Origin of the sequence: Pseudogemmobacter humi (assembly GCF_900609055.1) — a bacterium.
GTDB classification, from domain to species: domain Bacteria; phylum Pseudomonadota; class Alphaproteobacteria; order Rhodobacterales; family Rhodobacteraceae; genus Pseudogemmobacter; species Pseudogemmobacter humi.
The window spans coordinates 107,958-219,100 of record NZ_UXAW01000048.1; the positions used below are offsets into that span (position 1 = coordinate 107,958).

Consider the following 111,143-nt stretch of genomic DNA (forward strand, 5'->3'; position numbering starts at 1 on the left):
GTGCTGGCCATTGCGGTGATCGTCGATTCTCTGGCCCGCCAATCGCGTGTGACGCATGGCCGGGGCTGACCGAAGGAGCAAGACATGGCGGAACGGATGAAGGGCAAGGTCGCGGCGATCACCGGCGCGGCCTCGGGGATCGGCCTCGAATGCGCGCGGCTGCTGGCGGCGGAAGGCGCGAAGGTCGTGATGATCGACCGCGCCGAGGACCGTCTGCGCGCGCTTTGCGCCGGGATCGGGCCGAACGCGCTGCCGCTGGTGGTGGATCTGCTGGATGGGCCGCAGGTCTCGGGGATGCTGCCGCGGATTCTGGACCTCGCGGGCGGCCTTGACGTGTTCCACGCCAATGCCGGGGCCTATATCGGCGGGCCGGTGGCCGAGGGCGACCCCGATGCCTGGGACCGGATGCTGAACCTCAACATCAACGCGGCGTTCCGCTCGGTCCATGCTGTGCTGCCGCATCTGATCGCGCAAAAGTCCGGCGACATCCTGTTCACTTCGTCCATTGCGGGCGTGGTGCCGGTGGTGTGGGAGCCGATCTACACCGCCTCGAAATTCGCGGTGCAGGCGTTCGTCCACTCCACCCGCCGCCAGGTCGCGCCGCATGGGGTGCGGGTCGGCGCGGTGCTGCCGGGGCCGGTGGTCACGGCGCTGCTCGATGACTGGCCGAAGGCGAAGATGGAGGAGGCGCTGGCCAACGGCAGCCTGATGCAGCCCATTGAGGTGGCCGAGGCGGTTCTGTTCATGCTGACCCGGCCCAAAGGGGTGACGATCCGCGATCTGGTGATCCTGCCGAACAGCGTCGATCTGTAGGGGAGGGGTGAGGATGGACCGCTATCTGATCGGCGTCGATGTCGGCACCGGCAGCGCCCGCGCCGGGCTGTTCGACGGCAAGGGCGCGATGCTGGCCGCGGCGAAGCGCGAGATCACGCTCTGGCGCGGCCCGGGCGCCATGGTCGAGCAATCCAGCGCCCAGATCTGGGATGCGGTCTGCGCCGCGGTGCGCGAGGCGGTCTCTGTGGCCGGGATCGACCCCGCGCAGGTCGCCGGGATCGGATTCGATGCCACCTGTTCGCTGGTGGTTCTGGGCGAGGGCGGCGCGTCGCTGGCCGTGGGGCCGTCGGAAGACCCGGCGCGCGACGTGATCGTCTGGATGGATCACCGCGCGGTGGATCAGGCCGAGCGGATCAACGACATGGGCCATCCGGTGCTGGCCTGGGTCGGCGGCCGGATCTCGCCCGAGATGGAGACGCCGAAGCTCCTGTGGCTCAAGGAGCACCGGCCGATGGTCTTTGCCGCCGCGCGGCACTTCTTCGATCTGGCGGATTTCCTGACCTGGAAGGCGACCGGCGATCTGGCGCGCTCCACCTGCACGGTGACCTGCAAATGGACCTATCTCGCGCATGAGAACCGCTGGGATCCGTCCTATTTCCGCCAGATCGGGCTGGAGGAACTGGCCGAAGAGCAATTCGCCCGGATCGGGCAGAAGGTGGTCGAGCCCGGAACGCCGCTCGGCCGGGGGCTGAACGCGCGCGCGGCCCAGGAACTGGGCCTGGCCGAGGGCACCCCGGTCGGCGCCGGGATGATCGACGCGCATGCGGGCGGCATCGGCACGGTGGGGATCGGCGGCGATCCGGCCAGCCATATGGCCTATGTGTTCGGGACGTCCTCCTGCACCATGACCTCGACCGAGGCGCCGGTTTTCGTGCCCGGGGTCTGGGGGCCGTATTATTCCGCCATGGTGCCGGGGATGTGGCTGAATGAGGGCGGCCAGTCGGCGGCGGGGGCGGCGATCGACCAGTTGCTGGCGCTGCATCCGGCCGAGGCCGAGGCGACGATCCTGGCGGCGAAAGAGGGGATGTCACTGGCGGCCTGGCTGACCGAACGGCTGCGCGACGGCGGGCCGGATCTCTCGGCCACGGTGCGGCTTGCGGACCGGCTGCATGTGGTGCCCGAATTCCTCGGCAACCGCGCGCCCCATGCCGACCCGCATGCGCGGGCGGTGATCTCGGGCCTGGGGATGGAGCGCGATCTCGATTCGCTGCTGGCGCTTTACGTCGCCGGGTTGTGCGGCATCGGCTATGGGCTGCGCCAGATCCTGGAGGCGCAGGATGAAGCGGGCGCGAAGGTGGAGAAGATCGTGATCTCCGGCGGCGCCGGGCAGTCGGCGCTGGTGCGCCAGATCCTTGCCGACGCGACCGGCCGGCCGGTGCTGGCACCCGAGGCGGAAGAGCCGGTTCTCCTGGGCGCGGCCGTGCTGGGTGCGGTGGCGGGCGGGCTGTTTCCCAATATGCGCGCCGCCATGTCCGGGCTGAGCCGGGCAGGGGCCGGGACGCTGCCCGCGGGCGGCGACATCGGCGCATTGCACGACCGGCGCTATCACGCCTTCTGCCGCTTGCAGGCGCTGGCGCGCGAGCTGCACTGACGCGGGCGCCACGGGCCGCTCTTCCGCCCTGACGGGCGTCATCGCTGAGCGAAGAGGCCCGTCAGGGCCGATGAGCGGACCCCGGGATCGACAGCGCCGCGCCGCCCTTGCGGATCGCGGCCAGCAGCACGCCCCCGGGCTCCTGGTCGGTGACCAGTGTCATCGCCCCGTGCCAGGGCGTCAGCAGCACCAGCGCGCGTTTGTCGAATTTGCCGTGATCGGCCAGGATGAAGGACCGCTCGGCGCTGCGCAGCATCGCGGCATAGACCTCGCCCGCGCCCAGCATCGCCTCGCTTACCCCCTCGCCGTTCAGCCCCGAGGCGCCGATCAGCACCACCGGCGCGCGGTAGCGCTCCACCGCGCGGATCGTCTCGGGGCCGCAGACCATGCGTTCCTGCGCCTCGAACGTGCCGGGCAGGAGCACGATCTCGATCAGCGGATTGGCGGCGAGTTCCAGCGCCACCGGATAGGTGGGGGTGATCACCGTCAGCCGCCGGTCGATGCCGCGCAGCGCGCGGGCGAATTGCAGCATGGTGGCGCCGCCGCCCAGAAGCAGCGCCTCTTCCCCCGCCACCAGTTCCATCACATGCCCGGCGATGGCGCGGCGCTCGGCCACCTTCAGAAGCAGACGGTCGTTCAGCGCCGGCTCGAATCGGTTCGCGGCGCTGACCGCGCCGCCATAGGTGCGGCTGAGCCGGCCCAGGTGATCCAGTTCCGCCAGATCGCGGCGGATGGTTTCGGTCGAGACCGACAGGTCCTCGGCCAGCTGGTTCACCCGCAGCGCCGGGTTGCCTTCCAGCGCGGCGAGGATGCTGCTCTGCCGCAACTCTTTGCGCGACTTCACTGATTTCACGGGGCTGGGTCTCTGATCTTGCGGTTCGCCACAGGATCGCAGCGCCGCTGCGAACCTTCAAACATATTTTATGCCCGACTAGCAACAAATATATGTTGCCAGATGAAGGATGTGGTGACAATCTCCGGTCAAACGGAGGTGCGCTCGTGTTCAACTACGGATACTTCAATTTCGATTCGAAGGCCGAAGTGCTCGACAAAGCCGTGGAATACTGGAACCCCGGCAAGACGAAGTTCTGGCAGGACGCGGGCATCGACCTGGTGATCGACCGGCGCGAAGGATACTTCCTTTACGACATGTCCGGCCGGCGGCTGATCGACCTGCATCTCAATGGCGGGACTTACAATTTCGGCCATCGCCACCCCGAACTGATCGCGGTGCTGAAGTCGGCGCTGGACTATTTCGACATGGGCAACCACTGGTTCCCCTCGGTCGCCCGTTCCGCCTTTGCCGAGAAGCTGGTCAAGACCGCCGACGGCATGCGCTACGCCATCTTCGGCGCGGGCGGGGCCGAGGCTGTGGAAATCGCACTTAAAACTGCCCGATATACCACAAAGCGCAAGAAGATCGTCTCGATCATCAAAGGCTACCACGGCCATTCCGGCCTGTCGGTCGCCACCGGGGACGAGCGTTTCTCGAAGATCTTCCTCGCCGACAAGCCCGACGAATTCCTCCAGGTGCCGTTCAACGACATCGACGCGCTGGACCGGGCTCTGCGCGGCCGCGACGTGGCCGCCTTCATCATCGAGACCATTCCGGCGACCTACGGCTTCCCGCTGCCCGACGAGGGCTATCTGAAAGCCTGCCAGGATCTCTGCCGCCGCTACGGCACGCTCTACATCGCCGACGAGGTGCAGACCGGGCTGATGCGCACCGGCACGATGTGGGGCTGGCAGAGCTACGGGCTGGAGCCCGACATGTTCGTCACCGGCAAGGGGCTGGGCGGCGGGATCTATCCGATCTCGGCCTGCGTCGTCACCGAGAAATGCGGCGGCTGGCTGCATGAGGACGGCGCGGCGCATATCTCGACCTCGGGCGGCTCGGAACTGGGCTGCATCGTCGGCCATCAGGTGATCGACATGCTTCAGCGCCCCGAGGTGATCTCGAACGTGCAATTCGTGGCAGAGTTCTTCCGCCGCAGCCTTTCCGAGATGATGGCGGTGCATTCCGACATCTTCGTCGGCATCCGCCAGCGCGGCGTGATCCTGGGGCTGGAATTCGACCACCCTGAGGGCGCGGTGGCGGTGTCGCGGGCGCTTTATGAACACGGGGTCTGGGCGATCTTCTCCTCGCTCGACAAGCGCGTGTTGCAGTTCAAGCCTGGGGTACTGCTGGATGCGGCCACCTGCCAGGAAATCATCGACCGGATGGAAGCGGCCATGCCGCGGGCGCGCGCGCTTCTGCGCAACATGCGCCGGGCGGCCTGAGGCGGGGGTAAGTCATGCCGATTCAGCTTCACGACGACAGCCCGCGCCTTGCGATCCCCGACCGGGCCGAATCCATCGCGCGGATGAAGATCGACCGCGCCACCTGGGCGGTGCGGGCCTTCTCGCGCTATGACCGGGCGGCGGTGATGAAGATCGCCCGCGCCGTGGCCGAGGCCGCGCATCAGGCGGCGCAGACCTATGCCGAATGGGCGGTGCGCGAGACCGGCATGGGCGTGGTGGAACACAAGAAGCTGAAGAACGAGCTTTCCGCCCATCCGCTGGTGGATTTCTACGAGGGGATGGATCTGGTGAACCCGCGCGTCGATCCGGCGCGCAAGATGGTCGAGATCCCGAAGCCCGCGGGCGTGGTGCTGGCGCTGACACCGGCGACCAATCCGGTCTCGACGCTGTATTACAAGACCCTGCTCGCGGTGCTGTCGCGCAGCGCGGTGATCTTCAGCCCGCATCCGATGGCGAAAGCCTGCTGCAATGACGCGGCGGTGCGGCTTGAGGCGGCGGCGGTGGCGGCCGGCGCTCCCGCCGGGCTGATCCAGTGCATCGAAGAGCCCTCGGTCCCGCTGGTGCAGGCGCTGATGGCGTCCCCGAAGGTGCAGGTGATCCTGGCCACCGGCGGCAGCCCGATGGTGCGCGCGGCCTATGCCTCGGGCAATCCGGCGATCGGGGTGGGGCCGGGCAATGCGCCGGTCTATGTGGATCCCGACACCGACCAGAACGCGGCGGCGAAGCGGATCGTCGATTCGAAAAGTTTCGACAATTCGGTGCTTTGCACCAATGAGAGCGTGCTGATCTCGCTCGACCAGGACCGCAGCCGGCTGGAGCGCGCGCTTCGCGCCAACGGCGCGCATATCTGCAACGAGGCCGAGGTGGCGAAGCTGCGCTCCTGGCTGTTCCCCGAGGGGCATCTGAACACCGCCGCCGTGGGTAAATCGGCGGTCTGGATCGCGGCGCAGGCCGGGTTCCGGGTGGTGCCCTCGACCCGCATCCTGATCGCGCCGGTCGAGGTGGTGGGGCTGGACGAGCCCCTGTCGAAGGAAAAGCTGGCCCCGGTGCTGGCCTGGGCCACCGTGGGCACGTTCGAGCGCGCCACCGGCATGGCGCAGATGATCCTGCGGATGAGCGGCGCGGGCCATTCCGCCGCCTTCCACGGCGAGGATCCGCAGAAGGCGATGGATTTCGCCTCGGCGCTGCCGGTCTATCGCGTTGTGGTCAACGCGCCGTGCTCGCAAGGCGCGGCCGGGTTCGCGACGCATCTGGCGCCCTCGTTCATGATCGGCACCGGCTATGCCGGGCGGTCCTCGGTGGGCGAGAACATCGGGCCGCAGCATCTGGTGCACTGGACGCGGCTGGCCTGGAATTCGGACGCCGCGGTGCCGATGGGCGATTTCACCGATGTGCGCGCGCCGTTCGACGGGCCTTCCGCGCCGCCGCCCGCCGCGCCGCGGCCGGTGACGCTGGCCCCCGCGCCTGCACCCGCCAATGATGCCGGGATGGACCGCGACATGCTGCGCCAGCTCATCCTTCAGGAACTCCGTGAACTGACCAGGGGCCAGTCGTGACCGATCTTCGCGCCTTCATCTTCATCGACCAGCTCCAGCCGCAGACGCTTGCCTATACGTCGACCTGGATGCGCGGCACGCTGCCGCGCGCGCGGATGGCCGCGCAGATCATCGAGATCGCCCCGGGGCTGGATGTCGAGGCGCTGACCGACACCGTGCTGAAAAGCGCCGAGGTGCGGGCGGGCTTCCTGGTGGTCGAACGCCAGTTCGGCACGCTGCAATTCCACGCCTATTCCACCGCCGAGGTGCAGGCCGGGGCCGAGGCGGCGCTTGCCGCCATGGGCAAGAAACGCGACGAGGCCGAGCGGCCGAAGATTATGGCGTCGAAAATCGTCACCCGGGTCGACGACCAGCACGCTTTCCTGATGAACCGCAACAAGACCGGCTCGATGGTTTTGGGCGGCGAGAGCGTCTATCTCCTGGAATGCCAGCCCGCGGCTTATGCGATCCTTGCCTGCAACGAGGCCGAGAAAGAGGCCGATATCAAGGTCATCGACATGCGGATGATCGGGGCGAACGGGCGGCTCTATCTGGCCGGGACCGAGGCCGACGTGCGCAATGCCCGCGACGCGGCAGAGCGCGCCCTGCGCGAGGCGGGGGCGACAGGATGAACGATCTGCGCGCCCTGATCCGCGATCTGCTCTCGGAAGAGATCGCCGCTCTGCGCGCCGAGATTCTCGGCGGGACGCAGGCCGAGCGGGTCGCCGTGGGCAATGAGGCGGAACTGACGGCTTTCGCGCTGAACATCGCGCGCCGGGCGCAGGATCCGGGGTTCGTCTCCGCGCTGGAAGCGGGCCGGATCCGCTATGCTCCGGCGCACACCGCCGCATATGCCCCGGCTTTGGTTCCCGCCGCCGCGCCGCGCGCGGCACCGCCGGCGGCTCTGGTCGCGACCGTGCCGCCTTCGGTGCCGGAACTGCGCAAGGGGCTGATCACCGAACGCGATATCGCCGCCGTGCCCGAGGGCGAGCCGCGGCTGCGCATCACAAAAACCGCGCGGCTGACGCCCCTTGCGGGCGACGAGGCCCGCCGCCGCGGCATCAGGATCGAAAGGACACTGGCATGATAAGGGCGCGCGTCAGCGGCAGGCTCTGGTCCACCCGCCATATCGGCACGCTGCCCACCGGGGCGTTGCTGGAAGTCGAAACCGAAACCGGGGCGAAGCTGATCGCCTTCGACCCTCTGGGCTGTGCCGAGGGCGAGGCGGTGCTGGTCACGCAGGGCTCGGTCGCGGCGGGATGGTTCACCGACCGTCAGGCCCCGATCGACGCGCTGATCATCGGCTCGATCGACGAAGAATCCGCCGGGAAACCGGCAGCGAAACGCAAGTAAGGGAGTTCTCAAATGGCTAATCTTGCAATCGGAATGATCGAAACCAAAGGCTATGTCCCCGCGCTCTCGGCTGCGGATGCCATGGTCAAGGCCGCCAATGTCGAGATCATCGCCCGCAACGAAGTGGGCGGCGGTCTGGTCTCGGTGGTGGTGCGCGGCGATGTGGGCGCGGTCAAGGCCGCGACCGAGGCCGGGGCAGAGGCCGCCGCTGCGGTGGGCGAAGTCACCGCCGTTCATGTGATCCCGCGCCCGCATGCCGACCTGGCCAAGCATTTCGACGCGGTGAAGGGCTGAGGCCCGGACGCGCGCATGAGGAACTGAGGCATGACAGAGCTTCGCGTCTATCTTCCCATCGAGGATCTTCAGCCCCAGTTCGCGGCTTATCTTTCCTCGCCCACCAGGGCGAGGGGATACCCGCCCTTCGCGGGCCAGCATTCGCTGATCATCGAGGTCTCGCCGGCGCTGGCGATCCACCGGATAACCGATCTCGCGCTGAAATCCGCGCCCGAGATGGAGCCGGGCATCCTTTACACCGAACGTCAGTTCGGCCTGCTGGAGCTGCATTCCGACCGGATGGAGGATCTGACCGCCGCGGGTGAGGCGATCCTGCAAGGCATCGGCGCGCAGCCCGGCGATCAGCTTAAGCCGCAGATCCTGTATCACGATATTATCGAAGACCTGTCGGATCAGCATGCTATCATCCTGAACCGCTCGCGCGATGCCTCGATTCTGGTGCCGGGCGTGGCGCTCCTGATCTACGAGATGGCCCCGGCGCTGTTCGCCTGCGTGGCCGCGAACGAGGCCGAGAAGGCCGCGCCCAATGCCGTGATCAACGATGTGCAGATGATGGGTGCGACCGGCCGTCTGTTCATCTCGGGCACGCTGGAGGACATGAGGATCGCACGCGACACGATCACCGCGAAGCTGGAGGCCATCACGGGAAGATGACCTGAAAGCGGCCACCGGCAAAAGGGGCCGCAGCACGACGCGAGAGGCGGATCAACCGCCCGGATACGCCATCAACATGGGAGTAGACAGATGATTACGAGAAGACAGTTCTCGCTGGGAGCCGCCGGTATGGCCGGTCTTTCGGCCCTTTCGCTGCCTGGCCGTGCCCTGGCTGACCGTAACAATCAGCTCAATATCCTCTGCTGGGAAGGCTACAATTCCGACACGGTGCTGAACCCGTTCCGCGCCGCGCATCCCGGCGCCACTGTGCGCGCCGAAAGCGGCACTTCGGACCCCGAGATGATCAACCGCCTGCGCGCGGGCGAGATCGGCACCTGGGATCTGATCAACGTGAACCAGCCCTGGGCGCGGGGGGAACTCCTGCGCGACAACCTGATCAAACCGCTGAGCAAAGAGCGGTTCATGCCCTGGTTCGACAAGATGACCCCGGAATTCGCGAAACCCTATGCGCTGGCCTTCGCGGACAACGGCGATCTTCTGGGTATGCCGCAGCGCTACGGGCCGTTCTCTTTCGTGGTCAATACCGACAAGATCAGCCAGGACTCGGCCGAGGAACAGGGCTGGAACCTGTTCTTCGACCCGGCGATGAAGGGCCGCTACGGGCTTCTCACCTACGACAACTGGAACGTGATCCACCTTTGTCTTGCCGCCGGGCTGAACCCGTTCCAGCCGGTCGAAGGCGCGGATGCCGAAAAATTCGCCGAGACCTGCAAGCAGATCGTCGGCGGCGCCAAGCTGATGACCGACGATCTGGTGGCGATGAACACCGCGCTGATCAACGGCGAGATCGACGCCTATTTCACCGGCGGCACCTATACCGCCTCGCCCGCGCGCTATGACGGGGCCACCTTCGTGCGCGCGATCACGCCGCGCTCGGGGCCGGTCGATGGCAAGGGCGGCGTGGTCTGGGTCGAGCTGACCTCGGCGGTGAACAACCCCGATCCGTCGTCTCTGGCCGAGGATTTCCTCGAATTCGTGCAGCAGCCCGAGATATGCAAGGCGGTGGCCTTCTCGGAGGGCACCTACAATCCGATCGCCCAGATGGGCGACCCGGAGGTCATGGCGCTGTTCGACGAAGAGATGCTGGAGGCGATCCAGTTCGACACGCTGGAAGCCGAACTCGCGCGCTGCCTCGAATTCGATGTGGTGCCTTCGTATGACGCCCTGCTGGCGACTTATGTCGCTGCCCGCCGCGGCTGAGCCCCGGCGCCTCGCGTAACATCCTGCCGGGCTCTTCGCGCCCGGCAGGCGGTTTTCCCGCCCCAATTGAGAGAGACCGATGCTCGTCCAGCCTTTCGTGCGGATCGATAATGTCACCAAGCGTTTCGGACGCTTCACCGCGCTGGACCGGATCAGCCTCGACATCGCCGAGGGCGAGTTTCTGACCATCGTCGGCCCCTCGGGCAGCGGTAAATCCACGCTGATCCGGCTGCTCGTCGGCATCGACGACGTGACCGAGGGCACGATCAGCCTGAACGGCAGCCGGATCGACACCGTGCCCGCGAACAAGCGGCCGACCTGCATGGTGTTCCAGTCGCTGGCGCTGTTCCCGCATATGAGCGTGGGGAAGAACATCGAATTTCCGCTGAAGCTGAAAAAGGTTACGCCCGCAGACCGCCGCGCCCGCGCGCTGGAGCTGCTGCGGCTCCTGCGGTTGCCGGAAGATTACTACGGCAAGATGATCGGCCAGCTTTCCGGCGGCGAGCGGCAGCGGGTGGCTCTGGCCCGCGCGCTGGCTTTCGATCCCGAGATCATCGTCTTCGACGAGCCCCTGTCGGCGCTGGATTACCGGCTGAGGAAGACGCTGGAGAAAGAGCTGAAGGATCTGCACGGCCGCACCGGCAAGACCTTCGTCTACATCACCCATTCGCTGGAGGAGGCGATGGTGATGTCCGACCGCATCGCCATCATGCGCCGCGGCCGGTTCGAGCAGATCGCCAGCGCCGAAGAGATCTACTCCCGCCCGGTCAGCCGTTTTGTGGCCAGCTTCATGGGCGAGGTGAATCTGTTCGACCTGGCGGTGGACGGCGCCGGCCAGCCGGTCTGGCAGGGCGCGGGTGTCACCGCCGCCCCCGGCGCGCTGACGCTGGCCCCGGGATGGCAGGGCGCGCTGATGGTGCGCCCGGAACTGGTGCGTTTCCTGGCCCCTGGGCAAAGCGCCGATTTCACCGTGCAGGGCCAGATGGCGGCGGAATACGCGCTCGGCTCGCGCATCCAGTATTCGGTGCAGACCGAAGGCGGCATGGTGATCACCGTCGAGCGCCCGTTCGAGGCCCGGCACCACGGCGCCCCGGGCGCGCCGGTGGCTTTGGGCTGGGACCGCGATGCGGTGCATCCGATCGCCGGAACCGGGGAAGGGGGCGGCGATGGAAAGGCTTGAACACCGGCTCGGCTTTCTGACCGGCCTGCCGATCATCGTCCTCTTGCTGATCAGCTTCATCATGCCTTTGTTCGTGGTGGCGGGCTTCGCCATCATGCCGCAGCGCGTGTTCGAGCTGGCGCATCTGCCGGATTTCTCGTCCTTCGCGGTGATCTGGGAGCAGGGCTATTACAAATCGCTGCTGCGCTCTCTGGGGCTGGCGTTCCTGACCACGGCGATCCTGTTCGTGGTCTGCTGGCCGCTGGCTTACGGCATGGCCAAGGTCTTCGGCCGCTTCACCCTGGTGATCACGCTGGCCGTGGTGCTGATCCTGTTCGTCTCGGAAAACATCCGCCTGTTCGGCTGGACGCTTTCGCTGATGAAGGGCGGGCTGATCGAGGGCCATCTGCGCGCCTGGACCGGGCTGAGCTTCGAGAGCCCGCTCTATGACTGGCCGGTGATCGTCTTCGGCATGGCTTACGTCTATTTCCCCTTCATGCTGTTCCCGCTGGCCCAGGGGATTTCGCTGGTGCCCGACGACGCGCGGCTTGCGGCCTCGGACCTTGGCGCCAGCCCGGCGCGGATCCTGTTCGAGATCGAAATGCCGCTCGCCGCGCCCGGGATCATGGTCGGCAGCCTCCTGACCTTCGTGCTGTCCGCCGGCGCGGTGGCCGAGGCGAAACTCCTCGGCGGGCGCTCGGTCGTGGTGCTGACCGACGATGTGGAAAGCGCCTTCACCTTCGGGCAGAACTGGCCGCTCGGCTCGGCGCTCTCGCTGATGCTGATCGTGATCGTCGCGGTCCTGGCCATGGTGCCGATCAGCCGGATCAATCTGGATGCGATCATGGGGAGGAAGCGATGAAACCCGTTTCCAACACCACAAGGATCGCGCTTTACCTCTACGGTTTCCTGATCATCGCGGTGCTTTATCTGCCGCTGGTCTCGGTCGGCTTCGCCTCGGTCTCGAAAGCGCGCTATCTGACCTTTCCGATCAACCGCTACACCAGCGAATGGATGGTCCAGGCCGTCACCAGCCCCAATGTCCACGACCTGGTGCTGACATCGCTGAAGATCGCCGTCTCGGTCACGGTGCTGTCGATGGTGATCGGCTTCTTCGGCGCGCTGGCCTTCGCGCGGTTCCAGTGGAAATACCGCAACCTGTTCCAGAAGCTGATCCTTCTGCCGATCTTCTTCCCGCAGACGGTCCTGGGGCTGGCGCTTTTGATCTGGTTCTCGGCGCTTGGCATCCAGCCGAGCTGGAAAACGGCCGTGGTCGCGCATCTGGTGTGGATCGCGCCGATCACCACGCTGATCATCGCCATCCGCGCCTATGGGTTCGACCCCGCGCTGGAAGAGGCCGCGCGCGACATGGGGGCCTCGACGCTGACCATCCTGCGCGAGGTGACGCTGCCTTTGCTGATGCCCGGGGTGATCTCGGCGGGGCTGTTCGCCTTCCTGCTGTCCTGGGGCAATTTCCCGCTTTCGCTGTTCACCACCGGCGTCGATTCGACGCTGCCGAAATGGCTCTATGCGCGGATGGTCTCGGGCTACACGCCGCAGATCCCGGCGCTTGGGGTGCTGTCGGTGGTGGGATCGGCGCTTCTGATGACCATCGGGTTCCTCGTCTTCCGCTGGACCCGCCGCCGCGCCTGAGCACGCGCGGACCAACCATAACAGGGAGAAAGACCATGCTGACATCACTGAAAGGCCGCAGCGTCATCGTCACCGGCGGCTCGAAAGGGATCGGGCGCGGCATCGCGCGGGTGTTCTCGCGCGCGGGCGTCAAACTGACCATCGTCGGCCGCGACCGCGCCGCTCTGGATGCGGCGGTGGAGGAGATGAACGCCGCCGGTGCCACCGCCCGCGCCGCCACCTGCGACGTGAGCGATTACGACCAGGTGCAGCGCATGGTCGATGAGGCGGCCGAGGCCCAGGGCGGGCTGCATGTGGTCTGCGCCAATGCCGGATCCTTCCCGCAGGTGAAGATGGTCGACATGACCTCCGCCGACTGGGATGCGATGATGGCGAACAACCTGCGCTCGACCTTCCTCTGCGTCAAAGCCGCGATCCCGCATTTCGAAAAGGCGGGCCGCGGGCGGGTGGTCGTCACCTCGTCGATCACCGGGCCGGTGACGGGCTATCCGGGCTGGGCGCATTACGGGGCCTCGAAGGCCGGGCAGCTTGGCTTCATCAAGACCGCCGCGATGGAACTGTCGCGCTACAACACCACGATCAACGCGGTGATGCCGGGCAATATCGTGACCGAGGGTCTGCAAGGGCTGGGCGAGGATTACCTGAAGACCATGGCCGCCTCGATCCCGCTGAAACGGCTGGGCGATGTCGAGGATATCGGCAATGCGGCTTTGTTCTTTGCCTCGGACGAGGCCGCCTATATCACCGGCCAGCAGATCATCGTCGACGGCGGCCAGATCCTGCCGGAATCGCTGGAAGCTCTGGAATCGATCTGAGGGGGGAAAGTCATGGCTCATGACACCATGCCGCTTCAGGAGATCCTGAAGCATCTGGAGCGGCTGGCCAACGACTCGCTGCCGCTCTGGCCGGTGCCTGAGGGGGCGACGGCGCGGCTGATCAACGTCTCGGAGAACGCGACTTATCTGGTCGAGGCCGGGGAGTTCCGCTCGGTCCTGCGCATTCACCGCCCGGCCTATCACAGCCGCCGCGGGATCGGGCAGGAACTGGCCTGGGCGCGGGCCTTGTCCGACAGCGGCATGGTGCTGACGCCGCCCCCCATTGCCGGGCGGAACGGCGATCTGGTGCAGGAGGGGCGCACCCCCGGCCTGCCGGAACCGCGCTTCATGGTGATGTTTCAGTTCGCCGAAGGCCGCCAGCCCGACGAGAACGAGGATCTGGTGGCGCCGTTCGAGGGCCTCGGCGCCATCGCGGCGCGCACCCATATCCATTCGCAGACCTGGCAAAAGCCGGAACCGCTGGAGCGGCTGGTCTGGGACACCGATGCCGTTTTCGGCCCGCGCGCGAACTGGGGCAACTGGCGCGATGCGCCGAACGTCACCCCCGCGGTGCGCGAGGTGCTGGAACAGGTCGAGACGACGATCTGCGCCCGGCTCGCCGCCTTCGGCAAGGGGGCGGATCGTTACGGGCTGATCCATGCCGATATGCGGCTGGCCAATCTCTTGATCGACGGCGAGACCACGCGGCTGATCGACTTCGACGATTGCGGGCTGGGCTGGTTCCTTTACGATTTCGCCGCCGGGATCAGCTTCATGGAAGACCACCCCCAGGTGCCCGCCCTGCGCGCGGCCTGGGTGAAGGGCTACCGCTCGGTCCGGGCGCTGTCGGATGACGAGGAACGCGAGATCGACACCTTCATCATGCTGCGCCGCATGGCGCTGCTGGCCTGGATCGGCAGCCATATCGAGGCGCCCGAACCCCAGGCGATGGCGCCGCATTTCGCCCGCGTCTCGGCGGAACTGGGCCGCGCCTATCTGGCGAAATTCGCACCGGCCTGATCCGTCAGCGCGCGCGCGTCGCCGGTAATGCCGTAAAGATGCGCGGCGCGGTCCTCTGCCGGGCGCCGCGCCGCGCCCGCCCCGGACCAGCGCACCTGTTCGATCAGGAACAGCGGGCGGCGCTTGGTCTCGTTGAACACCCGGCCGAGATATTCGCCGAGCACCCCGAGCGCGATCAGTTGCGTGCCGCCAAGCAGCAGGATGGTCAGGAACAGGGTCGGGAAGCCCTGGACATCCTCGCCATAGATCAGCGTGCGGATGAAATAGAACCCGCCCCCCGCGAAAGCCGCCAGCGCCAGCACGAAGCCGAGCCAGGTGGTCATCCGCAACGGCGCGGTGGTGTAAGAGGTGATCCCCTCGATCGAGAGGTTGATCAGCTTGACGTAGTTCCATTTCGTTTTGCCCGCGAAACGCGGCTCTCGCACGTAATCCACCGCGACCGAGGGGAAGCCGATCCAGGCGAAGAGGCCCTTCATGAAGCGGTGCGTCTCCGGCAGTTGCAAAAGCGCGTCGAGCGAGCGGCGGCTCATCAGCCGGAAATCCCCCACGTTTTCCGGCAGATCCACCGGGCCAAGGCGCCGCATCAGCCGGTAGAAGCCATGGGCGGTCGCGCGTTTCAGCCAGCTGTCGCCCTGGCGCAGGGTGCGGCGGCCATAGGCGATGTCCCAGCCCTCGCGGTAGCGGGCGATGAATTCGGGGATCAACTCGGGCGGGTCCTGGAGGTCGGCGTCGATCACCACCACCGCATCGCCGGTGGCGTGGCACAGCCCGGCGGTCAGCGCGATCTCCTTGCCGAAATTGCGCGACAGGTTGACCACGGTGATATTGCCCTCGCGCGCGGCCAGCCCGTGCATCACCGCGAGCGTGCCGTCGCGGCTGCCGTCGTTGACGAAGACGATCTCATACTCCTGGCCCAGGGGGGTCAGCACCCTTCCGATCCGGGCGGTGAACTCGGCCAGCCCGTCCTCTTCGTTGAAACAGGGGCAGACGACCGAGATCAGTCCGGGGTTGGGTCGCTGTTCCATAAAGCCGTTCCGCCAGAATTTTTCCGCGCCCGGGCCATGACCCCGCCCCGCGGTTGAGAGATGCCGGGCCAGAGTGTTACATGCCGGGGGCCTTGTCCACCGGCGTAAAAGGGAAGCGTTCCATGACCCAGGGCCTGAGAGCCGTTCTGATCCTTGCGATCTTCGCCGGGGTGATGCTGCGGTTCTGGAACGTGACGAGCGACCCGTCGCTGTGGCTGGACGAGGTGTTCTCGGCGCAAATGGCGCAAAGCCCGCTGCCGGATCTGCTGCTGGCGGTGCCGCGGTTCGACACCCACCCGCCGCTTTACTATCTGCAACTGCACCTCTGGGCGCTGGCGGGCGGCTCGGACCTTTGGCTGCTGTTGAACAGCGTGCTGCTGGATCTTTGCGTGATCCTGTCGCTCTGGCATGTCGCCGGGCGGCTTTACGGGCGCGAGACCGGGCTCTGGGCGGCGGCGCTCTGGGCGGTGCTGCCGCTCGGCCTGTTCTTCGCGGAAAACCTGCGGATGTATGCGCTGTTCTTCCTTGAGATCATCTGGGCCTGGTATCTTCTGGAGAACCGTATCCGCCGGGGCGGCGGCGGGCGGGTGGCGGTGCTGCTTCTGGGGCTGGCGGCGACGCTGACCCACGGGCTTGGCTTTTTCGTGGTGTTCTTCCTGTATTTCCAGGCGCTGGTGCGGCTTTACCGCGCGCATGGGCGGCGGGCGGCGCTGATCCTTGTGCTGGACTATATCCCGGTGGCTTTGGCCTCGCTGTGGTCGCTGGGTATCGGCAGTTTCCGCCAGACCGAGGGGATCGAGAGCTTCGACCTGGCCACCCTCGGCATCCACCTGGCGATCACCTTCCTCGGGATGCACGCGCCCTCGCCGGAGCTGTTGGGCTATCTGGCGCTGGTCCTGGTGCTGGCGGCGCTGCTGGCGGGGCGGTCGCGGCCGATGGCCTTGTGGCTGGTGGTGCTGCCCTTCGCGGTGCTGCTGGCGCTGACGCTGACGGTCAAGACGGTGTTCATGTATCGCACCCTCGGGCTGTTTTTGCCCTTCGTCGTGCTTGGACTCGCCCGGGGCCGCTGGCCGGTGCTGGCGCTGGCCCTGTTCGCGGTGGCGGGGCTGAACTCTTCGCTGCGGTTCGAAAAAGAGGGCTACCGTGGCGCGGCGGAGCTGTGGGCGGAACGCGCCGCGCCCGATGCGGTGATGTTCACCCAAGGGGTGCCCGATCTGTGGGGCGTCAGCCGCTATCTGCCCGGGGTGCCGCGCTACTCCGCGCTGGACATCCAGCCGCCGGTGCGCGACGGGATGCTGCGGCTGAAGGAACGGCTGACCGGCACCTGGTTCGACCGCGCCGGGCTGTTTGGCCAGACCGATCATCTGACCATCGGCAGCCGCGAGATCTGGCCCTGGCTGCCCGAAGAAAAGCTGGCCGGGCTGCAAAGCTACTGGCTGCTCTCACCCCCCGCCGGCACCTGCCTGCGCGACACCGACCGCATCGTGGAAAGCCACGCGCCGCTGGGCAAACTGCTTCTGCTTTGCGAGGCTCAGCCCGGCTGATGCCGCTCTTTCCGGCGGCGGCTGAGTTCAAGAACCACCGCCGTCACCAGGGTCAGCGCGATCAGGATCAGCGCCAGCGCGTTGACCGCGGGGGTCAGGCCGGTGCGGACCTTGGTCGCGATATAGACCGTCAGCGGCGTGTCGGTGCCGCGCACGAAAAGCGTGGTGTTGTAGTTCTCGAAACTTTGCAGGAAGGCGATGAACCCCGCCGCGATCAGCGCCGGTTTCAGGAAGGGAAGCAGCACCCGGCGGAAGATCATCCAGCGCGAGGCGCCAAGGCCGAGCGCGGCCTCCTCTTGTGTGCGGTCGAACCGTTGCAGCCGCGCGACCACCATCAGCATGACATAGGCGGTGATGAAGGTGGATTGCGCCAGCACGATCAGCATGGTGCCGCCCGAGACGCCCGCCTGGCGCCACAGGATCAGCGTGGCGATGCCGATGGCCACCCCGGGCGTCAGCAGGGGCGAGACCATCACCGCGTAGAAGAAGCTGCGCGCCCGCGCGTTCATGCTGGTCAGGAACAGCGCGGCGGCGGTGCCGACCGGAAGCGCGAAAGCCACCACCGCAAGGCCGATGCCGATCGACAGCCACAGCGCCTTCCACATCGCCTGATCGTTCCAGAGCGCCTGGAACCATTGCAAGGTCGTGCCGAGCCAGGGGGTGACGGTCGGAAAGCGCGAGGTGTTGAAGGTTGCCGCCGACATGATCGCCAGCGGCAGGAACAGATAGATCAGGAACGCCGCCATATAGAGCGCGAACAGCACCCGGGGCAGCAGCGCGGCGAGGCGGTGGAGCGGGGCCTGCGCGCTCATTTCGCCACATCCGCCAGGTTGACGCGGAACAGCCGCAGCGCCGCCAGCACCACCGCCATGCACAGAACCAGCAGGATCAGCGCATAGGCCGCGCCGCGGTTCCAGTTCCCGCCCTCGAAGAACCAGTTGTAGATGATCTCGGTGAACCAGCGCGAGCCGGGCGAGCCGAGCAGCGCCGGCGCGACATAGCTGCCCGCCGCCAGCATGAAGGTGAAGACGCAGCCGGTGGCGATCCCGGCCTTGGCATGGGGGATCACGATGCGACGGTGGATGCGCAGGGTCGAGGCGCCGAGGTCGCGCGCGGCGTCGATCTGCGCTGTCTCCAGCGTCGAGATCGAATTGTAGATCGGGAACAGCATGAACAGGATATAGGCATAGACCATCCCCGCCAGCACGCCGGTGTCGCCGAACCAGCGGACCGGCTGGTCGATGATCCCGAGCGTTTGCAGGAAGATGTTCAGCGGCCCGTTGAACGCGAGCAGGATATACCAGGCAAGCGTCCGCAGCACTTCGTTGATCCAGAACGGGATGATCAGCGCGATCAGCATCGCCCGCGCGCCGCGCACCGAGGCGACCTTGGCCATCCAGAACGCCAGCGGATAGGTCACCGCCAGCGTGATCGCTGTGACCAGCGCCGAGCCCCAGACGGTTTTCAGAAAGATCGCCCGATGGACCGGATCGGAAAACAGCGCGGTGTAGTTGAGCAGCGTATACTGATCCTTCGGCCCGCCGATCTCGGACGGGAAGAGGTTCGGCTTCAGCGAGAAGTTCAGCATCATCAGATTGGGCGCCAGCACCATCCCGACGATCCACAGCGCCACGAGGATCAGGATCACCCCGCCGAGGCCCGGGCCGAAGCGTCTGATAAGCTCAGCCATGGCCATCACCAGCGCCCATCACCAGGGCCTCATCGGCGGCGAAGCTCAGCCAGATCCGCTCGCCCGGCTGCGGGGCGTCGGCAAGCTGGCGGTTCGGCAGGGTGGCCAGCAGAACCTGGCCCTGATCGGTTTCGGCGCGCAGCATGGCCAGCGCGCCCTCATATTCCAGCGAGACGGCTTTCGCGGGCAGGCTGTTGGGCATGGCGATGCGGCTGCATGACATGGTTTCGGGCCGGACGAACAGGGTGGCCGCTGCGCCTGCCGTGACGCCCGCACCGGCGCGGGCGGTGAAGCTGCCCTGCGCCGTATCGATACTGGCGAGGCCGTTCTCAACGCCGGTGACCTTGCCCGCGATCTCGTTGGTTTCGCCGATGAAACGGGCGACGAAGGGCGTGGCCGGGTTGGCGTAAAGCTCTTGCGGGGTCGCGATCTGCTGCAACACGCCCGCCTCCATCACCGCCACCCGGTCCGACATCGCCAGCGCCTCGGACTGGTCGTGGGTGATATAGACGAAGGTCACGCCGGTGCGCTTTTGCAGCGCGCGCAACTCGGCCCGCATATGCTGGCGGAGTTTCAGATCCAGCGCCGAGAGCGGCTCGTCCAGCAGCAGCACCTGCGGCTCGACCGCCAGCGCGCGGGCGATGGCGACCCGCTGGCGCTGGCCGCCGGACAGCTCATGCACCATGCGGTTGCCGTAGCCCGGCAGCGCGATCAGATCGAGCAGCTCTTCGGCCTTCTTGCGGCGCCCGGCCTTCGGCACCCCGCGCGCCTCCAGCCCGAAGGCGATGTTCTCCCAGACCGGCATCAGCGGAAACAGTGCCAGCGACTGGAAGATCATCGCGGTGGGGCGGCGGTCGGCCGGGATTCCGGCCATGTCCTTGCCGCCGATCAGCACCTTGCCGCTGGTCGGCTCGTTGAACCCGGCGATCAGCCGCAAAAGCGTGGTCTTGCCGCAGCCCGAGGGGCCGAGGATCGAGAAGAACTCGCCCGCCTCGATATGGGCCGAGAGTTTGCGCACGGCATGCACGGTGCCGAAAACCATTTCGACGTCGATCAGATCGACTGAATGCGACATATGCGGGCTCTCGCTGAAAGGGGGCGGCCGCGGCGCAAGGGGCGCCGCGGCCAGCAATTAGGGGCTCAGGCCGACAGGAACTTGTCCTGGTATTCGCCGCGCAGGGCGACATACCAGTTTTCCTGGATCGGCCACCACCACAGCTTTTCAAGCGCATCGCCCGGATAGGCGGCAGCGAAGAAATTGCGCGAGGCCTCGGGCAGATGCGCCTCGGCGCCCACGGCGGTCGAGTTGATCGAGGTATGGGTGGAATACATCGCGCCCGCCTCGGGCGTCAGCAGCCAGTTCAGGAAGGCATAGGCCTGGTCGATATTGGCGGCGCCCACCGGGATCGAGATCCCCTCCATCCAGGCCAGCGCGCCCTCTTTCGGGGCGATGAAGCCGACGGGCAGCCCCTCTTTCTGCAAGCCGGCGGCGCTGCTGTCCCAGGTCTGGCCGATCTTGGCGCCATTGGTGCGGAAGGCGCCCTGGGCCTCGTTCTCGTTCGACCAGAACTGGATGATGTTGCCCTTGCGCGCGATGGCCTCGGCGGTGATCACGTCGAAATTCGCCCGCATCACCGCTTCGTCCTTGTAGCTGTCGATGAAGGGATGCGGCAGCTTCCCTTCGCTTTCCAGCCAGAGCGCCAGGCCGACCAGCGAGGAATGGCCGCGCACGGTCGCCTTGCCGGCGGATTCGGGCTTCCAGATGTCGCCGTAAGAGGCGGTGCCGTATTCCAGCGGCATGTCGTTCTGATCGAAGGCCAGCGCCTCGGTGCCCCAGTCGGTCGGCACCTGGTAGCGTTTGCCATCCACCACCGCGCCGAGCGTTTCCGAGTTCTTCGCCGCCGAGGGCAGCACGCGGTCCCATTCCACCTTGGAATCGTCGATCGGCTGCAACAGGCCGAATTCGACGTAATTCGGCACCCGGTCCACCGAGGGCCAGATGATGTCATAGCCCGAGCCGTTCGAGGCCCGCATCTGGTTCAGCAACTCGTCGTTGGTGCCGTAGGGCGTGTAGACGGCCTTGATGCCGGTGGCCTTTTCGAAGGCCGCGAGCAGTTCGTCCGAGACGTAACCGGCCCAGGCAAAGATATTGACCGAGCCGGACGAGCCCTGCGCCAGCGCCCCGCGCGAGACGAGCGGCGCGGCCAGAGAGGCGACGGCGGCGCCTCTGACGAAAGTGCGGCGGTTGATAAGGGTCATTTCGAAAGATCTCCGCGTGATCCGGCGGAAAGGCGCCGGAGGTGGATGGGACCTGGCCTGCGTAGTGCGGGTTCATGTCGGCAGGATTGCTGAAATGTAACAAGCATGTAACGCCCCGGCCCGGCGCAGCTTAGCGTGGCGCGACCGTTCTGCCTAGTCGCCGGACGCGGGATCAGTTTTTCCGACCGAAACACTTTCCTCCTCACAACCAAGTAAAATAGTCAACTATTTGATTTTGTTGATTTTTCCTTGACCGCGACGCGAATCGTCCCTATGTAGGATCACAGGAAAGCAAGCCAGCGTCCGCGCAAGCCAGCTCTCGACAGATACAGCCAGCCAGATGATCCGGCCCTCTCAGCCAGGCGCTGCGCGCCCAGCCAGGCCATGCGCCGGATCGCTCCAGGTCAGCCATCTCCCCATGCGTCCCGGCCTCTGCGCCAGCCATCTTCCCCGGAAGACCGCCAGCAAGGCAGCCATGCCCCGACAGCCAGCCGCGCAGCCCAGGTGCCACGCAAGCCAGAGCCATCCAGCCCGACGGGACGGATCGAAAGCAAAAGGGCAGCCCCCGGGCTGCCCTTTGGTGTTTCGCGGGTCAGGATTCGCCCGGCGCGTCGGCGGGGTCGGCGAGGGCGTCGCCTGGCGGAGCGGGAATGTCGCTGCGCTCGACCGCGCCGGGGATGCCCGGGGTGCCCTCGATCCGGTCGCGGTGCAGCGCGGCGCGGCCCAGAAACATCAGCGTCACCGGCGTGGTGATCATCAGGAAGATGCCAATCACCAGCTCGTGCAGCACCGCGCGGCCTTCGGTCCAGCTGACCAGCAGCATCGAGGCGAGCAGGATCCCCGCCGCGCCCCAGCTGGTGCCCAAAGTCGGCGCATGCAGCCGGTCGTAGAAGCTTTTCAGCTGCACCAGCCCCACGGTGCCCAGAAGCGTGAGCGTCGCCCCCAGCATCAGGAACAGCGCCACGGGGATCGCCACCCAGGCGGGGAGTGTTTCCATCCAGCTCATTCGATCACCTCGCCGCGGATCAGGAATTTCGCCAGCGAGACGGTGGCCACGAAGCCGAGCACGCCGATCACCATGGCCGCCTCGAAGAAGAAGGGCGAGCCGACGCGGATCCCCGTCACCACGAACAAGAGCATGGCGGTGACGTAGAACGTGTCCATCCCCAGCACCCGGTCCTGGGCGCGCGGGCCGTAAAGCAGCCGCCAGCCCGCAAGACAGGCCGCCAGCGCCAGCGCGATCTGGGCGTAGCTCAGGGCGAAGGTCATGATCATGGCGCTCATGGGAAGGACTCCAGCAGCAGTTCCTCGTATCGGTCGCGGATCAGGGTCTTCCAGTCGGCGGTGTCCACCATGTCGAAGACATGCAGCAGCAGAATGCCGGTTTCCTCGTCGTAATCCACCCAGGCGGTGCCGGGGGTGGCGGTGACGATCATGGCAAGCAGCGACAGGGGCGCCGGATGGCGCAGCCGCAGCGGGATCTCGACGAAGGCGGAATGGCGCAGGCCGTGGCGGCCCCGGGTCAGGATCAGCACCGCCACCGCGATGTTCGAGCGGATGATGTCGGCGCCGACGATGAAGAACAGCTTCACCAGCGCCATCGGGCGGCGCAGCTTCACCCGCTCGGGCTCGACCGCGGCGAAGGCCCGGGCGGCCAGCGTGGCGACCACCGTTCCAAGGATCAGATGGCCCAGCGAAAAGCTGTTCAGGAGCAGCCATACCGCCACCAGCGCCAGCGACAACAGCGGATGGGGGAACAGCCGGGTCATTGTGCGTCCTCGCCATTGGTGACGCGGCGGGTGGCGAACACCCCGTCGGAATAGATCAGCGGCTGATGCAGCGCGCGGGCGGTGGCATCCATATAGCGCAAAGCATCATTGCCGCGCACCGTCAGCAAGGCGATCATCGCCACCAGCAGCAGCACCGGCGCGAATTCCATCGCCAGCACCTTGGGCGGGGAGGAATCCGAGGCCCAGAAGGTCTGGATCCCGATCCGCACAAGGCCGATGATCGTGGCAAAGCCCGAGAGCATCAGCACGGCCAGGAAGGTCCAGGCGAGGCCGGGGGGCAGCGCGCCGTTGCCGAACATGCCCGACAGCATCGCCACCTTGCCGATGAAGCCCGACAGGGGCGGCAGCCCGCCCAGGACCAGCAGGCAGGCGCCGAAGCTGAGGCCGAGCACGGTCATGGTGCCGGGGATGGCAAGGCCGACCTCCTCTTCCTCCTCGTCCTCGGGGTCGAGGCCGTAGGCATCCGAGGTCAGCGCCAGCAGCGCGGCGATGCCGCCCTCTTCGCGGCTCATCGGCTCCAGCAGCAGGAACAGCGCCGCGGTGGCGATGGTCGAGCTGATCATGTAGTAAAGCGCGCCCGACAGCATCGCCGGCCCGCCGCCCGACAGCGCAAGCCCGGTGACGGCAAGGATCGTGCCCGAAGAGATCAGCACCAGATGCGCGGCCATCCGCCCGAGGCCCTGGGCCGCCAGCACGCCGAGAAAGCCGTAGACCATGGTGGCCATGCCGCCCCAGATCAGCACCTGGGCGCCGAACCCGGCCGAGGCCCCCGCATCGGGGCCGAACAGCAGCATCGACAGCCGCAGGATCACATAGACCCCCACCTTGGTCATGATCGCGAACATCGCGGCCACCGGCGCGGCGCTGGCCATATAGGTGGTGGGCAGCCAGAACGACATCGGCCAGAGCCCGGCCTTGACCAGAAAGGCGATCCCCATGATCGCGGCGCCGGCGTGGAACAGCGGTCGCTCGGACGGGGCGATATTGACCACCATCTGCGACAGATGCGCCATGGAAAGCGTGCCGGTCACTCCGTAGATCAGCGACACGCCCACCAGGAAGAACAGTGAGGCGGCGAGGTTCACCGCGATGTAATGCAGCCCCGCCCGCACCCTGAGTTGCCCCGAGCCGTGCAGCAGCAGCCCGTAAGAGGCCGCCAGCAGCACCTCGAAAAAGACGAACAGGTTGAACAGATCCCCGGTCAGGAAGGCGCCGTTCAGCCCCATCAGCAGGAACTGGAACAGGGACTGAAAATGCTGGCCCTGCCGGTGCCAGGCCGCGCCCGCATAGATCAGCGTCGGGATCGCCAGCAGTGAGGCCAGCACCAGCATCAGCGCCGACAGCCGGTCCAGCACCAGGATGATGCCGAAGGGCACCGCCCAGTTGCCAAGCAGGTAGAAGCTGATCTCGTTGCCGCCCGAGAGCGGCGTGCCTTTCGAGCGGTTCAGCAGTTCCACCGAGACGAACAGAAGCGCCACCGCCGCGCCGACCGAGATGGCGAGCTTCGCCTTCCTTTGCCGGTCGTCGTAAAGCAGCATCAGCGCGCCCGCGATCAGCGGGATCAGGATCGGCGCGATGATCAGATGTTCGGTCGCCAGCATCATTTCGTCGGCTCGCTTCCGTCAACATGGTCGGTGCCGGTCAGGCCCTTCGAGGCGATCATCACCACCAGAAACAGGGCCGTGGTGGCGAAGCTGATGACGATGGCGGTCAGCACCAGCGCCTGGGGCAGCGGGTCGGCGTAATTGGCGGTATTGACGAAGCCTCCCTTCGGCATGATCGGCGGCTTGCCCACCGTCAGCCGGCCCATGGCGAAGATGAAGATGTTCACCGCATAGGACAGCAGGCAAAGCCCGGTGATCACCTGAAAGGTGCGCGGGCGCAGGATCAGCCAGATCCCCGAGCCGGAAAGCACTCCGATGGCGGCCGACAGCACGAGTTCCATCAGACGGCCTCCTTCTGCGCGGATTTCTCGGGGGTCTTTTCTTCCTCCAGCTCGCGCAGGCGGGCCGAGCGCAGCGACTGGTGCGCGATGGCGATCAGCAAGAGCACCGTCGCCCCCACCACCGCGAGGAAAACGCCCAGATCGAAAGCCATGGCGGTCGCCATCGGCACCTTGCCGACCAGCGGCACGTCGACATAGCGGGCATGCGCGGTCAGGAACGGATAGCCGAACAGCCAGGCGCCGATCCCGGTAGCCGCCGCGATCAGCAGGCCAAAGCCCATCCAGCGGATCGGCAGGATCACGATCCGCGCCTCGATCCAGCGCACATTGGCGGCGATGTATTGCAGCAAGAGACCGATCGCCACCGTCACCCCGGCCGAGAAGCCGCCGCCGGGCAGATCATGGCCGCGGAAGAACAGATAGGCGGCGATCACCAGCGTCACCGGGAACATCCAGCGCATGATCGTGGCCGGGACCAGCATGTAATTCCCCAGCCGGTCGGCGGTGTCGCCCTGCTGCTGCTCGGGCAGGGCGATGCTTTCCGCCCCCGGGCGGAAGCGGCGCAGAAGCGCGTAGACCGTCAGCCCGACGATGGCCAGCACGGTGATCTCGCCGAAAGTATCGAAGGCGCGGAAATCGACGAGGATCACGTTCACCGTATTGGTGCCGCCGCCCTCATAATAGGCGTTCCGAAGGAACCAGTCGCCGATGTTCGGCACCAGCGGCCGGGTCATCACCACATAGGCCAGCCCGGCAAGACCGAGGCCGCCCACCGTGGCGATCCCCAGATCGCGCAGGCGCCGGATCCGGGCCGAGAGCAGCTCGTCGCCCGGGATCTCCTCGCGCCGCTTGGGCAGCCAGCGCAGACCCAGAAGCAGCAGAACCGTGGTCACGATCTCGACCACCAGCTGCGTCACCGCCAGATCGGGGGCCGAGAACCAGGCGAAGGTCACGCAGGTGACGAGACCCGCGCCGCCCAGCAGGACCAGCGCCGCGAAACGGTGGTATTTCGCCTGCCAGGCGGCACCGATGGCGCAGGCGCCGCCCACCAGCCACATGATGGCGAAGGCGGGGCTCAGATCGTTGGTCAGCGGCTTTTCCGCCACCGTCAGCCCGCCCCAGACCGCGATCATCGCCGCTACCAGCCCGATCAGCATCATCAGGCGAAGCTGCGGCTGCAACCGCTCGGTCCCGAACAGCTTGTGCAGAAAGCGCGGCCAGGCCCAGCTCAGCCGCAAGAGGAGCCATTCGTAGATCTTCTGCGCGCGGATGCGCCACAGGATGGGCGGCCCCTCGGGCCCGGCGTCGATCCGGCGGGCGAAGGCGAAGTAAAGCACGATCCCCGCCGTCATGGCGATGATGCTCATGATCAGCGGCGTGTTGAACCCGTGCCAGATCGCGATATGGATCTCGGGCAGATCCGGCCCCAGCACCGACCGGCCGGCGATGTTGAGCACCGGCTCCAGCGTCAGCGCGGGCAGGATGCCGACCGCAAGGCAGGTCAGCACCAGGAATTCGACCGGGCGGCGCATCCAGGGCGGCGGCTCATGCGGCGCCTTGGGCAGATCGGTGGCCTCGGGGCCGAAGAAGACCTGCATGATGAAGCGCAGCGAATAGGCCACCGAGAAGATCGAGGCGAAAGTGGCGATCCAGGGAAGCGCGGAATCGAGCCAGGTGCCGTTGTGCCAGCCCACCGCCTCGGCGAAGAACATTTCTTTCGACAGGAAGCCGTTCAGCAGCGGCACCCCCGCCATCGCGGCCGAGGCGACGATGGCCAGCGCGCCGGTGATCGGCATCGCCTTCATCAGCCCCGACAGGCGGCGCAGATCGCGGGTGCCGGTCTCGTGGTCGATGATCCCCGCGGCCATGAACAGCGAGGCCTTGAACACCGCATGGTTGCAGATGTGGAAGATCGCCGCGACGATGGCGCCGGTCGAGCTCATCCCCGCCAGCGCGGTGATCAGGCCCAGATGGCTGATGGTGGAATAGGCCAGCAGGCCCTTCAGATCGTGGCGGAACAGCGCGATCATCGCCCCGACGGTCAGGGTGATCACCCCGGTCCCGGTGACGGTGTAGAACCACAGTTCGGTGCCGCCGAGCGCGGGCTGGAAGCGGATCAGCAGGAAGACCCCCATCTTCACCATGGTCGCCGAATGCAGATAGGCCGAAACCGGGGTCGGCGCCGCCATGGCGCCGGGCAGCCAGAAATGGAACGGAAACTGCGCCGATTTGGTGAAGGCCCCCAGCAGGAACAGCCCCAGCACCACCGGATACAGCGGATGCGCCCGGATGATCTCGCCCGAGCGCAGGACCAGATCCAGATCGTAGCCGCCGACGATCTGGCCCAGAACGATCATCGCCACCGTCAGCGCGACACCGCCGCCCGCGGTCACGATCAGCGCCATCCGGGCGCCGTCGCGCGCGGCCTGGCTCTGGTGCCAGTAGCCGATCAGCAGGAAGGAGAGGATCGAGGTCAGTTCCCAGAACACCACCAGCATCAGGATGTTGCCTGACAGAAGCATCCCGATCATGGCGCCGGTGAAGGCCATCAGGAAGGAATAGAACCGCGGCACCGGATCGGTCTTCGACAGGTAATAGCGCGCATAGATCACCACCAGCACGCCGATCGACAGCACGAGGCCGGTGAACAGCCAGGCGAATCCGTCCATCCTGAAATTCAGGTTCAGCGACAGGATCGGCAGCCAGCGCACCACGCCGCGCACCACCTCGTCCTCAGCGATGCGGGGATAGAGCACGGCCAGCAGCAAAAGCCCCGCCCCCAGCGACAGGCCCGAGACCCAGGCGGCGGCGTTATGGGCATTGACCGGAAGCGTGGCGGCCAGGATGGCGCCGAGGAAGGGCAACAGGACAAGAATGAGAATCAGATTCTGCTCAATCATTGTCCCGCGGTTTCTCCTGGCGTTTTAATCTGATGGCCGCGCCTTAAGGGATTTCGCGCCGGGGCGGCGTGAGGAGTCTCTGATGGCAGGAGACAGTTCCCGAGGGGCGAACCGATAGGCCCAGATGAAATATAATGGCTGTAGATTACAAGCCCTTATCATTGAAAAACCTTTTAAAGCCGCAGCGCAGGTTCTGAATTTTCCGTCATTCGGGGCTGCCGGGCGGGCGCGTCCGGGCCGGGCGGCTGCGGCGGCGGGATGATCGGTGTCAGGGCGGGCGAGGCCCCGGCAACCCCAGGGTGTGGCATGGGGCGGCAATTCATGGTCTGATTTCCGTTCCTTCGCGGCTGTCGTGGCAGCGCCCCCATGATCTGAAAGGCAAGGATAAGATGGCAGAAGACAATCCGCATCCCCAGAACCCGGAAGTGCCGGACCTTACCCCGGCCGGGCTTGCCGGGATCGCCGGATCGGCCCATGCTATGCCTCCGGCCGCGGTTTGCCGGGCGCTGGACACAAGCGAAGCGGGGCTGAGCGGCGCGGAAGCCGCGCGCCGGTTGCGGGTCTTCGGCCCCAACGCCTTGCCCGAGGGGCACCGGCGCAGCGTGCTGGCGCGGATCCTGACCCAGTTCAACAATGCGCTGATCTGGTTCATGCTGGCGGGCGCAGCGGCGGCGGCGGCGCTTGGCCACAGCGTCGATGCCGGGGTGATCCTGGCCGTGGTGCTGGTCAATGCGCTGGTCGGCTTCATCCAGGAGGGCAAGGCCGAGGATGCTCTGGCGGCGATCCGCGGCATGGTCGCGCCGCGCGCCAGCGTCTTGCGCGACGGCGCGCGGGTCTCGCTGCCGATGGAATCGCTGGTCCCCGGTGACATCGTGCTGATCGAGGCGGGCGACCGGGTGCCCGCCGATCTGCGGCTGATCCGCGCCCGCAGCCTGACGCTGGACGAGGCGATCCTCACCGGCGAATCCGTCACCAGTTCCAAATCCATCGCCACGGTGGCGGAAGAGGCTGCCGCGGGCGACCGCAAGGGCATGGCGTTTTCCGGCACGCTGGTCGCCACCGGCCAGGGCACGGGCGTCGTCACCGCCACCGGCACCGACACCCAGATCGGCCGGATCTCGGCCATGCTGGGGGCGGTGACGGAACTGGAGACGCCGCTCCTGCGCCAGATCAACGCCTTCGGGCGGCGGTTCTCGCTGGTCGCCTTCGGGGGCGCGCTGGCGCTGTTCCTGTTCGCGGTCTTTCTGCGCGGCTTCGACTGGCAGGCGGCGCTGATGGCGGTGGTGGCGCTGGCGGTGGGGCTGGTGCCCGAGGGGCTGCCCGCGGTCATCACCATCACGCTGGCCATCGGCGTCCGGCGGATGGCCGCGCGCCATGCGGTGATCCGGCGGCTTCCGGCGGTCGAGACGCTGGGCGCGACCTCGGTGATCTGTTCCGACAAGACCGGCACGCTGACCCGCAACGAGATGACCGTGCGCCGCGTGGTCACGGCGGGCGGCGCGCTGATGGTCGAAGGCGCGGGCTACGATCCGGGCGAATACCGGCTGACGGCCAGCGGCGCGCAGCAGGCGCTGATCCGCGCCGGGCTTCTGTGCAACGACGCCCATCTCGGGCCGGGCTGGACGGTCGGGGGCGATCCGATGGAGGGCGCGCTGGTCACGCTCGCGCTGAAGGCGAGGCTGGAGCCCGGCCCGGAACGCGCCCGCACGCCGCGGCTCGACGCCATCCCCTTCGATGCGCAGCACCGTTTCATGGCGACGCTGCACGAGGCGGACAGCGGGCGGGTGGCGCTGGTCAAGGGCGCGCCGGAGCGCATCCTTGCCATGTGCGACCGCCAGGAGGGCGCATCGGGGCCCGAGCCGCTGGCCCACGATCTCTGGCAGCGCCGGATTGACGAGGCCGCCATGGAGGGCGAGCGGGTGCTGGGCTATGCCATGCGGCAGATGCCGCCGGGCGCCACCGACATCGACTTCCCCGATGTCGAGACCGGCCTCGTCTTCCTCGGCATCACCGGCTTCATCGACCCGCCGCGCGACGAGGCGATGCGCGCCATCGCCGAATGCCGCAGCGCCGGGATCGCGGTGAAGATGATCACCGGCGACCATGCCGCGACCGCCCGCGCCATCGCCGCGCAGCTTGGCCTCGCCGGGGATCCCCGGGTGCTGACCGGCCAGGATCTCGACCGGCTGTCCGAGGCTGACTTCCCCGAGGCGGTGCGCGAAACCGAGGTCTTCGCCCGCACCTCGCCCGAGCACAAACTGCGCATCGTCCGCGCGCTCCAGGCCATGGGGCGGGTGGTCGCCATGACCGGCGACGGGGTGAACGACGCCCCGGCGCTGAAACAGGCCGATGTCGGCATCAGTATGGGGATCAAAGGCACCGAGGCCGCCAAGGAGGCCTCGGAAATGGTGCTGATGGACGATAATTTCGCCTCGATCGTCGCCGCGGTGCATGAGGGGCGCACCGTCCACGACAATATCCGCAAGGTGATCGGCTGGACCATTCCCACCAACGGCGGCGAGGCGCTGGCGGTGATCCTTGCCATCCTGTTCGGCTTCGCCATGCCGATGACGCCGGTGCAGATCCTGTGGATCAACCTGATCCTCGCGGGCACCCTCGGCCTTGTGCTGGCGTTCGAGCCGTCCGAGCCCGGGGTGATGAAACGCCCGCCGCGCCGGGCGGATGCGGGGCTGCTGACGCCGTTCCTCGTCTGGCGGATCTGCTTCGTCTCGGTCCTGTTCACGGCGCTGGCGCTGACGCTGTTCTTCCAGGCCCAGGCCTCTGGCCGCGATCTGGAAACCGCGCGCACCATGGTGGTGAACCTGCTGGTGGTGCTGGAGATCTTCTATCTGTTCAACGTGCGCTACCTGCACATGACCTCTTTCACCCTGACCGGGGTGAAGGGCACCGGCCCGGTGCTGGGCGCCATCGCCATCGTGGTGCTGGCGCAATTCGCCTTCACCTATCTGCCGGTGATGAACGCGATCTTCGGCTCGCGTCCGCTGAGCCTGTCCGAGGGCATGCTGATCGTCGCCATCGGCGCGGGTTCGCTGGTGCTGCTGGAGATCGAGAAGCACCTGCTGCGCGACCGTTTCGGGTGCGGCGGGCCTTGACCATGATACATACATTCGCATAAATGAATATGTGGCGCAGAAGATTGCGCGCCGCCGGTTTTCCAGGTGAGACACGCGATGACCCAGACCCCCGAAGTGACGGCTTTCTACGAAAAGCGGACCGGATCGGTGCAATATGTGGTGGCCGATCCGGCTGCGAAAAAATGCGCCATCATCGACCCGGTGCTGGACTATGACGAGAAATCCGCCGCCACCGCGACGCTTGAGGCCGACCGCATCCTGAAATTCATCGCCGACAAGGGCTATGCGGTGGAATGGATCCTCGACACCCATCCGCATGCCGACCATTTCTCGGCCGCGGACTATCTGAAACGCAGGACCGGGGCGCCAACCGCCATCGGCGCGAAGGTGGTCGAGGTGCAGAAGCTGTGGAAAGACTTCTACAACTGGCCGGATTTTCCCGCCGATGGCTCGCAATGGGACCGGCTGTTCGCCGAGGGCGACACGTTCAGCATAGGCGACATTCCGGCGCGGGTGATGTTCTCGCCCGGCCATACGCTCGCCTCGATCACCTATGTCATCGGGGATGCGGCTTTCGTGCATGACACTTTGTTCATGCCCGACAGCGGCACCGCGCGCGCCGATTTTCCCGGCGGCAGCGCGCAGGCGCTCTGGCGCTCGATTCAGGATATCCTGGCGCTGCCCGACGAGACGCGGATCTTCACCGGGCATGATTACTGCCAGGGCGGGCGAGAGCCGGCCTGGGAATCCACCGTCGCCGAACAGCGCGCCACCAACAGCCATATGTCGAAATATCTGACCGAGGCCGATTACGTCGCCGCGCGCGAGGCGCGGGACGCGACGCTTCCGATGCCCAAGCTGATCCTGCACGCCTTGCAGGTCAACACCAATGCCGGCCGGTTGCCCGAGCCGGAAGCGAACGGGCGGCGCTATCTGAAAATTCCGCTCGACCTGCTCAAAGCCCCCTGGGAGTGAGTGACATGCAGATCAATATCGGAACCCCTGAACGTATCGCCCGCCTGATCCTTGGCGTGGTCCTCGTCGTGCTGCCCTGGCTGGCACAGTTCCCGCCGCTCTGGACCTGGGTGTCGGTGATCGCGGGCGTCGTGATGCTGGTCACCGGCGCGATCCGCTTCTGCCCTGTGTGGCGCATCCTTGGCATCGGAGGGCGGAAGTGACGGAATTTACTCCGTGGCAGTCGCTGTCCGGCGGCATGCTGATCGGACTTTCCGCGGTGCTTCTGATGGCGCTGCACGGCCGGATCGCGGGAATGACCGCGATCCTGTCCGGTCTGCTGCCGGGGGCCGAGAACCGGGTCTGGCGGCTTTTGTTCTTTGCAGGCGCCGTCATTGCGCCCTTCCTGCTGATCCGGTTCGGGATGGAAATCCCCTTCCGCAGCGAGACGCCGATGCTCTGGACCGTGCTCAGCGGGCTGATCGTGGGCGTGGGCGTCACTTATGGCGGCGGCTGCACCTCGGGGCACGGGATCTGCGGCAATGCGAGGCTCTCGCCGCGTTCGGTGGTGGCGACGCTGACCTTCATGCTGACCGCCGGGCTGACGGTTTTCGTGGTGCGTCATCTGCTCGGAGGCTTTTGACATGGCTTTCCTCTCGCTTCTGATCGTGGGGCTGATCTTCGGCACCGGGATCGCGGTCTCGGGCATGGCCAATCCGGCCAAGGTGCTGAATTTCTTCGATGTCGCCGGAACCTGGGATCCGTCGCTCGCCTTTGTCATGGGCGGCGCGCTGACGGTGGCGTTCATCGGCTACCGCATCGTGCTGCGCCGGCACGGGCCGGTGTTCGACGACAGGTTCCACCTGCCCGCCACCCGGCGCATCGACCGCGCGCTGGTCGGCGGCTCGGCTCTGTTCGGGGTCGGCTGGGGGATCTCGGGCTTTTGCCCGGGGGGCGCGGTCCCGGCGCTCGGGCTGCTGGAGCCCGACGCGCTGATCTTCGTCCTTGCCATGCTGGCAGGGATCCTTCTGGCGCGGCAGTTGCGCCGCATGGGAGGGGCGTGAGATGTGGCCGTTCAGCAAACGCCCGGCATGGCGGCGGCTGGATGAGAGCTTCTCGGCCGGCGGCCAGGTCCGCGCGGCCGATCTGCCCGCCATCCGCGAGGCGGGGTTTTCGATGCTGCTCTGCCTGCGCCCCGATGGCGAAGATCCGGGCCAGCCCGCCTTCGCCGTGATCGCGGACGAAGCCGCGCGCCTGGGGCTGAGCGCCTTCCACATCCCGGTTTCGGGCATGCCGGGGGCGCAGGAGCTGGCGGCCTTTCGCGCGGTGATGGCCGGGGCGCGCGGGTCGGTGCTGGGCTGGTGCCGCTCGGGCGCGCGCGCCGAGGCCTTGTGGCGGCTTTCCCGCGGCTGAACATCCAGGATGATGCCATGAGACCACGCTTCCCGGTGCCCGACTGGGCGCGGCGCTACGATGCTTCCCTGCTGGGCGCCGATGTGATGGCGGCGGTGATCGTCACCGTCATGCTGATCCCGCAGAGCCTTGCCTATGCGATGCTGGCCGGGCTGCCGCCCGAGACCGGGCTCTATGCCTCGATCCTGCCGCTGGTGGCCTATGCGCAGTTCGGCTCGTCGCGGGTGCTGGCGGTGGGGCCGGTGGCGGTGGTCTCGCTGATGACCGCCTCGGCCGTGGCGCCGGTGCTGGAGGCGGGGCTGGCGAGCGCCCCCGCTGCGGCGCTGACGCTGGCGGCGCTGTCGGGGGCGGTGCTGGTCGGGATGGGGCTGCTGAGGCTGGGGTTTCTCGCGAATTTCCTCAGCCATCCGGTGATTTCGGGCTTCATCACCGCCTCGGGCCTGCTGATCGCGGCGGGGCAGCTGCGTCATATCCTCGGCGTGCCCGCGGGCGGCGGGACGCTGCCCGGGATCGTGGCCGGCCTTGCAGAGCAGATCGGTGCGGTGAACCCGGCCACGCTGGCGGTGGGGGCGGGGGTGCTGGCCTTCCTCTGGGCCACGCGCTGCTGCCTGAAGCGCGGGCTGGTCGGCCTCGGCCTTTCCGCGGGCCTCGCCGGCGGGATCGTCCGCGCCGCGCCGGTCGCGGCGATCGCGGCGACCATCCTCGCCAGCGCCGCCTTCGATCTGGGCGCGCGCGGGGTGGCGCTGGTGGGAGAGATCCCGCGCGGCCTGCCGGTGCCGGGGCTGCCGCCCTTCGCGCCCGATCTGGTGCTGGCGCTGCTGCCCTCGGCGGTGCTGATCTCGGTGATCGGCTTCGTGGAATCGGTCTCGGTTGCCCAGACCCTGGCCGCGAAGCGGCGCGAGCGCATCCGGCCCGACCGCGAGCTGTTCGGCCTCGGCGCGGCGAATTTCGCCGCTGCCTTCACCTCGGGCTACCCGGTCACCGGCGGCTTCGCGCGCTCGGTGGTGAACTATGAGGCCGGGGCGCAGAGCCCCGCCGCCGGGATCTTCACCGCGCTCGGCATCGCGCTGGCCACGCTGTTCCTGACGCCCTGGCTGGCCGGTCTGCCGCAGGCGACGCTGGCGGCGACCATCATCCTTGCCGTGCTGTCGCTGGTCGATCTGCCGGCGCTGCGCCGGACCTGGCGCTATTCGCGCCCGGATTTCGCGGCGATGCTGACGACGATCCTCGTCACCCTCGGCCTGGGGGTGGAGCAGGGCATAACGGCGGGTGTCCTCCTGTCGCTGGCGCTTTATCTGTGGCGCACCAGCCGCCCGCATTCGGCGGTGGTGGGCCGGGTGCCCGGCACCGGGCATTTCCGCAATATCGAGCGCCACCAGGTGATCACCACCCCCGGGGTGCTGGCGCTGCGGGTGGACGAGAGCCTGTATTTCGCCAATGCGCGATTTCTGGAGGACCGCATCGCCGCCCTGGTCGCCGACCGGCCCGGGCTGCGGCATGTGGTGCTGATGTGCCCGGCGGTGAACGAGATCGACGCCAGCGCGCTGGAAAGCCTGGAGGAGATCAACCGCCGCCTGAGCGAGGCCGGGATCCGCTTTCACCTTTCCGAGGTCAAGGGGCCGGTGATGGACCGGCTGCACCGCAGCACCTTCCTCAGCCACCTGACCGGCGAGGTCTTCCTCAGCCAGCACGAGGCCGATTGCGCGCTGGCGGGCGATCAGCCGCCCGAGCCGCAGAAACTTTCGTAAAGCACCTGCATCACCTTCTGCGCGACCTCGCTTTCGATCCGGTACCAGATCGACTGCCCGTCGCGCCGCCCGGTGATGATGCGGTCGCGCCTGAGCAGCGCCAGATGCTGCGAAACCGTCGAATCGCGGATGCCGAGAAATTCCGCGAGCTGGCCCACCGATTTCTCGCCCTGCACCAGCTGGCACAGGATCAGGAGCCGGTGCCGGTTGCCGAGCGACTTCAGCAGCTCGCTCGCCTCGTCCGCGGCGGCGCGCATGCTCTCGGGGTCTATGCTCGTTTCCGGGGTCATGAGCGATATCTACACTTCTGCGAAGATATGGTCAAGGTGCCGCCGCGCGCCCGGGCCGGGTCCGCCGATGAAGACGGGGGCAGACCTGCCCGGCCGCGCCCCCGAAGGTGGCCCCGCGGCGCTCAGGCTTCCTGGGTGCTGCGGGCTTCGATCAGGATGGCGTGCAGTTTCGCCGGATCGGTGTTCGAGCGCAGTTTCGACACCACGCTCTGGTCGCGCATGGTGCGGCTGACAAGCGCCAGCGCCTTGAGGTGATCCACCCCGGAATCCTTCGGCGCCAGCAGGCAGAACACCAGATCGACCGGCTGGCGGTCCACGCTGTCGTAATCCAGCGGCTTTTCCAGCCGGATGAAGATACCGGCGATGCTGTCGAGATCCTCGATCCGCGCATGGGGCAAGGCGATGCCATGCCCCACGCCGGTGGGCCCCAGCGTCTCACGTTCCTGCAAACCATCCACCGCAGGGTCGGCGGCGATCCCCCAGGCGGACTGGGCGATTTCGCCCAGTTCCTGAAACAGACGTTTCTTCGAGGTGAACTGGCCGACGACACGAACGGCGGATGGCACGAGGAGGCTGGAAAGTTCCATGAGAGCGCAGAGATCCTGTGGTCAGGCAGGCGGGCGCAGCCCGTTACCTGCTGTTGCGGGGGTCGATCCAGCCGATGTTGCCGTCATCCCGGCGGTACACCACGTTCACGCCCCCATGGCCTTCGTTACGGAAGACGAGCATCTTCTGCCCCGCCAGTTCCATCTGCATCACGGCCTCGCCGACGGTGATCGAAGGAATCTTCGTCTCCATCTCGGCAACGACCACGGGTGCAAGCGTCTCGGGCTCGGCATCCTCGGCTTCCTCGGATGGGGCGAGGATATAGGACGGCGCCGCGTCGAATTCAACCGGCCCCTTGCGTCCGCTGTTGTGGCTGCGCAACCGGCGTTTGTAGCGGCGGACCTGCTTATCCAGCCTTTCGCGGCAGCTCTCGAAAGCGGCGTAGACTTCGGTGGCGTTGCCCTTGGCCTGGAGGCTCAGCCCGGTGGCCAGATGGATCGCGGTTTCGCAGACGAATTCATGGGCATTGCGCGAGAAAACCACGATGCATTCCGTGGCCCTCTGGGCATATTTATCGACCAGCTCGCCGATTTCGGCTTTGACATGAGTTGTCAGAGCCTCGCCGACATCGATCTGCTTGCCGCTGATCTGGTAGCGCATGATATCTCCTCTGCGGTATGGGCCGGGCCGCGTGACGCATCGGTCACGAAACCCGGGTCTTCAATTTCACTTGGGTGGCGGGAGAGAAAACCGCAAGGCGGCGGGGCCTTTGGATGGCCGCCCGGGCCGGGCTGCGGGGAGGATGTGTCGCGCTCATATGTCCATTTGGTGACAGCGCGCGAAGACTGTCAACAGAATCGGTGCGCCGCCCTGGCCGGGCAGGCGGCGGTTGATCAGACCATACGGAAATTCTCGCCCAGATAGACCCGGCGCACGGTCTCATCGCGCACGATTTCGTCGGTGGTGCCCGACATCAGCACGGTGCCGTCATGCAGGATATAGGCGCGGTCGACGATTTCCAGCGTCTCGCGGACGTTGTGATCGGTGATCAGCACGCCGATGCCGCGGCTTTTCAGATCCTGGACCAGGTGGCGGATCTCGTTCACCGCGATCGGGTCGACCCCGGCGAAGGGCTCGTCCAGCAGCAGGTATTTCGGATCGGCGGCGAGGCACCGCGCGATCTCGACCCGGCGGCGCTCGCCCCCGGAAAGCGCCAGCGCCGGGGCCTGGCGCAGATGGGTGATCGAGAACTCGCTCAGCAGTTCCTCCAGCCGCTCGCGCCGTTTGTGGCGGTCGGCATGGGCGATTTCCAGCACGGCAAGGATATTGTCCTCGACCGAGAGGCCGCGGAAGATCGACACCTCCTGCGGCAGGTAGCCGATCCCCAGGCGGGCGCGGCGATACATCGGCAAGGCGGTCACGTCGCGGCCGTCGATCAGGACCTGGCCGCCCTCGGGCGTGATCAGACCGGCGATGGAATAGAAACAGGTGGTCTTGCCCGAGCCGTTGGGGCCAAGAAGCGCCACCACCTCGCCGCGACGCAGATCCATGGTCACGTCGCGGATCACCGGGCGCTTCTTGTAGCTTTTGCGCAAGGAGCGGATCTGAAGGCCCTGGCCGCCCTCGGTCACGGTCAGCGCAGGGCGGGTCTGTTCCATCGCGGCCATCAGTTCTTCCCCGGCAGGAAGGTGGTGGAGACGCCGCCCTCGATCACGCCGGTGCCGTCTTTCAGGTTCAGCGTCAGCTTCTGGCCGGTCAGCGCGCTTTGCCCTTGCGTGAGCAGCACGTCGCCGGTCATCACCACGAGGCCGCTGTCGATGGTATAGACCGCCTCGCGCGCCTCGGCGGCGTCCTGGCTGCTGGCGATGGTCACGCCGCCGGTGGCGTGCAGCCGCTCGATCGCGCGGCTGTCGGTGGCGTAATCCACCCGCACCTCGGCGGCGGAAAGCCGCATCTCGCCCTGGCCGACCAGCACATTGCCGGAAAACACCGCCGAGCCGTCGGCGTTGTTGACGGAAAGCGTGTCAGCGGTGATCTCGACCGGCAGGCTGGTGTCCTGGGTCAGCCCGCCGAAGGCGACATTGGCCTCTTGCGCGAGGGCAGGGGCCGAAAGGGCGAGGGTCAGGATCAGGGCACGGGCAAACAGGGTCATGAGGGGGTTCCGATCCGCGGCATCAGCCGCCGGGCTGATATACCAGCTTAACGCCGCCGGAGAAAACCAGAAGATAGGCCGGTTCCGATTCCCCGCCGGTTTCGTGATGCAACGTGAAGGAGGCCGCGTCTATCGTCACCGCCGGGCCGGTGGCCTTGACCGGGGCCTGGCTCTCGGCACCGGAGCGGTCCAGCGCCGCCGTCAGCGCCTCGGTCGTCACCCGGTAGCCGCTGGAGGTGGCGATCTCGACCCCGCCCGTCAGCCGCAGCTCGCCCGCGCCGGTGTCGAGTTCGGCGCCGGAAGCGGTCATGTCGGTGCTGCCGCCGTCGGGCATCTCAAGGCGCAGGGTGACATCCTCGGCGGCGGCGGTGCGCTCGGCGCTGGCGGGGCGGGCGGCTTTCGCGGTCAGGGTGATCGCGGCGCCGTCCGAGGTGATCCCGGCATAGGTCGGCGCGCTCATCCGCGGATCGCGCGCCAGCGCCTCGACATCGACCTCGGCGTAGCGGATCGCGGCGGTGGGGTCGATGCGGTCCGCCAGCAGGAACAAAGTCGAGAGCAGCGCCAGCGCCGTGAGCGGCAGCGCCAGCTTGAGCCAGCCGACGATCTTCGAATGACGGTCGATCTTCGGCATGGCCCGCCCCCCCTCTCAGGCCACGCCCGCGCGCAGGCAGTCGTGGATATGGACGATGCCCTCCACCCTCTGGCCCGCGCCGGTGACCAGAAGGCAGGTGATCTTCTTGTCGTTCATCAGCGCCAGGGCCTCGACCGCGAGCGTATCGGCGCTTGCGGTCAGCGGCGCCCGGGTCATCACCTCGCCCGCGCTGTGGCCAAGCAGACCCTCCATATGCCGCCGCAGATCGCCGTCGGTGACGATCCCGAGCAGGTGGCCGTCTTCGGCCACCCCCACCACGCCGAAACCGGCGCGGGTCATGGCGATCAGCGCCTCGGACATCGGGGTATCGGGCGCGACCAGCGGCGCCTCGCGGTGCATCAGATCGCCGACGCGCAACAGTTTCGCGCCCAGCTTGCCGCCGGGGTGGAAGACGCGGAAATGCTCGGGCGTGAAGCGGCGGTGCTCCATCAGCGCGATGGCGAGCGCGTCGCCGAGCGCGAGGGTCATCGTGGTCGAGGTGGTCGGCACGATCCCGGTCTCGCAGGCCTCGGGGGCGGCGGGCAGCACGATCGCCACATCGGCCTCGCGCAGAAGGGTCGAGCCCGCGCGCCCGGCGATGCCGATCAGCGGGATGCCGAAGCGGCGGGAATGCGCCAGCATGTCGGCAAGCTCCGGCGTCTCGCCCGAGTTCGACAGCATCAGGATCACGTCGCCTGTCGCGATCATGCCGAGATCGCCGTGGCTGGCTTCGGCCGGGTGGACGAATTGCGCGGGCGTGCCGGTCGAGGCGAAGGTAGCGGCGATCTTCTTGCCGATATGGCCCGATTTTCCCATGCCCGAGACGACGATCCGCCCGCTGGCCTTCAGGATCAGCGCGACGGCCTCGGTGAAGGAGGGGCCGAGCGCGTCCGCGAGCAGATCAAGCGCCCCGGCCTCGCGCCGGATCACCCGGCGGCCGGTGGCGAGGAAGGCCTCGTCAGTGGGTGAAGATGTCATTGGTGTCATCCCAGCCCAGAAGGTCCATCCCGGCCCGGACCGGCAGGAAGTCGAACAGCTTTTCCGCCAGCGCCAGCCGGTCCTCGCGGATCAGCTTTTCTTCCAGCGCGGCTTTCAGCCGGTGCAGGTAAAGCACGTCCGAGGCGGCATAATCCTTCTGCGCGTCGGTCAGTTCCGCCGCGCCCCAGTCCGAGGTCTGCTGTTGCTTGGACACATCGACACCGACCAGATCGGCCAGCAGATATTTCAGCCCGTGGCGGTCGGTATAGGTGCGGATCAGCTTCGAGGCGATCTTGGTGCACCAGACCGGCGCGGTGGTGACGCCGAAGGCGCGTTGCAGCGCGGCGATATCGAAACGGCCGAAGTGGAACAGTTTCAGCCGGGCGGGGTCGGTCAGCAGGCGCTCCAGATTGGGGGCGCTGGTCTGGCCGCGGGCGATCTGCACCAGATGCGCGTCGCCGTCGCCCGCGGACAACTGGACCACGCAAAGCCGGTCGCGGCGCGGGTCGAGGCCCATGGTCTCGGTGTCGATGGCGACGACGGGGCCGAGATCGAGCCCGTCGGGAAGGTCGTTCTGATGCAGGTGAATGGCCAAGGGGGGTGCTTTCCGGCTGGGATGGAAGGGAATTAGTCCCTGGCCGGTCAGCGGTCAACCGCGGGGGCGGAAAACCCGCCCGTGAAGGCGGGCGCTGGCCTTGCGGCCAGCCCGGGGGCCCTGCCCCCGGACGGGCTGCGCCCTCCCCCGGGGTATTTGGCTCAGGGTGAAAGGATCAGGGTTTCCAGCGGGCGAAGCCGAAGCCGAGGTAGTCGCGGGTCCAGGCGTCCTGGGCGGCCTCTTCCATCTCTTCGCTCCAGATCGCGTCCAGCGCGGCGGGGGCGGCTTCGTCGGTTGTGACGGGCGGAGAGGGAAGACCGAGTTCCGCGGCGAGGAAGGCGAGGCCCGCGCTGAGGCGGTCTTCGCGGATCACGAGATCCGGCGGCTGGAAGCCGGCGAAGCCCTGGATGACCGCGGTCTGGCTGGCCCAGTGCGGATCGACCTTTTGCCCGGTCTGGCCGCCGGTCGAGAGTTTGGCGTAGCGCAGGAAGGTGAGAAACGCCTCGCGGTGCTGTGCCGCATCGGCGAAATCGCGGCCGGGGGGCGGCAGGTCGGCCTTGTGGGCGCGGATCAGCGTGGCGCGATGATCCATCAGCTTGCCGCTGACGATCATCTCGCGGAACGCCACATGGGCGCGCAGCAGCGGGTGGCGGACCACGGTGAAGCTGCGATGCCCGGGGCGGGCGCGTTTCCATTGCCGCAGGCTCTTTTGTACGAAATCGCCGATCACGCCACCCTGGCCGAGCTGGCCGAGCCAGTCGCGCAGGCCTGCGACCGGGCCGCCTTTGACCGGCATCCAGATCAGCGGCGCCCCGGCGCTTGCGAGGAAGCCGGGGATTGCCGCGGGGCGGCGCGGCTCGAAATTCGGGGTGCGCGAGAGGTTGAAACGGTCGAGCCGCGCCAGTGCGGCCTCGATCGCCCCGGGGTTCGAGACCTTCCCGGCCAAAGGCTCGGGGTTTTGCTTTTTCAGCGTGGCGTCGGGGGCGTCGAGCCGTGCCGCGACCCCCAGCCAGGTGGCGAGGCCATTGAGCACCGCCACATCCTGGATATCCTCGTAATCGAGGTAGAAGGCGGTCTGGCCGGTGGTTTGCAACCCGTTCAGCAGCTGGATCTGGAACGCCTGCACCTTCTCAAGATGGCGTTCGAACTCGGCGCCGTCGAAGCGGGCCTGCGCGGTTTTCAGGTTCTTGACGTTCGTCAGCTTCCACTGGCCGGTGGCCTGGGCGATCTTCCAGCTGACGTAGCTTTCCAGCGGATTGCGGGTCAGCACGATCTTGGCGCAGGCGGGATCCTGGATCAGATCGGGCAGGATGCGCGGATCGTGATCGTGGAAATAGCGGAACCCGGCGAGGCCCGGGGTCTGTTCGCGCATCCGGTGCAAAAGCAGATGCGGATCGCGTTCGCGCGTGGCCAGATCGACGCCGAACGCCTCCTGGCAGTCCTTTTTGCCGATGAAATGCGGATTGAACATCTCGCCGAGGCAGGACACCCCCGCCAGCGCGTTCAGATTGGCTTCGAGGAAGTTCGAGCCGGTGCGCATCTCTGCGAACATCACGAAAGAGGTGAATTTCACCGCGGCGGCCATGGAATCGTCACTTCACCAGATAGGGGCGCGGGCGGCGGCCGCCGGGATTGGGCAGATCGCCGCCCACCGGGAAATCGCCCATCAACTCGGGTTTCATGCCCTGGTTGCGCAGGTTTTGCAGGAACTGGCCGAAGCCGGTCAGATTGGTCAGCCGCGGCACCTCGGTCAGGCGGCGCAGGGAGCGCGGGCTGATCTCATCGACGATCATCTGCAACGGCTCCATTGGGCTTTCGACGAATTCGGCGAGCTTCCAGATCCGCACCCGCGCCTTGACCTCGGGCGCGCGCAGGATGGTGAGGAATTCCGATTCGATGCGTTGCAGCCGCGCGGCCTCGGCGCGGATCTCGCCGAAATTGCGGTTCGACTGGAACAGGGGCACCGCGAAGGCGCCGGTGATGACCGAGATCTGCGCATGCGGGTCGCCCGCGATGAAAGGGGCGATCTTCTGGCTGTCGCGCGGGCCGAACTGGAAGCACTGCCGCTCGCCCCGGGTGTTCCAGATCAGCGAGGTCAGGAAGCCGCGCGGATTGTAGTCGCGCAAACTGGCGCTGTCGCAGAGCGAGCCGTTGTAGAACTGCGCGCCGCCGGCGAATTCCACCCGCTCGGGCGCGAAGAGATGGCCGTGGGCGCGGGTGCCCGCCACTTTCGACAGCCAGGTGTCGAAGCCCTCGAACAGCTCGGCAAAGCCCTCGAACACCGAATAGGGCGCGGCGGTGCGGCCGTTGACCCATTCGCGGTTCGGAAAGCGCGACTGCATGTAAAGCCCGGCGCGTCCCGCGGTGCGCCGCTCGACCGCTCTGGCGAACAGCCGGTCGATCTTGCCGGGGTTGGGCTCGGCCCGGGGCTGGCTGGCGGCGTCGGGATGCAGGAAGGTGCCGTAGAGTTTGTCGGCATGCGGCCAGATCTTACGCGCGATGAAGCAGTCCGACCGGCGCAGAAGCTGAAGATGGTCGTCGTAGAAGACGTGCGGCTTGCCCTGATAGTCGAATTTGGAAAGCGTCAGCGAGCGGCTTTCGACATTGGCCGAGACCATCCGCACCAGCGACTGGAAATAGCTCTCATCCGGTATCCAGACCCGGTGGAAATAACGGTCGTATTCGGCGCGGTCGGGGCTTTCCAGGATCGCCGAAAGCGTCTGGCGCGTCAGGCACCACCACTGGCTGCCCAGATGCGGCACGAGGCCCGCGGGCAGCTTGCGGCGCACCCGCATCCGGCGCTGCGCCTCGACGTAAAGGTCGAAGAGCATCCGGTTTTTGCGCCAGGAAAACGGGAAGCGCAGGGTGAAGCGTTCGGCGTTCAGCCCGCCCACCGTCCAGCCCACATCGGCGGTGGTGACGCTTTCGATGAAATCGGTGCGCGGCCGCGCGTCGAGCCAGTCGCGCAATTCCCCGACCGGGCGCAGTGGCAGGCACGAGCCCGAGACGAGGCAGACATGGCGCACATCCGCAAAGTCGCGCAGCATGATCGCGCTGGCCTCCTGGGTGGCGGCGACGATGCCCCAGGTGCCCCATTCGCAGACATGGCGCGGCGAGAAGCGGATGTTCTCCAGATCGGCCAGCGCGGCGCGCATCCCCTCATACCGGTCGGCGGGGGTGGATTTGTCGACATGGATCACCACCGGACAGCCGCGTTCGGCCCAGTGCCGGGCAACCTGGGCGGCGCGGTCCAGCGCGGTGTGGCACAGCATCACGAAGCCGAGGCTCATGCCCAGTTCCCCTTGGACATCAGGCCGAGGATTTCGAGCTGCCGCCAGTTGATGTATTTTTCGCTCCACTTGCACCAGAAATCCGGCTGTTCCTTCAGCCCTTCGAGATAGGCCTTGTATTCGCGGCTTTCGGCATAATGCTGGCCGCGGGCCATTTCCTCTTCGGCCTTGGCGGCGAATGTATCCAGGAACTTGGCGTGAAGAAGGCAGCCGGAAGCCTTTTCCCCGCCCCATTCGTCGAACACGAGGTTCAGCCCGCGCGGCAAAAGCATATGGGTCGAGCTGATATAGGCATAGCCGCGGTGCCATTTGACCAGCGGGATCTTGTTCAGCGCCGGGGCCTGGCGCGGGCTGTCGGCAAAGAAGGTCCGTGCGCGCGGGCCGCCCTGGATCCAGAGATTGCCGTAGCTCCAGTTGCGGCTGATCGTGTAATTGCCGCTGTCGAACCACTGGGCGATCTCGAACGGGTTCTGCCCTTCGCGGTAGGGCTGATCCTGGACCGGGCCCTTGGGATACATGTCCAGCAGCATCGCCGAAAAGGCGCGCATTCCGCTGGTGTCCAGCCAGTCGGTCAGCGCGCGCAGGGGGCGGGTCTCGCAGAACGGATAGATCAGGAATTCGTCCACATCCACCGTCAGGCACCAGCGCCCGTGGCCGTAGCGCCGCAAAAGCGCCGAGATCCAGTCCATGCCGAAGCGGCTGGCCTTGTAGCTGCCTTTGCTGGTCCAGAGCGAGACATCGCTCTGGCCGGCCAAATATTCCCGGCTGCCGTCGTCGCTGTCGTTGTCGACGAACAGGAAATGATCCACGCCGAGGTCGCGGTAATATTGCAGGAAGAACGGCAGGCGGATTCGCTCGTTCCTGAGGGTGCAGAACAAGAGCACCGGATCGCCCGACAGCCGGTCGGCCCCGACCGAGACCGGACGGAGCTGATATGAGCGCAGGAGCGCCCGGCCGAGCAGCCGTTTCCTGCGCCAGCGCAGGCGATATGAATCGACGACGCTCACGATCCGCGCCCGCCGGGCGTCTCGTGCCTGTGCGCTGGCCGGGCGCCGCGCGCACCGCCCCTGCGACAGGACCAGGATTTCCCGACCTTACCCACCGGCATCCTTTCTGCGGCCGCCGGTGTTTCGGAACCGGAAACCAGATTGGCTCTGATTACTGGTCTGGGCCCAAAAAGTAAACAATTGCGCAACGATTCAAAGGCGCTGGCCGCGGGGCTCATATCCAGCCCCCGCGCGACATGAGGCCAAGCGCCTCAAGCTGGCGCCAGCCCCGGTATCGCTGCGACTGCGGGCATTTCAGCACCGGCGCCGACAAGAGCCCGTCGTAATAGGGGCCGAAGCGGGCGGGATCGGCGAAATGCTGGCGGCGGGTCTTTTCCTCGGCGGATTTCTCCAGCACCTCGGGCAGGAATTTGGTGTGCAAAAGCACGCCCGAGGTCCGCTCGCCCGCATCGTCCCAGACCCGGTTCAGCCGCGCGGGCAGCAGCGAATGGGTCGAGTTCAGCCAGGCATAGCGCCAGTGCCATTTCACCAGCGGCAGCTTGTTCAGCGTGGGCGCGCGGCGCGGCTCATCGGCGAAAAAGGCGCGGGCGCGGGGGCCGCCCTGGATCCACAGGCTTTGCAGCCGGGGCTGGATCTGCGCGACGTAATTGCCGCTGTCGAACCAGGGCAGCAGCGCGGTGGGATCCTCGCCGGGCCGGTAGCTGCCCTCGCCGAGCCGCCCCTCGGGGTAAAGCTCCAGCATCATCGCGGGCATCGCCGGCAGGCCCTGGCTGTCGAGCCAGCCGGTCAGCGCGGGCAGCGGGCGGGTATCGTGATAGGGATAGACCAGCAGCTCGTCGGCATCGAGAACGAGGCACCAGTGGCCGTGGCCGTGGCGCAACAGGATCCAGTTCAGCCAGTCCAGCCCGAAGCGACTGCGGCGGTAGCTGGCCGCGGTGGACCAGAGCGAGATATCCGGCTGATCGCGCAGCAGAGCGGCGGTGCCGTCATGGCTGGCATTGTCGACGATCAGGAAGTGATCCACGCCCAGGCGGCGGTGATGGTCGAGGAAATACGGCAGCCGCGCCGCCTCGTTCCTGACCACCATGGCGCAGAGGATGGCGCCCTTGCCGATCGCGGCGGTGCGGTCGGTCAGCCTGCGCAGCTCGCGCCGTTTGCGGATGGCGCGGGCGATCAGGGCGCGGCGCCTGATGCGCAGGCGCCAGGCCTGCCACAGGTTTGCCGCACCCGTTTCCGGGGGCGGCGGTGCGTCGGTCGCGCAGGCGGTCGCGCTGCGCCCGGCCGTCATCGGCTTACTGCGCCGCCTTCAGCTGCGCCATCATGTCGTGCAGATAGGACGAGAATTCGTCCCGCAGATCGGGGCGCGACAGGCCGAAGGCCACGGTGGCCTGAAGGAAGCCCGCTTTCGAGCCGCAGTCGTAGCGCATGCCGCGGAAGCGGAAGCCGTAGACGCCCGAGCCGCCCTCGCCCGCCTCTTCGGCGATGGCATCGGTCAGCTGGATCTCGCCGCCCGCGCCCTGTTTCAGCCGGTTGAGGTTGGTCAGCACCTTGGGCGACAGGATGTAGCGGCCGATCACCGCGAGGTTCGAGGGCGCTTCCTCGGCCTTCGGCTTCTCGACCATGCCGCGGGCCTGGACGATGGCGCCCATATCCTCGGCGATGTCCAGCACGCCATAGGCCGAGGCTTTGGCGGGCGGCACCTCCATCGCGGCGACCATATTGCCGCCGGTCTGCTCATAGGCTTCGACCATCTGCGCAAGGCAGGGCTGTTCGGCCGCGATCACGTCGTCGGGGAGCAGCACCGCGAAAGGCTCGTCTCCGATCAGCCGCCGCGCGCACCAGACCGCATGGCCAAGGCCGAGCGGCCGGTTCTGCCGCAGATAGGCGATGGCGCCCGAATCCATATTGGTGGATTTGAGGATTTCCAGCAGCTGCTCTTTGCCGGATTTCTTCAGCGCGCTTTCCAGTTCGGGGGCGCTGTCGAAATAGTCTTCCAGCGCAGATTTCCCGCGCGAGGTGACGAAGATGAATTCTTTGATCCCCGCCGCGCGCGCCTCGTCGATCGCGTATTGGATCAGCGGGCGGTCGACCAGCGTCATGATCTCTTTCGGGATCGACTTCGTGGCGGGAAGAAAGCGTGTGCCAAGCCCGGCAACGGGAAATACGGCTTTCGTGACCTTTTTGGGCTTCATGATCGTTCTCGTTACTCGCTCAGCTTGCGCTTCAGGATGCGATTGTTGACTTTTCAGAGTAATGTGGCGGGATTCGGGCGCCCGGGCGGCTTCGTGTGAATATGCCCGGAAATCCCGAAGGAAAATATACGCAGAACAAGATTATGACCGTTCAGCGTGTTTCCGCCAGCATCGCTTCTATCACCGCAACGTCCGAGGGATTGTTCAGTTCCCAGAAACGGCGGCCCCGCGATTCGACCGGAACGCACAGCACCTTGCGGCCCTGTTCCAGAAAGCGGAGCTGCTCCAGCCCTTCCAGTTCCTCAAGCGGGCCCTGCGGCCAGGACGGGTAGTCGCGCAAGGCGGCGGGGCGGTAGGCATAGACGCCGACATGATGCCAGACCGGGGTGAGGGCGTCGGGGGCATAGTCGCGCCCGGTATAGGGGATCACCTCTTTCGAGAAATACAGCGCGCGCCCGCCCGCACCGAAAACGGCGGTGGTGCCGCCGACCCGTCCCGCCCGGCGGTCGGCCAGAAGCCCCGCCAGTGCCGCGCCGTCGCAGCGCAGCACCGGGGTGGCGATGGCGGCCTCGTCGTCGCCTTGCAGCCCGGCGATCAGATCCTCGACGAACCAGGGCGGCGTCAGCGGCGCATCGCCCTGGAGGTTGATGAGGATATCGCAGCCCGGCAGTGCGGCGGCGACTTCGGCGCAGCGTTCGGTGCCGTTGCGGGCGTCGGATGAGGTCATCACCACCTCGGCCCCGAACCCGGCCGCGTGATCGGCGATCCGGGCATCGTCGGTGGCCACCACCACCCGGTCCACGCCGCGCACCGCGCAGGCGGCTTCCCAACTGCGGCGGATCAGGGTCTTTTCGCCGTCCGGCCCGCGCAGGGCGACCAGCGGCTTGCCCGGGTAGCGGGTCGAGGCATAGCGGGCGGGGATGGCGATCAGCACGCTCACTTCAGCGCGACCCCCGGCGCATAAGCGATGAAGAACGGGTTGTCCCAGCCGGGCTTGCCGTAGGCCAGCGGGGTATGGTCGTCAAACCGCACCACATGGCCGCCCGCGCCGCGCAGCACCGCGTCGCCCGCGGCGGTGTCCCATTCCATGGTGCGCCCCAGCCGGGGATAGAGATCGGCCTCGCCGGTCGCCACCAGGCAGAATTTCAGCGACGACCCGGCCGAGGTCATGTCGCGCACCCCGTAGCGGGCGATGTAATCGTCGGTGGCCTGATCGCGGTGCGATTTCGACGCCACCACCATCAGCGCGGCATTGTCGGGTGCGGGGTTCACCCGCAAAGGCGTCAGCGGGCCGGGGGTGTCCTTGTCGAAAGCGCCGCTCTCCTCGACCGCCGTGCCGTCGGCGGTGGTGTAGAACAGCCGTCCCTTCGCGGGGGCGTAGACCACGCCGCGCAAGGGCACGCCGTTTTCGACCCAGGCGATGTTGACGGTGAAATCGCCGCGGCGCTGGACGAATTCTTTGGTGCCGTCCAGCGGATCGACGATCAGGAAGGTGCTGGCCGTCAGCGCATGGCTCGCCGCCTGTTCCTCGGTGATCAGCGCCAGATCCGGGAAGGCCGCGCGCAGCCCCGCCGAGATCAGCGCATCCGCGGCCTCGTCGGCCTCGGTCACCGGGCTTGCGTCGCTTTTCGCCTTCACCGCGAAGTCGGGGCCGTCATAGACCTGCATGATCCGGTCCCCGGCTTCGAGCGCCAGACGGCGGAGCACGGAGGAAAGGCGGACGAAATCCATGAAAAACTCCTCGGATACGGCCCCGGCAGACAGTTGCCAGCGCAAATCCGGCCCTTTATCCTCCGCGCTTAAGAGAACGGCAAGATTTCCCGTCTGAAATACCGTCCCGAACCCCGCCATATGCCGGCGGAACGGCGGGCACAGCCAAGGACCGACAATGTTCCGAGCACAGGCGAAACGGCCCTCCGGGCTGAGGACGGGGTTCGAGATCCTTGAGGTCATCTATTACGCCACCGTCCGTCAGCTGCGCGGCAGCCATTCCAATGCGGTGACCGCGCTGGTGATGAACGTGGTCCAGGCGGCGGTGATGCTGTTCATCTTCGTCATGATGTTCGACATTCTGGGGATGCGCCGCTTTGCGATCCGGGGCGATTTCATCCTTTATGTGATGTCCGGGGTCTTCATGTTCATGACGCATGTGAAGACGCTGGGCGCGGTTTCCGGCGCCGATGCGCCGAACTCCACGATGATGATGCATGCGCCGATGAATCCGGTGATCGCGGTGGTTTCGGCGGCGCTGGCGGCGCTTTATCGTCAGGCCTTTGCGGCGGGGATGATCCTGTTCGCCTATCACACGCTGTTCCGCCCCATCAGCATATTCGATCCGGTGGGCACGATCGGGATGTTTCTGGTGGCCTGGGCCTCGGGGGCGGCGATCGGGCTGATCTTCTATGCCGCCAAACCCTGGCACCCGGATTTCGTCGGCATCGCCGCGACCATCTATCAGCGGGCGAACATGATCGCTTCGGGCAAGATGTTCGTCGCCAACCAGGCCAGCTCCTGGCTGCGCTCGAAATTCGACTGGAATCCGCTTTATCACACCATCGACCAGGCGCGCGGGCATATGTTCCTCAACTATCAGCCGCGCTACACCTCGCTGGAATATCCGGTCTATGCGGTGCTGGTCTGCCTGATGATCGGGCTGATGGGGCAGTTCTTCACCCGCAGATTCGCTTCGGCAAGCTGGGGGAAACGCCGGTGATCCGCCTGTCTTTCGCGCTGTGGCTTGCCCTTGCCGCTCCGGCCGCGGCTGAAACATTGCCCGCGCTCTACCGGGTCGCGGGCGTGGCGGCGGGGGATGCGCTCAATGTCCGGGCCGCGCCTTCGGCGGCGGCTGAGGTTCTGGGGGTGATCGCCCCGGACACCCGCGGCGTCGAGGTGGTCGGGCTGAGCGAAGACGGCAGATGGGGCTTGGTCCACAGCGGCGAGGGCAACGGCTGGGTGGCGATGCGTTATCTGGAAGCCACGCCGCCCGAAGATCCGGCGCGGATTCCGGCGCCCCTGCGCTGCCTCGGGACCGAGCCGTTCTGGAGCCTGACCCGCGCCCCCAATGGCGGCACCTGGTCCACCCCCGGGGCAGAGGAGACGCTCGGCTTTCCCCGGGAATATGTCGCCGACCGGGGATATTCGGCCTGGGGCGAGGATAGCCTGAGCGGCAGCTACCAGCTGATCGTGACGCGCGAGACCTGTTCGGACGGGATGTCCGACCGGATCTACGGCTTTTCCGCGCGGGTTTTCGCCGTTTCGCCCGGGGGAAACCGGCTTTATTCCGGCTGCTGCACGCTGGATGCGCGCCAGTAGCACGGGCTTTGCCGAAAATTCGGCTCAATCACGGGATCAGAACCGTTGCAGGCGCATTTTGCCCTGCCTATATACGGCCAGTCACAGGGCGGTTATCGCACCGCCGCATTCCATGAACCCGCGACGGGTGCCGAAGTTCCCGGGCCCGAAGCGGATGATCGCCTGAAGAAAGGGATACGAATATGGCCAAAGTCATCGGTATCGACCTCGGCACCACCAACTCCTGCGTCGCCATCATGGATGGCTCGCAACCCCGCGTCATCGAAAACTCGGAAGGCGCGCGCACCACGCCCTCGATCGTCGGCTTCACCGAAGGCGAGCGTCTCGTGGGCCAGGCCGCCAAGCGCCAGGCGGTGACCAATGCCTCGAACACCGTCTTCGCGGTCAAGCGCCTGATCGGCCGCCGCCTGGGCGAGCCCGAGGTCGAGAAGGACAAGAAGCTCGTCCCCTACAACATCGTCGACGGCGGCAACGGCGACGCCTGGGTCGAGGTGCGCGGCGAGAAATATTCGCCCAGCCAGATTTCCGCCTTCATCCTGCAAAAGATGAAGGAAACCGCCGAGAGCTATCTTGGCGAGACGGTCACCCAGGCCGTGATCACCGTTCCGGCCTATTTCAACGACGCCCAGCGTCAGGCCACCAAGGACGCCGGCAAGATCGCGGGCCTCGAAGTGCTGCGCATCATCAACGAGCCGACCGCGGCCGCGCTGGCCTATGGGCTCGACAAGAAGGAAACCAAGACCATCGCGGTCTATGACCTCGGCGGCGGCACCTTCGACATCACCATCCTCGAAATCGACGATGGTCTGTTCGAGGTGAAATCGACCAACGGCGACACGTTCCTCGGTGGCGAAGACTTCGACATGCGCATCGTCCAGTATCTGGCCGATGAGTTCAAAAAAGAGCATGGCGTCGATCTGACGCTGGACAAGATGGCCCTGCAACGCCTGAAAGAGGCGGCGGAAAAGGCCAAGATCGAACTGTCCTCCTCGTCGCAGACCGAGATCAACCAGCCGTTCATCTCGATGGACAAGAACACCGGCCAGCCGCTGCACCTGGTGGTCAAGATGACCCGCGCCAAGCTGGAAAGCCTGGTCGGCGATCTGATCGTGAAGTCGCTCAAGCCCTGCCAGGCCGCGCTGAAGGATGCGGGCCTGTCGAAGGACGAGATCGACGAGGTGGTTCTGGTCGGCGGTATGACCCGGATGCCGAGGGTGATCGAGGAAGTCTCGAAATTCTTCGGCAAGGAACCGCATAAGGGTGTGAACCCCGATGAGGTCGTGGCCATGGGCGCCGCCGTTCAGGCCGGCGTGTTGCAGGGCGACGTGAAGGACGTGGTGCTGCTCGACGTGACCCCGCTGTCTTTGGGGATCGAAACGCTCGGCGGCGTGTTCACCCGCCTGATCGACCGCAACACCACGATCCCGACCAAGAAGTCTCAGGTCTTCTCGACCGCCGAGGACAATCAGAACGCGGTGACGATCCGCGTGTTCCAGGGCGAGCGGGAAATGGCGGCCGACAACAAGATGCTGGGCCAGTTCAACCTGGAACAGATCCCGCCGGCGCCGCGCGGCGTGCCGCAGATCGAGGTCACGTTCGACATCGACGCGAACGGCATCGTCAGCGTCAGCGCCAAGGACAAGGGCACCAACAAGGAACAGCGGATCACCATCCAGGCCTCGGGCGGTCTCTCGGACGAGGACATCGAAAAGATGGTCCGCGACGCCGAAGCCAATGCCGATGCCGACAAGGCCCGCAAGGAACTGGTGGAAACCCGCAACCAGGGCGAAAGCCTGCTGCACTCGACGAAGAAGTCGCTGGCCGAGCATTCCGACAAGGTGGATCCGTCCACCGTCGAGGCGATCGAACTGGCGATGAGCCCGCTGGAAGACGCGCTGAAAGGCGAGGATGCCGGCAAGATCAAGGGCGCCATCCAGAACCTGACCGAAGCGGCGATGAAGCTGGGCGAGGCGATCTACAAATCCCAGGCGGCGGAAGCCGGCGGGGATGAGGACGCACCGCGCCCGGTCGACGAGGACGATATCGTCGATGCCGATTTCGAGGACCTGGGCGACAACAAGCGGAAGTAATTCCGTTTTGGCCGGAAAGGGGGGCGGTCCGGGCGCGGGCCGCCCTTCTCCGGTCAGGAGAGGGCTTTTGCGATGGCAAAACGCGACTACTACGAGGTTCTCGGCGTATCCCGCGGGGCCACGGCCGACGAGATCAAGAAGGCTTATCGCCAGAAGGCGAAAGAGCTGCACCCCGACCGCAATTCCGACAATCCCCAGGCCGAGGCCCAGTTCAAAGAGGCGAACGAGGCCTATGACGTTCTGAAGGATGCCGAGAAGAAGGCGGCCTACGACCGTTTCGGCCATGCCGCTTTCGAGGGCGGGATGGGCGGCGGTGGCGGCGGGCCGCAGGGCGGCTTCCGCCAGGGCGATTTCGCCTCGGCCTTCTCGGATGTGTTCGAGGATCTGTTCGGCGATTTCATGGGCGGGCGCGGCGGCGGTGGCGGCCGGCGCTCCCGGGCGCAGCGCGGCTCGGATCTGCGCTACAACCTGCGGGTCTCGCTGGAAGAAGCCTCGCGCGGGGTGCAGAAGACGATCAACGTGCCCACTTCGGTGCAATGTGAGGTCTGCCACGGCTCGGGTGCCGAGGGCGGGGCCGAGCCGCAGACCTGCCCGACCTGTTCGGGCATGGGCAAGGTGCGCGCGCAGCAGGGCTTTTTCACGGTTGAGCGGACCTGCCCGAACTGCGCCGGCACCGGCCAGATCATCAAGAACCCCTGCAAATCCTGTCATGGCGCCGGTCGGATCGAAAAGGACCGCCAGCTTTCGGTGAACATCCCCCCGGGGGTGGAAACCGGCACCCGCATCCGTCTCGCGGGCGAGGGCGAGGCTGGCTTGCGCGGCGGGCCGCAGGGGGATCTCTACATCTTCATCGAGGTGAAAGAGCACCCGATCTTCCAGCGCGACGGCGTGCATCTGTTCTGCCGGGTGCCGATCTCGATGCCCGCGGCGGCGCTCGGCGGCGAGGTCGAGGTGCCGACGATCGACGGCGGCCGCGCCCGGGTGAAGGTGCCCGCGGGGGCGCAGTCGGGCAAGCAGATGCGGCTGCGCGGCAAGGGGATGCCGGCTTTGCGCGGCGCGGGCCATGGCGATATGGTGATCGAACTGGCGGTGGAAACCCCGGTCAACCTGACCGCACGGCAGAAGGAACTCCTGCGCGAATTCGAGAAACTGTCCGAGGAGAACAACCCCGAGGGCAGCTCGTTCTTCTCGAAGGTGCGCGGGTTCTGGGACGGGATGAAGGGCTGACCTGACAGCCGGATCCTTCAAAGGATCCGGCCAAATTCCTTCGAAGGAATTTGCTCTGCCCTGTCCGGCGTTAACCCTTTCTAAACCACGGTCGCCCAGGCTGCCCGCATGGCACAGCATCATGGTTTCGCCGAATCGCCGCTTCCGCTGAGCTTCCCCTTCGGGGATGAGGCGGAAGCTGTCCCGCTTCCCGGGCGGCTTCCCAGCTATATCCGCGACCATCGCGCCCGGCTGCGCGCCCGCTTCACCGAGGGCGGGGCGGCGGCGATGCCGGATTACGAACTGCTGGAGCTGATCCTGTTCCGCGCCATCCCGCGCCAGGACGTGAAGCCCCTCGCGCGGCTGCTGATCGACACTTTCGGCGATTTCAACCGGGTGCTCTCGGCGCCGCCCGCCCGGCTGACGGCGGTGAAGGGCGTGGGCGAGGCGGTGGTGCTGGAGTTGAAACTGGTCGAGGCCAGCGCGCAGAGGCTGATGCGGGCGCGGGTGATGAACCGGCCGGCGCTGTCATCCTGGGACGCGCTGCTCGACTATTGCCACACCACCATGGCGCATCGCGAGACCGAGCAGTTCCGGCTGTTGTTTCTCGACCGCAAGAACGTGCTGATCGCCGATGAGGAACAGGCGCGGGGAACGGTGGATCACGTCCCGGTCTATCCGCGCGAGGTGGTGAAGCGGGCGCTGGAACTGAACGCCTCGGCGCTGATCCTCGTGCACAATCATCCGAGTGGCGATCCGACCCCGTCCGAGGCGGATATCACGATGACGATGCAGGTGCAGGACGCCTGTCGTACTCTTGGAATTACTCTTCACGATCACCTGATTATCGGCAAATCAAAGGAAGTCAGCCTGCGGTCATTGGGGTATCTGTAGCTTCAATAACCACCCTGCCGGATAGCGTGCGGGCATTCAGGGCACAGAACAGGCCGGCTGGCTTCGGCGAGGTGTTAAACACGACCGATCCCGCCTGGAATATGCAGGTTCGGGACTTAAAGTGTTTGTCGGCACAGAAACATCGCTCCGCAATATATCGAGGACCATCTGACATCCGGGGCCCAGAGAAGCTCTCCTGGCCGTTCGGCCGCGCGATGAAAGCTCTGCGGAGGCCTGCCCCCCTTCCAGTTGATCGCCTCAAACCGGAGCGTCACCTCGCCCCTGTGTGCCAGAGCCTGGACAGTGGCGCAGGCAGCCGCTTGCATTGCCGCCAGGATCAGGCCCCATTGATCGTGATTCTGTTCGGTGCTTCAGAAGGTGTCCCGACACCCTTCCGATGAGCAATCTTGTCTGACTGACCAAGGCGCAGATGGCCCGGCTCCAGCCCTTCTCCCTCAAGCGCCATGGCCGTCCCCGTGTTGATGACCGCCGCGTTCCTGGCGGCATAATCTTCATCAAAGGCAGTGGCTTGCGCTGGTGCGATGCGCCCAGCGAATATGGCCCGCCCAGGACCCTATGCAACCGGTGGAAGCGCTGGAACCGGATGCCCGGCCTGGCGTCAGGGGTTGCCGGGGAGAAGACGATCATGCGGAGCAGGCGAACGCCACCGGATCGGGTGACCCACGGGCTCATCCTGGCTTCCACACCACATCACAGGTGATGTCCGGACCATTTCTTCCGGTTTGCCCGTTCTGCCAGCTTGCCCGCCCGGAGCACTTGCCGGCGCGCAGCGCTCTAAGCGCGCCTTCAGACCGGGGTCATCTCCCTTCCGGTCCCGGGCATTCCGGCGCTGCGGTGTGGCGGCATTGGCCCCCGGGCTGCGATGGTGCTGTGGCGGCCCCTGGTGTCATGGATTCCGTCGGTGGTGATACTGCCTTCCGCGCCTCCGGCGAGGGGGGGCGCCTGATCTTCCGGTTCGTCCGAGCCGGTGGCGCTTCGCCGACCCGGCATCCCCGATGCGGTTGCCGGTCATCCCGACCGACCGCCCCTCCGGCCTATCTGTATCAGTACCGATATGGATCCTGCGCCGCCGGCGATGGCGGTCGGCCCCGTGCCCGCGGATATGGGCCGGGCCGGAAAGCAGCCCGGCTATGAGTAGGGTCAGCATTGATCCGGGGGCAAAAGCCCTGCAATTTTGTTTTCCCGGTGATTGGCCACCCGCCCCTCGCCATGGTCGCCGGGACCACATGCCTCCGGTTTCCTGAACCGGTGGCGACACCACCGGCATATGTTCATGGCCTGATCTGCCGGAGCGGCAGCCCGGACAGGCTCCCGGTCGGGAGGCAGAACCGGACGGCCGTCAGTGAGACTTCTTGGATGCCCCCTGCCGCTCGGGGCCGCGACCCGGGCCAGTTGCGGGTCAAACCACACCATTGGGGAGCCGCGACGCTTCGGGGCTGGTCGTAGCCGTACCGGTCGCCGTTCGGAAAACAGGGAAAGGAAAGCCGCATGGTGATGAACTCGCGGTTCCATGATCAGGTATTGGACTTCGTGTTCGCTGGCCCGATCCTTCGCAACGACCGGTTTGCCGATCGCTCCGGGATTCCGTCATCCTGGGCGGGGCCCTGTCACGCCGGATGGTGGAGGCTGGCCCTTTGCGCCCGGTCAAAGCAGTCGCGGGCTGCTGCCATGTATACCTTTGATCCAGTGCTCGATCTGCTGAGGGTCGGAAGTGCGATCTGACGTTCAAAGCCCGGCCAGTGCCGGGACGATGATCGGGTTGTCATTCTGCGCCGATCCCCGGCGGCCGCCTGCCTGAACGCATCGGTTGCAGGATGCGCGGGCGCAGCGTCGGGGGGCGGATCGGTGCGGCGTCTCTTTGATGAGCCTGTCGATAGCGGTGGGGAATACCGTGCCTGGTGCTCTCGCGGGTTCTGCCGGCGCCGGGCTTCGATCGCAGTTCACCGAAGGGGGGAGGAATCCACAGCCGATCCGCCCGCTTAAAAAAAGGCGTTCGCTGCCCCCTGACGCCCGGGTCACAGCGGGGCGGGGGTGAAATCCGGGACCACCCAGAGCTCGACCCGCCGGTTCAGCCGGCGCCCGATGGCGGTTTCGTCGCAGGCCATCGGCAGCGCCTCGCCAAAGCCCTCGACGATCGGGATCTGCTCGGGGCGCAGATCGGGGGCCAGCGCGGCCAGGTCCTGAGCCACCCGTTCGGCGCGCTCGGAGGACAGCGCGCGATTCGCCGCTGCATCGCCGGTTCCGTCCGAGAAACCGGCGAAGATCAGCGCCTTCGCCGGGAACTGCCCCGAGCCGATCAGCCGCGCCAGCTGCGCGAGGTTCTCGCGCGACGAGGCGTCCAGCTCTGACGTGCCCTCCTCGAAGCGGAAGGTCAGCGACAGCCGGTCGGCGCCGTCCATCACCTCGGCCAGCCGCTTCAGATCGGCCAAAGTCACATCCGCGCCCGCGCCGCGGATCGCGTTGATCAGCCGCAGTCCGTCGCGCGTCATCGGCGCGGCTTCGACCGAGCGGTCGATATAGCCCGCGGCCGCCACCGCTGTGTCGGCCTGCGGTGTGGCGAGGAATTCCAGAAACTCGCGCGCGATCAGCGGCAGGCGGCGCGGCGGTGGCACCAGAAAGACCGGCAGCGCCAGCGGGTAATCCTCGGCCTTGACCGAGACCGGCAGCGGCAACAGCGGAAAGCCGCAGCTGTCGGTCAACGGTGCCGCCGTGGCGGGGGCCATCTCGGCCCGGCCGGTGATCGCCAGCGCCCAGGGGTCTTTCGCCACCGCGCTTGCAAGGCTGGCCATATCCGGGTGCAGCACATCGGCGCGGATCTGCGTGCCCAGCCGTTCCGCCAGCGCCCGCGCCATATCGGTTTCGGGCGCCAGGGCATGCAGCACGATGGGCATGTCCGGCCCGCCCAGACCGGCCCAGTTCTTCACCTCGCCCGAGAGCGCCCGCGCCAGATCGGGGGTCGAGATCCGGGGCGTCGGATTGTCGGGCGCCATCACCGGGACCAGCGCTTCCAGCGCGACGGGCCGGGCCTCGCCCCCGCGCGAGCCGATCAGGGTGAGTGCGAACTCGGCCGCCCCGGCGTCGAGCGCGGCGCGGGCGGTGTCGGGATCGGCGGGGGTGAAGGAGATGTCGGCGAGGATCTGCGCGCCGTCGGGTTCCTGGATCCGCGCGGCCCAGGATTGCGGCGCCTCGGGAAGGGTCTCCTGGAACACGAGACCGCGGTTGGCGGCGAAGGCGCGGAACAGGCCGGGCATCAGCCGCATCCCGGCATCGGGCGCGCCGGTCAGGCGGATTTCGGCGCGCGGCGCGGTCAGGTCGGGGCAGGCGGGGCCCTCGCAGATCACGCCCTGGCCATCGACGGTCAGCAGCCCCCAGGCAGTGTCGATGCGGTAGAATTCGCCGTCGAACCCCAGCAGGCGGCCCGGCAGCACGATATTGCCCTCACGCGAGATCAGCGTCACGTCCTCGGCCCGGGCGGGGGCGAGGGCCGACAGCAAGGCCGCAAAAACAAGCGCGGCGAAAACCGCCGCGCCGCTGTGTCCCGAATACATAACGCCCACCGGCCCCCTAGTTCATGGCGGCGAGTGTCATCTCCGGCACGAGATTATTCAACACCAGAATGTCGCCGATGGCGTCGCAGCCCGGCATGGTCAGCGTCAGATCCTGGACGGTGACCCGGCCGGAGGAGAGGCTGACTGTCTCGCCCGCCAGTTCGCGGCCGCAGGTGGTGGCGGTCACGGCGGCTTCGACCACCGGGCGCACGCTGACGGCCTTGCCCGTGGGCCAGGTGTAGACCTCGGCCAGCATCGGCACCGGCAGGGCCGGGTCGCCGAGCCGCATCAGCGCCCCGCCCTCGGGCGAGGCCGCATTCCCGGCGTGAACATCGCCCGGGGCGCCGTAATCCGCGCCCTGTTCCAGCGCGTGAAGCTGGAAGGCGTCATCGGCCATCCACTGCACGGCGAAGCGGCGGTATCCGGTCAGATCGACCTTTGCCGCGGCGCTGGCGAAACCGCCGCCCTCCAGCAGGGCCGAGACCTGGCCCGCGGCCTCGAACGCCGGAAGATCGAGGCGCAGGCTGCCTTGCGTATCCAGCGCCGCGGCAATCACCAGGCCGCCGTGGCGCAGCGAGACGCTTTCTCCACCGTTGCACGGCGCGCTCAGCGAGAGCGAGAGCAGCGCGCCCGGGGCGGCAGCGACCGCCAGAGCGGGGGTGCAGTCGGGGGCGGCCGCGATCTCGGGAACGGGCGGCGGGGCGGTTTCCTTCGCTGCGGCCGGGGCGGGGCCTGTCAGCGAGGCGGCGGGCGGCAGCAGCGCCTTGCCTGCGGCCGGGGTGCCGGCATCGCTGGCCGCGACGGTTTCGATGCCCCGGATCGCCGCATGTGCCGGCTCAGAGGCGGGCCTGCCCGCGCCCATGGTCTGGACCAGATGCCCGGCCCCGAGTGCCACGAAAAGAACGGCGCCCGCGCGTAATGCCCTGCGTTTCGTGTTCATCTTCAAAAGCCCCGGAATCATAATGACTGAGGGGAAAATCGCGGTGAATCCGGGCTTTCCGATGGCGGGGGTGTGGAATGATTCCCGCCCCTGCGGCCCGGAAACGAAAAAGGGCGGCCGCGCCGCCCTTTTGCCGCCATGTTTCACAGGCTCAGGCCAGTTTGCCGTGGCAATGTTTGAACTTCTCGCCCGAGCCGCAGGGGCAGGGGTCGTTGCGGCCCGGATTGCCCCAGGTCGCGGGATCGGCCTCATTGAAACCGGCAAGCTGCGCCGCCGGGGCCTCGGGTTGCGGCGCGGGCGCGGGCAGTTCCGCAGCCTGGAGGCCCGTCTGGGCCTGCTGCTGCGCCAGCATCTGCGCCATCATCGTCTCCTGCTCCTCTTTGGTCAGGGGGCGGATGCGCGACAGTTGCTCGGTGACCTGGAGGCGCAGGCTTTCCAGCATCGATTCGAAAAGCTGGAAGGCCTCGGTCTTGTATTCGTTCAGCGGATCGCGCTGCGCATACTGGCGGAAATGGATCACCGAGCGCAGATGCTCCAGCCGCAGAAGATGCTCGCGCCATTTGGCGTCGATGGCCTGCAAAAGCACCTGCTTTTCGATTTGCAGCATGGTGGTTTCGCCGAAGGCTTCGGTTTTTTCCGCCATGTAGCGGTCGGAGTTCTCGATGATCCGCTCGGCCATGGCGGCCTGATCGACGCCTTCCTCGGCGGCCCATTCCGTGACCGGCATGTCCATGTTCAGCCGCTGGCGGCCCGCATCGCGCAGGCCTTCCAGATTCCAGGCGTCCGGATAGGTCTTGGGCGGCATGAATTCATCGACCATATCGTCGATGACGTGATGGCGCATGTCGGTGGCGATTTCCGAGACATGCTCGGCCTTGAGGATCTCAAGCCGCTGGCTGAAGATCGCCTTGCGCTGGTCGTTCATCACATCGTCGAAGCGCAAGAGCGATTTGCGCACGTCGAAGTTGCGGCCCTCGACCTTGGCCTGGGCTTTCTCCAGCGATTTGTTGACCCAGGGGTGAACGATGGCCTCGCCTTCCTTCATGCCGAGCGTCGAGAGGATCCTGTCCAGCCGGTCCGAGCCGAAAATCCGCATCAGATCATCTTCCAGCGACAGGAAGAACGCCGAGCGGCCCGGGTCGCCCTGACGGCCCGAACGGCCGCGCAACTGGTTGTCGATGCGGCGGCTTTCGTGCCGTTCGGTGGCAAGGACGAACAGGCCTCCAGCCTCCAGCACCTTCGCCTTTTCATCGGCATGTTCGGCTTCGATCCGGGCGCGCAAAGCCACCGGATCGGCTGCGGGATCGGCGGCCAGCGCCTCCATCACCTGCATCTCGATATTGCCGCCAAGCTGGATGTCGGTGCCGCGGCCCGCCATGTTGGTCGCGATGGTCACCGCGCCGAACCGGCCGGCATCGGCCACGATCTTCGCCTCCTGCTCGTGCTGGCGGGCGTTCAGCACATTGTGCGGAATGCCCTCTTTCTTCAGCATTTCCGACAGGGCCTCGGATTTCTCGATCGAGGTGGTGCCCACCAGCATCGGCTGGCCGCGGCCATGCGCCTCTTTGATCGAGACGACGATGCCGTCGAATTTCTCGCGCGCGGTGCGGTAGACCTGATCGTGTTCGTCCTTGCGCGCGACCGGGCGGTTGGTCGGGATCTCGACCACGCCGAGGCCGTAGATCTGCATGAATTCCTCGGCCTCGGTCGCGGCGGTGCCGGTCATGCCCGCCAGCTTTTCGTAAAGCCGGAAGTAGTTCTGGAACGTCACCGAGGCCATGGTCACGTTCTCGGGCTGTATCGCCACGCCCTCCTTGGCCTCGATGGCCTGGTGCAGACCATCGGACAGGCGGCGGCCCTTCATCATCCGGCCGGTGAATTCGTCGATCAGCACGATCTCGCCATCGCGGACGATGTAATGCTGGTCGCGGAAGAACATCTGATGCGCGCGCAGCGCCTGGTTGATGTGATGCACGATGGTCGTGCTTTCCGGCGCGAAGAGGTGCTGGCCCTCGGGCAGGATCCCGGCCTCGCTCAGCAGCGCCTCGATATGGTCGTTGCCGGCCTCGGTAAAGGTGACGTTGCGCTGCTTTTCGTCCAGGGTGAAATCGTCGGCGCCCAGATGCGGGATCAGCTTGTCGATCGAGACGTAAAGCTCGGAACGGTCCTGGGCCGGGCCGGAGATGATCAGCGGCGTGCGCGCCTCATCGACGAGGATCGAGTCCACCTCGTCGACGATGGCGTAGTAATGCCCGCGCTGCATCATCTCGTCGATCGAGCCCTTCATATTGTCGCGAAGGTAGTCGAAGCCCAGCTCGTTGTTGGTGGCATAGGTCACGTCGGCGGCATAGGCCGCGCGCTTCTCGGTATCGGGCTGCCAGGGGTAGACGACCCCGGTGGTCAGCCCCAGTCTGGTATGGACCTTGCCGATGGTGTCGGCGTCGCGTTTGGCCAGATAGTCGTTGACGGTGACGACATGCACCCCGCGCCCGGTCAGCGCGTTCAGGTAGGACGGGAAGGCCGCGACCAGCGTCTTGCCCTCGCCGGTGCGCATCTCGGCGATATTGCCCTGATGCAGGAAGATGCCGCCCATCAGCTGCACATCGAAAGCCCGCAGACCAAGGGCGCGCTTCGCCGCCTCGCGGCAGTTGGCGAAGGCCTCGGGCAGGATCTTTTCCAGGCTCTCGCCGTCTTGCTGCACGCGCTTCTGAAACTCGCGGGTCTTTCCGATCAGGCCCTCGTCGCTGAGCGCGGCATATTCCGCTTCCAGCGCGTTGATCCTTGCGACAAGCGGACGAACCGCTTTCACCTTGCGGTCATTGGGCGAGCCAAAAACCTTTTTCGCGAGCGTTCCCAGACCCAGCATGATCTCTCCGTGCGGCGGTTCTTGCGTGATCGTGTGAGGCTGTGACTTGCCCGCCCGCGGCGCCTTCCATAGAAATGCCCGGGAAGGTTCCCGGAGAAGGTTCGGGGTGCCCCGTTTCACGCGACTGTCGCGATGTAAGGGGTGCAGGGGCCATAGTCAACGTGCGCGGGTCGCGCGGCAGATCAGGAGTGGGTGATATGGCGAAACAGATGCGTCTCGGCGCGGCTTTTGCGGCGGTGCTCGCCGTGGCCGCCCCCGCCTGGGCCGAGGGCGAAAGCGCCGCGACCGTGGTGGCGAAGGTGAACGATACCGTGATCACGCTTGGCCAGATGATCGCCTTGCGCGAAAGCCTGCCCGAGCAATACCGCATGCTGCCCGACGATGTGCTGTTCAAGGGCATCCTCGATCAGCTGGTGCAGCAGGAGGTTCTGGCGCAGTCCGCCGGCGATCTGACCGCGCGCGACGCGGCCAATCTGGAGAACGACCGCCGCGGCTATCTGTCGGGCGTGGCCATCGGCAGGATCGCCACGGCGGCGGTGGACGATGCGGCGCTGCAAAAGGCCTATGACGAGAAATTCGCCGCCGCCGAGCCGCAAAAGGAATACAGCGCCGCGCATATCCTGGTGGAAACCGAGGCCGAGGCCAAAGAGCTGAAGACCCAGCTCGACGGCGGCGCGGATTTCGCCGAACTCGCGCGGACGAAATCGCTCGACACCGGATCGGGCGCGGCCGGGGGGGAACTGGGCTGGTTCGGCCTCGGCATGATGGTGAAACCCTTCGAGGATGCGGTGATCGCCGCAGCGCCGGGCAAGGTCGAGGGCCCCATCGAGACCCAGTTCGGCTGGCATCTGGTGCTGGTGCACGAGACGCGCGTCGCCGAGCAGCCGACGCTGGACGAGATCCGCGAGGATCTGGCCGCCGAGATCGAGACCGCCGCCATCGAGGCCCATATCAAGGGCCTGGCCGACGGCGCCGCCATCGAAAAACCGGGCGAGGGGCTGGACCCCGCGCTTCTGAAAAACACCAGCCTGATCGACTGAGGGCAGCGCCATGGCAAAGACCGACTGGAAGGCCGAAGTGAAGGCGCTGAAGAAAAAGGTCCGCAAGCTGAAGACGCGGGTGACCGATGCCGTGCTGCCGGTGGCGGTGAGCGTCTCGGACGCGGTGTCAGATATGGTGGCGCAGGCGGTGCAAAAGGCGAAACATCCGGTCTCGCCCCTGGCCCCCGCCGCGTTTCCGGCGCTGCCGCTGATCGCGGGGGCGGAGTTTTCCGCCCTCGGCGCCGGGATCAAATACCAGAACCGCAAGGATGTGATGCTGGTGCGGCTGGCGCCGGGCAGCGTGATCGCCGGGGCCTTCACCCGCTCGACCACCCGCTCGGCCTGCGTGCGCGACTGCGAGGCGAAGCTGGCGGCAAAGGTGCCCGCGGGCGCCGGTGCGGCCATTGTGGTGAACTCGGGCAATTCCAACGCCTTCACCGGCAAGCGCGGCGAGCAGGCGGTGGCGGCCGTCACCGGCGGCGTGGCCGAGGCGCTCGGCCTGCCCGCAAGCCGGGTGTTCTCGTCCTCGACCGGCGTGATCGGCGAGCCGCTGCCGCATGAGAAGATCACCGCGGTGATCGGCGATCTGGCGGCGGGCCTGTCGGAACAGGGCATCCAGATGGCCGCCGAGGCGATCATGACCACCGACACCTTCCCCAAAGGCGCCACCGCGACGGTGGAGGCCGAGGGCGGCGCGGTCCATATCGCCGGCATCGCCAAGGGCTCGGGCATGATCGCGCCGGATATGGCGACGATGCTGGTCTATATCTTCACCGATGCGAAGATCAGCCAGGCGAACCTGCAAAAACTGGTCTCGCGCCACCTCAGTGGCTCGTTCAACTCGATCACGGTGGACAGCGACACCTCGACCTCCGACACGCTGCTGGTCGCCGCGACCGGCCAGTCGCCCGCGGCCGAGCTGAAAGGCGCCGCGCTGAAAGCGTTCGAGACCGCGCTGGCCGCAGTGATGCAGGATCTGGCGCTCCAGGTGGTGCGCGACGGAGAGGGGGCCTCCAAGCTGATCGAGGTCCGGGTCTCGGGCGCGGCCAGCGACGAGGATGCCGCGAAAGTGGCCTTCGCCATCGCCAACTCGCCCCTGGTGAAAACCGCGGTGGCGGGCGAGGATCCGAACTGGGGCCGCATCGTCATGGCGGTGGGGAAATCCGGCGCCGCGGCTGAGCGCGACCGGCTGACCATCCGCTTCGGCGATATCCTGGTGGCGGAAAAGGGCTGGAAATCGCCCTCCTACACCGAAGAGGCCGGGGCGGAGTATATGAAGGGCCAGGAATTGCTGATCGACGTGAGCCTCGGAATGGGCCGCGCGAAGCGCACGGTCTGGACCTGCGATCTGACCAACCGCTACATCGAGATCAACGCGGATTACCGCTCCTGATCATTTTCTGTCTGTAAATATCCCGCAGGGGGCCCGGGGGACGCGAAGTCCCCCGGTTCCGCCGCGTCCGAGGAAAACCGCCGATGAAAACCATCCTCGTCTCTGCCGTCGCGCTGATCGACGCCGACGGCCGCGTGCTGCTCGCGCAGCGCCCGCCGGGCAAGAGCCTGGCCGGATTGTGGGAGTTCCCCGGCGGCAAGGTCGAGCCGGGCGAGACGCCCGAGGCCTGCCTGATCCGCGAGCTGAAAGAGGAACTGGGGATCGACACCTGGCAGTCCTGCCTCGCACCGCTGACCTTCGCCAGCCACAGCTACGACGACTTCCACCTGCTGATGCCGCTGTTCGCCTGCCGCAAATGGGAGGGCATTCCGGCCGCCCAGGAGGGCCAGACCCTCGCCTGGGTGGCGCCGGCAAAGCTGCGCGACTATCCGATGCCGCCCGCGGATCTGCCGCTGATCCCGATCCTGCGCGACTGGTTGTAGAAATTGCGCAATAATCTTAAAATTCAGCCCATATTTTGATTGTTTTCTGACGCAATTCGCCGTTTATTTCTACTGTAAGGAGAAAATGCCTGAAGGGGGGCACCATGCTGCGGACCATTTCGATCGGCAACCATATCTCGGTGCAGGGGCTTTTCGTTTCGCAGGGGCCTGACGGCAAGATTGCGGTCAGCGTCGACAACCGGGTCTATGTCGGCACTCCGGTGCAGCCGGTGCGCCAGTCCTGACATCATTCCATCCCGCCTGGCGGGGCCGGAGCAACAGAAAAGGGCCGGGATTTCCCGGCCCTTTCTGCATTCCGTCTGTATCCTGAGGCCTGGGACGAACCGGGGGCTGCCCCCCGGTTTCCCGGCGCGTCAGGCCCCCGGCGCGTCAGGCCAGCGTGCGCTGGACCTCTTCGCGTTCGAAGATCTCGATCACGTCGCCCGCGCGGACATCCTCGTAGCGCTCGAAGGCCATACCGCATTCCTGGCCGGCATAGACCTCTTTCACCTCGTCCTTGAAGCGTTTGAGCGTCTTCAGCGTGCCCTCGTGGATCACCACGTTGTCGCGCAGAAGCCGCACGCCCGCCGAACGCCGCGCCACGCCTTCGGTGACCTGGCAGCCCGCCACGTTGCCGGTGCCCGTGATGCGGAAGACTTCGAGGATCTTCGCATAGCCGATGAAATGCTCGCGGATCTCGGCCTTGAGCTTGCCCGACGCCGCTTCCTTCATATCATCCAACAGATCGTAGATGATCGAATAATAGCGGATCTCGACGCCTTTTTGCGAGGCCGAGCCACGCGCGGTCGCATTGGCGCGGACGTTGAAGGCCAGGATCGGCGCGCCCGAGGCATCGGCCAGACCCACATCGGAATCGGTGATGGCACCAACGCCGTAATGCAGGATCCGGATCCGGACCTCTTCATTGCCGACCTTTTCCAGCGCCTGAACGATGGCTTCGGCAGAACCCTGGACGTCAGCCTTCACGATCACCGGGATCTCGACCACATCCTTGTCGGCCTTGGCCTTGGCCATCAGCTGTTCAAGCGTGGTCGCGGCACCGGCGGCGGCGCGTTTGTCCTTCGAGGCCTTCTCGCGGTAATCCGCGATCTCGCGGGCCTGGGCTTCCGAGTTCACCACGTCGAGCGTGTCGCCTGCCGATGGCGTTCCATCAAGGCCAAGCACCTCGACCGGGACCGAGGGACCAGCCTCGGTGACGGTTTCGCCCTTGTCATTGATAAGCGCGCGGACCTTGCCCCATTTCTCGCCGACCGAGAAAATGTCGCCCTTCTTCAGCGTGCCGTTCTGCACCAGGACGGTGGCGACCGGGCCGCGGCCGACATCCAGCTTGGCCTCGATCACTGCGGCGCGGGCCGAGCGGTTCGGGTTCGCTTTCAGATCCAGCAATTCGGCCTGAAGCGCGATGGCTTCCAGCAGGCTGTCAATGCCCTGGCCGGTATGGGCCGAGACCTCGATATCCTGCACCTCGCCCGACATCGCCTCGACGACGACTTCGTGCTGGAGCAGATCGGTGCGGACCTTGGTCGGGTTCGCCGATGGCTTGTCGATCTTGTTGATCGCCACGATCATCGGGACGCCAGCCGCTTTCGCGTGGTTGATCGCCTCGATGGTCTGCGGCATCACGGCGTCATCGGCCGCAACCACCAGCACCACGATATCGGTGACATGCGCGCCGCGGGCCCGCATGGAGGTAAAGGCCGCGTGGCCAGGCGTATCGAGGAAGGTGATGACCTGCCCGTTCGGCGCTTTGACCTGATAGGCGCCGATATGCTGGGTGATGCCCCCGGCCTCGCCCGTGGCCACATTGGCCTTGCGGATCCGGTCCAGAAGCGAGGTCTTGCCGTGGTCGACATGGCCCATGATGGTCACGATCGGCGGGCGCGAGACCAGATCCTCGGCCTTGTCCTCGACCGAGTCGATGGCCTGTTCCACATCGGCATCGGTGACACGGACGGCGCGGTGGCCGAATTCCTCGATCACCAGTTCCGCCGTATCGGCATCGATCACTTGGTTCATCGTGACCATCATGCCCATTTTCATCAGCGATTTGACGACATCGGCGGCGCGTTCGGCCATCCGGTTCGCCAGTTCGCTGACCACGATGGTTTCGGGCAGCTGCACGTCGCGCACCTGCTTTTCAGCCTTCTGGCCGAAGCCCATGGCTTTTTGCCGGGCTTTTTCCTGCTTGCGCTTCATCGCGGCGAGGCTGCGCTGGCGGCCGCCGTCTTCCGAGGTGGCAGCGGAAAGCGTCAGCTTGCCGGTCCGCCGGCCCTCGTCGCCACGGCGCGCGGCGCCGCGGTCGGTTTCGCGGTTCTCGCGCTCGCGGTCGGTCTTGCGCGGCGTGGTGCCGGGGCGCGGGCCGCCGGCGGCAGGGCCTTCGGCCGCGGCGCCCGGACGCGGGCGGCTCTGGCCGGCGCCACGATCGCCGGGAACTTCGGCTTCGGCCGGTTTGGCGGCCGGCGCGGGGGCCGCGGGCTGGCGACGCTGGGTGCCCAGCACGTCGGCCTTGCGGGCAGCGGCGCGGTTCTTCGCCTCTTCCTCGGCCTCGCGCTTCTGGCGCTCTTCCTCTTCGGCGCGGGCGCGCAGCGCGGCTTCGCGCTGGCGGTCCTCGCGTTCCTTGGTCTCGATTTCCTCGCGGCGGCGCTGGCGCTCTTCCTCGCGCTCACGCTCTTCGGCGGCGCGTTTCGCGGCCTCTTCCTGCTCGCGGGCCTTGGCCTGACGCAAAGCGTCAAGCCGGCGCTGCATCTCGGCGTCCGAGATGCCGGCAGGGCGTTTCGAGGGGTCACCCAGATGGGAGGCGCCCGATGAGCCCCCCCCGGCGGGAGCGCCCGGCTTGGCCGGGTTGGGCACCACAACGCGCTTGCGCTTGGTCTCTACGACCACAGCATGGGTCCGTCCGTGCGAGAAGCTTTGCTTCACCGAACCGGAACGGGGGCCGCCACCAAGCCCGAGGGGTTTCTTGCCGTCAGTATCGCTCATCCGTCCTACATATCCTTCCCGGCGGAAATCCCGCCGACCTGCCTGCCGGTTTCCGCGCCCGCTGGCGCTCTCAACCCGGCAAGCCTTGCCGCTTCCTCTACAACGCGTTCGCTGAGTCCACCAGCCGCAAGCGCCGCGTGTATTGCACGTTCGCGCCCGAAAGCCAAACCGATTTCCCCTGCCGAAAGCCAGGAAATCAGCCTGTTTTCCCCTTCGGGCGGCCGCAGCTTGCTTTTCCCGCGTTCCGATCCGTCCTCTGCCTGGATCAGGACGCGTCCGCGCCCGCTCACCAGCCAGTCCTTAACCTTCTCGTAACCCGTCACCGCGTCGCCCGCCTTACGCGCAAGCGACAGAAGATCAACCACCCGCCGCGCCAGCAGGGCCTCGACCGTATCGGCCAGATCCGCCGGCGCCTTCACCGGCGCCCGCGCCGCGCGGGCGAACAGCCCCTTCTTCGCGGCCTTCTCGATCAGCCCGCGCGAGGCCGAGACATATATGCCCCGCCCCGGCAGCCGGCCCGTGATATCGGGCACCACCTCGCCTTCGGGTCCGACAACGAAACGGACGAGGCCGGCTTTCGGCCCCGTCTCGCCGGAAACGATACATTTCCGTTCCGGCTCGTCCCGCAATTTGTCCCGGCCGCCGCGCGTCATCGCGGATCCCCGAGGCCTGGGATCAGGCCCCGGCCTCCTCTTCGTCGTCGCTGGTCTCGCTCTCGCCGGCCTCTTCCTCTTCAGCGGGCATTGCCGCGGTCGGATCGACCCAGCCCAGCATGACCCGCGCGGTCATCACCAGGGTCTGCGCCTCTTCCAGCGACATATCGAATTTTTCGAGAATGCCTTCGTCCTTCTTGCGCTGGCCGTTCTCGGTCGTCCAGCCGCCTGCCAGTTCCCAGTCGGCGCAGGTGGCGAAATCTTCCAGCGTCCTGATGCCGTCCTTGCCGAGCGCCTCAAGCATCTGGGGGGTGAGCCCCTCGAATTCAATGAGGCTTTCCTCGACGCCCATGGCGCGGGCGGCTTCCAGAGCCTTTTTCGCCTGCTCTTCCAGATAGTCGCGGGCGCGGGCCTGGAGTTCCTCGGCGGTGCCTTCGTCGAAGCCGTCGATCGACAGAAGCTCGTCCTGCTCGACATAGGCGACTTCTTCCAGATTGGTGAAGCCCTCGGCGACCAGAAGCTGCGCCATCATCTCGTCGACATCCAGCGTCTCCATGAAGAGGGCGGTGCGTGCGGCGAATTCGGCCTGGCGGCGCTGCGATTCCTCGGCTTCGGTCAGGATGTCGATATCCAGCGCCGTCAGCTGCGAGGCAAGCCGCACGTTCTGACCGCGCCGGCCGATGGCGAGCGAGAGCTGCTCGTCGGGGACCACGACCTCGATCTTGCCGCCGTCCTCGTCGAAGACCACTTTCGAGACCTGGGCCGGTTGCAGCGCGTTCACGAGGAAGGTCGCGTGATCCTGGTTCCACGGAATGATGTCGATCTTCTCGCCCTGAAGCTCGTTCACCACGGCCTGGACGCGGCTGCCGCGCATACCGACGCAGGCGCCGACCGGGTCGATGGAGTTGTCGTAGCTGATCACGGCGATCTTCGCGCGCGAGCCCGGGTCGCGGGCCACGGCCTTGATCTCGATGATGCCGTCGTAGATCTCGGGCACTTCCATCTTGAACAGTTCCGCCATGAACTGCGGATCGGTGCGCGACAGGAAGACCTGGGGTCCGCGGACCTCGCGGCGCACGTCCTTGATGTAGCAGCGGATGCGGTCGCCGATGCGATAGGCCTCGCGGCCGATCTTCTCGTTGCGGCGCAGGATGCCCTCGCCGCGGCCGATGTCGACGATGACGTTGCCGTATTCCTCGCGCTTGACGGCGCCGTTGATGATGGTGCCCTTGCGGTCCCTGAACTCGTCATACTGGCGGTCGCGCTCGGCCTCGCGCACCTTTTGCAGGATCACCTGCTTGGCGGATTGCGCGGCGATGCGGCCCAGATCGACCGGGGGAACCTCGTCGGTGATCTCGTCGCCGATCTGCGGATCCTTCAGGTAATCCTTCGCCTGTTTGACGGTCAGCTGGGCGTGGTAATTCTCGACCGCATCGTCCTCGACCACGGTGCGCACCCGGGTGAAGCTCGCCCGGCCGGTCTTGCGGTCGATGGCGACGCGGATGTCCATATCGGCGCCGTAACGCGATTTGGCGGCACGGGCGAGGCTGTCCTCCATCGCCTGGATCACCAGATCCGGGTCGATCATCTTTTCGCGCGCCACCGCCTCGGCGGTTTGCAGAAGCTCAAGCTGGTTGGCCGAAGTGATTGCCATGGGTCTCACCCTGTCTCAGTGTTTCGTGCCGGGAACGGCGTCGTCGTCCCCGTCGATGTCATCCGTCTCGTCGGTCTCTTCGATCTCGTCGAAGCCGCCGTCCTCGGGCAGGTCCACCTTCTTCTGCCGCAGCATCTCGGCGATCAGCGCGTCCGAGAGGATCAGCTTGGCATCCGAGAGCCAGTCGAAATTCAGCCCGATGATCACCGGCGCGCCGTGATCCTCGATCTCGATCAGCACCTCTTCGGCCTCGACGCCCTTCAGATCGCCCTTGAAGCGGCGGCGGCCGTCGATCAGTTCGCTGGTCTCGATTCTCGCTTCCCAGCCGGCCCAGGTGTCGAAATCCTTCAGCCGGGTCAGCGGCCGGTCGATGCCGGGGGACGAAACCTCCAGAACGTAATTTTCCTCGATCGGGTCTTCCACGTCCAGCACGGCGGAAACCGCGGTCGAAATCCTGCTGCAATCCTCGACGCCGATGCCGCCGTCGGGGCGGTCGGCCATGATCTGAAGGGTGCGCTGCACCTTGCCGTGGCCGCCCATCAGCCGCAGGCGGATCAGCTCGTATCCCAGTCCTTCGATCACCGGGCCGACGATGTCGGCCAGCCGGCGGTCGATGGCGGTCTTGGCGATAAGATCACTCATGGGTATCCCAAAACGAAAAAGCGGGCCAGCGGCCCGCTTACTTTTCCGGTAGTTCCGGGCCGGACCCGAAACCGCTGTTGCAAGCCATATACGCAGGAAAAACCGGCTTTGCAAGCCTTCAAAGCAACGGGCGCCGGGGGTTGTGCGTTATGCCCCCGTGCGGTTCGCCGGCGCGCCGACAGCATCTTGCGGGAAAGGGCGCCGGGAGCCGCGAAATCTGCGGTGGGGTGTTGCTCTCTCCGCTTCATTCGCCATTATGGTCGGGCCAGTCGGAGGGTATGATTTGCGTCGCTTTTTCCAGTGTCAGGGGGGCCGCAGGGCCTTGCTTTCGGGGGCCGTGCTGGCCCTGAGCCTGATGTCCGCCCAGGCGCTGGACCGGCTGGATTTCGTGGTTGCGGGCGGAGACGAGGCTCTGGAGCGCACCGTCCGCCGCGCCTCGCTGCTGATCGCGCAGCAAAGCGACAATCAGACCGACCCCGAGGATCTTTTCACCGCCGCCCGCGCCGATTACGGCCGGATTCTTGGCGCGCTTTACGCCGAGGGGCATTATTCCGCGGTGATCCGCATCGCCATCGACGGGCGCGAGGCCGCGGGAATCGCGCCTCTCGACGTGCCGGGGCGGATCGGCACGATTGCCGTTTTCGTCGATCCCGGGCCGCGGTTCCGCTTTTCGCAAACGGTGGTCGCGCCGCTGGCGCCACGCACCGAACTGCCCGAAGGGTTCCGCCCCGGCGAGACTGCCGCCTCGGGCGTGATCGGCGAGGCGGTGGACACGGCGGTGCTGGCCTGGCGCGAGGCCAGCCACGCCAAGGCCCGCGTCAGCCGCGAGGATATCGTCGCGAACCACGCCAGCCAGACGCTTTCCGCCGATATCGCTCTTGCCCCCGGCCCGGCGCTGCGCTTCGGCCCGGTCACGGTGAAGGGCGCCGAGCGGATGCGGGTGCAGCGCATCCTCAAGATCGCCGGGCTGCGCGAGGGCACGAAATTCAGCCAGACCGAGCTTGACCGCGCCGCGAACCGGCTGCGCCGGACGGGGGTGTTCTCGTCCGTCAGCCTGGCGGAAAGCGAGACGGTGCTGAACGGCGGCCTGCTGCCGATCGAGATCACCGTGGCCGAGCAGAAGCCGCGGCGCTATTCGGTCGGGGCGGAACTCTCGTCGGTGGATGGCGTCGCGCTGACCGGCTACTGGCTGCACCGCAACCTGATGGGCGGGGCCGAGCGGCTGCGCCTCGACGGAGCGATCACCAATATCGGCTCGGGCGAGAGCGGGGTCGATTACGAATTCGGCGTCTCCATCGACCGCCCGGCCACGCTGACGCCCGACACCACCGCCGGGCTGATGGCGAAGATCGGCCATCTGGACGAAATCGACTACGACGCCGATTACGCCGAATTCGGCCTGACCTTCACGCAGTATTTCTCGGAACAACTGACGCTGCGGGGCGGGTTCTCGTTTGAATATGTGCAGGGCACCGATCCGACCGGCGATTTCCGCTACCGCAACCTCTCGCTGCCCTTCGGCGTGACCTGGGACCGGCGCGACAGCACCACCGACGCGCTGCGCGGCTTCTATATCGACGGCACGGCGAAGCCGTTCTACGGCCTCGGCACCACCGGATCGGGGGCGCGGCTGACGCTGGACATGCGCGGCTACCGCAGTTTCAGCGATCAGCGCTTCACCGTGGCCGCGCGGCTCCAGGGCGGCGCGATTCTCGGCAGCGAATTGCTGGAGACACCGCGCGACGATCTGTTCTTCTCGGGCGGCGGCGGCACGGTGCGCGGCCAGCCTTACCGCTCGCTCGGCATCGCGGTGCCGGACGGGATGGGCGGCACCTATCTGATCGGCGGCACCGAATTCGCCGCCGCCTCGATGGAGTTGCGCGCGCGCTTCGGCACCAGCTGGGGCGGGGTGGCCTTCGTGGATGCGGGCTATGTCGGCGCCGATGGCAGCAGCGATTCGCATGCCGGGGCCGGAATCGGGGTGCGCTACGAGACCGGCTTCGGTCCGATCCGCTTCGACGTGGCGGCGCCCGTCAGCGGCGACACCGACGACGGGGTGCAGATCTATATCGGGCTGGGGCAGGCATTCTGATGCGCAAGGTTCTTCTCCCCCTCTTCCTAGTCCTGACCCCCGCCGCGGCGAGCGCCGACGACCGCGGCTATCTGACCGCGCTTTTGGAGGACAACCTCTCGGGCGCGGGCCGCCAGGTCACGATCACCGGCTTTGCCGGGGCCTTGTCCTCGCGCGCGACGATTCAGCAACTGACCATCGCCGACGACGAGGGCATCTGGATCACGCTTGACGATGTGGTGCTGGACTGGAGCCGCACCGCCCTTCTGTCGGGCCAGGTCATCGTCAACGAATTGTCCGCCAGCGCGATCACCATGGAGCGGATCCCCACGGGGGACCCGGATCAGACCACGCCCGAGGCGGGAACCTTTGAGTTTTCTCTGCCCGAACTGCCGGTTTCCATCGACATCGGCGAGGTGCGGGCCGACCGGATCGTGCTGGGCGCGCCGGTGCTGGGCCAGCCATTGGAAGGCACGCTCTCGGCCAAGGTGCATCTGGCCGGCGGCGAGGGCAATGCCTCGGTGCTGATCGAGCGCAAAGACGATGGCCCCGAGGGGCGGATCGCGCTTGAGGGCAGCTATGCCAACGAGACCGGGCGGCTGGTCCTCGACCTTGATGCGCGCGAGGGCGCGGGCGGGATCGTCGCTTCGGCGCTGGATCTGCCCGGGGCGCCGCCCGCGGCGCTGACCCTGAAGGGCGAGGGCACGTTCAACGATTTCGCCGCCGAATTCCGGCTGGAAAGCGACGGCGACGAGCGGCTTGCGGGGCCGATCTCGGTCAAGACCGCCGAGGACGGCACCCGCGGTTTCGCGGCGCGGCTGTCGGGCAATCCGGCGCCTTTGTTCCTGCCGGAATATGCCGAGTTCCTGGGCGAGGATCTGAAACTCGACGTGACCGGCGCGCGTTCCCCGACCGGCACGCTGTCGCTGGACGAATTGCTGCTGGAAGCGCGTTCGCTGAATCTTTCGGGCAAGCTGCGGCTGGCGCCCGACGGGCTGCCGGAACTGCTGGACATCACCGCCTCGGTCGCCGATCCGGCCGGGGGCGAGGTGCTGCTGCCGACTTCGGGTCCGGTCGAGACCCGGATCAGACGCGCCGATCTGGTGCTGGCTTTCGATGCCACGCAGGATTCGGGCTGGTCGGCGCGGGTGGATCTGGCCGGGTTGAACCGCCCCGATCTGACGGTGGAGCGCGCCGGGCTGCGGGGCTCGGGGCGGCTTGACCGCGCGGCCGGGCGTCGCGGCGTGGGCGGCACGCTTCTGTTCGACATGACCGGCCTCGGCGGGCTGGACCCGGCGCTGGTGACGGCGCTTGGCGAAAGGTTCGACGGCCGCGCGGTGTTCTCCTGGCGCGAGGGCGCCGGGCGGCTTGCGATCCCGCAGATCACCCTGACGGGCGCCGATTATGGCCTGAACGGCGGCATCTGGATCGAGGGGCTGGGCGAGGCGCTGAAAACCCGGCTGCGGCTGGAGGTCGATGCCAGCGACCTGTCGCGCTTCTCGGGCCTCGCGGGGCGCCCGCTGGGCGGCGCGGCAGAGGTCGGGCTGCGCGGCGAGGTCTCACCGCTGACCGGCGCCTTCGATCTGGTGCTCGATGTGACGGGGCAGGGGCTGACCAGCGGAATCGCTGAGGCCGACCGGCTGCTGGCGGGGCGTTCGGCGATCACGGCTTCGGTTCTGCGCGACACCACCGGCACCGAGTTGCGCTCTTTCACCGCCTCGGCGGCGACGCTGAACGTCACCGGCCAGGGCAGGCTGCAAAGCTCGGGCGCCAGCCTGACCGGCAATATCGTCTGGGCCAGTCTCGCCGATCTGGGGCCGAACTACGGCGGCAGCCTCAACGTCGCGGGCGGGTTCGACGGCACCCTCCAGGACGGGCTGATCACGCTGACCGGCCAGGGCGACGGGCTGCGCATCGGCCAGGCCGAGGTCGACCGGCTGATCGCGGGCCGTTCCGACATCGCCTTGAAGCTCGCCCTTCTGGATGGCGCTCCGGTGCTGCGCGACCTGAACCTGACCTCGCCGAATCTGAGCGCCGAGGTGGCGGGCGAGGGCGATTCCGGCGCGATGCGGGTCTCGGGGCGGCTGAGCGATCTGGCGCTGCTGGCGCCCGACTTCCCCGGCCCGGTCACGCTTTCCGGGCGGCTCACCCCGCGGGGCAGCGATTTCGACGCCGATCTGCGGGTGACCGGCCCGGCGGGGATCGACGCGCGGGTGAACGGCCGCATCGGTGCGGTGCCCGATCTCGCGATCAGCGGCACCGGCGAGGCGGCGGTCGCGAATGCGCTGACCGATCCGGTGACTTTGGGCGGCAGGCTCGGCTACGACATCCGGCTTTCCGGGGGCTGGGCGCCGCAGAATGCCACGGGCCGCGTCACCTTGTCGGGCGGCCAGGTGGCGGTGCCTGCGCGCGGGCTGTCGCTCGACAGCGTGGCGGCCACGGCGGATCTGTCGGGCGGCACCGCGCGGCTGGCGCTGACCGCCAGCGCGGCGCGCGGCGGCGGGTTGCGGCTGGACGGCCCGCTGGGGCTGGTCGCGCCCTACAATGCCGATCTGTCGCTGCGGATGGAGCGGCTGCGGCTGCGCGATCCCGAGCTTTACGACACCACCCTCGACGCGGTGCTGCAACTGAGCGGCCCGCTTCTGGGCGCCGCGCGGCTGACCGGTCGGGTGGTGCTGGACGAGACCGAGCTGCGGGTGCCTTCGACCGGCTTCGCCTCGGCCGCCGATCTGGAGGCGATCTCGCATGTGAACGACCGCGCCGAAGTGCGGGCCACCCGGGCGCGGGCCGGGGTCGGCGCGGCTTCGGGCGGCGGCACCGGGGCTGCGGGCGGGTTGCCGGGCTGGCTGCTCGACGTGGTGATCGCGGCGCCGAACCGCGTCTTTGTGCGCGGCCGTGGCCTTGACGCCGAGCTCGGCGGCGAGATCCGCATCGGCGGCAGTCTGAACAACATCATCCCCTCGGGCGCGCTGGATCTGGTGCGCGGGCGGCTCGACATTCTCGGCAAGCGCCTGGTGCTGGACGAGGCGAGCCTGGTGCTGGAGGGCAGTTTCATCCCCTACATCACCTTCGTCGCGACCAATGTCACCGAGGATGTGACCAGCATCGTCACCATCGAGGGTCCGGCGAACGATCCGGTGGTGACCTTCTCGTCCGACCCGGAACTGCCGCAGGAGGAAGTGCTGGCCTGGCTCTTGTTCGGGCGCGGGCTGGACACGATCTCGGCCTTCCAGGCGGCGCAGCTCGCCAATGCGGTGGCGACGCTGGCGGGGCGCGGCGGCGAGGGCATCGTCAGCAAGTTGCGGCGCGGCTTCGGGGTGGACGATCTGGATGTGAATACCGCCGCCGACGGGACCACCTCGGTCAGCGCCGGGAAATATATCTCGGACAATGTCTATACCGAATTCGGCGTCGATCAGAGCGGTAATACCAGGGTCAATCTCAACCTGGATCTGCGGCCCGGGGTGACGGTCAAGGGGCGCGTCGATTCGGATGGCAGCAGCGGGATCGGCCTTTTCCTCGAACGCGATTACTGAAAGCAGCTACTCTGTTTTTCAGGAAAAACCCCGGCCTTTGCGGTCCGGGGTTTTTTCATTGGTTTTTTCATTCCGCAATCCAAATGAAAAAGGGCCAGCCGCAGGCTGACCCTTTCAGTTCGCTTTGCCCTGAGGGCAGCGGATCAGCTGTCGCTGCCGCAGGCAACCGCGCAGAGAACCGCAGCACCGATCAGCAGCGGAATCAGAACGCCGCCGCTGGTGCTGGCGCGCTCGGTCACGACGACCGGCTCGACCTCTTCGACGATCACAACCGGGCCGCCGGCGAAAGCAGCCGAACCCATCAGCGAGAGCGCAACTGCCGCAGTCATAACTTTATTCATTTGAACCTCCAGAACCACTCCTTGTACCGGATAGCATTTTTCAACTGCTTCCGAAAGCGAATCTCACGAACTGAGCGGGAAACTGTGGCATTGAGGCAATCGCTTGCCGATTCAGAGGCAGAACGGCGCAACGGATCCGGCCGGAAACATCCGGGCCGGAATACCGTCAGTCGATCACACGTTCGAATTCGATCTGGCCGATACCGGGGCTGACCCATTCGCGCGATTTGCGGATCTTTCCGCCTTCCAGCCAGTAATGATTGGTGATGCGGCCGATCTCGCGCTCGCAGGTTTCGCTCACCTTGCGGGTGTTGTGGCCGCGGCCGAAGATCTCCAGTTGCTCGCCGCCGTCGGTGGTGATCCGGCAGAGGTAATCGCGCCGTCCGGTCTGGTCGTCGTCATCGACGAAGAAATAGGCGCGGCGATGACCGGCACCGGCGGCGATCTGGCCGGCGCCGGGCGCGGCCGAGGACATCAGATCCGCGCCCAGGCCCCGGGTCTCGATCAGCACGTCGTTTCGGAAGGTGAACAGCATCCCGTCGGCCGAGAACCAGTTGACCACATCGCCGCGTCGGTCGCGGATGGTCAGGAAGGTGTCGATCCCGCGCGAGGGCACCCTCAGCCGCATCACCGGCTGGCCGGATTTCGCGATCTCGGCGCGCGAGACCTGGCCGATCGGGGCCAGTTGACCGCCCGCGCGCGGGGTCAGCTTTTCCAGAAAGCCGCAGCCCGCCAGCAGGGCGAGGCAGGTCAGCGCAAGGGTTGCGGATTTCAGCGCCATACGCGGTCCCATTGGTCGTCCACCCGGTCGGAATGGTAGTCGCGGATCAGATCGTAAAGCCTTCCGTCCACATCCACCCGGGCGCCGCCGTCGCGTTGCAGCGGGCGGATGGTCTGGCTGATCTCCTGCCGGGTCGGATTGCCGAGCATCCAGTTCATCGGGATGGTAAGCCGCACGCCCTTGTCGAACGAGCCCTCGCCGAATTCCTGGGCGCTGGCGTCGGTGAAAGAGGCGAAAGCGCCCACTTTCCAGCCATTGGCGAATTCGCGGTCCAGCGTCAGCGTCGCGCCCACGTCGCCCGCCAGATAGCGGCCCACGTCGAGCTGGCCCAGATAGCCGTTGCCGAAATCATACCAGGCCGAAAGATGGCCGGTGACGGCCTCGTGTTCGTAGAAATATTCCGGTCCGCCGCCATCGGGCTCGCGCATGTAGCCGAAGCCGAAACCGCCGTCGACGTTGCGCTGCTTCGTGAAGTTCAGCTCGGCCCCGAGCGCGAGGCGGCTGTTCGCCGGCTTCCACATGATTTCGCCCGAGACGCCGCCGTGCATCCGTTCCAGATAGCCCACGGTGACGCGGCTGTAGATGTTTTCCATCGGATGGGCATACCAGGCCAGCGTGGCGCGTTCGACGGCGAAGGCGCCTTCGCGGTTGTAATCGCGCACGTCGCTGCGCACCGGGGGCAGGCTGCCGCCCTTGTCGATGACGAAAACCTTGTCGAGATTGTCCGCCACCCGCTGATAGACCTGCCCCGAGACGATCCAGCCCGGCGCGATATCGTAGCTGGCCGTGGCGCGGATGCCGATATCGCCGCGCGCGGGGGCGCTGACCCGGTAGCCCGGCATGATCCGCCAGCGGAATTTCGGATAGAGCCCCTCGTCCGGCCCCAGGCTGCCGGGGATCATCCCGCCCGCGTCGCTGTAGGCGATGCGCTCGCGCAGCACGGCGCCGGCGTTCGGGGTATATTCCAGCCGCTCCAGGTCCGAGCGGCGGATGGTGATCTTCGACGCCGCCATGCCGCGCACCACCGGCACGATCTCGAAGGTCTCGACCGAGGCGGGCATGACGTTCGACAAGGCCCGCGCCACCCGGCCCACCGCCTGCGAGGGCGCGTCGATGGTGGAATTGCGGATGCGGATCTGCACCGTCCCGGCGGTATAGGCGAAATCCTCGATCAGGATTCCGTCCTTTTCCAGATACTTGCTCAGGTTCTTGCGCAGCAGGGCGTTGGCGTCGGGTTGCGTCACCCAGCCCTTGTCCCAGGCGTCGGGATTTGCCGCGCGCGAGGGGCGGTGGCCGACCGGCACCGGACCGGAGCCGAGGATGCCGATGGTGCCGGGGCGGCGTTTCGGATCCATGATCAGATGGAAGGAAAGGCCGAATTCCTCGCCGTAAAGCGAATAAGCCCCGATCCGGGCATAGTCGCCCCACTGATATTCGACACCGAAGTTCCAGGGGCTGCCGCGCTCGAAGGTCTGCTTTTCGCCCGATTCCAAGTCATAGGCATCCGAGGAATATTCCGCCTTGACGGTCCAGCGGTCGTTGACCCGGTATTCGAGCCCGCCGAAGGCCGCCGCCGGACCTTTGAACCAGGTATCGGCGTTCAGCTCGCTGCCGGTATCGGTGGCCGGATCGAAACCGGGCGGACGCTCGCCGAAGGGCGCGCCGAAGGAATTGTAGCTGCCGAGCCTTCCCCAGCCCACCCCGCCGGTGACTTTCAGCCGGTCGCCGAAAGTCCTGGTCGCGACCAGATATTCCGCCGAATTCATTCCGGTGCCGAGGAAATCCTGCAACCCGAGCGTGACGGCGGGCATCCAGACGCCTTCTTCCGCCAGCCGGAACCGCAGATCGAAGCTGCGGTCGTTGTAGGACGAATAGACGGAATCCGGGATTAGCGGATCCACTCCCGTCGCTGCGTTCCATTTGCGGGTGTTCTGCAAGCGGAAGCTGCCCGCCATCCAGGGGGTGATCTGGAAGCTGATCGTGGCGCGGGAAACCGGGCCGAAGGCGCTGGTGCTGATCGAGAAGATGCCGTCGGCCATCGTATCGCCCGAGGGCATGTCGATCAGCCCCGGCACGCCGCTGAAACTCAGCGACGGTTTCATTTCCGCGCGCGAAGATTGCGCCGCCGGAAAAAGGAACACCGATGCGCCCAGTGTCGCCAGCAGCAGGCTGCGTCGTTTGCTCGCCAAATGAAGCCCTCCGTTCCCCTCATCTATGCGGGCTGGCCGCGGACCGGGCAAGCCCCGGGCAGGGGATTGAGCGAAATACAGGCGGTTTATGACGAGCGGACGGCAATGGCGGCAAGGGGCAGCACATCCGGCACGCCAAGCGCCACGTCCAGCGCCAGCCGCCGCGCGGCTTCGGCATCGCCGGTGGCCGCGATCCGGCCCAGATGCTGCAGCACCACCGCGATCTCGCAGCCGCCGGTGTCTTCCTCGCTGGCGCGCAGGATCCTGGGGTGCGGGGTCTTCAGCAGCCCGTCGCCGATCAGCAGTTCCTCATGCAGCTTCTCGCCGGGCCGCAGCCCGATCACCTTGATCTCGATATCGCCGCCGGGGTTGTTCCTGTCGCGCAGCGTGTAGCCCGCCGCCTCGATCAGCTGCTGCGCCAGATCGCGGATCCTGACCGGCCTGCCCATGTCCAGCACGAAGACATTCGCCCGGTCGATGCTGGAGGCATCGCTGAACGAGCCCGCCAGCAGCACCAGCCGCGCGGCCTCGGAAAGGGTCATGAAATAGCGCGTCACATCCTCATGCGTCAGGGTGACCGGACCGCCGCGGGCGATCTGCTCTCTGAACAACGGGATGACCGAACCCGAAGAGCCCAGCACATTGCCGAAGCGCACGATCGAGAACTGCGTTCCGGTGTGGCGGTGCGCCATGTCCTGGATCACCAGTTCCGCCATCCGCTTCGAGGCGCCCATCACATTGGTGGGCCGCACCGCCTTGTCGGTGGAGACCAGCAGAAAGCGCTTCACCCCGGCCTCGACGCAGGCATCGGCCAGGGTGCGGGTGCCGAAGACATTGTTCGTCAGCCCGCTGATCGGATTTCCTTCGACCAGCGGCACATGTTTGTAGGCGGCGGCGTGCAGCACCACCTCGACCTCGTGTTCGAGGATGGCCTGGCGCACCGACCGCGCATCCGTGACCGAGCCGAGCACCGGCACCATTTCGGTCAGCCGGGTGCAGGGCATGGCGCGCAGTTCGCGCTCGATTGTGTAGAGCGCGATTTCCGAGATTTCGAACAGCACCAGGCGGCGCGGGGCGCAGGCCACCAGCTGCCGGCACAGTTCGGATCCGACCGAGCCACCGGCGCCGCTGACCATCACCGAGCGGCCCTGATAGGTCTCGCTGCCGTCGGGCAGGCTGACATCCAGCCGGTCGCGGTTGAGGAAATGGCCCGCCGGGACCGATTGCAGCACATCTGCCATCGTCCCGGTCCCGGCAAGCTGCTCGAACGAGGGGACGACCTGCACCTCAAGGCCCAGAGATTGCAGTTGCCGCCCGATCCGCATCTGCCGCGGCGCCGAAACCGAAGGGATCGCCAGGATCACCCGGCTGATTTCGTGATTGCGCACGATATCCTCGATCCGGTCGGGCGAAAGGATGCGCAGCCCGGCCATGCGCTGGCTGTGAAGATGGGGGTCGTCGTCGAGGAAGGCGACCACGCGGATCGTCTCATGCGCCTTGAGCGCAGAGGCGAGCCGCAGCCCGGTGGTGCCCGCGCCGTAGATCAGCACCCGCACCGGCACCTTGTTGTAGCGCAGCGCCGCCAGATAGATCTGCAACAGCAGCACCCGGGCGCCGATCGAGGCCAGAAACAGGATCATCGTGAAGGCCAGCGTTCCCACCACCGGGAAATGCAGCCCCGGCAGGGTGGTGAAGAAGAAGGCCCCCGCGCCCACCAGCGCGGCATAGGGAAAGAGCCCCGCGGTGCCGAAGGTCTGATAGCTTTTCAGCTTGATCCGCATCAACCCTAAGGCGACCGAGGCAAAGCCGCCGAACACCGCCAGCATCGCGAAGACGATGCCGAGCCGCGAAAGCTGCTCGGACGGCCAGGGCGAATTATAGGTGAACATGCAGGCCAGAAGGAAACTCGCCGGAGCCAGCGAGACATCCAGCAGCCAGATTGCAAGTTGCTTGTGCTGGCGGGTCAGGGACTGGGAAACCCGGAACAGCGTCTTGCGGAGGGCGTTCATACTGTCTGCCGGGTTTTACTGGATACTGTTACCGAGAATGCGGTCCTGGCGGGGCGAGTCAAGTGTTTCACGCCTTATCCGGGCGATTGCGGGGCCGGACCGGCCGTTTTTGGCGCACAACCCTGGCGATAGTTTGCGCAAGGATCACCGCATCGAGGCAGACCGAGGCATTGCGCTGGCAGATCAGGTCGAGGCGGGCCTTGCGCGGCACGCAGCGGCGCGCATAGGTGCGGTCGGTTTCGGCGGCATCGCGGCAGGCCGCCAGCAGCCGCTCTTCGTGCCGGTGGAAATGCAGCGTGGCAAGGCCGGTCAGCCCCGGGCGCGACCGCAGCACCCGGCGGTAGAGATCGGGGAAGCGCTCGGTATATTGCCTCAGCGGCGGGCGCGGGCCGACGAAGCTCATATCGCCTTTCAGGATGTTCCAGAGCTGCGGGATCTCGTCGAGGCGGCAGCGGCGCAGGATGCGGCCCTCGGGCGTGACGCGGGCGGTCTTGTCACCGCCCGAGACGCCGGAATCGCCGCCCGACATCGTCATGGTGCGGAATTTCCACAAAGCGAAGGGTTGGTCGACCGTCTTCATCCGCTCGGCGACGTAGAACACCGGGCGACCCGAACGGATCAGGATCCACAGCGCGATCAGCGCCGCAGGCAGCAGCAGAATCACCGCGGCGATCAGTGCCAGCGCCAGATCGAACAGGCGTTTGCCGGGGGTCATGCGGGCAGGTCCTTCAGAGCGGCGAGTTCGGCCATGATCCCCCCGGGGCTGGCCGGGGGCGGCGGGGCGATGGCGTTCAGCCGCGTGGTGTCCAGCACGGCGGCGGGCACCACCGCCGGATTGACCGGCCCCCAGCTCCAGGCCCGGTCTGACGCGCGCAAGAGATCGGCCATGCCGAGCGGCGGCGCTGCCGCGACGTTCAGCACGGCAGGCAGGTCATCCGCGCGCAGGATCAGCGCCGCAAGGCAGCGCGCCAGCGAAACCGGGCCGATCCAGGACCGCAGCGGCCCGGTTTCGCTGCCCGGCACCGGGTCGAGCCGGATCGCCCCCTCGTCCGGGCGGGGGCCGAGCAGCGCATCGGCCCCGGCGACATTGCCGATCCTGAGCACGGTCAGCCCGGGCGCGGCCTCAGCCAGCAGGGATTCGGCTTCGGCCTTCGCGCGGCCATAGGCGTTCGCGGGCGCCGCGGGATCGGTTTCGCGCGCGGGCCGGGCCCCGGGGGCATAGACCGCCGCGGTCGAGGCGAAAAGCAGATGCCGCACCGCATTCGCGCGGCAGGCCGCCAGCAGGGGCGGCACCAGTGCCGTGTTCAGCGCCGGATCGGTGCGGCCGGTCGATCCCGCCAGATGCAGCAGCACCGCGCCCGGCGGCCAGGACGGCGCGGGGCCGGTCAGAATATCCCAGGTCAGATCAGGCTCCGGCCCTCGCCCGGCCCAGAGCGGCGCCAGCCCCGGCGGAGGTGCCGCGCGCCAGATCCGGCGCAGCATCTTTCCGATCCGCCCCCCGGCGCCGGTGACGATGACAGGGATCGCAGACAGGATTACCCCCAGGATTCTTGCTTGTGCCCGGCGCCAGGCGATTGACCGCGACCGGCCACAGATTATGGTCGCCGCGGGCTTGCTGTCCATATACAGGGTGGCGCAGCCGGCTGGGGGGCTGGCGGAACCGGAGTTGCCGATGCGATCCACGACCGTGCTCAAGCTGGCGCTGGCCGCCACTCTTGTCTTTGCTCTGCCCGGCTGCAATGCGCCGCGCGGCGCCGGCAAGGCCAGCGAGATCCTGAAAGGCGCGGATCAGGAGGATGCGGATTTCCAGGTCGTGCAGGTCTCGCGTGAGACGGTGGCGCGGCTGGGCGACTGGCCGGGAATCGGCAGCGGCAGCGGTATATCGGGCTGGATCTCGCGCCAGCGCGGGCCTGCGGGCAATCTGATCGCGGCCGGGGACAAGATCGACCTGACGATCTGGGAAACCGGCGATGTCACGCTGCTCTCGGCGCCGGGGCAGAAGCTGGTGGCGCTGCCGGGGCTGACGGTCTCGCCCGATGGTTCGGTCTATCTGCCTTACGCCGACAAGGTTTACATCGCCAATATGACGGCCGATCAGGCGCGCGAGGCGGTGCAGAAGAAGCTCGATCCGATCATTCCCTCGGCCCAGGTGCTGATCGCGCATCAGCCGGGGCGCAAATCCACCGTCGATCTGGTCAGCGGCGTGCCGCGGCCCGGCGCCTTCCCGATGCCCGACCGCGATTTCACCGTGCTCGGTCTGATCGCCCAGGGCGGCGGCATCCCGCACGATATGGACAATCCGCAGGTGCGGCTGATGCGCGACGGCAAGCTCTACGGCATTTCCGCCGACCGGCTGATGAAAGAGCCCGCGCTCGACACCACGCTGCGTGGCGGCGACAAGGTCTGGGTCGAGGCGGACGAGCGCTATTTCATCGCGCTGGGCGCTTCGGGGCGCGAATCGCAGGTGCGGTTCAGCCAGGACCGGATCACCGCGCTGGAAGCCCTGTCGATGTCGGGCGGGCTGAACGATATCCGCGCCGATGCGAAAGGCGTGCTGATCCTGCGCAACTATCCGGCCTCTGCGCTGAAGGCCGACGGCAGCGGGCCCGGCAAACAACGGGTGATCTTCGCCATCGACCTGACCTCGGCCGACGGGCTGTTCAGCGCCGGCCAGTTCCAGGTGCAGAACAAGGATGTGGTGGTGGTGGCGGAAAGCCCGATCGGCTCGGCGGCCTCGGTTCTGGGGCTGGCGGCGGCGGTGCTGGGGATCGGACGCACCGCGCAGGCGATTTCAGAGTAAGGTTCAGTCCTGTTCCAGCCGCGCGCGCATCTCGCGCAGCACCGGCAGAACCGCGCGCACCCGGTCTGCGCCGAGCGATTCGACCACTTCGGCGATCAGCGGCGTCACCGCCTGGACGGCTGCGTCGCGCGCGGCGCGGCCCGCCGGGCTGATCGCCACGAATTTGCGCCGCGCATCGTCCCAGTCGGGGCGGATATGGATATGGCCGGCCCATTCCAGCCGCGCCAGCGTGTTGGTCATCGCCCCCCGGGTGACGTGGAAGGCACGGGCAAGCTGCGCGGGCGTGCGCTCGTCGCCGATCCGGGCCAGATGGTTCAGCACCGAGAAATGCGACAGTTCCATCCCGCGCGGCAGCACCTTCGAGATGCGGTTGCGGGCAAGCTGATCGGCCATGAACAGCTCGCCGAACAAAGCGACGGCGATGTCGTCGGTGCGGTCCTGGCTCATGCCTCTGGCCCGGTTTCGGGATCGGTGAAATCGCGGTCGTGGCGGATCGAGGGCACCCGGCCGCGCGCGCGGTCCACCTCGGTCAGGTCGATCCCGGCGAAGGTGACGCCGGGTTCCGTGCCGCCGTCGGCGATCACCTCGCCCCAGGGCGCGATGGCCAGCGAATGGCCCCAGGTGCGACGGCCGCGGCCATGGCTCTCGGCATGGAAGCCGGTCTGCGCCGGGGCGAGGACGAAACAGCCGTTCTCGATCGCGCGGGCGCGCAGCAGGGTCTCCCAATGCGCGCGGCCGGTGGTGTCGTTGAAGGCGGCGGGCACGGTCAGGATCTGAGCGCCCGCCTGCGCGAGGCGGCGGAACAGATGCGGAAAGCGCAGGTCGTAGCAGACCGCCATGCCGATCCGGCCAAGGGGCGTGTCGGCGACCACCGCCTGGCGGCCGGGCCGGTAGGCGGCGCTTTCGCGGTAGACCTCGGTTTCCGTCACGTTCACGTCGAACATATGGATCTTGTCGTAGCGCGCGAGGATGCCGCCGTCCGGCCCGATCAGGAACGAGCGGTTGGCGAAACGCCCGTCCGCGTCATGGGTCAGGAGGCCGAGCGAGCCGATCAGCAGATGCTTCCCCGCCTCCTTCGCCGCCTGGCGCAGGGCGGCGAGGGTGATGTCCTCTTCCTCATGCCGGTAGATCGTCCGCTGGTGGTCGCGGCTTGAGGACAGGCAATTGGTCATCTCGGGCGTCAGGATGAAATCGGCGCCGCCCGCGACGGCCTCGCGGATCATCCCGAGCGCCGCGGCCAGGTTGGCCGCGGGATCGTCCGAGACGTTCATCTGGATCAGCGCCGCCCGCATCAGTCGGCCAGCAGGGCGTCGAGCCTGCCCTCATGGTCCAGGAGATGAAGATCGTCGCTGCCGCCGACATGCCGGTCGCCGATGAAGATCTGCGGCACGGTGCGCCGCCCGCCTGCACGGTTGGTCATGGCAAGGCGCAGATCCGGGTCGCGGCTCACGTCGATTTCGGTGAAATTCACGCCCTTTTTCGTCAAAAGCCGTTTTGCCGCATGGCAATAGGGGCAGGTGGGGGTGGTGTAGATCTCGACTTTCGGCATGGTGATCCCTTTGTTCGGTGCGAACTATAGGGATTTAAGCCTCCTTCGCAACGCGCGCGAGGGCGAGCACGGAAACCTGACCGGCACCGGCCGCAAGGCAGGCCGCGGTGGCGGCGGCGAGCGTGGCGCCCGAGGTCATCACATCGTCCACGATCAGCAGCGGACGACCGCTGATCCGCGCGGCATGGCGCGGATGGATGCGGAAGGCACCCGTCACCGCCCGGTGGCGCTCGTCACGCGAGCGGCCCTCCTGGCTGCCGGTGTGGCGGCTGCGGATCAGCGCATCGGGGCAATGCGCCAGCCCCGTGGCCTTCGCCAGCGCCTGCGATAGCAGCGCGGCCTGATTGTATTGGCGGCGAAACAGCCGCCACCAGTGCAGCGGCACCGGCAGGATCAGCGTATCCGGCGTCACCAGCGGCGCGGCGACGCGGGCGAGCCAGCGGCCCATCGGCCAGGCCAGATCCATCCGGTCGCCGTGTTTCAACGCCATCACCAGCCTGCGCCCGTTGTCGCGATACAGCATCGCCGCGCGCCCCGCCGCCCAGGGCCGGGGATTCTGGTGGCAATCCTCGCATAGCGCGGTTTCCTCGTCGTCGCCCGCAGGCACCGGCTGGCCGCAAGCCGCGCAGGCGGCGCCCGCGATAAAGGGCGTCTCGCGCCAGCAGGGGCCGCACAGGCCGAAATCCGAGCCGACCAGCGTGCCGCAGCTCAGGCATTGCGGCGGATAGACCGCGCGGACCAGTGCCCCCATCGGCGCGGCGGCGGTGGAAAGCGCGCGGCCTATCCGCATCTCTTGCATCCGCGCGCGCGCGCCCTATGGTCCGCTTCCATGTCCGCCCCCGTCCTGACCGACCGCAACGCCCTTGCCCTCCACCGTGCCCGCGCGGCGCGCGGGCCTGCCTTCTTTCTGCTGGAAGAGGCGGCTTACGAGATTCAGGAAAGACTCGCCTCGGTTAACAGAACCTTTACGGCGCCGGTCCTGGTGGGCGGTTTTCATGATTTCTGGCGCGGCGCGCTGCCGCAGGCGCGTCTGATCACTGACGCGCCTGTGCTGGATCTGGAACCTGGCGCGCAGGATGCGGTGATCCATGCCATGGCTTTGCACTGGGCCGACGATCCGGTCGGCCAGATGGTCCAGGCCTTCCGGGCGCTGAAGCCCGACGGATTGTTCCTCGCGCTTCTGTTCGGCGGCCAGACCCTGCATGAATTGCGCGCGAGCCTTGCCGAGGCCGAGGCGGAAATCACCGGCGGCCTCTCGCCCAGGGTGCTGCCGATGGCCGAGATCCGCGATCTGGGCGGGCTGTTGCAGCGCGCCGGTTTCGCGCTGCCGGTGGCCGACAGCTTCACCCGCACCGTGGCCTACCGCGATCTGTTCCATCTGATCAGCGACCTGCGCGCCATGGGCGAGACCAATGCGCTGGCCTCGCGCCTGCGCCGGCCGACCCGGCGCGCGGTCTTTCTGCGCGCGGCCGAGATCTATGCGCAGAACTTCCCGGCGGAAGGTGGCCGGATCCGGGCCACGTTCGAGGTGATCTGTCTGACCGGCTGGACCCCGCATGAAAGCCAGCAAAAACCGCTGCGCCCCGGATCGGCCGCCGCGCGGCTGTCGGACGCGCTGAATGCGACGGAACACCGCCTGCCCTGAGCGGTCCGGCCGCTTGACCCGGCCGATCCAGGCTATATCTCGGGCATGTCACCATGAAAGGGAGCCGGAGATGAGCGAAGCACAAAGGCGCGAGACCGCCAGCGACGAAATCCCCGCCGGTCACCCCGTTCCGGGCCGCAGCGCGCCCGTTGGTGTGCTGCTGGCGAATCTCGGCACACCCGACGGCTATGATTACTGGTCGATGCGGCGCTATCTGAACGAATTTCTCTCGGACAAGAGGGTGATCGACTATCCGTCCTGGAAATGGCAACCGATCCTGCAAACCGTGATCCTCGGCAAAAGGCCGTTCTCGTCAGGCGCGAATTACAAGCTGATCTGGAACGAAGAGCTGAATGAATCGCCGCTGATGACGATCACCAAAGCGCAGACCGCGGCGATCGGCGCGGCGCTGACGGAAAGGTTCGGCGACCGGGTGATGGTCGATTTCTGCATGCGCTATGGCAACCCCTCGACCGAATCCGTGCTGCGCCGGATGATCGACGCCGGTTGCCGCCGCATCGTCTTTCTGCCGCTTTATCCGCAATATGCCGGGGCGACGGTGGCAACGGCGAACGATCAGATCTTCCGTGCGCTGATGAAGGAAAAGCGCCAGCCCAGCCTGCGGGTGGTGCCGGAATATTTCGACCATCCGCTGTATATCCAGGCGCTGGCGGGCTCGGTGCGGCGCGCGTACGAGGCGCTGGACCAGCGGCCGGATGTGCTGGTCGCCAGCTATCACGGCATGCCGAAGCGCTATGTCGAAGAGGGCGACCCCTATTACTGCCAGTGCCGCAAGACCACGCGGCTGTTGCGCGAAAGCCTCGGCTGGAATGAGGCCGATATCGACACCAGCTTCCAGTCGGTCTTCGGCCCCGAGGAATGGCTGCGGCCCTATACGGTCGAACATGTCGCCGAACTGGCGAAACAAGGGAAAAAGCGCATCGCGGTGATCGCGCCGGCCTTCTCGGCCGATTGCATCGAGACGCTGGAGGAGATCCAGGGCGAGATCCAGGAGGCGTTTCTGCACGCCGGGGGCGAGAGTTTCACCTATATCCCCTGCCTGAACGACGATCCCGCCCATATCGCGGCGCTGACCGAGGTTCTGTCGGACAACCTGGCAGGCTGGCTCTGACCGCGACAGACGAACGAAACGGCGCCCCGCGGAATATCCGGGGGCGCCGTTTTCATTTCGCCCTCGGGGCGAAATAAGAAAAGGACGACAGATCGCTCTGCCGTCCTTTTCCGAAGATACCCGTCAGCTCAGCTGGCGGCGGCAGCGGCCAGCACGACCAGCAGCAGCAGCGGAACGAGAACGCCGCCCGACGACGAGGTCGAGGCCTTCACGACTTCCGGCTCCATGCGGGGCTCGACGAAGCCACCGGCGAAAGCGGACGAAGCGGCGACCGAGAGAGCGGCTGCAAGCGCGATTTTCTTCATTTTGAATCTCCAGTTATCGCATGCCGTCAAGATTGCAGAGGTAACGGCACGCACCCAAGTTCTGTCCTCGTGACCCCCTGTTAAGCAGCAGGCCGCAAAAAATGCAATTCACCGCATGCGTGGGATGCACGCTTGCGGCGGTTGTCGTCAAATAAGCAACACCTGGGTGCCGACCTGAGCCATCGAGAACAATTCCTCGACATGCTCGTTGTAGAGCCCGATGCAGCCGTTCGAGGATCTGCGCCCGATCTTGCGGGTGTCATGGGTGCCGTGGATCCGGTAATAGGTCCAGCTCAGGTAAAGCGCGCGGGTGCCGAGCGGATTGTCCGGCGCACCGCCCTCGACGACATCAGGCCATTCGGGGTTGCGTTCCTTCATCGCCGGCGTCGGGCGCCAGGACGGATTGACCACCTTCTGGACCACCTCGGTCCGGCCAAGGCGGGTCAGATCGTCCGACAGCGGCACCGAAGTGGGGTAAAGCCGGTAGACCGACTGATCCTCGGACCAATAATGCAGCGCGCGCGAGGTGATATCGACCAGGATCGCGCCCTTGCGGGTGTTGTCGAAATAGCCGCGCCAGTCCAGCATGCGGAAACTGGAGGCGTTGTTGCGCGCGGGGGCTTCCTGCGCAAGGGCGGGAAGGGCGCTCACGCCGAAGGCGGCGGCGCCCAGTGCGGCGGTGGCGTTGCCCAGCAATACACGGCGGTTCAGCCGGTCGGCGGTCATCTCGTTACTCCTGAGGCCCTGGATTTTAACGGCACCATAGCGATTCTGCCCGGCCTCCGCAAATCAAAGCCCCGTCAGCGGCCTTGCGCCGCCGAAACCACGCTGCCGCTGCCTTGCAAAGATCGGCTGGCGCGCAGAACTGGCATTTGCCAGCCCGCCGCGGTTTCGGTAAAGAAGGCAAAACACCGCAACGGGCAGTTATCTGGTGAGAAATATGAACAGACGTGCTTTCGTGCTGCTTGGCCCGGCGATTCTGCTGGCCGGCTGCGTCTCGGGGGCGGAACAGATCGAACTTGGCCCGGACGGCAAGCCCTTGCCCCGGGTCTACCGGATCACTCCGGCCGTCGCCCAGCAGATCCCTTTCCGCTTTCTTGATTCGGTGAACACGCTGCGCTCGGCCAAGGGGATCGGTCCGCTGACCTTCAGTTCGCAGCTGAACGCCGCGGCTGAGACCCATTCGCGCGACATGTCGGTGCAGAACCGGCCCTGGCATTTCGGCTCGGACGGCTCGTCGCCGCTGACGCGGGTGCAGCGGGTAGGCTATACCGGGCGGCTGCTGGGCGAGAATATCTCGGAAACCTACCAGACCGAGCTGGAGACGCTTTCGGTCTGGATGGCGGCCCCCGATCAGCGGTCGGTGATCCTGGATCCGGCGGCGCGCGAGGTCGGTTTCGCCTGGTATCAGGAAGAGGGCGGCAAGATCTGGTGGACCATGGTCACCGGCGGCTGAACCCCCGGCGGTATGAAAAAGGGCGGCCCTTCCGGGGCCGCCCTTTTCGTTTCCGCCCGGAGGGCCGGTCAGGGCAGGATATGGACCGGCGTGCCGATGTTGACCATGGAATAGATCACCTCGATCTCTTTGTCGGTGACGGCGACGCAGCCCTCGGTCCAGTCGCGCTGATACACCTTCCGCTTTGGCCCGCCGTGGATGAAAATCTCGCCGCCGGGCTTTTTGCCCTGGGATTCCGCGAATTCCTTGTCCACCACATTCGGGTAGTTGATGTAGAGCGAAAGGTGGTAGCTGGAATTCGGGTTCTTGAAGGTCATGTAATAGGTGCCTTCGGGGGTCTTGCCGTCGCCCTCGAACTGCTTGTGCCCGACCGGCGCGAAACCAAGCGCGACATCGTAGCTTTTCAGCACCTTCTGGTCATGCAGCAGATACATCCGGCGCTCGGCCTTGTGGATCTGGACCGAGGTGACCTCGGGGCCGCGGTATTTCAGGAATTTGGATTTCGGCCCGCAGGCCGCCAGCCCGAGCGCGATCACCAGGATGAGAAGAAGTCTGAAGGCCCGCATGGGTACCGCCTGTGGTCTGCCTGTATGTTTTTTTCATCCGATAGCGAAAATCGCCGCATCAGGCCAGCGGAAGCTGTGCCGCGAGGCTCTCACGGATGCGTTATTTCCCGCGCGAGAAGGCGGCGGCCAGTTCGATATGCACCGACCAGCGGAACTGATCGACCACCTGGACATGGTCCAGCCGCCAGCCGCCCTGTGCCAGTATTCGGGCGTCGCGGGCGAAGGTGACCGGGTTGCACGAGATCATCGCGAGGCGCTGAACCTCTGCCCGGGCAAGACGCTGGCATTGCGCTTCGGCCCCGGCGCGGGGCGGGTCGATCACCACGGCGTCGAAACCTTTCAGCTCGTCCGGCTCCAGCGGGCGGCGGAACAGATCGCGGGTCTCGGTGGTGATGCGCCTCAGCCCCGGCGTGGCGCGGGCGGCCTTTTCCAGCGCGGCGGTCAGTGCCGGGTGGCCCTCGACCGCGTGAACCTCGGCCTCGCGCGCGAGCGGCAGCGCGAAAGTGCCGAGACCGCAGAACAGATCGGCGATGCGCTTGGCCGGGCCGATGGCTTCGCGGGCGGCGGCGAGCAGCGCGGCCTCGCCCTGGCAGGTGGCCTGAAGAAAGGCGCCGGGCGGAAATTCCACCCGCGAGGGGCCGATGGCGATCTGCGGCGCCGCGCTTTGCGCGACGATTTCGCCCTCCCATGTCAGGCGCGCGAGGCCGAAGCGGTCGGCCAGCCGCGCCAGTTCCATCTGCATGGCGGCATCCGCGGGCTTGCCGCCGGTGACGGAAACGTCCGGCCCGGTCAGGCTCTGCGTCACCGTCAGCGACATTTCCGTGGTGCGCGAGCCGCCGAAGGCGACCAGCGCCTCAAGCGCGGGCAGGGTGGCCATCAGATCCGGGTGCAGCAGGCGGCACCCCGGCACCGGCACGATCATGCCCTGGCCTTTGGCGTGGAACCCGAGCAGAACGCCCCCCTTGGTGCGCCGGCCCGACAAAGTGGCACGGCGGCGCGAGGCCGGGGGCGAGGTCAGCGTCTGATCCGCGATCCCGGTCTCCAGCCCCTGCTGCGCCAGCGCCTCGCGCACCACCTCGCGCTTCCAGGCGGCGGTGAAGGGCTCTGCCGCGTGCTGCAACTGGCAGCCGCCGCAGGTGCGGGCATGGGGGCAGGGCGGTTTCACCCGCTCGGCCGAGGGCGTCAGGATCCGCGCGCCCTCCAGCCGGTCGCCCGACAGCACGCCTTCGACCTCTTCGCCGGGCAGCATCCCGGGCACGAAGACCGGCCCGCGCGGACCGGCCCCGATCCCGTCGCCCAGATGGCCGAGCCGGTCGATGACCAGCCGTATCGTCTCACTCATCCGCTTCTCCGGTGACGATGAAGCCGCCGGACTGGCGTTTCCAGTAGCGCGCGTAAAGCCCGTTCTGCGCCAGCAGCGCCTCATGGCTGCCTTCCTCGACGATCCTTCCGCGGTCCATCACGATGATCCGGTCCATCGCGACGATGGTCGAGAGACGGTGCGCGATGGCGAGCACGGTCTTGCCCTGCATCACCCGCTCAAGCGCCTCCTGGATCGAGGCTTCGACCTCGCTGTCGAGCGCCGAGGTCGCCTCGTCCAGCACGAGGATCGGCGCGTTTTTCAGAAAGGCGCGGGCCAGCGCGATCCGCTGCCGCTGCCCGCCGGAAAGTTTCACCCCCCGCTCGCCAAGGAAGGCGTCATAGGCCCGGCGGCCCTGGTGGTCGGCCATGCCGGTGATGAACTCATGCGCCTCGGCAGCGCGGGCGGCGGCTTCGATCTCGGCATCCGGGGCCCCGGGCTTGCCGTAAGCGATGTTGTCGCGGGCCGAGCGGTTGAACATCGCGGTTTCCTGCGTGACCATGCCGATCTGGCGGCGCAAACTCTCTTGCGTGACGCCGCGCAGGTCATGGCCGTCGATGGTGACCGAGCCGGTTTCGGGGTCGTAGAGCCGCAACAGGAGCGACACCAGCGTCGATTTCCCCGCCCCGCTGGCGCCGACGATGCCGATCTTCTCGCCCGGCAGGATGGTCAGCCGGATGCCCTGCACCCCGCCGTGGCCCTTTTCGTCCTGGCGGCCATAGGCGAAGGTCACGCCGTTGAAGCCGATCTCGCCCTTCACCGCCGGAAGCGGCCGCGCGCCCTCGGCATCGGCGAGCGTATGGGGAACGGAAAGGGTGTTCATCCCGTCCTCGACCTCGCCGACGCTGGTGTAGATCCCCATCAGGGTGAAGCTGACCCAGCCCGACATCTGCGCGATGCGCAGAGCCACGGCACCCGCGGCGGCGATGTCGCCCGCCGTCGCCGCGCCCGCCTGCCATTGCCAGAGCGTGCCGCCGATCAGCACCACCGGCAAGACGCCTGCCAGCGTCATCAGCGCAAGGCGGAACCAGGTGGAAATCTCGCCATATTCCAGCGAGGCCTCGCGGTAGGTCTCCATCGCCTTCAGCGCCACCCGGTCCTCGAAAGCGTGATGGGCGAACAGCTTCACGGTCTTGATATTGGTGATCGTATCGACCACCTGGCCCGAGACCATGGCGCGCGACGACGCCCGCGCGGCCGAGTTCTTGCGGATGCGGGGCAGAAAGAAGCGGATCATCGCCAGATAGGCCGCCAGCCAGACCATCAGCGCGGCGGCAACCAGGGGGTCGATCACCAAGAGGAAGATCGCCGAGCCCACCACCGAGGCCAGCGCGAAACAGACGGTGTTGATGATCTCGGTCGCGGTATCGGTGACGGCGCGCGCCGCCTGCATCTGCTTTTGCGCGATGCGCCCGGCGAAATCGTTGTCGAAAAAGGTGACGGCCTGGCCCAAAGTCCAGCGGTGCAGGCGCGACAGCACCAGGGGCATCACGTTCGGCCCGATCACCACCGCGTTCGAGGCTGATGAGAGCCCGAACGCCAGCGGCCGCAGCACCAGGTAGAACACGAGGAACCCGGCGATCAGCCCGAGGTGATCGGCGAAAAAGCCCTGCGGCCCGGCCTCGACCGCGGTGTCGATCACCCAGCCGAGGATGATCGCGCTGACCACCTCGGTCGTGCCCGCCAGCGCCGACAGGACACCGGCCAGCAGCAGCATCGGCCCCGCCCCGCGCAGGCACCAGCGCATGAACGCGCCAAGGCTTTGCGGCGGCGGCCCCTCGGCGGGGCGGAAGGCGTCGATCCGGTCGCCGAGCCAGGCGAAGCCACTGGTGAAGACGCTCATTCCCCTTCTTCCTCCAGGCCGATGAACCCGCCCGACTGGCGCGCCCAGAACCTTGCGTAAAGCCCGTTCAGCGCCAGAAGTTCCGCATGCGTCCCCTGTTCGGCGACGCGGCCGTCGTCCAGCACCACGATCCGGTCCATCGCGGCGATGGTGGACAGCCGGTGGGCGATGGCGATCACGGTCTTGCCCTGCATCACGCCGTAAAGCGCGTCCTGGATCGTCGCCTCGGCCTCGGAATCCAGCGCCGAGGTCGCCTCGTCGAGGATCAGGATCGGCGCGTCCTTCAGGATCACCCGCGCCAGCGCCACCCGCTGGCGCTGCCCGCCGGAAAGTTTCACCCCGCGCTCGCCGACATGGGCGTCATAGCCCTTGCGGCCCTGGGGATCCTCCAGCGTCAGGATGAACTCATGCGCATCGGCGCGGCGGGCGCTCGCGATCATCTCGTCCTCGGTCGCGTCGGGGCAGCCGTAGAGGATGTTCTCGCGCACCGAGCGGTGCAGAAGGCTGCTATCCTGCTGCACCATGCCGATCAGGCGGCGCAGACTGTCCTGCGTGACCCGGGTCACGTCCTGGCCGTCGATCAGGATGCGGCCGCCCTCGGGGTCGTAGAACCGCAGCATCAGCCTGACCAGCGAGGATTTCCCCGCGCCCGAGCGCCCGACGAGGCCGATCTTCTCGCCCGGGCGGATCACCAGGCTGACGCCCTGAACGCCCCCGGCCTCGCGCCCGTAATGGTGGCGCAGGTCCTGGAGTTCGATCAGCCCCTCGCGGTATTCCAGCGGCTTCGCGCCGGGCGCGTCGGTCAGGCCGATCGGATGGGTGATGGTCTGCATCCCCTCCTGCACCACGCCCAAAGCCTGGACGAGGCCCGAGAACGCCCACATGATCCAGAAGGTCATGTTGTTGAGCCGCAAAACCAGCGCCGAGGCCGCGGCGACGGTGCCGGTCGAAGCCTCGCCCCCGATCCACAGCCAGACAGCCCAGCCGATCACCGCCACGATCAGGAACCCGTTCAAGAGCGTCAGCGCGAGGTCCATCTTCGTGATGATCCGCATCTCGGTCTGAAAGGTGGCGCGGGCGTTTTCGATGGCCTCTTTCGCGTAGAGGATTTCGCGGTCGTGATGGGCGAACAGCTTGACCGAATGGATGTTGGAATAGGCGTCCACCACCCGCGCGGTGACGGCCGAGCGCGCGTCGGAACTGGCCATGGCGGCCGGTCCGGCGCGGCGGATCGTCCAGCGCACCAGCGCCATGTAAAGCGCGAACCAGGCCACCAGCGGCAAAAGCAGGCGCGGGTCGGCCTCGGCCAGCATCAGCCCGGCGCCGATCACGGTGACGGCGGCGAAGGCCATGGCGTCGAAGGTCTGGAACACCGCATCCCCCGCCGCCGGGGGCGTCTGCATGATGCGGTTGGCGATGCGCCCGGCGAAATCGCTCTCGAACCAGCCGACCGGCTGGCGGATCACATGGCGATGCGCGCGCCAGCGGATCATGGTGCCGAAATTCGGCAGGATCGTATTGTGCAGAAGCGCCACGTTCGAGACCTGGATCAGCGGGCGCAAGACCAGCACCGCCAGCGCGACCAGCGCCACCTCGGCGCCGTTCTCGCGCAGGAAATCCGCCGGGCCGGTGGCGACCATCAGGTCGATCAGCCGCCCCAGATACCAGATCAGCGCCACCTCGATGAAGGCCGAGGCGACCGACAGCGCGCCGGTCACGGCAAAGACCCGGCGGAACGGGCGGATATACTCCAGCAGGAACGGCCAGAGCCGGCGCGGCGGCGTGTCCGTTTCGGCGTAGGGACGATAGGGGTCGATCAGACCCTCGAAAAAGCGAAACATTTCAGCACCCGGGATTGCCTGCGGGTTTTAGCGGTTTTCGCGGCGGAAGGGAACTCAGGCTTCCGGCAGGGCCAGAAGTGCGGCACGGCTCAGCCGCAGGTCCGAGGCGAGCCAGGCTTGCTTCAGCGCCCTGAGCCGCGCGCCGAGAGCGGGGCCGGAAAGCCCGGGCATCAGATCGGCGGCGGTTACGGGGAAGGTGCCGGCGGCGCCCCGCGCGATGTTCTCTCGCCAGCCCCGGGGCGGCGGGTTGCCGGTCAGCGCGGCGCGGGCCAGGATCGCATCCGTGGCGATTTCTGCGCCGAACATGTGGCCGAGCGCGGCCGGCAGGCCGCCTTCGCGGGTGGCTTCGCTCAGGCTTTCCATGCTGCGGGTTTCGGCAGAGGACAGCCGCAGGTCGCGCCAGCCCTCGCCGCCAAGACAGGCCAGACGGCGGGTCCAGCGGGGGGGCTCGCCGTTCTCCAGATGCACCAGAACCGGCAGGGCGCGCGGGTCCGCGCCGGGCAGGATGCGGGTCAGCACGCCGCTTGCCGCCATCGCGGCGACGGCGGGCGCCGGGTCGGGGGCAGAGAGCAGCTTCTTCATCTCGGCCCCGATCCGCTCGCGCGAGAGCGTTCCGATGCCGTCCGCCAGTTCGGCGCAGGCGGCGAGGCCCTCGGGGTCCGGCCCCTCTGCCGGATCGCCATACCAGGCGAGGAAGCGGAAAAAGCGCAGGATGCGCAGGTAATCCTCGCGGATGCGCGCGCCGGGCTCGCCCACGAAGCGGATGCGCCGCGCCAGGGCATCGGCGATACCGCTGCCGAGCGGGTCGCTCACCTCGCCGTCGCGGCGCGCGTAAAGCGCGTTCATGGTGAAATCGCGCCGCATCGCGTCGTCCTCGATCCGGTCGGCAAAGGCGACCACGGCGCGGCGGCCGTCGGTTTCCACATCGCGGCGGAAGGTGGTGATCTCGTAGGGCTCGTGCCCGGCGATCACCGTCACCGTGCCGTGGCCGATCCCGGTCGGCACGCATTTCAGCCCGGCCGCGGCCGCGAGTGCCGCCACCCGTTCCGGCCGCGCGTCGGTCGAGATGTCCACATCGGCGACCGGCTCTCCGAGGATCGCATTGCGCACACAGCCGCCCACGGCCCAGGCCCGGTGGCCCGCGGCCTCCAGCATCGCAAGCACCTCTTGCGTCCCGGCGCGTGTCAGCCAGTCGCCGGTGATCCTCATTCCGCCTGCCTTCCCGCCATGCCGCGCAGGATACGCGCGGTCGCGCCCCAGATATACCAGGGGCCCCAGGGAATGGTGTAATAGCGCCGCCATTCGCCGCGCCACATCCGCCGCTCGATCGAATAGCGCGGGATCGCAAGAAGATGCGACAGCGGCACGGTGAAGATCTCGGCCACCTCGCCCGCCTCGGGGCGCGGGGTGAAGGGGCCGCGGATCAGGCCCAGCACCGGAGTGACGGTGAAGCCGGTCACGGTCTCATGATCGGGCAGGCGGCCCATGGTTTCCACCGAGGCCGGATCCAGCCCGATCTCTTCGCGCGATTCGCGCAGGGCGGCGGCTTCGGGGCTGCCGTCCTGCGGGTCGATCTTGCCGCCCGGGAAGGCGACCTGGCCCGGATGGTGGCGCAGCTGCGACGAGCGTTTGGTCAGCACCACCCGGGGGCCGCTTTCGCACGGCCAGACCGGCACCAGCACGGCGGCGGGGCGCAGCGGGCGGCCCTCGGGCAGCCGGACGCCCGGGTTCAGGTCGTAATCCGACGAGGCGCCGCCGGACTTTTCCAGCAGGCGCCCCAGCAGAAGGCCCACGTCATCCGGCATCGCCGCCCTCGAACCCGAGGCTCACCGGGTCCATCTCGTAATGCGCGCCGCAGAACTGGCAATCGGCGGTGACGATGCCCTCGGCGGTCGTCATATGGGCGATGTCCTTGCGGCTGTAGATCGACAGCGTGCTGCGGACCTTTTCTTCCGAGCAGGAACAGCCGAAACGCACCGGCTGGGCGTCGAACACGCGCGGGCTTTCCTCGTGGAACAGCCGCACCAGCAGGTCGGTCGGCGCCACCAGGGGGCCGATCATCTCCAGTTCCTCGACGGTATCCAAAAGCAGATTGGCGCGGTTCCAGTCCTCGGCCGGCTCGCCCGAGAGGATATCGGCGTGGGTCAGCAGCCCGCCCTCGCCCGAGCCGCCCGAAGCCGCGACGCCGCCGGTCTGCGGCATGTGTTGCAGCATCACGCCGCCCGCGCGCCACGAGGCCGCCTGGCCCGGCACCGCGCTTTTGCCGAACGAAAGCTGGAACCGGGTCGGCAACTGCTCGGACTGGGCGAAATACGCTCCGGCGCAGGCGGCGATGCTGCCGCCCGCGATCGGGGTGAAGCCCTGATACGGCAGCATGCCCTGGCCCTGGTCGAGCATGACGGCGAAATAGCCTTCGCCGATCAGGCCGAACGGATCCGGCGTGCCGCTGATGCGATCCGCGTCGAAACTGGCATAGGCGCGGATGCGGGCGGGCTCGCCTTCGGCCTGGGGGCCGTAGTAATCGGTGGCGATCAGCCGGGCCGGGCCGTTGCCGCGCACCTGGAGCGAGAGCTTCCAGCGCAGCTTGATGGTCTGGCCGATCAGCGCGGTCAAGAGCGCGGCCTCGGCCACCAGCGCCTCGATGGCGGGCGGATAATTGTGCTGGGCCAGCACCTGGTCCAGCACGCCGTCAAGCCGCGCCACCCGGCCGCGGATGCCGGAACGGTCGAGCTGGAAGGGAAGGACGGTATCGTCCCATGCGATTTTAGAGCCGATGGCCATGAGGATATCCTTGCGCGCGGGGGTGTCCGCAGAACGGGGCCGCAGAACGGAGCCGCGGGAATGTGGGGTCAGCCTTGCCTTGACGGGAAGGCTCTGGCAATCCGGGCCTATATAGGCGGTAAAACCAGGGCGACCAAGGGGGCGGGTCATGATCCGGCGATATGGCGAGGCGGTGAAACCGGGGCAGAGCTACCGCCGCCGCCCGGGGGTCTATTCGGTGCTGCCCCGGGGCGGGAAGATCCTTGTCACCTTCCAGGAAAGCCCGGTCCCTGAGTTCCAGCTTCCCGGCGGCGGCATCGACCCGGGCGAGCATCCTTTGGCCGCCCTGCACCGCGAGGTGTTCGAGGAGACCGGCTGGAAGATCGCCGCGCCGCGCCGGGTGGGGGCGTTCCGGCGCTTTACTTACATGCCGGAATACGACTTCTGGGCGGAAAAGATCTGCACGGTCTATCTGGCGCATCCGGTGCGGCCTCTGGGTCCGCCGCGCGAGGCGGGCCATACCGCGGTCTGGCTGGATGCCAGTGAGGCGCCGGATCTGCTGGGGAACCCCGGCGACCGGGCGATGCTGGCGAAGGTGCTCGCGGGGCTCTAGTGTCGCTTGCGGGCCAGCACGGCCTCGCGCCAGACCACATAGATGCCCGAGCCGCAGATCAGCGCGATCCCGGCCCATGAGGTCAGGTCGGGCCAGGTGCCGAAGATCACCACGCCCCAGAAGATCGCCATCGGCATTCCGGCATAGTCGAAGGGCGCGATCAGCGCGGCTTCGGTGGTGCGGTAGGCCTGGGCGACCATCAGCCCGGCGATCGAGACCGACAGCCCGGTCAGCAGGAACCAGGGCCAGTCGGCGGCGGGCGGCCAGATCCAGGGCCGGAACAGAAAGGCCCAGAGCGGATCGTCGTTCGCGAAACGCCCGTCGCCCGCCACCAGCCCCATGATCACCGAGATCAGCATGAATCCGGCCATGGTGAAGAACGAGAAGGAAAGCGCCGTCTCGGTCTCGCGCATCATCCGGGTCATCAGATTGCCGATGGCGTAAAGCAGCGCCGCCAGCAGCACCAGAAGCGCCGCGCCCTGGATCACCCCGGCGCCGGGGCGCAGGATCAGCACGGTGCCGGACAGGCCGAGCGCCACCGCCGTCCAGCGCCGCGCTCCGACCCTTTCGCGCAGGGCAACGACCGAGAGCGCGGTGACGAACAGGGGGCTCGTGTAGGAAACCGCCGCCGCATCGGCCAGCGGCATCGCGGCAAGGCCGGTGAAATAGACCGAATTGGAGGTCAGGATCACCAGCACCCGGGTCATATGCCCGAAGGGCCGCCGCGTGCGCAGTTGCGCGAAGCCGCCCTGCGAGCGCGTGATCAGCACCAGAAGGAAGCACAGCCCGATCATCGCCCGGATCAGCACGATCTGATGCAGCGCATAGCCCGCCGACAGATGCTTGATCGCCATGTCATTGACCGAGAACAGCGCCATCCCGCCCGCGGCGAGCAGGATTCCGGTCAGGGCAGGATTTGAGGGCCTGGTCATTGGATCGAGGATTGGCCCGGACCGGCGCCGCCGTCTGTCCTTGCCGCGACATGGACGCGCCGCAGAACGCGGTCGAGCGTGTCGAGAAACCGCGAGCGGTCGGCTTTGGAGAAGCTGCGCCCGCCGCCCTGGCGGAACGGATCGGCCGACCGCAGATCCGTCATCAGATCGCGGGTGGCGAGGGTGGTGCCGATATTCGCCGGCGTCAGTTCCTGGCCGTCGGGCTTCACAACCGCCGCGCCTCCGGCGATCACCCGGGCGGCGAGCGGAATGTCCGATGTCACCACCACATCGCCCGCCCCGGCATGATCGGCGATCCAGCGGTCGGCCTCATCGAGCCCCGAGCCGACATAGACCGAGGACACCAGCGGATGCGCCGACGGCCGGATGCCGCCGTTCGAGACCAGCACCATCGGCACCGACTGCCGGACGGCGACCCGCTCGGCCTCGGCTTTCACCGGGCAGGCGTCGGCGTCGATGTAGAGCACCATCTTTCCCCCTTGCCGCAAAAATCTTCGAAGATTTTTGCAAATTCCTTCGAAGGAATTTGGCGGCTCAGCCCATCAACGCATCGGCGTGAAAGGCGATATGGTCTTCGATGAAGGACGAGACGAAGAAATAGCTGTGATCGTAGCCCTTCTGCATGCGGAAGGTGCCGCCCTGGCGGCGCTCGGTCATCGCGCTGGCCAAGGCCTCGGGCTTCAGCAGGTCGATGAACTGATCGGCCGTGCCCTGGTCGATCAGCACCGGCCCGTCGAAGCCGCGTTTCCTCATCAGAAGCGTGGCGTCATGCGGCGCCCAGGCTGATTCGTCCTTGCCCAGATAGGCGGTGAACTGCTTCCTGCCCCAGTCCGAGGCGGACGGGTTGCAGATCGGCGCGAAGGCCGAAACCGAGGAGAACCGGCCCGGCAGGCTCATGGCGATGGTCAGCGCGCCGTGGCCGCCCATGGAATGGCCGGTGATCGCCTGGAGGGTTTCCTCCAGCGGGAAGGCGCGGAACACCAGATCCGGCAGTTCGTCGGTCACGTAATCCCACATGCTGAAATGCGGCGCCCAGGGGGATTCGGTCGCATTGACGTAGAAACCGGCGCCCTGGCCCAGATCATAGGCCTCGTCATTGGCGACGCCCTCGCCGCGCGGGCTGGTGTCGGGGAAGATCAGCGCGATCCCGGCCTCGGCCGCCCAGCGTTGCGCCCCCGCCTTGACCATGGCGTTCTCATGGGTGCAGGTCAGGCCCGACAGATACCAGAGCAGCGGCACCGGCCCGTCCTCGGCCCCTTCGGGCAGGAACAGGCCAAAGGTCATATCGGTTCCCGTGGCCTGCGAGGCATGGGTATAGACCCCTTGCACGCCCCCGAAGCAGCGGTTTTCCGAAATCGTCTTCATAGCGTCTCCACCTGGGTAGGTCGCGCGAACAGGGTCTGGCGCGATGCGGGCTTGTCCGGCGCCACAATGGCCGCAACCGCGGCGGGGGGCAAGGCCGCAACCGCGGCGGGGGCAGGGCCGGACGGGCCGAAGCGCGCCGGAAGACGGGCATGACGAAAGGCCCGGCCGCAGTTGCCAACCGCCGGGCCGGCGGGCATGATGGCGCGGCCATGAGTTCCATTCCAGAACCCGAGGTCCGCAGGGGCCGAAAATTTGAGCAGGTGGTGGACGGCGCTTTGCGTGTCTTCCTTCGCGACGGATTCGAAGGCGCCTCGGTCGATGAGATCGCGCGTGAGGCCGGGGTGTCGAAAGCCACGCTCTATTCCTATTTCCCCGACAAGCGCATCATGTTCGCCGAGGTGTTCAGTGCCGAATGCCACCGCCAGGCCGACCGTGCCGAGACCGAACTGGCGCGCACACCGGGCGCGCGTGAGTTCCTGACCTTCGCGGGCCAGCGGGTGATCGAGTTCACTTTGTCGGATTTCGGCCGCCGCCTGTTCCGGCTGATCGTGGCCGAGGTAGCACGATTCCCCGAACTTGCGCGGGAGTTCTACTCGAACGGGCCGGGCCTTCTGCGCCGCAAGCTGGTGGAGCGTCTGCGCGAACTCAGCCAGCGCGGCGAGCTTTCGATCACCGACTACGACCTCGCCGCCGATCAGTTCGTGCAGCTCTGCCGGGCGGCGGTCCACGACCGGCTGATGCTGGATCTGGTGCAGGACATCCGCCCCGAAGAGGTGGCGAAATCGGTCGAGAGCGCGGTGGAGATGTTCATGGCGCGTTACGGGGCGCGGGGGGAAGCGGAGCGTGCCGAAAGGTCCGGCTGAAGGGGGCGAAGCAGAAGTGCCGTCTTGTTATGTTGCAGAACTTCAAATCTCCCGCATTCTCTCAATGCCTGCGCAAAGTCCCGGTGGCTCAGCTTGCCCAAGGCGGATTCGGGGCTTGATTGCGCCAGTTGCTTGCGTAACCAGTGGGAGGCCGTCCAGCCGCCGGGCATATCGGAACTTCTGAGAATCCGCTCGAGTTCGGGGATCAGCCGTTCCAGTTCGGAGGGCGCCGACGCGGCGCTGAGAGGTTTGGGCGCCGGAGCCGGGGGTGTGGTCCGCGTTTTACCCGTGGCCGCTTTGCCCGCCTTCACCTCATCGAACTGATAAAAGCACGAGCATGCATTGCGGAACGAGGCTGGCGTTCTGCCGTCTCCGATCCCGATCACCCGGATTCCGATCTCGCGCAATTGCTCGGCCAGATAGCTGAAATCGCGATCTCCGGTGACGATGGCGATGGTCGGGAACTCCTCGCGCAGCGCCAGCAGCATCGCCTCGACGCACAGGAGCATATCGGCGGAATTCTTGCCCGGCCGGGTCGGGCACAGGCGGAATCCGTGATCTTCCCAGCCCGAGATATGCTGCAATCCCCCATAGACCCGCCGGATCCGGGCATCGCCGCAGAGCCGGGCGACCGGCAGCAGATCAGGCGCAAAGGTCTTCGGGATATTCTCGCCATCCACAAGCAGGGCAAGCGGGGTGTCGACCAGAGCGGTCAGCGGGGCGGACAGGGCGGCGGTGGGCGACAGATCCATGGGCGCGGCAATTCATCTGATAAACCGCATCAGTTTTTCCGCCGATTGTGTTCGAAGAAGGGCTGCCCGCCCGCGCGGGACAATTTTCTTCGAAGAAAATTGCAAAATCCTTCGAAGGATTTTGGCCCCGGCCTGGCCTCAGCCGTTCTCTTTCAGCACCTGGCCTGCCAGATAGAGCGAGCCGCAGATCAGCACCCGCGCCTGGGGGTTCTCCGCCACCACCCTCGCCAGCGCAGCAGCGACCGAGGGAGCGGTCTCTGCGTTGATTCCGGCGGTGTGCGCCGCGTCGCGGGTGGCCTCAGGCGGCAGGGTGTTCGGCTCGCCCGGGATCCCGACCGCGATCAGCCGATGCACCCGGGGCGCGAGCGGGCGCATGTAGCCGGTCACATCCTTGGTGTTGAGCATGCCGCAGATCAGGAAGGTCTCGCGCGCGGGCATCCGCGCGAGCGTAGCCGCCACCGCCTCGCCGCCCGCCGGATTGTGGCCGCCGTCGAGCCAGAGTTCGGCCTGCGGTGCACTTTCCGCGAGCGGGCCGCGTGTCAGTCTTTGCATCCGGGCGGGCCAGACGGCGCGCGTCACCGCGGCCTCGCAGGCGGCCTCGTCCCGGCCCAGAAGGCGCAAAGCCGCGATGGCCGCGCCCGCGTTCATAATCTGATGCGGCCCGGGCAGGTTGGGCAGCGGCAGATCCAGCAGGCCGTTCTCGTCCTGATAGATCATCCGCCCGCGTTCCTCGTCGACATGCCAGTGCTGGCCATGGGCGAAGATGGGCGCGCCAAGCCGCGCGGCGGTGGCCTCGATCACCGCGAGCCCCTCGTCCTCCTGCGGGCCGACCACGACCGGCACGCCGCGCTTGATGATCCCGGCCTTCTCACCGGCGATCTCGCGCAGGGTTTCGCCCAGATATTGCTGATGGTCGATGGAAACCGGCGTGATGATCGTCAGCCGCGGCTGGTCCACCACATTGGTGGCATCCAGCCGACCGCCGAGGCCGACCTCCAGCAGGGTGAAATCAGCGGGAGTGCGGGCAAAAGCCAGCATCGCCGCGACGGTGGTGATCTCGAAGAAGGTGATCGCCTCGCCGCCGTTCGCCGCCACGCATTCGTCCAGCAGCGCGGTCAGCGCGGGTTCTGAAATCAGCTCGCCCGCCAGCCGGATCCGCTCATGGAACCGCGCCAGATGCGGTGAGGTATAGGCGTGGACGCGCGCGCCTCCGGCCTCCAGCCCGGCGCGGATCATCGCCTGGGTCGAGCCCTTGCCGTTCGTCCCCGCCAGATGGATCACCGGCGGCAGATTCCGTTCGGGATGTCCGAGCGCGGCCAAGAGGCGATGCACCCGGTCGAGCGTCAGGTCGATGACCTTGGGGTGCAGGGTCATCATCCGCTCAAGGATGGCGTCGGAACCGAGCGTGCTCACGCCTGGTCTCCGCTCGCGGGGGCGGGTTCCGGGGCGGCGGCGGGGGCCGCCAGATCGCCGCGCATCTCCGGGGGCTGCCCCATCAGCATCCGAAGGATGGTGATCAGCTCCTCGCGCAGTTCCTTGCGGTGGGTCACCCGGTCCAGCATGCCGTGGTCGAGCAGATATTCTGCGCGCTGGAAGCCCTCGGGCAGTTTCTCGCGGATGGTCTGTTCGATGACGCGCGGCCCGGCGAAACAGATCAGCGCATTCGGCTCGGCGATCTGCACATCGCCCAGCATGGCGTAAGAGGCGGTGACGCCGCCGGTGGTCGGATGGGTCAGCACGACGATATAGGGGAGCCCTGCTTCCTTCAGCATCTGGATCGCGACTGTGGTGCGTGGCATCTGCATGAGGGCAAGAATGCCCTCCTGCATCCGCGCCCCGCCCGCGGCGGAGAACACCACGAAGGGCTTCTTCATCGCGACCGCGCGCTGGGCGCCCGCAATGAAGGCATTGCCGACATACATCGACAAAGAGCCGCCGATGAAGGCGAAATCCTGCGCGGCGGCGACGACCGGGGTGCGGCCGATCTCGCCCTCGGCCACCAGCATGGCCTCTTTCTCGCCGGTGGCCTTCTGCGCCGCCTTCAGCCGGTCGGGATATTTCTTCTGATCGCGGAAATGCAGCGGATCGGCGATCGGGTCGGGCACCTTCACCTCGGTGAAGATGCCGCCGTCGAACAGCGCCCGGAAACGATCGCGCGGCGTGATCGCCATATGGTGGTCGCAGTTCGAGCAGACGTTGAGGCTGGCCTCCATCTCGCGGTGGAACAGCATGGTCCCGCATTCGGGGCATTTGGTCCACAGGTTCTCGGGCACCTCACGCCGCGAGAAGAGCGAATTGATCTTCGGGCGGACGTAGTTGGTGATCCAGTTCATGCGAATGCCTCTCCGGCCGGTGTCGGTCGGCCCCGAGATAAGCCGGGCAGGGCACGATTGCAATCCGCAGGCGCGGGGTTCGGCGGCGAAAGGGGGCCCTGCCCCCTCGCGCCTTCGGCGCTCACCCCCGGGGTATTTATATCAGGGTGAAAGCATAAGGGGCTTTCATCCTGACCCAAATACCCCCGCCGGAGGCGTCCGGCGCCTGCCATCGGGCGCGCGGTCAGATCCTGCGCCGCGCGCGCAACGCCGCGCCGAGCGTGCCGTCGTCGAGATAGTCCAGTTCGCCGCCGACCGGCACGCCCTGAGCGAGGGTCGAGATCTGCGCTTCGGTTCCCGCGAGGGCATCGGCGATGTAATGCGCGGTGGTCTGGCCGTCGACCGTGGCGTTCAGCGCGAGGATCACCTCGGCTATGCCCTCGTCCGTCACCCGCCGCGCGAGGCGGGGGATGCCCAGTTCATCCGGCCCCAGCCCGTCGAGCGCCGACAGCGTGCCGCCCAGCACGTGGTAGCGGCCGCGGAACACGCCTGCGCGTTCCAGCGCCCAGAGATCGGCCACATCCTCGACCACGCAGATCTCGCGGGTGGCGCGGGCGGGGTCCTGGCAGATCGGGCAGATCTCGGTCGTCGAGATATTGCCGCAGATCTGGCAGTCGCGGGCGTTCAGCGCCACCTGGGCCATGGCCTGGGCGAGCGGCGCCATGACCTGGCCGCGGCGTTTGAGCATCATCAGCACCGCGCGCCGCGCCGAGCGCGGCCCGAGGCCCGGAAGCCGCGCCATCAGCTCGATCAGCGCGTCGATCCCGGCGTCTTCGGGGGCGGCGCCCACGTTCAGAACGGCAGCTTCATGTCGGCGGGCAGGCCGAGCGCCTCGGTCAGCCTGCGCATCTCGTCGGCGGATCTGGTGGCGGCGCGGCCCTGGGCATCCTTGATCGCGGCGAGGATCAGGTCTTCCAGCACCTCTTTCTCGGTCGGCACCAGGATCGACGGGTCGATGTCGAGCCCGGTCACCTCGCCTTTCGCAGTGGCGCGCGCCTTCACGAGGCCGGCGCCGCTTTCGCCGATCACTACGGTGGTGGCCAGGCTCTCCTGCAACTCGGCCATTTTGGTCTGCATTTCCTGCGCGGCCTTCATCATCTTCGACATATCGCCGAGACCGCCGAGGGCACCGAGACCTTTGAACATGGGCTTTCCTTCCTGAAACCGGCTTTATCCCGAGATACGGACGCCAGGGCGCCCGCGCAAGAGAGGGCTATTCCTCGAACGGATCCCAGTCGTCGCCGGTTTCCGGGTCCGCCTCGGGCAGGGCCTCGGCGGCGGCCTGGGCGGCCAGATCCTCGGGCGAGCGGATGTCGGTGATCCGGGCCGCGGGGAAGGCTTTGAGCACGGCCTGCACCATCGGGCTGAGCCGCGCTTCCGCCTCGGCGGCGCGGCGCTCGCTGGCCTGGGCCTCGGCGATGGTCGGCGCACCGCCCGAGCCGACGACCGAGACGCCCCAGCGGGTGTGCGTCCAGCCCTGGAGGCGCTGCGACAGCCGCGCGGCGAGGTCGGGTTTCGCGCCGGGGGCGGGCTCGAATTCGATCCTTCCGGGGGCGAAATGCACGAGCCGGACGTAATCCTCGACCTCTTTCAGCAAAAGCGCGTCGCGCTTTTCGCGGATCAGCGCGATCAGCTGTTCGAAAGAGGCGCAGATCACCTGCGGCGCGGCGGCAAGTGCGGGGGCCGCGGCCGACATGGTGGCGCCCATCATGGGGCCGCGTGCGGGCGCCATCGGCGCGCGCATCGCGCCATGGACGGTGCCGCCGCCGCCCCCGGCCGGAGCGCCGCCGGAGGGGCCACCTGTGGGGCCGCCTGGGGGCGGGCGCGGCGAGTCGGCCAGTTTCTTCACCAGCTGCGCCGGATCGGGCAGTTCCGCCACATGGGTCAGGCGGATGATCGCCATTTCCGCCGCCATCATCGCGTTCGGGGCCTGGCCGACCTCTTCCAGCGCCTTCAGCAGCATCTGCCACATCCGCGTCAGCGCCCGCATCGGCAGTTTCGCGGCCATCTCCAGCCCGCGTGCGCGCTCGTCGGGGGGCACGGTCGGGTCTTCGGCGGTCTCGGGCGTGATCTTGATGACCGAAATCCAGTGGGTGATCTCGGCCAGATCGCGCAGCACCGCCATCGGGTCCGCCCCGTCGGCATATTGCGCCGACAGTTCGGTGAGCGCGTCAGACGCCTGCCCCTTCATCACCATGTCGAACAGATCGAGCGTCCGGCCCCGGTCGGCGAGGCCCAGCATGGCGCGCACCGCGCCCGCGGTGGTCTCACCCTGACCGTGGCTGATCGCCTGGTCGAGGATCGAGGTCGCGTCGCGGGCCGAGCCTTCGGCGGCGCGGGTGATCAGCGCCAGAGCCTCGTCGGTGATCTGCGCGCCCTCGGCCCCGGCGATCCTGCGCAGAAGGGCCATCATCACCTCGGGCTCGATCCGTTTCAGATCGAACCTTTGGCAGCGCGACAGCACCGTGACCGGAACCTTGCGGATCTCTGTGGTGGCGAAGATGAATTTTACATGGGCGGGCGGCTCTTCCAGCGTCTTCAAAAGCGCGTTGAAGGCCGCGGTCGAGAGCATGTGCACTTCGTCGATGATATAGACTTTGAACCGCGCCGAGGCCGCCCGGTAATGGACCGAGTCGATGATCTCGCGGATGTCGTTCACCCCGGTGCGCGAGGCGGCGTCCATTTCCATCACATCGACGTGGCGGCCCTCGGCGATGGCCACGCAATGCTCGCATTTGCCGCAGGGCTCGGTCGTCGGGCCGCCCTGGCCGTCCGGCCCGATGCAGTTCAGCCCCTTGGCGATGATGCGGGCGGTGGTGGTCTTGCCGGTGCCGCGGATGCCGGTCATCACGAAGGCATGCGCGATGCGCGAGGCCTCGAAGGCGTTCTTCAGCGTGCGGACCATCGCCTCCTGGCCGACGAGATCGGCGAAGGTCTCGGGGCGGTATTTGCGGGCGAGAACCTGATAGGCCGGTGGCTGGGTTTCGGACATAGGGCCTCCTGCGGTCGGGGCCAATCTAGGGGGCGGGGCGCGGATCGGCAACCGGCTGCGGCAGGGTCCGGAATTTTGCAAAATTCCGGGCCGGAGTTTTTGAAAACTCCGGCCTGCGTCAGCCGCGGGGCGCTGCGGCCCGGCGCAGGCGGTCGTTGATCGCGCGCCCCAGCCCCTGTTCGGGGATGGGGGCGAAGGCGATCCGTCCCGCGGGGCCCGCCAGCGCATCGGCCTCGCGCAGGATATGGAAGAGCCGCGCCGCCGCCTCGACCGGATCGCCGGAATCCGAGAGCGTCAGATCGCCCTTCACCGGGCCGAATCCGACGAGGATCTCGCCGGTCTCGGCCGCCCGGGCCTCCAGCCTGACCTGGGCTGCGGGGGCGTAATGCGAACTCAGCTGCCCCGGCGCGTTGGGGCGTTTTGCGTCGCCGCCGGTCGCGATTCTCTGTCCGAGCGCCTCTTCCAGCGCCTCGACCGGCAGCCCGCCGGGGCGCAGAAGCCGCGGTTCGCCATCGAGGCCCAGGATCGTCGATTCCACCCCGACAGCGCAGGGCCCGCCGTCGATCACCGCCGCGATCTTGCCCGACAGCCCCGCCAGCACATGATCGGCCCGGGTGGGCGAGACCCGGCCCGAAGGGTTGGCGGAAGGCGCGGCCAGAGGCCCGCCGAAAGCCGTGAGCAGCGCGCGGGCCACCGGATGGGCGGGAACCCGCAGCGCCACCGTTGGCAGCCCCGCGGTGGCGAGCGGCGAGATCCCCGCGCCCTCGCGCAGCGGCAGGACAAGCGTCAGCGGGCCGGGCCAGAACCGTTCCGCCAGCGCGCGGGCGCGGGCGTCGAACTGCGCGAGGGCCTCTGCGGCCTCAAGGTCGGGCAGATGCGAGATCAGCGGGTTGAAACGCGGGCGGCCCTTGGCCTCGAAGATCCGCGCCGTGGTCTCGTCGCGGCGCGCATCGCCGCCCAATCCGTAGACCGTCTCGGTCGGGAAGGCGACCAGCCCGCCCCCGGCCAGCAGCTCTGCCGCGCGGGCGATGCCCGCATCGTCTGCGGTAAGGATTTCGGTCCGTTCCATGACGCAGCGTCCGGCTTGCGGGAGAGGCTTGATGGGTTAGCCTCAGGCGCATATTGGACCGGAGCCGCCCGCACAAGACGGAGAATCCCAGATGGCCCATGCCCCCGCCGCCGATCAGCGCTTTATCCTGGATCATATCGTGGATTTCGCGGGCCTGGCCGGGACCGACCGCTTCCGCGACGCCACGCCTGATGTGACGGCTGCGATCCTGACCGAGGCGGCGCGGCTGTGCGACGAAGTGGTGGCGCCGGTGAATCGTGACGGCGATCTGCATCCGGCGCGGCTGGAAAACGGCGTGCTGCGGTCCTCGCCCGGGTTCGACCGGGCTTACCGTGGGATTGCCGAAGGGGGCTGGGTCGGAGTCTCGGCCGCGGTGGAATACGGCGGGATGGGTCTGCCGCATACTCTGGCGACCTGCGTGAACGAGATGCTGGCGGGGGCCTGCCTTTCGCTGCAACTGAAGCCCTTGCTCAGCCAGGGCCAGATCGAGGCGCTGGAGCACCACGCCTCGGACGATCTGAAGGCGCTCTATCTGCCGAAGCTGATCTCGGGCGAATGGTCGGGCACGATGAACCTGACCGAGCCGCAGGCGGGCTCGGACGTGGGCGCGCTGCGCTGCCGGGCCGAGCCGGATGGCGACGGCACTTACCGCGTCACCGGGCAGAAGATCTTCATCACCTGGGGCGATTCGGATCTGGTGCCCAACGTCTGCCATCTGGTGCTGGCGCGCCTGCCCGATGCCGCGCCGGGCACCAAAGGGATCTCGTTGTTTCTGGTGCCGAAATTCCTGCCCGATGAGGGCGGCAACCCCGGCGTGGCCAACAGCCTGCGGGTGGTGAGCCTGGAGCACAAGCTCGGCATCCATGGCAGCCCGACCTGCGTGATGGAATTCCAGGGCGCGAAGGGCTGGCTGGTCGATGCGCCCGGCAAGGGCATGGCGGCGATGTTCACCATGATGAACAACGCGCGGCTCGGGGTGGGGATGCAGGGCGTGGGCGTCGCCGAGGCGGCGCTGCAAAAGGCTGTGGCCTTCGCCGCCGAGCGCGTTCAGGGCAAGACCCCGGACGGCAGTCCCGGCATCATCGGCCATGCCGATGTGCGCCGGATGCTGGCCGAGGCGCGGGCCGAGGTCTTTTCCGCCCGGGTGATCGGGCTGGCCTGCGCGCGGGCGATCGACATGGCGACCGCGACCGGCGACGGGGATTGCCGTGCCCGCGCCGCGCTTTTGACCCCCATCGCCAAGGCTTACGGCACCGATATCGGCATAAGGGTCGCCGATCTTGGGGTGCAGGTGCATGGCGGTATGGGCTTCATCGAGGAGACCGGCGCCGCGCAATATCTGCGCGATGCGCGGATCACCGCGATTTATGAGGGCACCAACGGCATCCAGGCGATGGATCTGGTCGGCCGCAAGCTCGCCGACGGCGGCGAGGCGGCGCTGCGGCTGATCGCGGAAATCGAGAGCGACGCGGCAGAGGCCCGCGCGCATCTGCCGGATCTGGCGGGCGAGGTCTGGCAATCCGCCGAGAATCTGCGCGAGGCGACCGAGGCGCTGCTGGCGATGGATCTGAACGACCGTTTCGCGGGTGCCGTGCCCTATCTGCACGGTTTCGCGCTGGTGCTGGGCGGCCATGCCCATCTGCGCGCGGCTTTGGCCGATGCGGCGCGGCTGCCGCTGGCGCGGGTGATGATCCGCCGGCTGCTGCCGGGCCATGCCCCGCTGCTGGCGGTGGCGCGCGAGGGGGCTTCAGGGCTTTATGACGTA

General features: G+C 67.1%; 106 protein-coding genes and 1 pseudogene (2 of these 107 cut by a window edge). 44 read left to right on the top strand and 63 right to left on the bottom strand.

The window, feature by feature from the left end; all coding sequences use genetic code 11:
- The 3 genes in view from XINFAN_RS05280 to XINFAN_RS05290 are tightly spaced (at most 15 nt apart) and all read left to right on the top strand, a layout consistent with a single transcriptional unit that may run on beyond the window.
- A protein-coding gene (locus XINFAN_RS05280; protein WP_124085436.1) for a sugar ABC transporter permease crosses the window boundary here: on the top strand, positions 1-69 show its 3' end. It extends 1,188 nt beyond the left edge of the window; the window shows 69 of its 1,257 coding nt (coding positions 1,189-1,257); its start codon lies beyond the left edge, outside the window; it ends in the stop codon at positions 67-69.
- 15 nt (positions 70-84) lie between these two features.
- Positions 85-813 (top strand): SDR family oxidoreductase, encoded by a 729-nt coding sequence (locus XINFAN_RS05285; RefSeq protein ID WP_124085437.1) that lies wholly within the window; start codon positions 85-87, stop codon positions 811-813.
- Positions 814-826: 13 nt separating this feature from the next.
- Positions 827-2,425 carry an FGGY-family carbohydrate kinase gene (locus XINFAN_RS05290; protein WP_124085438.1) on the top strand — a complete coding sequence of 533 codons (1,599 nt, stop codon included), beginning with the start codon at positions 827-829 and terminating at the stop codon, positions 2,423-2,425.
- 61 nt (positions 2,426-2,486) lie between these two features.
- Here XINFAN_RS05290 and XINFAN_RS05295 read toward each other — a convergent pair whose 3' ends face one another.
- Positions 2,487-3,278, bottom strand: a complete 792-nt coding sequence (locus XINFAN_RS05295) for a DeoR/GlpR family DNA-binding transcription regulator (RefSeq protein WP_124085439.1) — start codon at positions 3,276-3,278, stop codon at positions 2,487-2,489.
- Between the two features lie 146 nt (positions 3,279-3,424).
- Between XINFAN_RS05295 and XINFAN_RS05300 the strand changes: the two genes are divergently transcribed.
- The 13 genes from XINFAN_RS05300 to XINFAN_RS05360 all read left to right on the top strand — a co-directional run bounded on the left by XINFAN_RS05300 (position 3,425) and on the right by XINFAN_RS05360 (position 14,430).
- Positions 3,425-4,705 (top strand): class-III pyridoxal-phosphate-dependent aminotransferase, encoded by a 1,281-nt coding sequence (locus XINFAN_RS05300; RefSeq protein ID WP_124085440.1) that lies wholly within the window; start codon positions 3,425-3,427, stop codon positions 4,703-4,705.
- Positions 4,706-4,719: 14 nt separating this feature from the next.
- Positions 4,720-6,282 (top strand): aldehyde dehydrogenase family protein, encoded by a 1,563-nt coding sequence (locus XINFAN_RS05305; protein ID WP_199286367.1) that lies wholly within the window; start codon positions 4,720-4,722, stop codon positions 6,280-6,282.
- Entirely contained in the window at positions 6,279-6,893 is a 615-nt protein-coding gene (locus XINFAN_RS05310) for a BMC domain-containing protein (RefSeq protein ID WP_124085441.1), read from the top strand. Before XINFAN_RS05305 ends, XINFAN_RS05310 begins: the two co-directional genes overlap by 4 nt.
- On the top strand, positions 6,890-7,348 hold the full coding sequence (locus tag XINFAN_RS05315) for a hypothetical protein (protein ID WP_124085442.1): 459 nt from the start codon (positions 6,890-6,892) through the stop codon (positions 7,346-7,348). The genes XINFAN_RS05310 and XINFAN_RS05315 overlap by 4 nt, the downstream gene beginning before the upstream one ends.
- Positions 7,345-7,614, top strand: coding sequence for a EutN/CcmL family microcompartment protein (locus XINFAN_RS05320; protein WP_124085443.1), 270 nt, complete (start codon positions 7,345-7,347; stop codon positions 7,612-7,614). Before XINFAN_RS05315 ends, XINFAN_RS05320 begins: the two co-directional genes overlap by 4 nt.
- A 12-nt stretch (positions 7,615-7,626) precedes the next feature.
- Positions 7,627-7,908 (top strand): BMC domain-containing protein, encoded by a 282-nt coding sequence (locus tag XINFAN_RS05325; protein WP_124085444.1) that lies wholly within the window; start codon positions 7,627-7,629, stop codon positions 7,906-7,908.
- Positions 7,909-7,938: 30 nt separating this feature from the next.
- Positions 7,939-8,562, top strand: coding sequence for a microcompartment protein (locus XINFAN_RS05330; protein ID WP_124085445.1), 624 nt, complete (start codon positions 7,939-7,941; stop codon positions 8,560-8,562).
- 90 nt (positions 8,563-8,652) lie between these two features.
- Positions 8,653-9,783: an ABC transporter substrate-binding protein gene (locus tag XINFAN_RS05335; RefSeq protein ID WP_124085446.1), complete on the top strand. Its 1,131-nt coding sequence runs from the start codon at positions 8,653-8,655 to the stop codon at positions 9,781-9,783.
- Between the two features lie 79 nt (positions 9,784-9,862).
- Entirely contained in the window at positions 9,863-10,963 is a 1,101-nt protein-coding gene (locus tag XINFAN_RS05340) for an ABC transporter ATP-binding protein (protein WP_124085447.1), read from the top strand.
- Positions 10,950-11,804: an ABC transporter permease gene (locus XINFAN_RS05345; RefSeq protein WP_124085448.1), complete on the top strand. Its 855-nt coding sequence runs from the start codon at positions 10,950-10,952 to the stop codon at positions 11,802-11,804. Before XINFAN_RS05340 ends, XINFAN_RS05345 begins: the two co-directional genes overlap by 14 nt.
- Positions 11,801-12,595 (top strand): ABC transporter permease, encoded by a 795-nt coding sequence (locus tag XINFAN_RS05350; protein ID WP_124085449.1) that lies wholly within the window; start codon positions 11,801-11,803, stop codon positions 12,593-12,595. Before XINFAN_RS05345 ends, XINFAN_RS05350 begins: the two co-directional genes overlap by 4 nt.
- 35 nt (positions 12,596-12,630) lie before the next feature.
- Entirely contained in the window at positions 12,631-13,410 is a 780-nt protein-coding gene (gene fabG, locus XINFAN_RS05355; RefSeq protein ID WP_124085450.1) for a 3-oxoacyl-ACP reductase FabG, read from the top strand.
- 12 nt (positions 13,411-13,422) lie between these two features.
- Positions 13,423-14,430: a phosphotransferase enzyme family protein gene (locus XINFAN_RS05360; RefSeq protein WP_199286368.1), complete on the top strand. Its 1,008-nt coding sequence runs from the start codon at positions 13,423-13,425 to the stop codon at positions 14,428-14,430.
- On the opposite strand, the gene XINFAN_RS05365 is transcribed toward XINFAN_RS05360, so the two are convergent.
- Positions 14,403-15,455: a glycosyltransferase family 2 protein gene (locus tag XINFAN_RS05365; protein ID WP_124085451.1), complete on the bottom strand. Its 1,053-nt coding sequence runs from the start codon at positions 15,453-15,455 to the stop codon at positions 14,403-14,405. The two genes, XINFAN_RS05360 and XINFAN_RS05365, sit on opposite strands and share 28 nt — an antisense overlap.
- Before the next feature lie 122 nt (positions 15,456-15,577).
- Here XINFAN_RS05365 and XINFAN_RS05370 point away from each other — a divergent pair, with 122 nt between their 5' ends.
- Entirely contained in the window at positions 15,578-16,999 is a 1,422-nt protein-coding gene (locus tag XINFAN_RS05370) for a glycosyltransferase family 39 protein (protein WP_160144544.1), read from the top strand.
- On the opposite strand, the gene XINFAN_RS05375 is transcribed toward XINFAN_RS05370, so the two are convergent.
- The 10 genes from XINFAN_RS05375 to XINFAN_RS05420 all read right to left on the bottom strand — a co-directional run bounded on the left by XINFAN_RS05375 (position 16,987) and on the right by XINFAN_RS05420 (position 27,583).
- Positions 16,987-17,811, bottom strand: coding sequence for an ABC transporter permease (locus XINFAN_RS05375; RefSeq protein ID WP_124085453.1), 825 nt, complete (start codon positions 17,809-17,811; stop codon positions 16,987-16,989). The two genes, XINFAN_RS05370 and XINFAN_RS05375, sit on opposite strands and share 13 nt — an antisense overlap.
- Positions 17,808-18,689, bottom strand: a complete 882-nt coding sequence (locus XINFAN_RS05380; RefSeq protein WP_124085454.1) for an ABC transporter permease — start codon at positions 18,687-18,689, stop codon at positions 17,808-17,810. The genes XINFAN_RS05375 and XINFAN_RS05380 overlap by 4 nt, the downstream gene beginning before the upstream one ends.
- Entirely contained in the window at positions 18,682-19,764 is a 1,083-nt protein-coding gene (locus tag XINFAN_RS05385; RefSeq protein WP_124085455.1) for an ABC transporter ATP-binding protein, read from the bottom strand. Before XINFAN_RS05385 ends, XINFAN_RS05380 begins: the two co-directional genes overlap by 8 nt.
- A gap of 65 nt (positions 19,765-19,829) precedes the next feature.
- Positions 19,830-20,948, bottom strand: coding sequence for an extracellular solute-binding protein (locus XINFAN_RS05390; protein ID WP_124085456.1), 1,119 nt, complete (start codon positions 20,946-20,948; stop codon positions 19,830-19,832).
- A 592-nt stretch (positions 20,949-21,540) separates the two neighbouring features.
- Entirely contained in the window at positions 21,541-21,954 is a 414-nt protein-coding gene (gene mnhG, locus XINFAN_RS05395) for a monovalent cation/H(+) antiporter subunit G (RefSeq protein ID WP_124085457.1), read from the bottom strand.
- Positions 21,951-22,232, bottom strand: coding sequence for a K+/H+ antiporter subunit F (locus XINFAN_RS05400; RefSeq protein ID WP_124085458.1), 282 nt, complete (start codon positions 22,230-22,232; stop codon positions 21,951-21,953). The genes mnhG and XINFAN_RS05400 overlap by 4 nt, the downstream gene beginning before the upstream one ends.
- The gene (locus XINFAN_RS05405) at positions 22,229-22,717 is read right to left on the bottom strand and encodes a Na+/H+ antiporter subunit E (RefSeq protein WP_124085459.1); all 489 of its coding nucleotides are present in this window, start codon (positions 22,715-22,717) and stop codon (positions 22,229-22,231) included. Before XINFAN_RS05405 ends, XINFAN_RS05400 begins: the two co-directional genes overlap by 4 nt.
- Entirely contained in the window at positions 22,714-24,342 is a 1,629-nt protein-coding gene (locus tag XINFAN_RS05410) for a monovalent cation/H+ antiporter subunit D (protein ID WP_233352130.1), read from the bottom strand. The genes XINFAN_RS05405 and XINFAN_RS05410 overlap by 4 nt, the downstream gene beginning before the upstream one ends.
- Positions 24,339-24,683, bottom strand: coding sequence for a Na+/H+ antiporter subunit C (locus XINFAN_RS05415; RefSeq protein WP_124085460.1), 345 nt, complete (start codon positions 24,681-24,683; stop codon positions 24,339-24,341). Before XINFAN_RS05415 ends, XINFAN_RS05410 begins: the two co-directional genes overlap by 4 nt.
- Positions 24,683-27,583 (bottom strand): monovalent cation/H+ antiporter subunit A, encoded by a 2,901-nt coding sequence (locus XINFAN_RS05420; RefSeq protein ID WP_124085461.1) that lies wholly within the window; start codon positions 27,581-27,583, stop codon positions 24,683-24,685. Before XINFAN_RS05420 ends, XINFAN_RS05415 begins: the two co-directional genes overlap by 1 nt.
- A gap of 389 nt (positions 27,584-27,972) precedes the next feature.
- Between XINFAN_RS05420 and XINFAN_RS05425 the strand changes: the two genes are divergently transcribed.
- From XINFAN_RS05425 to XINFAN_RS05455, 7 genes are all read left to right on the top strand, one after another.
- Positions 27,973-30,696: an HAD-IC family P-type ATPase gene (locus tag XINFAN_RS05425; protein WP_233352131.1), complete on the top strand. Its 2,724-nt coding sequence runs from the start codon at positions 27,973-27,975 to the stop codon at positions 30,694-30,696.
- 78 nt (positions 30,697-30,774) lie between these two features.
- Positions 30,775-31,653, top strand: a complete 879-nt coding sequence (locus tag XINFAN_RS05430) for an MBL fold metallo-hydrolase (protein ID WP_124085462.1) — start codon at positions 30,775-30,777, stop codon at positions 31,651-31,653.
- Between the two features lie 5 nt (positions 31,654-31,658).
- Positions 31,659-31,856, top strand: coding sequence for a YgaP family membrane protein (locus XINFAN_RS05435; protein WP_124085463.1), 198 nt, complete (start codon positions 31,659-31,661; stop codon positions 31,854-31,856).
- Complete coding sequence (locus XINFAN_RS05440) at positions 31,853-32,275, top strand: YeeE/YedE family protein (RefSeq protein ID WP_124085464.1); 423 nt, start codon at positions 31,853-31,855, stop codon at positions 32,273-32,275. The genes XINFAN_RS05435 and XINFAN_RS05440 overlap by 4 nt, the downstream gene beginning before the upstream one ends.
- A gap of 1 nt (position 32,276) precedes the next feature.
- The gene (locus XINFAN_RS05445; protein ID WP_124085465.1) at positions 32,277-32,696 is read left to right on the top strand and encodes a DUF6691 family protein; all 420 of its coding nucleotides are present in this window, start codon (positions 32,277-32,279) and stop codon (positions 32,694-32,696) included.
- A 1-nt stretch (position 32,697) separates the two neighbouring features.
- Entirely contained in the window at positions 32,698-33,045 is a 348-nt protein-coding gene (locus XINFAN_RS05450) for a protein tyrosine phosphatase family protein (RefSeq protein ID WP_124085466.1), read from the top strand.
- Positions 33,046-33,062: 17 nt separating this feature from the next.
- On the top strand, positions 33,063-34,793 hold the full coding sequence (locus XINFAN_RS05455) for a SulP family inorganic anion transporter (protein WP_124085467.1): 1,731 nt from the start codon (positions 33,063-33,065) through the stop codon (positions 34,791-34,793).
- Here the strand turns inward: XINFAN_RS05455 and XINFAN_RS05460 are convergent.
- The 15 genes from XINFAN_RS05460 to cysQ all read right to left on the bottom strand — a co-directional run bounded on the left by XINFAN_RS05460 (position 34,763) and on the right by cysQ (position 48,205).
- A complete protein-coding gene (locus XINFAN_RS05460) occupies positions 34,763-35,083 on the bottom strand; it encodes an ArsR/SmtB family transcription factor (protein WP_124085468.1) in 321 nt (106 codons plus the stop codon). The genes XINFAN_RS05455 and XINFAN_RS05460 overlap by 31 nt on opposite strands.
- Positions 35,084-35,205: 122 nt before the next feature.
- A complete protein-coding gene (locus XINFAN_RS05465; RefSeq protein WP_124085469.1) occupies positions 35,206-35,670 on the bottom strand; it encodes a PTS sugar transporter subunit IIA in 465 nt (154 codons plus the stop codon).
- A 43-nt stretch (positions 35,671-35,713) separates the two neighbouring features.
- Positions 35,714-36,289: a ribosome hibernation-promoting factor, HPF/YfiA family gene (gene hpf / locus XINFAN_RS05470; protein ID WP_124085470.1), complete on the bottom strand. Its 576-nt coding sequence runs from the start codon at positions 36,287-36,289 to the stop codon at positions 35,714-35,716.
- 233 nt (positions 36,290-36,522) lie between these two features.
- A complete protein-coding gene (gene lptB, locus XINFAN_RS05475; protein ID WP_124085600.1) occupies positions 36,523-37,287 on the bottom strand; it encodes an LPS export ABC transporter ATP-binding protein in 765 nt (254 codons plus the stop codon).
- An 8-nt stretch (positions 37,288-37,295) separates the two neighbouring features.
- Positions 37,296-37,781: an LptA/OstA family protein gene (locus XINFAN_RS05480; protein WP_124085471.1), complete on the bottom strand. Its 486-nt coding sequence runs from the start codon at positions 37,779-37,781 to the stop codon at positions 37,296-37,298.
- A gap of 22 nt (positions 37,782-37,803) precedes the next feature.
- Positions 37,804-38,412, bottom strand: coding sequence for an LPS export ABC transporter periplasmic protein LptC (gene lptC, locus XINFAN_RS05485; protein WP_124085472.1), 609 nt, complete (start codon positions 38,410-38,412; stop codon positions 37,804-37,806).
- A gap of 15 nt (positions 38,413-38,427) precedes the next feature.
- Positions 38,428-39,390, bottom strand: coding sequence for a KpsF/GutQ family sugar-phosphate isomerase (locus XINFAN_RS05490; protein WP_124085473.1), 963 nt, complete (start codon positions 39,388-39,390; stop codon positions 38,428-38,430).
- Positions 39,371-39,985, bottom strand: a complete 615-nt coding sequence (locus XINFAN_RS05495; protein ID WP_124085474.1) for a ribonuclease D — start codon at positions 39,983-39,985, stop codon at positions 39,371-39,373. The genes XINFAN_RS05490 and XINFAN_RS05495 overlap by 20 nt, the downstream gene beginning before the upstream one ends.
- A 175-nt stretch (positions 39,986-40,160) precedes the next feature.
- The gene (locus XINFAN_RS05500; protein ID WP_124085475.1) at positions 40,161-41,570 is read right to left on the bottom strand and encodes a nodulation protein NodH; all 1,410 of its coding nucleotides are present in this window, start codon (positions 41,568-41,570) and stop codon (positions 40,161-40,163) included.
- A gap of 7 nt (positions 41,571-41,577) precedes the next feature.
- Positions 41,578-43,275 carry a DUF5927 domain-containing protein gene (locus XINFAN_RS05505; protein WP_124085476.1) on the bottom strand — a complete coding sequence of 566 codons (1,698 nt, stop codon included), beginning with the start codon at positions 43,273-43,275 and terminating at the stop codon, positions 41,578-41,580.
- A complete protein-coding gene (locus tag XINFAN_RS05510) occupies positions 43,272-44,282 on the bottom strand; it encodes a glycosyltransferase family 2 protein (protein WP_124085477.1) in 1,011 nt (336 codons plus the stop codon). The genes XINFAN_RS05505 and XINFAN_RS05510 overlap by 4 nt, the downstream gene beginning before the upstream one ends.
- A gap of 214 nt (positions 44,283-44,496) precedes the next feature.
- Positions 44,497-45,570 (bottom strand): glycosyltransferase family 2 protein, encoded by a 1,074-nt coding sequence (locus XINFAN_RS05515; protein ID WP_124085478.1) that lies wholly within the window; start codon positions 45,568-45,570, stop codon positions 44,497-44,499.
- Between the two features lie 4 nt (positions 45,571-45,574).
- A complete protein-coding gene (gene galU, locus XINFAN_RS05520; RefSeq protein WP_124085479.1) occupies positions 45,575-46,474 on the bottom strand; it encodes a UTP--glucose-1-phosphate uridylyltransferase GalU in 900 nt (299 codons plus the stop codon).
- Positions 46,475-46,625: 151 nt separating this feature from the next.
- Positions 46,626-47,414 (bottom strand): 3-deoxy-manno-octulosonate cytidylyltransferase, encoded by a 789-nt coding sequence (locus XINFAN_RS05525; protein ID WP_124085480.1) that lies wholly within the window; start codon positions 47,412-47,414, stop codon positions 46,626-46,628.
- Complete coding sequence (gene cysQ, locus XINFAN_RS05530) at positions 47,411-48,205, bottom strand: 3'(2'),5'-bisphosphate nucleotidase CysQ (RefSeq protein WP_124085481.1); 795 nt, start codon at positions 48,203-48,205, stop codon at positions 47,411-47,413. Before cysQ ends, XINFAN_RS05525 begins: the two co-directional genes overlap by 4 nt.
- A 157-nt stretch (positions 48,206-48,362) precedes the next feature.
- On the opposite strand from cysQ, the gene XINFAN_RS05535 reads away from it, so the two are divergent.
- The 7 genes and pseudogenes from XINFAN_RS05535 (at position 48,363) to XINFAN_RS05565 (ending at position 55,719) form a co-directional block, all read left to right on the top strand.
- Entirely contained in the window at positions 48,363-49,187 is an 825-nt protein-coding gene (locus XINFAN_RS05535) for an ABC transporter permease (RefSeq protein WP_124085482.1), read from the top strand.
- The gene (locus XINFAN_RS05540; protein ID WP_160144545.1) at positions 49,184-49,786 is read left to right on the top strand and encodes a COG3650 family protein; all 603 of its coding nucleotides are present in this window, start codon (positions 49,184-49,186) and stop codon (positions 49,784-49,786) included. Before XINFAN_RS05535 ends, XINFAN_RS05540 begins: the two co-directional genes overlap by 4 nt.
- 182 nt (positions 49,787-49,968) lie before the next feature.
- Complete coding sequence (dnaK, locus tag XINFAN_RS05545; RefSeq protein ID WP_124085484.1) at positions 49,969-51,876, top strand: molecular chaperone DnaK; 1,908 nt, start codon at positions 49,969-49,971, stop codon at positions 51,874-51,876.
- Between the two features lie 72 nt (positions 51,877-51,948).
- A complete protein-coding gene (gene dnaJ / locus XINFAN_RS05550; RefSeq protein ID WP_124085485.1) occupies positions 51,949-53,103 on the top strand; it encodes a molecular chaperone DnaJ in 1,155 nt (384 codons plus the stop codon).
- A gap of 108 nt (positions 53,104-53,211) precedes the next feature.
- Positions 53,212-53,976, top strand: a complete 765-nt coding sequence (radC, locus tag XINFAN_RS05555; protein ID WP_124085486.1) for a RadC family protein — start codon at positions 53,212-53,214, stop codon at positions 53,974-53,976.
- 415 nt (positions 53,977-54,391) lie between these two features.
- Positions 54,392-54,625: pseudogene (locus XINFAN_RS05560) on the top strand (transposase); the annotation flags it as partial.
- An 860-nt stretch (positions 54,626-55,485) separates the two neighbouring features.
- Positions 55,486-55,719, top strand: coding sequence for a hypothetical protein (locus tag XINFAN_RS05565; RefSeq protein WP_124085487.1), 234 nt, complete (start codon positions 55,486-55,488; stop codon positions 55,717-55,719).
- 293 nt (positions 55,720-56,012) lie between these two features.
- Here XINFAN_RS05565 and XINFAN_RS05570 read toward each other — a convergent pair whose 3' ends face one another.
- The 3 genes from XINFAN_RS05570 to secA form a co-directional block, all read right to left on the bottom strand.
- The gene (locus XINFAN_RS05570) at positions 56,013-57,545 is read right to left on the bottom strand and encodes a phosphate ABC transporter substrate-binding/OmpA family protein (protein ID WP_124085488.1); all 1,533 of its coding nucleotides are present in this window, start codon (positions 57,543-57,545) and stop codon (positions 56,013-56,015) included.
- A 16-nt stretch (positions 57,546-57,561) separates the two neighbouring features.
- The gene (locus XINFAN_RS21635) at positions 57,562-58,485 is read right to left on the bottom strand and encodes a hypothetical protein (RefSeq protein WP_160144546.1); all 924 of its coding nucleotides are present in this window, start codon (positions 58,483-58,485) and stop codon (positions 57,562-57,564) included.
- A 151-nt stretch (positions 58,486-58,636) separates the two neighbouring features.
- The gene (secA, locus tag XINFAN_RS05585) at positions 58,637-61,351 is read right to left on the bottom strand and encodes a preprotein translocase subunit SecA (RefSeq protein WP_124085490.1); all 2,715 of its coding nucleotides are present in this window, start codon (positions 61,349-61,351) and stop codon (positions 58,637-58,639) included.
- Between the two features lie 197 nt (positions 61,352-61,548).
- Between secA and XINFAN_RS05590 the strand changes: the two genes are divergently transcribed.
- The 4 genes from XINFAN_RS05590 (at position 61,549) to XINFAN_RS21925 (ending at position 64,511) form a co-directional block, all read left to right on the top strand.
- A complete protein-coding gene (locus tag XINFAN_RS05590; RefSeq protein ID WP_435530849.1) occupies positions 61,549-62,391 on the top strand; it encodes a peptidylprolyl isomerase in 843 nt (280 codons plus the stop codon).
- A gap of 133 nt (positions 62,392-62,524) precedes the next feature.
- Positions 62,525-63,784 (top strand): bifunctional glutamate N-acetyltransferase/amino-acid acetyltransferase ArgJ, encoded by a 1,260-nt coding sequence (gene argJ / locus XINFAN_RS05595; RefSeq protein ID WP_435530855.1) that lies wholly within the window; start codon positions 62,525-62,527, stop codon positions 63,782-63,784.
- Positions 63,785-63,867: 83 nt separating this feature from the next.
- Entirely contained in the window at positions 63,868-64,266 is a 399-nt protein-coding gene (locus XINFAN_RS05600; protein WP_124085493.1) for a (deoxy)nucleoside triphosphate pyrophosphohydrolase, read from the top strand.
- Between the two features lie 104 nt (positions 64,267-64,370).
- The gene (locus XINFAN_RS21925) at positions 64,371-64,511 is read left to right on the top strand and encodes a hypothetical protein (RefSeq protein WP_199286369.1); all 141 of its coding nucleotides are present in this window, start codon (positions 64,371-64,373) and stop codon (positions 64,509-64,511) included.
- A gap of 145 nt (positions 64,512-64,656) precedes the next feature.
- Here the strand turns inward: XINFAN_RS21925 and infB are convergent, their stop codons facing one another.
- The 4 genes from infB to rimP are packed head-to-tail and all read right to left on the bottom strand — an operon-like array spanning position 64,657 to position 70,215.
- On the bottom strand, positions 64,657-67,266 hold the full coding sequence (infB, locus tag XINFAN_RS05605; protein WP_124085494.1) for a translation initiation factor IF-2: 2,610 nt from the start codon (positions 67,264-67,266) through the stop codon (positions 64,657-64,659).
- Between the two features lie 5 nt (positions 67,267-67,271).
- Entirely contained in the window at positions 67,272-67,919 is a 648-nt protein-coding gene (locus tag XINFAN_RS05610; protein WP_124085495.1) for an RNA-binding protein, read from the bottom strand.
- Between the two features lie 22 nt (positions 67,920-67,941).
- Positions 67,942-69,573: a transcription termination factor NusA gene (nusA, locus tag XINFAN_RS05615; RefSeq protein WP_124085496.1), complete on the bottom strand. Its 1,632-nt coding sequence runs from the start codon at positions 69,571-69,573 to the stop codon at positions 67,942-67,944.
- Positions 69,574-69,588: 15 nt separating this feature from the next.
- The gene (gene rimP, locus XINFAN_RS05620; RefSeq protein WP_124085497.1) at positions 69,589-70,215 is read right to left on the bottom strand and encodes a ribosome maturation factor RimP; all 627 of its coding nucleotides are present in this window, start codon (positions 70,213-70,215) and stop codon (positions 69,589-69,591) included.
- Between the two features lie 322 nt (positions 70,216-70,537).
- On the opposite strand from rimP, the gene XINFAN_RS05625 reads away from it, so the two are divergent.
- Both XINFAN_RS05625 and XINFAN_RS05630 read left to right on the top strand, forming a co-directional pair.
- A complete protein-coding gene (locus tag XINFAN_RS05625; protein ID WP_233352132.1) occupies positions 70,538-72,307 on the top strand; it encodes an autotransporter assembly complex protein TamA in 1,770 nt (589 codons plus the stop codon).
- Positions 72,307-75,822 (top strand): translocation/assembly module TamB domain-containing protein, encoded by a 3,516-nt coding sequence (locus XINFAN_RS05630; RefSeq protein ID WP_124085499.1) that lies wholly within the window; start codon positions 72,307-72,309, stop codon positions 75,820-75,822. Before XINFAN_RS05625 ends, XINFAN_RS05630 begins: the two co-directional genes overlap by 1 nt.
- A gap of 143 nt (positions 75,823-75,965) precedes the next feature.
- On the opposite strand, the gene XINFAN_RS05635 is transcribed toward XINFAN_RS05630, so the two are convergent.
- The 6 genes from XINFAN_RS05635 to XINFAN_RS05660 form a co-directional block, all read right to left on the bottom strand.
- The gene (locus XINFAN_RS05635; RefSeq protein WP_233352133.1) at positions 75,966-76,151 is read right to left on the bottom strand and encodes a hypothetical protein; all 186 of its coding nucleotides are present in this window, start codon (positions 76,149-76,151) and stop codon (positions 75,966-75,968) included.
- 178 nt (positions 76,152-76,329) lie between these two features.
- Positions 76,330-76,944, bottom strand: coding sequence for a YjbF family lipoprotein (locus tag XINFAN_RS05640; protein ID WP_160144547.1), 615 nt, complete (start codon positions 76,942-76,944; stop codon positions 76,330-76,332).
- Complete coding sequence (locus XINFAN_RS05645) at positions 76,935-79,133, bottom strand: YjbH domain-containing protein (protein ID WP_124085502.1); 2,199 nt, start codon at positions 79,131-79,133, stop codon at positions 76,935-76,937. The genes XINFAN_RS05640 and XINFAN_RS05645 overlap by 10 nt, the downstream gene beginning before the upstream one ends.
- 86 nt (positions 79,134-79,219) lie before the next feature.
- A complete protein-coding gene (locus tag XINFAN_RS05650) occupies positions 79,220-81,142 on the bottom strand; it encodes a polysaccharide biosynthesis protein (RefSeq protein WP_124085503.1) in 1,923 nt (640 codons plus the stop codon).
- Positions 81,143-81,209: 67 nt separating this feature from the next.
- Complete coding sequence (locus XINFAN_RS05655) at positions 81,210-81,857, bottom strand: sugar transferase (RefSeq protein WP_124085504.1); 648 nt, start codon at positions 81,855-81,857, stop codon at positions 81,210-81,212.
- On the bottom strand, positions 81,854-82,624 hold the full coding sequence (locus XINFAN_RS05660; protein ID WP_124085505.1) for an NAD-dependent epimerase/dehydratase family protein: 771 nt from the start codon (positions 82,622-82,624) through the stop codon (positions 81,854-81,856). Before XINFAN_RS05660 ends, XINFAN_RS05655 begins: the two co-directional genes overlap by 4 nt.
- Positions 82,625-82,814: 190 nt before the next feature.
- Here XINFAN_RS05660 and XINFAN_RS05665 point away from each other — a divergent pair, with 190 nt between their 5' ends.
- Complete coding sequence (locus XINFAN_RS05665; protein WP_160144548.1) at positions 82,815-83,942, top strand: polysaccharide biosynthesis/export family protein; 1,128 nt, start codon at positions 82,815-82,817, stop codon at positions 83,940-83,942.
- A 3-nt stretch (positions 83,943-83,945) separates the two neighbouring features.
- Here the strand turns inward: XINFAN_RS05665 and XINFAN_RS05670 are convergent, their stop codons facing one another.
- Genes XINFAN_RS05670 through XINFAN_RS05685 form a run of 4 tightly spaced genes read right to left on the bottom strand, consistent with a single transcriptional unit; the run spans position 83,946 to position 86,281 of the window.
- Positions 83,946-84,389: a MarR family winged helix-turn-helix transcriptional regulator gene (locus XINFAN_RS05670; protein WP_124085507.1), complete on the bottom strand. Its 444-nt coding sequence runs from the start codon at positions 84,387-84,389 to the stop codon at positions 83,946-83,948.
- Complete coding sequence (locus XINFAN_RS05675) at positions 84,386-85,234, bottom strand: carbon-nitrogen hydrolase family protein (RefSeq protein WP_124085508.1); 849 nt, start codon at positions 85,232-85,234, stop codon at positions 84,386-84,388. Before XINFAN_RS05675 ends, XINFAN_RS05670 begins: the two co-directional genes overlap by 4 nt.
- Positions 85,234-85,491 carry a glutaredoxin 3 gene (gene grxC, locus XINFAN_RS05680; protein ID WP_124085509.1) on the bottom strand — a complete coding sequence of 86 codons (258 nt, stop codon included), beginning with the start codon at positions 85,489-85,491 and terminating at the stop codon, positions 85,234-85,236. The genes XINFAN_RS05675 and grxC overlap by 1 nt, the downstream gene beginning before the upstream one ends.
- 34 nt (positions 85,492-85,525) lie before the next feature.
- Complete coding sequence (locus XINFAN_RS05685) at positions 85,526-86,281, bottom strand: ComF family protein (protein ID WP_435530850.1); 756 nt, start codon at positions 86,279-86,281, stop codon at positions 85,526-85,528.
- Between the two features lie 39 nt (positions 86,282-86,320).
- On the opposite strand from XINFAN_RS05685, the gene XINFAN_RS05690 reads away from it, so the two are divergent.
- Together XINFAN_RS05690 and hemH are read left to right on the top strand one after the other, a co-directional pair.
- A complete protein-coding gene (locus XINFAN_RS05690) occupies positions 86,321-87,136 on the top strand; it encodes a methyltransferase domain-containing protein (protein WP_124085510.1) in 816 nt (271 codons plus the stop codon).
- Between the two features lie 70 nt (positions 87,137-87,206).
- Positions 87,207-88,268, top strand: a complete 1,062-nt coding sequence (hemH, locus tag XINFAN_RS05695; protein WP_124085511.1) for a ferrochelatase — start codon at positions 87,207-87,209, stop codon at positions 88,266-88,268.
- A 128-nt stretch (positions 88,269-88,396) separates the two neighbouring features.
- Here hemH and XINFAN_RS21930 read toward each other — a convergent pair whose 3' ends face one another.
- Positions 88,397-88,573 (bottom strand): hypothetical protein, encoded by a 177-nt coding sequence (locus tag XINFAN_RS21930; RefSeq protein WP_199286370.1) that lies wholly within the window; start codon positions 88,571-88,573, stop codon positions 88,397-88,399.
- 147 nt (positions 88,574-88,720) lie between these two features.
- Entirely contained in the window at positions 88,721-89,299 is a 579-nt protein-coding gene (locus XINFAN_RS05700; protein ID WP_124085512.1) for a L,D-transpeptidase, read from the bottom strand.
- A gap of 214 nt (positions 89,300-89,513) precedes the next feature.
- On the opposite strand from XINFAN_RS05700, the gene dalA reads away from it, so the two are divergent.
- A complete protein-coding gene (gene dalA / locus XINFAN_RS05705; RefSeq protein ID WP_124085513.1) occupies positions 89,514-90,029 on the top strand; it encodes a divisome-associated lipoprotein DalA in 516 nt (171 codons plus the stop codon).
- Between the two features lie 68 nt (positions 90,030-90,097).
- On the opposite strand, the gene XINFAN_RS05710 is transcribed toward dalA, so the two are convergent.
- The 7 genes from XINFAN_RS05710 to hslO all read right to left on the bottom strand — a co-directional run bounded on the left by XINFAN_RS05710 (position 90,098) and on the right by hslO (position 98,420).
- A complete protein-coding gene (locus tag XINFAN_RS05710; protein WP_124085514.1) occupies positions 90,098-90,595 on the bottom strand; it encodes a L,D-transpeptidase family protein in 498 nt (165 codons plus the stop codon).
- A 100-nt stretch (positions 90,596-90,695) separates the two neighbouring features.
- The gene (locus XINFAN_RS05715) at positions 90,696-91,937 is read right to left on the bottom strand and encodes a class I SAM-dependent RNA methyltransferase (RefSeq protein WP_435530851.1); all 1,242 of its coding nucleotides are present in this window, start codon (positions 91,935-91,937) and stop codon (positions 90,696-90,698) included.
- Positions 91,930-93,798: an ABC transporter ATP-binding protein gene (locus XINFAN_RS05720; RefSeq protein ID WP_124085515.1), complete on the bottom strand. Its 1,869-nt coding sequence runs from the start codon at positions 93,796-93,798 to the stop codon at positions 91,930-91,932. Before XINFAN_RS05720 ends, XINFAN_RS05715 begins: the two co-directional genes overlap by 8 nt.
- Positions 93,795-95,639, bottom strand: coding sequence for an ABC transporter ATP-binding protein (locus XINFAN_RS05725; RefSeq protein WP_124085516.1), 1,845 nt, complete (start codon positions 95,637-95,639; stop codon positions 93,795-93,797). Before XINFAN_RS05725 ends, XINFAN_RS05720 begins: the two co-directional genes overlap by 4 nt.
- A 54-nt stretch (positions 95,640-95,693) precedes the next feature.
- The gene (locus tag XINFAN_RS05730) at positions 95,694-96,848 is read right to left on the bottom strand and encodes a CCA tRNA nucleotidyltransferase (RefSeq protein WP_124085517.1); all 1,155 of its coding nucleotides are present in this window, start codon (positions 96,846-96,848) and stop codon (positions 95,694-95,696) included.
- Positions 96,845-97,444, bottom strand: coding sequence for a CoA pyrophosphatase (locus XINFAN_RS05735; RefSeq protein WP_124085518.1), 600 nt, complete (start codon positions 97,442-97,444; stop codon positions 96,845-96,847). Before XINFAN_RS05735 ends, XINFAN_RS05730 begins: the two co-directional genes overlap by 4 nt.
- Positions 97,434-98,420, bottom strand: a complete 987-nt coding sequence (gene hslO, locus XINFAN_RS05740; protein WP_124085519.1) for an Hsp33 family molecular chaperone HslO — start codon at positions 98,418-98,420, stop codon at positions 97,434-97,436. The genes XINFAN_RS05735 and hslO overlap by 11 nt, the downstream gene beginning before the upstream one ends.
- A gap of 148 nt (positions 98,421-98,568) precedes the next feature.
- Here hslO and XINFAN_RS05745 point away from each other — a divergent pair, with 148 nt between their 5' ends.
- Positions 98,569-99,012, top strand: coding sequence for an NUDIX hydrolase (locus XINFAN_RS05745; protein ID WP_124085520.1), 444 nt, complete (start codon positions 98,569-98,571; stop codon positions 99,010-99,012).
- Here the strand turns inward: XINFAN_RS05745 and XINFAN_RS05750 are convergent.
- The 3 genes from XINFAN_RS05750 to fghA form a co-directional block, all read right to left on the bottom strand.
- Positions 99,009-99,944: a DMT family transporter gene (locus XINFAN_RS05750; RefSeq protein WP_124085521.1), complete on the bottom strand. Its 936-nt coding sequence runs from the start codon at positions 99,942-99,944 to the stop codon at positions 99,009-99,011. The genes XINFAN_RS05745 and XINFAN_RS05750 overlap by 4 nt on opposite strands.
- A complete protein-coding gene (locus XINFAN_RS05755) occupies positions 99,941-100,435 on the bottom strand; it encodes a YaiI/YqxD family protein (protein ID WP_124085522.1) in 495 nt (164 codons plus the stop codon). The genes XINFAN_RS05750 and XINFAN_RS05755 overlap by 4 nt, the downstream gene beginning before the upstream one ends.
- Before the next feature lie 64 nt (positions 100,436-100,499).
- A complete protein-coding gene (gene fghA, locus XINFAN_RS05760) occupies positions 100,500-101,330 on the bottom strand; it encodes an S-formylglutathione hydrolase (RefSeq protein WP_124085523.1) in 831 nt (276 codons plus the stop codon).
- A 209-nt stretch (positions 101,331-101,539) separates the two neighbouring features.
- Here fghA and XINFAN_RS05765 point away from each other — a divergent pair, with 209 nt between their 5' ends.
- Positions 101,540-102,193: a TetR/AcrR family transcriptional regulator gene (locus XINFAN_RS05765; RefSeq protein ID WP_124085524.1), complete on the top strand. Its 654-nt coding sequence runs from the start codon at positions 101,540-101,542 to the stop codon at positions 102,191-102,193.
- Here the strand turns inward: XINFAN_RS05765 and XINFAN_RS05770 are convergent.
- From XINFAN_RS05770 to XINFAN_RS05800, 7 genes are all read right to left on the bottom strand, one after another.
- Positions 102,148-102,945 (bottom strand): NYN domain-containing protein, encoded by a 798-nt coding sequence (locus XINFAN_RS05770; RefSeq protein WP_124085525.1) that lies wholly within the window; start codon positions 102,943-102,945, stop codon positions 102,148-102,150. The two genes, XINFAN_RS05765 and XINFAN_RS05770, sit on opposite strands and share 46 nt — an antisense overlap.
- Positions 102,946-103,083: 138 nt before the next feature.
- On the bottom strand, positions 103,084-104,358 hold the full coding sequence (locus tag XINFAN_RS05775; RefSeq protein ID WP_124085526.1) for a bifunctional folylpolyglutamate synthase/dihydrofolate synthase: 1,275 nt from the start codon (positions 104,356-104,358) through the stop codon (positions 103,084-103,086).
- Positions 104,355-105,278, bottom strand: coding sequence for an acetyl-CoA carboxylase, carboxyltransferase subunit beta (accD, locus tag XINFAN_RS05780; RefSeq protein WP_124085527.1), 924 nt, complete (start codon positions 105,276-105,278; stop codon positions 104,355-104,357). Before accD ends, XINFAN_RS05775 begins: the two co-directional genes overlap by 4 nt.
- Positions 105,279-105,501: 223 nt before the next feature.
- Positions 105,502-106,107 (bottom strand): recombination mediator RecR, encoded by a 606-nt coding sequence (recR, locus tag XINFAN_RS05785; RefSeq protein ID WP_124085528.1) that lies wholly within the window; start codon positions 106,105-106,107, stop codon positions 105,502-105,504.
- Positions 106,108-106,109: 2 nt separating this feature from the next.
- On the bottom strand, positions 106,110-106,463 hold the full coding sequence (locus tag XINFAN_RS05790) for a YbaB/EbfC family nucleoid-associated protein (protein ID WP_124085529.1): 354 nt from the start codon (positions 106,461-106,463) through the stop codon (positions 106,110-106,112).
- Positions 106,464-106,530: 67 nt separating this feature from the next.
- Positions 106,531-108,309, bottom strand: a complete 1,779-nt coding sequence (locus XINFAN_RS05795) for a DNA polymerase III subunit gamma/tau (protein ID WP_124085530.1) — start codon at positions 108,307-108,309, stop codon at positions 106,531-106,533.
- Positions 108,310-108,427: 118 nt separating this feature from the next.
- Positions 108,428-109,378: an L-threonylcarbamoyladenylate synthase gene (locus XINFAN_RS05800; protein WP_124085531.1), complete on the bottom strand. Its 951-nt coding sequence runs from the start codon at positions 109,376-109,378 to the stop codon at positions 108,428-108,430.
- A gap of 91 nt (positions 109,379-109,469) precedes the next feature.
- Here XINFAN_RS05800 and XINFAN_RS05805 point away from each other — a divergent pair, with 91 nt between their 5' ends.
- Positions 109,470-111,143 carry the 5' portion of an acyl-CoA dehydrogenase family protein gene (locus tag XINFAN_RS05805; protein ID WP_124085532.1) on the top strand. The gene runs 24 nt beyond the window's last position, so 1,674 of the gene's 1,698 nt are visible here — the first part of the coding sequence; the start codon lies at positions 109,470-109,472; the stop codon falls past the right edge of the window.

Excerpts from the sequence above, each read along its gene's own strand:
- XINFAN_RS05435 (WP_124085463.1), top strand. The coding sequence starts at position 31,659 with ATGCAGATCAATATCGGAACCCCTGAACGTATCGCCCGCCTGATCCTT.
- XINFAN_RS05640 (WP_160144547.1), bottom strand. The coding sequence starts at position 76,944 with ATGGCGCTGAAATCCGCAACCCTTGCGCTGACCTGCCTCGCCCTGCTG.
- XINFAN_RS05515 (WP_124085478.1), bottom strand. The coding sequence starts at position 45,570 with ATGACGGCCGGGCGCAGCGCGACCGCCTGCGCGACCGACGCACCGCCG.
- XINFAN_RS05315 (WP_124085442.1), top strand. The coding sequence starts at position 6,890 with ATGAACGATCTGCGCGCCCTGATCCGCGATCTGCTCTCGGAAGAGATC.
- XINFAN_RS05365 (WP_124085451.1), bottom strand. The coding sequence starts at position 15,455 with ATGGAACAGCGACCCAACCCCGGACTGATCTCGGTCGTCTGCCCCTGT.
- XINFAN_RS21925 (WP_199286369.1), top strand. The coding sequence starts at position 64,371 with ATGCTGCGGACCATTTCGATCGGCAACCATATCTCGGTGCAGGGGCTT.
- secA (WP_124085490.1), bottom strand. The coding sequence starts at position 61,351 with ATGCTGGGTCTGGGAACGCTCGCGAAAAAGGTTTTTGGCTCGCCCAAT.
- XINFAN_RS05375 (WP_124085453.1), bottom strand. The coding sequence starts at position 17,811 with ATGAGCGCGCAGGCCCCGCTCCACCGCCTCGCCGCGCTGCTGCCCCGG.
- XINFAN_RS05420 (WP_124085461.1), bottom strand. The coding sequence starts at position 27,583 with ATGATTGAGCAGAATCTGATTCTCATTCTTGTCCTGTTGCCCTTCCTC.
- XINFAN_RS05290 (WP_124085438.1), top strand. The coding sequence starts at position 827 with ATGGACCGCTATCTGATCGGCGTCGATGTCGGCACCGGCAGCGCCCGC.
- XINFAN_RS05285 (WP_124085437.1), top strand. The coding sequence starts at position 85 with ATGGCGGAACGGATGAAGGGCAAGGTCGCGGCGATCACCGGCGCGGCC.
- XINFAN_RS05430 (WP_124085462.1), top strand. The coding sequence starts at position 30,775 with ATGACCCAGACCCCCGAAGTGACGGCTTTCTACGAAAAGCGGACCGGA.
- grxC (WP_124085509.1), bottom strand. The coding sequence starts at position 85,491 with ATGCCGAAAGTCGAGATCTACACCACCCCCACCTGCCCCTATTGCCAT.
- XINFAN_RS05490 (WP_124085473.1), bottom strand. The coding sequence starts at position 39,390 with ATGACATCTTCACCCACTGACGAGGCCTTCCTCGCCACCGGCCGCCGG.
- XINFAN_RS05325 (WP_124085444.1), top strand. The coding sequence starts at position 7,627 with ATGGCTAATCTTGCAATCGGAATGATCGAAACCAAAGGCTATGTCCCC.
- XINFAN_RS05665 (WP_160144548.1), top strand. The coding sequence starts at position 82,815 with ATGCGATCCACGACCGTGCTCAAGCTGGCGCTGGCCGCCACTCTTGTC.
- XINFAN_RS05330 (WP_124085445.1), top strand. The coding sequence starts at position 7,939 with ATGACAGAGCTTCGCGTCTATCTTCCCATCGAGGATCTTCAGCCCCAG.
- XINFAN_RS05320 (WP_124085443.1), top strand. The coding sequence starts at position 7,345 with ATGATAAGGGCGCGCGTCAGCGGCAGGCTCTGGTCCACCCGCCATATC.
- XINFAN_RS05630 (WP_124085499.1), top strand. The coding sequence starts at position 72,307 with ATGCGCAAGGTTCTTCTCCCCCTCTTCCTAGTCCTGACCCCCGCCGCG.
- XINFAN_RS05685 (WP_435530850.1), bottom strand. The coding sequence starts at position 86,281 with ATGCGGATAGGCCGCGCGCTTTCCACCGCCGCCGCGCCGATGGGGGCA.
- XINFAN_RS05690 (WP_124085510.1), top strand. The coding sequence starts at position 86,321 with ATGTCCGCCCCCGTCCTGACCGACCGCAACGCCCTTGCCCTCCACCGT.
- XINFAN_RS05380 (WP_124085454.1), bottom strand. The coding sequence starts at position 18,689 with ATGGCTGAGCTTATCAGACGCTTCGGCCCGGGCCTCGGCGGGGTGATC.
- XINFAN_RS05735 (WP_124085518.1), bottom strand. The coding sequence starts at position 97,444 with ATGCCGGATGACGTGGGCCTTCTGCTGGGGCGCCTGCTGGAAAAGTCC.
- XINFAN_RS21930 (WP_199286370.1), bottom strand. The coding sequence starts at position 88,573 with ATGAAGAAAATCGCGCTTGCAGCCGCTCTCTCGGTCGCCGCTTCGTCC.
- lptB (WP_124085600.1), bottom strand. The coding sequence starts at position 37,287 with ATGGAACAGACCCGCCCTGCGCTGACCGTGACCGAGGGCGGCCAGGGC.
- radC (WP_124085486.1), top strand. The coding sequence starts at position 53,212 with ATGGCACAGCATCATGGTTTCGCCGAATCGCCGCTTCCGCTGAGCTTC.
- XINFAN_RS05340 (WP_124085447.1), top strand. The coding sequence starts at position 9,863 with ATGCTCGTCCAGCCTTTCGTGCGGATCGATAATGTCACCAAGCGTTTC.
- XINFAN_RS05415 (WP_124085460.1), bottom strand. The coding sequence starts at position 24,683 with ATGGAACTCGTGCTGTCGGCCGCCATCGGAGTGCTTTCCGGCTCGGGG.
- XINFAN_RS05655 (WP_124085504.1), bottom strand. The coding sequence starts at position 81,857 with ATGACCCCCGGCAAACGCCTGTTCGATCTGGCGCTGGCACTGATCGCC.
- XINFAN_RS05390 (WP_124085456.1), bottom strand. The coding sequence starts at position 20,948 with ATGACCCTTATCAACCGCCGCACTTTCGTCAGAGGCGCCGCCGTCGCC.
- fabG (WP_124085450.1), top strand. The coding sequence starts at position 12,631 with ATGCTGACATCACTGAAAGGCCGCAGCGTCATCGTCACCGGCGGCTCG.
- XINFAN_RS05460 (WP_124085468.1), bottom strand. The coding sequence starts at position 35,083 with ATGACCCCGGAAACGAGCATAGACCCCGAGAGCATGCGCGCCGCCGCG.
- XINFAN_RS05360 (WP_199286368.1), top strand. The coding sequence starts at position 13,423 with ATGGCTCATGACACCATGCCGCTTCAGGAGATCCTGAAGCATCTGGAG.
- mnhG (WP_124085457.1), bottom strand. The coding sequence starts at position 21,954 with ATGAGCTGGATGGAAACACTCCCCGCCTGGGTGGCGATCCCCGTGGCG.
- lptC (WP_124085472.1), bottom strand. The coding sequence starts at position 38,412 with ATGCCGAAGATCGACCGTCATTCGAAGATCGTCGGCTGGCTCAAGCTG.
- XINFAN_RS05370 (WP_160144544.1), top strand. The coding sequence starts at position 15,578 with ATGACCCAGGGCCTGAGAGCCGTTCTGATCCTTGCGATCTTCGCCGGG.
- XINFAN_RS05670 (WP_124085507.1), bottom strand. The coding sequence starts at position 84,389 with ATGAGCCAGGACCGCACCGACGACATCGCCGTCGCTTTGTTCGGCGAG.
- XINFAN_RS05700 (WP_124085512.1), bottom strand. The coding sequence starts at position 89,299 with ATGACCGCCGACCGGCTGAACCGCCGTGTATTGCTGGGCAACGCCACC.
- XINFAN_RS05765 (WP_124085524.1), top strand. The coding sequence starts at position 101,540 with ATGAGTTCCATTCCAGAACCCGAGGTCCGCAGGGGCCGAAAATTTGAG.
- XINFAN_RS05750 (WP_124085521.1), bottom strand. The coding sequence starts at position 99,944 with ATGACCAGGCCCTCAAATCCTGCCCTGACCGGAATCCTGCTCGCCGCG.
- argJ (WP_435530855.1), top strand. The coding sequence starts at position 62,525 with ATGGTGGCGCAGGCGGTGCAAAAGGCGAAACATCCGGTCTCGCCCCTG.
- dnaK (WP_124085484.1), top strand. The coding sequence starts at position 49,969 with ATGGCCAAAGTCATCGGTATCGACCTCGGCACCACCAACTCCTGCGTC.
- XINFAN_RS05565 (WP_124085487.1), top strand. The coding sequence starts at position 55,486 with ATGGTGATGAACTCGCGGTTCCATGATCAGGTATTGGACTTCGTGTTC.
- XINFAN_RS05350 (WP_124085449.1), top strand. The coding sequence starts at position 11,801 with ATGAAACCCGTTTCCAACACCACAAGGATCGCGCTTTACCTCTACGGT.
- XINFAN_RS05770 (WP_124085525.1), bottom strand. The coding sequence starts at position 102,945 with ATGGATCTGTCGCCCACCGCCGCCCTGTCCGCCCCGCTGACCGCTCTG.
- hpf (WP_124085470.1), bottom strand. The coding sequence starts at position 36,289 with ATGCGCTACCAGATCAGCGGCAAGCAGATCGATGTCGGCGAGGCTCTG.
- XINFAN_RS05610 (WP_124085495.1), bottom strand. The coding sequence starts at position 67,919 with ATGACGCGCGGCGGCCGGGACAAATTGCGGGACGAGCCGGAACGGAAA.
- XINFAN_RS05675 (WP_124085508.1), bottom strand. The coding sequence starts at position 85,234 with ATGCGGGCGGCGCTGATCCAGATGAACGTCTCGGACGATCCCGCGGCC.
- XINFAN_RS21635 (WP_160144546.1), bottom strand. The coding sequence starts at position 58,485 with ATGAACACGAAACGCAGGGCATTACGCGCGGGCGCCGTTCTTTTCGTG.
- XINFAN_RS05410 (WP_233352130.1), bottom strand. The coding sequence starts at position 24,342 with ATGATGCTGGCGACCGAACATCTGATCATCGCGCCGATCCTGATCCCG.
- XINFAN_RS05535 (WP_124085482.1), top strand. The coding sequence starts at position 48,363 with ATGTTCCGAGCACAGGCGAAACGGCCCTCCGGGCTGAGGACGGGGTTC.
- XINFAN_RS05465 (WP_124085469.1), bottom strand. The coding sequence starts at position 35,670 with ATGGAACTTTCCAGCCTCCTCGTGCCATCCGCCGTTCGTGTCGTCGGC.
- XINFAN_RS05480 (WP_124085471.1), bottom strand. The coding sequence starts at position 37,781 with ATGACCCTGTTTGCCCGTGCCCTGATCCTGACCCTCGCCCTTTCGGCC.
- cysQ (WP_124085481.1), bottom strand. The coding sequence starts at position 48,205 with ATGGATTTCGTCCGCCTTTCCTCCGTGCTCCGCCGTCTGGCGCTCGAA.
- XINFAN_RS05800 (WP_124085531.1), bottom strand. The coding sequence starts at position 109,378 with ATGGAACGGACCGAAATCCTTACCGCAGACGATGCGGGCATCGCCCGC.
- XINFAN_RS05795 (WP_124085530.1), bottom strand. The coding sequence starts at position 108,309 with ATGTCCGAAACCCAGCCACCGGCCTATCAGGTTCTCGCCCGCAAATAC.
- XINFAN_RS05790 (WP_124085529.1), bottom strand. The coding sequence starts at position 106,463 with ATGTTCAAAGGTCTCGGTGCCCTCGGCGGTCTCGGCGATATGTCGAAG.
- XINFAN_RS05445 (WP_124085465.1), top strand. The coding sequence starts at position 32,277 with ATGGCTTTCCTCTCGCTTCTGATCGTGGGGCTGATCTTCGGCACCGGG.
- XINFAN_RS05635 (WP_233352133.1), bottom strand. The coding sequence starts at position 76,151 with ATGACTGCGGCAGTTGCGCTCTCGCTGATGGGTTCGGCTGCTTTCGCC.
- XINFAN_RS05570 (WP_124085488.1), bottom strand. The coding sequence starts at position 57,545 with ATGTATTCGGGACACAGCGGCGCGGCGGTTTTCGCCGCGCTTGTTTTT.
- XINFAN_RS05345 (WP_124085448.1), top strand. The coding sequence starts at position 10,950 with ATGGAAAGGCTTGAACACCGGCTCGGCTTTCTGACCGGCCTGCCGATC.
- XINFAN_RS05335 (WP_124085446.1), top strand. The coding sequence starts at position 8,653 with ATGATTACGAGAAGACAGTTCTCGCTGGGAGCCGCCGGTATGGCCGGT.
- fghA (WP_124085523.1), bottom strand. The coding sequence starts at position 101,330 with ATGAAGACGATTTCGGAAAACCGCTGCTTCGGGGGCGTGCAAGGGGTC.
- XINFAN_RS05710 (WP_124085514.1), bottom strand. The coding sequence starts at position 90,595 with ATGCGGGCCTTCAGACTTCTTCTCATCCTGGTGATCGCGCTCGGGCTG.
- XINFAN_RS05400 (WP_124085458.1), bottom strand. The coding sequence starts at position 22,232 with ATGAGCGCCATGATCATGACCTTCGCCCTGAGCTACGCCCAGATCGCG.
- XINFAN_RS05500 (WP_124085475.1), bottom strand. The coding sequence starts at position 41,570 with ATGGCCGCCGCGGTGAAATTCACCTCTTTCGTGATGTTCGCAGAGATG.
- XINFAN_RS05715 (WP_435530851.1), bottom strand. The coding sequence starts at position 91,937 with ATGAGTGAGACGATACGGCTGGTCATCGACCGGCTCGGCCATCTGGGC.
- XINFAN_RS05455 (WP_124085467.1), top strand. The coding sequence starts at position 33,063 with ATGAGACCACGCTTCCCGGTGCCCGACTGGGCGCGGCGCTACGATGCT.
- accD (WP_124085527.1), bottom strand. The coding sequence starts at position 105,278 with ATGAACTGGATCACCAACTACGTCCGCCCGAAGATCAATTCGCTCTTC.
- XINFAN_RS05745 (WP_124085520.1), top strand. The coding sequence starts at position 98,569 with ATGATCCGGCGATATGGCGAGGCGGTGAAACCGGGGCAGAGCTACCGC.
- XINFAN_RS05720 (WP_124085515.1), bottom strand. The coding sequence starts at position 93,798 with ATGAGCGTCTTCACCAGTGGCTTCGCCTGGCTCGGCGACCGGATCGAC.
- XINFAN_RS05730 (WP_124085517.1), bottom strand. The coding sequence starts at position 96,848 with ATGAGGATCACCGGCGACTGGCTGACACGCGCCGGGACGCAAGAGGTG.
- dalA (WP_124085513.1), top strand. The coding sequence starts at position 89,514 with ATGAACAGACGTGCTTTCGTGCTGCTTGGCCCGGCGATTCTGCTGGCC.
- infB (WP_124085494.1), bottom strand. The coding sequence starts at position 67,266 with ATGAGCGATACTGACGGCAAGAAACCCCTCGGGCTTGGTGGCGGCCCC.
- XINFAN_RS05305 (WP_199286367.1), top strand. The coding sequence starts at position 4,720 with ATGCCGATTCAGCTTCACGACGACAGCCCGCGCCTTGCGATCCCCGAC.
- XINFAN_RS05385 (WP_124085455.1), bottom strand. The coding sequence starts at position 19,764 with ATGTCGCATTCAGTCGATCTGATCGACGTCGAAATGGTTTTCGGCACC.
- XINFAN_RS05660 (WP_124085505.1), bottom strand. The coding sequence starts at position 82,624 with ATGCTGCGCCGGATCTGGCGCGCGGCACCTCCGCCGGGGCTGGCGCCG.
- hemH (WP_124085511.1), top strand. The coding sequence starts at position 87,207 with ATGAGCGAAGCACAAAGGCGCGAGACCGCCAGCGACGAAATCCCCGCC.
- nusA (WP_124085496.1), bottom strand. The coding sequence starts at position 69,573 with ATGGCAATCACTTCGGCCAACCAGCTTGAGCTTCTGCAAACCGCCGAG.
- XINFAN_RS05600 (WP_124085493.1), top strand. The coding sequence starts at position 63,868 with ATGAAAACCATCCTCGTCTCTGCCGTCGCGCTGATCGACGCCGACGGC.
- XINFAN_RS05725 (WP_124085516.1), bottom strand. The coding sequence starts at position 95,639 with ATGTTTCGCTTTTTCGAGGGTCTGATCGACCCCTATCGTCCCTACGCC.
- XINFAN_RS05405 (WP_124085459.1), bottom strand. The coding sequence starts at position 22,717 with ATGACCCGGCTGTTCCCCCATCCGCTGTTGTCGCTGGCGCTGGTGGCG.
- XINFAN_RS05650 (WP_124085503.1), bottom strand. The coding sequence starts at position 81,142 with ATGAACGCCCTCCGCAAGACGCTGTTCCGGGTTTCCCAGTCCCTGACC.
- XINFAN_RS05755 (WP_124085522.1), bottom strand. The coding sequence starts at position 100,435 with ATGGTGCTCTACATCGACGCCGACGCCTGCCCGGTGAAAGCCGAGGCC.
- dnaJ (WP_124085485.1), top strand. The coding sequence starts at position 51,949 with ATGGCAAAACGCGACTACTACGAGGTTCTCGGCGTATCCCGCGGGGCC.
- XINFAN_RS05505 (WP_124085476.1), bottom strand. The coding sequence starts at position 43,275 with ATGAGCCTCGGCTTCGTGATGCTGTGCCACACCGCGCTGGACCGCGCC.
- hslO (WP_124085519.1), bottom strand. The coding sequence starts at position 98,420 with ATGGCCATCGGCTCTAAAATCGCATGGGACGATACCGTCCTTCCCTTC.
- galU (WP_124085479.1), bottom strand. The coding sequence starts at position 46,474 with ATGAAGCCCAAAAAGGTCACGAAAGCCGTATTTCCCGTTGCCGGGCTT.
- rimP (WP_124085497.1), bottom strand. The coding sequence starts at position 70,215 with ATGAGTGATCTTATCGCCAAGACCGCCATCGACCGCCGGCTGGCCGAC.
- XINFAN_RS05450 (WP_124085466.1), top strand. The coding sequence starts at position 32,698 with ATGTGGCCGTTCAGCAAACGCCCGGCATGGCGGCGGCTGGATGAGAGC.
- XINFAN_RS05590 (WP_435530849.1), top strand. The coding sequence starts at position 61,549 with ATGGCGAAACAGATGCGTCTCGGCGCGGCTTTTGCGGCGGTGCTCGCC.
- XINFAN_RS05425 (WP_233352131.1), top strand. The coding sequence starts at position 27,973 with ATGGCAGAAGACAATCCGCATCCCCAGAACCCGGAAGTGCCGGACCTT.